This window comes from Kribbella sp. NPDC003505 (genome assembly GCF_040610875.1).
Lineage (GTDB): Bacteria > Actinomycetota > Actinomycetes > Propionibacteriales > Kribbellaceae > Kribbella.
In genome coordinates, this window is record NZ_JBEXNA010000013.1 from 57,672 (window position 1) to 173,014 (window position 115,343).

The window sequence follows — 115,343 nt, forward strand, 5'->3', positions numbered from 1 at the left end:
TTCGTCGGCCGCGGTCGCCTTGCTGATCGCATCGGCCGTGATGAACAGGTCGATCGGCAGACCGGTGTGCTGATAGCGGATCCAGAACAGGTTCCCGAGGTCGAACAGGAACGTCGCCGTCGCGGGTCGGGTGTCGTCGAGCCGATGCGCGGCGTTGGTGAGCAAGGTGATCGCCCGGTCGAGGGCCTCGAGGTTCCTGGACTCGTAGTACCGATCGACCTCCTGCATCGCCTCGACGCTTTCCGCGACGGCCTGTTCGCGGATCCGCACCCAGTGCCGCAGCTCCTCCGGCAGTGCGTACGGCAGCTGAGGAGCGATCGGTGCGAGCATGTCGACGGCCTTGCTGAGGGCGAATTCGCCGTCCGGCCCCAGCGCGACGCAGCGGCACCAGAGCACCAGTCCGACCGCGTACCGGGCCTCGAGGTCCTGCGGGAAGCCGGGGAGCGCGGTCAGCCGCTCCAGCTCGTCGTCGACCGCAGGGCCGAGTACGGCGTCACTCGCCGGATCCCGTTCCCACCGCGCCACCCGTGCGAGCAGCGCGTCGATCAGCTGCCGGGACATGAGCTCACCGCCCGCATCGCGCGGAGCTTGCCCAGCTCGACCAGCCGCTCACCCGCACTGGTCCGAAGTGTGACCTGGCCGTCGTCGATCCGGATCACCGCACCGCACAGCACAGCGCTGTCGGTCGTGAGTTCGACCATCGGCTGGTCCTTGGCCGGGCCGTACCAGGTTGTGGCGACCGCGGCGGTCAACAGCGCCGCACAGGTCAGGCTGAGCGCGATGCCGCGGCGCAGTGCGCGGGCGGCGTCCTGGGCCTCGCGATGGTCCGCGATCGGGCCCGGCGGCAGCGCACTGACCTGAACGACCGATGGCCGGCCGTTCGCTGCCCGGAGCAGGTAGAGCGCACCGGAGGCGCCGGCAACCAGGGCGAGCAGGAGCAGCAGGCCGACCGCGACGGCTGCCCCGGAGGCGAGCTCGCCGATGTCCGAGCGGCCCTTCACCAGGCTGAAGCCGATCAGGGCGACGAGCAGGCCGGCGAGGCCGTTGCGCCACTGGGTCGCCGCCGTCCGGACCCGCGGGAGCTCGGTACGGCGCATCGCGTCGAGCTGCTGGGCCCGCCGGAGATCGGCCGGCGTGGCCGCGCGGCCGGCAGCCGGACGATCGGTCATGAGCCGGCCGGGACGTCGAAGATCCAGTACGCGCCGCAGCCGACCCGGTCCGTGGGCCGGCCGGGGTGTGCCTCGGCGCAGGTGCAGATGATCGGCACCGAGCGGATGCTGCCGGCCGCACCGGTCCCGCCGCCCGGCCGGCTGCCGGGATCACCGCGGAAGACGCCGTCGAGCAGCGGGACCTCGATCGAGGCGTCGCAGCGCGGGCAGCGGCCGCCGAGCAGCGACGTGCCGACTCCGAAGTTCTCGATGACGAACGTCCCGGCGGCCTGCTCGGCGTATCCGGGCTCGCTCACCTCGCGATACGGAACGGGTTCGTTCCGCACGGCGTCGTCTGTCGTCACGGTCTCTCCTTCGCCGCTGAGCGGTCAGGGCCCGAGATGGATGAACGGCATCCACACGCTCGGACTGGTCGGGTGGCGGTCACGCAAGCGGCGGACCACGCGGTACAGAGCCTGTGCGGCACGGGTGCTGTCCGGCCGGCCGCCGTTGCCCGCGAGCTCGGTGTAGACCGCCTCGACGACATCCGCGGCGGTCGGGTCGTAGACGGACCAGAGGGTGGCGATCACCTGGCGGTAGCCGGCGTAGTGGATGGCTGCCGCCAGCGTGATGACCTCGTCCGGCAGCTCGACTCCACCGGTCGCCGTCTTGCAGGCCGACAGGAACGCCAGCTCACCCTGATACGTGGCGCCGGTGATGCTGTGCACCGTCAGGGTGCCGTCGTGCAGGATCAGGCCGCCGTTCGACGGGTCGGTGACGTCCTGGTTCCCGTGGCAGCTGAAGTGCACCCAGGGATGGCGGCCCAGCTCGGCCCGTACGGCGGTCGTGGTGGCCGCCTCGCCGTACAGGACCGTGCTGCTGCCGGCGAAGAGGCGGGTCAGGAGCTCGACCTCTCGCTCGACGTCGGGAAGCGGAGTCTGGCCGGGAACGTCGGGGGCAGCGACCACCAGGAGCCCCGGATCGGCCGCGCCGACCGGCGATTTCGTTGCCTCAAGCAACGCTCGGACGGTCGGTGTGTACGACGGGACGACCCGGTCGAGCACAGTGTCGCCGGTCGTGCCCGCGGCGTACCGCCCGGCGGCGTGCAGCGGCATCGCGGTGAGCAGGCCGGACGGGCACCACCACAGTCGCGGCCAGCTGTCGCCCTCGGGTCTCGTCGTGTGTCCGAGCGCCGTGAGGACCGGCTCCGCGATCGCGGTCCACAGCCAGTCGAGGACCTCGAGGATCGTTCCTTCCCCGCGGATCCGCTCGGCGTGCAACTGGGCCGCCGCGGCGTGGAACGCCTGGATGGACGCGATCGACCGGTCGCCGTCCAGGAACGGGCGCTGGGCCTCGGCCGCAACCTGCCGCGCGGCCTCGAAGTCGTGAACGGTCTGCAGGTAGCGCAGCGCCTCCTCGACGGTGTCGTCGTACGTCGCCGGCAGCGGGATCACCCGCTCGACGCCGTCCGCCGCCACGATCACGGCGTCGGATCGCAGTCGCCCGACCGTGACCACGACGACCGGCCCACCGGTCGCGGCCCGCCGCAGCTCATCCACGCCCGGCGGCCGGAGGAAGCCCGAGAAGCCGTCGATGCGGCGGATCTCCGCCAGCAGCTCGTCCCACTCCCGCTCGAAGGCGATCCGCTCGCCGCCCCGTCGAGCATCGGCCGCCGCAAGTTCGTCCAGCCTGCGCATGTGATCTTCCAACGCGTCCCCCAGAACGCTCGGCACCCGACTGCTCACCCTAAGGTGACGCGGGTCCTCGGGCCAGTGTCGCGGCGATGACAGCAAGTGAAAAGCGATACGCCGAGTACGGTCCGGGTGGCACTAGGTGGCCGTTGGCCTGATCGGGTCGTGACAGGATGCGGGGTAGGTGGTCACAATGGGCGGTCCGGCCCGAGGTGCGGGTGACGGATCAGGGAAGGGCCGTCGGCGGTATGGGCAATGGCGAGATGGCGGCGGACGACCCGCTGACCGTTCGGATCGCCGCTGCCATGACGGCGGCCCAGTCGGGCGGGCATGCGACGGCGGCCGCGGAGATCGACGCGATCCGGGCCGAGCTGGGCGGGGCGCCGAGCTACCAGGCGGCCGCCGCGGAGTACGTCCGGGGAGTGACGGCGCACCACGCCAGTGACGCGGACGAAGCGCTCCGGGCGGTCGACGCGTGCATCGACATCGCCCGCGCGATCGACGAACCGGGCTGGGAAGCCAACGCGCTGCCGATCCGCATCATCAACCTCGCGCGCAGCGGCCGCGGCGGTGACACGGTCAACGACCTGGTCGCGGCCGAAGCGGCGTTGAACCGCACCGACGACCCGGGCCTCACCGCCTGGGCGCACACCGGCCTCGGCTATGCGTACGACGTCCTGCGGCTCTTCGAGCTGTGCATTCCGCATTACGAGCTCGCCACCCGCCTGGACGACGACGTGTTCGAGCTGGCCGAGTCGCTCGCCATCGACCGTCTGAACCTCGCCGAGACCTACCTGCGCTGGGCGCACGAACTCGAGCGGCTCGGCGATCCCTTGTATACAAAGGAGATCGAAGAGCGCCTGGCGTCGGCCGCGTACTGGGCGCGGGAGGCCGAAGACGTCCTGGTCGACGACGAGACCCAGGAGTTCTGGAGACTCAGCGCCCGGCTCTGGCTGGCCGCGGCCGTGACCGCCGAGGACCCGGCGCGCGCGGTCGCCGACCTGACCCAGCTGCGCGACGAGATCAGCAAGCTGGGGGAGACCGAGCGGCTCGCGATCGCCGGCGCCTACCTCGCCCGGGCCCTGCAGGCGCAGGGGAAACCCGACGAGGCCAAGGCCGCCGCGGACCGGGCCGCCGACGACTTGACTCCGTTGGCCGATCCATCGACCCAGGTCCTGGTCCTGCAGACCCGTTCGGAGATCGAGGCGGCGGGCGGTACGCCGGGAGCGGTGGCCGGCCTGGCCTACGCCCGATCGGTCGCGCGGAGCTGGTGGAAGGAGCGGCAGCGCGCGCTGAACGCCGTGCGGCATGCGCTTGCCGTGCACGATCTGCCGGCCCGGCACGACGCCGAATGGCACGCGGCACGGCAGGATCCGCTGACCGGCGTGGGCAATCGCCGGGCGCTGGACGAGCGGTTGACGGCGGCGCGCGACTCGGGCCGGGCGGTCACGCTGCTCGCGCTCGACGTCGACGGCCTGAAGCTCGTCAACGACACGTTCGGGCACGCCTGCGGGGACGAATTGCTGCAGGTTGTGGCAAATCTCCTGGTAGAACAGGCGCGGGCCACCGATGCCGTGGTTCGATCGGGTGGCGACGAGTTCTTCGTGGTCCTCGACCAGCCCGACGCCAAGGGCGGCGCGCAGCTGGCCGAGCGGATCCGGATCGCCGTCGAGGCGATCGCGGCGACGACGGACAGGCCGTGGCTGCGTCGGCTCGGGGTGAGCATCGGGTACGCCGCGACGGCCGAAGGAATCGGTGTGGAGCAGTTGATCTCCCGGGCGGACCAGCGTCTGTACGAGGAGAAGCGCCGCAGGAAGTGACGAAGGGCGGGCGGTGTGGTGCGGGAGACGTCGGGGGTGACGACGCGGATCGCGGACGCGATGACGCGGGCGCAGTCGGGCAGTCCGGCCGAGGCGGCGCTGGAGCTGAACGCGCTGCTCGACGAGCTCGGTCCGGAGCCGAGTCACGAGCGGGCCGCCGCGGAGTACGTCCGGGCCGTCGCGGCGCATCACGCCACCGACTCCGTCGAGGCGCTGGACGCCGTCGACGGCTGCATCCGGGTCGCCCGCGCGATCGACGAGCCGGGCTGGGAGGCGAACGCGATCGCGCTGCGGATCGTCACGCTGATCCGCACCGGCGAGGGCGGTGACTCGGTCGCCGACCTGGTCGCCGCGGAGAATGCGCTGTCGCGGACCCGGGACCTCGGCCTGGCCGGCTGGGCGCACACCGGTCTCGGCTACGCCTACGACCTGCTGCGGCTGTACGAGCTGTGCATCCCGCACTTCGAGCTCGCCGCCGACGGTGACCACGACCCGCTCGGCCTGTCCGAGGCGCCGGCGATCAACCGGCTGAACCTGGCCGAGTCGAATCTGCGCTGGGCGCACGAACTCGAGCGGCTCGGCGACACGTCGTACGACGAGGAGATCCGGCAACGCCGCCGGGAGGCGCACCGTTGGGCGGGTGAGGCGGTCGACGTGATCCTCGCCGCCGACCTGCTCGGCTACTGGCCGATGGCCGGACGGATGTGGCTCGCGGCGAGCAACGACGCCGCGGAGGCCGACGAGGCGGCGGTGATCCTGAAGGACTGCCGGGACCAGCTGGCCAAGCTCGGCGACCTGGAGCTGGCCGCGATCGCGGGCACCTACCTGGCCAAGGCGTATCTGGCGCTCGGGCGGGGCGGGGACGCGATGGACGCGGCGGACCGGGCCGCAAGCGACCTGCCGCCGACCTCCGATCCGCCGGTCGAGGCGCTGATCCGGCACACCGCCGTACAGATCATCGCGGAGTCCGGTGACCCCGGCGCGATGACCGGGCTGCAGTACGCGCGGGCGATCAGTCGCGGATGGTGGGCGGAGCGGCTGCGCGGGCTGTACGCCGTCCGGAGCGCGCTGGCCAGCCATGAACTGTCGATCCGGCACGACGCCGAATGGCGGGCGGCGCGGGAGGATCCGCTGACCGGGGTGGGGAACCGGCGCGCGCTCGACGAGCGGATGTCGGTGGCGCAGGATTCCGGCCGCTCGATCGCGGTGCTCGCGATCGACGTGGACAACCTGAAGGTGATCAACGACAGCTACGGTCATGCCAGCGGCGACGAGGTCCTGCGCCGGGTCGGCACGCTGCTGACCGAGCAGTGCCGCGCGGAGGACGTCGTGGCGCGGGCGGGCGGGGACGAGTTCGTCGTCGTCCTCGACAACCCCGACGAGCGGGGTGCGCCCGAGCTGGTCGAGCGGATCAAGGGCGCGGCCGATCGCGAGGCGGCACGCGCGGAGGAGCCGTGGTTCGCGATGCTGCGGCTGAGCGTCGGCCAGGCGAGCAGCACGGACGGTACGCCGGTCGCCGAGTTGTTGACCGAGGCCGATCGGCGCATGTACGCCGAGAAGCGCCGACGGCGGCGGGCGCTCAGTAGTCCAGGAAGCCTTCCACGACGAGGTTCCTGACCTGGGGCACGTAGTCGGACAGGACGTCGACCACCGGGCGGTCCGTGAGGTCGGCCAGGGCGGCGAGGATCTGGCCGGTGCTCAGGTCGCCGTCGCAGGCGCCGACGAAGCCGGCCAGCACGGTGTCGACCTGCTCGGCTCTGCGCATGCCCCGCTGCCGCCGGAGCACGATCGTCGCCGGGTCCTCGGCTCCTGGTTGCCCGGTGGTCTCCTGGACGACGTCGTCGGCGACGCGCAGGTGCAGCGCGGTGAGGTCGGCCGGGAGGCCTTCGAGGCGTTCGAAGCGGTGCAGGACGTGCGGGCCGACCGGGCGCTCGATCTCGTACGGCCAGGACTCCGCGTGCAGCGATCCTTCGACGTTGTGCAGGGTGATCCAGCCCATGCCGATCGCTTCGACGTCGTGCTCGTCGAGGTAGCGCATCCACGCGTCGTACCGGGTCGTGTACTGCGGTGAGCCGTGCAGGCCGGCGTCGCGGAGCCAGAGTTCGACGTACTCCGACGGGTCCAGCTGTTCACGCTGCACCGTCCAGGCCGAGCGGTCGGCCGTCCAGGCGGCGATGCGGTCCTGCCAGTCCTGGCCGCGTACGCAGGTCCAGTTGGCGAGCAGCTGGCACCAGCCGCCGTCGGTGAGGTGGTCCGGCGCCTGGCGGACGAGCTGCTCGACCACGGCGTCGCCGGTGAATCCGGTCTCGCGATAGGTGAGGTCGCCGCCGGGCGGTGAGATCACGTACGGCGGGTTGCTGACGATCAGGTCGAACCGCTCGCCGCGGACCGGCTCGTACAGGCTGCCGTCGCGGAGGTCGAGGTCGATGTGGTTGAGGGCCGCCGTCGCACGCGCCAGCTGGAGCGCGCGGGGGTTGACGTCGGTGGCTGTCAGCTGATTGACGCGATCCGCCAGGTGCAGCGACTGGATACCGCACCCGGTGCCGATGTCGAGGGCGCGCTCGGCCTTGATCGGGACGGTGAGCTGGATGAGGCTCAGGCTGGCCGGCGCGATACCGAGCACGTAATCGGACCGCATCGCCTCCCGGCGCCCGTCGAGCCCCGGCGTGAGGTCGGCTACCACCCACCACTCCCGCCCGTCCTCCGCGAACGGCCGGATGTCGAGCAGCGCCCGTACGTCGCCCCCACTGCGCTCGACGACGCCCAGGCCCACCAGATCAACACCCGGAAACGCCTTGCCCACAAGGTCTTCCGGCACTGCGCGCTGCAGCAGGAACAGCCGGATCATCGTGTCGAGCGCATCCCCCGACGCCGTACGCCGAAACGCCGGCGCCGTCTCGTTCCGCGCCAACGCGGCGTTCGCCTGCACCCCGAGCCGCTCGGCCACCCCGTCCACGGCGTACCCCGCACGGGCGAACGCCGTACGCAGCCCGTCCACCACGTTCCCCGTCAACTCCACCATCCCCCCATCCTCCCACCCGACCCTGGACAGGTAATGGTGACCGTGAACAGGTAATGACCTGTCCACGGCCACCAGGGTGTGTTCAAGGTCTACGGGTTGCAGGTGAGTTTGGCGTCGGCCCAGTCGCCGTGGTCGCTGGTATTGCCGTCGCCGCCGTCGGTGACCTGCAGGGTGAGGGTCTGGGCGCCGGTGACGTCGACCGTCGTGGTGGCGGTCGGGGACGTGCCGGTCAGCTGGTCCGACGTGTACTTGGCGGTGCCGTCGGTCAGGACCTTGAAGGTGACCTTGCCGCGGTCCTCCATCTCGTCGTCGATGCCCAGTTTGCTGGTGAAGCTCGTGCAGTTGCCGCCCAGCCGGACGCTGACCGACGACGGTGCATGAGCGCCCAGCCCCTTCGCGTACTGGACGCCGTCGAGCGTGATCGGCCCGCCGTCGCCGGCCGCGTCCTCGCCGTTGCTGTGGTCACGCTCGACCGGCCCCCACCCGTTCGTGGAGTCGAGGAACTCCAGGTCGCTGACCCAGTTCTCCCCGGTAGGGGCCGGCGGCAACGGCTTGTCGGCGATCGTCGCGGCGAAGAAGCCCAGTCCGCCGCCGGGCAGCTTGATCGCCTTCACGGTCTTCCCGGGATCCAGCGGTACGGCGGTGTAGAACACCCGGTAGTCCGTCGTCGTGTTGCTCAACCCGGCGGCGGTGTACCGCCCCTTGACCGACACGGCCAGTTTCGCGCCGCCCGTGGTCGGGTCCTGGCAGCACCAGTTCGGCAGCTGGAACGTCCCCTCGGACGTCGACCCGTCGGTGTAGATGATCGTCACGGTGCCGCGGGCGTTCAGGCTGGCGCCCGCGCCCAGCAGAGCGAGATGCGATCCGGTGCCGGACACGAGGATCGGCGCCGACTGGTTCTTGACCAGGTTCGGCGTACCGGGTGCGCCGCTCGGCCAGGTGAAGTCGGCGCCCTGTACGTTCACGGTCGCGCCCGGCCCGAACCCCGCCGCCGCGAGAGCCTCACCGTTGAAGCTGTTGCCCGAACCGTCGAAGTTGCCCTGCTTGTACGTCGATGCGTCGCTCACCCCGACCACGTTCGCGGCTTGCGACACCGAGGCGTACGGCAACTGCGCCGTCCCTGTCGCGGTGTTCGCATAATTATTGCCCTGAGCAACGTATGACGCCTTCAACGTCAGCGTGAAGCTCGCCGGTTTCACGTCCGCGCCCGGCGTGACCTGCAGCTTGGTCGTCACGGTCCCGCCCGGATCCACCGAGGCGAAGGTGTTCGCGCCGGCCACGCTCCACCCGGACGGCACCTGGACGTCCAGCCGGACGTTGCGCACGGTCGTCGCGGTGCCGTTGCGGAAGGTCGCGGTCACCTCGGTCGCCTGGCCGGGAGCGTTCCAGAGCGACGGTGTGCTGAGCTCAGGCGTGCCGAAGGTGTTCGTCACGTCGGGCCCGCCGACCGCGGAGGTGCCGCTGATCTGGACGACGGCGTTGCGGGCGGTGGAAATCGCCGCGGTCCGGATGCGGATGATTCCGTTCGCGTACGTCCACTTGACCGGCTTGCCGTCGACAGAGACGGTGTGCGGGGCGCTGCCGGTGTGGAGCGTGAGGTCGTACGGGCGGTCGGCGGGCTTGCCGTCGTACGAGCCGATGCTGGCGCCGATGGTGACCGTGATGTCGCCGCGGCCCGTGATCGGCGCGTCCACCGCGAACGTCTGCGTGGCGGACTTGGTCGACCGGGTCACGCGGTCGTCCTCGTACATGCTGAACGACGACTTGCCGGACGGGTAGATGTCGACGCCGATCGGGTCACCGGGCCGCTGCTCGGCGGCGGTGTTGATCCCGGACTTCCACATCGGCACCACCGCGCCCGCCTTCACGAACAGCGGCAGGGTGTCGAGCGGAGCGTGGTACCCGTTCACGGTCGTCGGGCCCTGGTACACCCGGCCCGTCCAGTAGTCGATCCACCGGCCCGCGGGGAGATAGATCCCGTTCTTCACCTCGTCCGCGCCGTACATCGGCGCGACCAGGAACTCCTTGCCGGCCAGGAACTCGTACTTGGTCGTGTCGTCCCACGTCTTCGGGTCGGTCGGGTATTCGAGCACCAGCGACCGGTTCAGCGGCGCGCCGGTCCGGTGCGCCTCGGCGGCGTAGCTGTAGAAGTACGGCAGCAGCCGCTCGCGGAGCTTCAGGTACTTGCGGTTGATCGAGGTGTACGGGTCGCCGTACGCCCACGGCTGCTTGTACGCCGGGGTCGACCAGCCGGACATGCTCATGAACGCCGGGTTGAACACCTTCCACTGCAGGTCCCGGACGTACGACGTCGCCGATCCGCCGAAGATCCCGTCCACGTCACCCGCGCTGTAGGCGATCCCGGAGTTGCCGGACCCGGTGATCGCCGGGATCTGCCACTTGATGGCGTCGAGTGAGCCGCTGTGGTCGCCCGTCCACTGCACCGCGCAGCGTTGCGCGCCGGCCCAGCCCTCGACCATCCACGCGAACCCGCGGGCGTTGCTGTACTGCTCGATGCCGTCGTGCGCGGTGTCGCAGGCGGTCAGCGCGTACCGGTACCCGGGGCCGACCCAGGCGACGTCGAGCTTGCGGACCCGGACCCCGGCGTCGCCGACCTCGGCCGGCTGCCGGTCCAGGTTCGACTGCGTCCACAGGCCCATCTGGATGTTTCGCGCCCGCAGTTCGTCACCGGCCTGCTTCAGCGCGGGGATGTCCCGCTTGCCCCACCAGGTGCCGTCGACCTGCTCGGACTCGGTGTTGTCGGAGTAGCCGCAGCCGTAGTCGTCGTTCACGAGCATCCAGCCGCCCGGCATGTCCTCGTCCTTGAACCGCTGCGCGACCTTGACCGCGTCCAGCGTCGTCACCTTGTCCGGGTTGACCTTCCAGTCGTTGCTGGGGTCCGGGTCCGTCGCGTAGTGACCGCGGTTGTAGCAGTCCGAGTCGCCGTACTCGAGCCCGTAGATCGGCGGCATGAACGGCCGGCCTGTGAGCTCGGTGTAGCGGTCGAGCGAGGTCTTCAGATCGCCGACGAAGTAGTACGCGTCGAACCGTTTCTCGTCGTGCGTTGTCGCCACCGGGCTGCTGAAGTCATAGCTGCCGGGGCTGAACGTGTTCCGGAGTACGCCGTACCCGGCCGTGCTCATGTAGTACGGCGAGGCGTTCGGGTTGCCGCCGTCCTCCCAGTTGAAGTCCCGCGAGATCTTGATCGTCTGGTCGCGGTGCGAGAAGCGGCCGTTCTGCATGCCGCCGCCGAAGAACTGCTCGTTGGCGCCGCGGCCGAGAGTCTGTGTGGTGGAGGTGTCGGTCCAGGACAGCGGCGCGGCCTCGGACCACACCAGCTGGCCGTTCGAGCGGTACAGCGAGAACTTCAACGGCTGCTTCTGCGCCCGGACCTCGATCTTGCCGGTCGTCAGCGAGTAGTAGGAGCCACGATCCCGCCACGACGTCCGCGGGGTGCCGTAATCGGTCTTGGTGACGATCTTCGAGCCCTCACCGGTGTTCGCGGGGTCGGTGAACTTCCCGTCCGGCGCCATCCACAGCCGGAACACGTCGTCCTCGAGAAAGACGACCCGGACCTGCGCGGTCCCGGCACTGAGGGTGTACGTCGCCTGGTCGGCGGAGAAGCCGGTGACGTCACCGAGCGTGGTTCCGGCGGCCTGTGCGGAACCGGCCGTGTGCACAAGTGCGCCTGCTAGTAAGGCTAGGGCGACTACTGAACGTTTCATGCGGACAAAGATGCTCACGACTGCCTCACTTCACGCATCAATGAACAAGATGCGCACATTGAAGCTCACCCGCGACCCGTTGTCATCAGGTCGGCCTTCATGAAGTTGAGACGGTGTCGCGATCACGGGGTGAATCGCGGCGATGACGATGAGTCGCATGGCGAACTCGCGTCCCACCAGCCCCGGCAGTCACGTCTTCACCAGACGAGGGCTGCTCAGGGTCGGCCTGACGACCGGTCTGGCGGCGGGGATCACGGGGCCCCTGGCGAGCTTCGCGCAGGCATCACCCATCGAGCCCGACGCCGGTCTCGCTCCTCGCCGCCTCGACCCGGGCCACGTTCGCCCGCAGGGGGATCCGGACTTCCATCCTGTGCGCTTCCGCCTGCCGGCACCCATCGGGCGCAAAGCGCTCGGAACGACCGCGATCCACCTGGTCGACCGGTCGCGCCCGGATCCGAGCATGCCGAGCGGGCAGCGGGAACTGATGGTCAGCCTCTGGTATCCGGCCGGGATCTCGGACCAGGCGCCGCTCGCGAAGTACATGCCGCCGAAGACAGCGGTCGAAGTGGACGCCGCGTGGACGGGTGAGTACGGGCTCGCCCTACCCAGCGGGTCGTTCGACTTCGCGAACACCGAGACACACGCGCGGGTCGGCGTACCGGTGCAGCGGCTGCGGCACCCCGTCGTACTGTTCTCGCCCGGCTATCAGTACAGCCGGTTCGTGAACACTGCGCAGGTCGAGGATCTGGCCAGCCGTGGGTACGTCGTCGTGACGATCGACCACCCGCACGAAACGCCTGTCGAGTTCCCCGGCGGACGGTTCCTGCCCGGTGCGCCGGCGCCCGAGCCGGTCGACCCGGCCGCGATCCGGAAGGCGGTCGAGACCCGGACCGCCGACGCGCGGTTCGTGCTGGACCAGTTGGAGCGGATCGGCGGCGGTCAGAACGTCGCGGCCGACGGCAAGGACCTGCCGGGCGGGCTGGCCGAGGCGCTCGACCTCCGCAAGGTCGGCATCTTCGGGTTCGGGCTCGGCGGGTACACGGCCGCGAACACGATGCTGGAGGACGAGCGGTTCCTGGCCGGCGTCGACCTGGACGGCACGCTGCAGGACGACCGGCTCCAGGGACCGCTTGGTGAGGTCGCGGAGCGCGGACTGGACCGGCCGTTCCTCTTGTTCGGCTCGGCCGAGACGCAGCGGACCGATCCGGGCAAGGACCATTACGACAACTCATGGGCCACTTTCTGGGAGGCCCAGCGCGGTGGCAAGCTGAACCTGACCCTGCTGAGCACCAAGCAGAAGGCGTTCACCGACTACCAGTTCGTCTTCTCCCAGCTGTTCCACGACATCTACGGCGAGGACCCGATCATCACCTCGGTCATGAAGGCCCTCGTCGGCAGCGCGAAACCGGCCCGCAGCGTGCTCGCCCAGCGCGAGTACCTGACCGCGTTCTTCGACCGGACGCTGCGCCGCCGGCCCGCGCTGCTGCTCCGCGGCGAGTCGCCGAAATTCCCGGAAGTGCGCTTCGCCCGCTGAGACGGCGTACGCTCGTAGCCGTCGCCCGGGGCACACTGTGGTGGTGCCGCGACGCGCGGTGACGGTGGGGCGTTCGCCACTTTCTGGAACCCTGAGGGGCATACCAGGGGCCTTACCGGTTACCGTGCGTTGAGAAATGCGTTGCCGTCGGCCGTACCCTGTCCAGGGGCAGGGCCGGTCTGTGCCCGGGGGAACAGACGTCGCGACACGGGCGTTGGCAGGACGAGAGTAGGGAGCGCAGTGGCAGGGGCAGCAGGGACGAAGACAGCGGCAGGCTCTACTGCATCGGTCGGTAGGCGTCTGGTGATCGTCGAGTCGCCGAAGAAGGCGCGGATGATCGCCGGCTTCCTCGGGTCCGGGTACGTGGTGGAGTCCAGCTTCGGCCACATCCGCGACCTGCCGAGTGGGGCGGACGAGATCCCCGCCAAGTACAAAGGCCTTCCGTGGGCCCGGCTCGGCGTCAACGTCGAGGACCACTTCGACCCGCTGTACGTCGTGCCCGCCGACAAGAAGGCGCAGATCCGCAAGCTCAAGGACTTGCTCAAGGGCGCCGACGAGCTCTTCCTGGCGACCGATGAGGACCGCGAGGGCGAGGCGATCGCCTGGCATCTGCTGGAGGAGCTGAAGCCGAAGGTCCCGGTCCGCCGGATGGTGTTCCACGAGATCACCCCGAAGGCGATCCAGGACGCGGTCGGCAACGCCCGGGACATCGACGAGGCGCTCGTCGACGCCCAGGAGGCGCGCCGGATCCTGGACCGGCTGTACGGCTACGAGGTCTCCCCGGTGCTGTGGAAGAAGGTCATGCCGAGGCTGTCGGCGGGCCGGGTGCAGTCCGTCGCGATCCGGATGGTGGTGGACCGCGAGCGCGAGCGGATCGCCTTCCGCAGCGCGTCGTACTGGGACCTCGACGCAACCCTGGACGCCGGTGAGAGCCGGACGCCGCGGCAGTTCCCCTCCCGCCTGGTCTCGGTGGACAGCAAGCGGGTGGCGCAGGGCCGCGACTTCAGTTCGACCGGCGAGCTCAAGGGCGCGAACACGGTCCATCTGAACGAGCAGACCGCAACCGCGCTGGCCGGCGCGCTGCGCGACTCCCAGTTCACGGTTCGGTCGATCGAGTCCAAGCCGTACACCCGCAAGCCGTATGCGCCGTTCCGGACGACCACCCTGCAGCAGGAGGCCGGCCGCAAGCTCGGCATGTCCGCGTCGCAGACCATGCAGGTCGCCCAGCGGCTCTACGAGAACGGCAACATCACCTATATGCGTACCGACAGTGTCACGCTGTCGGACACCGCGATCACGGCCGCCCGGGCCCAGGTCCGGGAGCTGTACGGCGCGTCGTACCTGCCGGACAAGCCGCGCGTCTACACCTCCAAGGTGAAGAACGCCCAGGAGGCGCACGAGGCGATCCGTCCCGCCGGCGAGACCTTCCAGACTCCGGCGCAGACCGGTCTGAGCGGTGCCGAGTTCCGGCTCTACGAGCTGATCTGGATGCGGACGATCGCGTCCCAGATGAAGGACGCCGAGGGCCGCAGCGTCTCGATCCGGATCGACGCGACCGCGTCGACCGGCGAGCAGTGCGAATTCACGTCGTCCGGCCGGGTGATCACGTTCCACGGGTTCCTGAAGGCGTACGTCGAGGGCGCGGACGACCCGTCCGCGGGCACCGACGACCAGGAGACCCGGCTGCCGAACGTCGAGGAGGGCGACGTCCTGCCCGCGGTCGAGGTGCTGGCCTCGGGGCACGAGACGAAGCCGCCGGCGCGGTTCACGGAAGCGACGCTGATCCGGGAGCTGGAGGAGCGGGAGATCGGGCGGCCGTCGACGTACGCCTCGATCATCGGCACCATCCAGGCCCGCAAGTACATCTATAAGAAGGGCCAGGCGCTGGTGCCGGCCTGGCTGGCGTTCGCCGTCGTCCGGCTGCTCGAGGAGCACTTCACCCGGCTGGTGGACTACGCGTTCACCGCGACGATGGAGGACGTGCTCGACGAGGTCGCGGCCGGTGACCTGCAGCGCGAGGGCGTGCTGTCCCGGTTCTACTTCGGCGACGACGACCTCGAGGGCCTGAAGTCGATGGTGACCGACCTCGGCGACATCGACGCCCGGGAGATGTCGACGTTCGCTGTCGGCGGCGACGACAGCGGCATCGTGGTCCGCGTCGGGCGGTACGGCCCGTACGTCGAGGACAAGGACGAGCGGCGCGCGAACGTACCGGAGGACCTGCCGCCGGACGAGCTGACCGTCGACAAGGCGCACGAGCTGCTCGCGCAGCCGTCGGGTGTCGAGCACGAACTGGGCAACGCGCCGGACACCGGCCTGAAGGTGGTGGCGAAGGCCGGCCGGTTCGGGCCGTACGTGACCGAGGTGCTGCCGGAGGACGCGCCGAAGGGCGCCAAGCCACGGACCGGGTCGCTGCTGAAGTCGATGACGCTGGAGTCGGTCGGGCTCGACGACGCGATGAAGCTGCTGTCGCTGCCGCGCGTGGTCGGCAAGGACCCGGAGTCCGGTGACGAGATCACCGCGCAGAACGGGCGCTACGGCCCGTACCTGAAGAAGGGCACGGACTCGCGGTCGCTGTCGTCCGAGGAGCAGATGTTCGACATCACCCTCGAAGAGGCGCTGAAGATCTACTCCGAGCCGAAGCAGCGCGGTCGCCGGGCTGCGGCGCCGCCGCTCAAGGAGCTGGGCGAGGACCCGGAGTCGAAGAAGCCGGTCGTGGTGAAGGAGGGCCGCTTCGGTCCGTACGTCACCGACGGCGAGACCAACGCGACGCTCCGCAAGGACGACTCGGTGGAGACCATCTCGCTGCTGCGCGCGGCCGAGCTGCTCGCGGAGAAGCGCGCCCGCGGCCCGGTGAAGAAGACTGCCAAGAAGGCCGCGAAGAAGACGGCGGCCAAGAAGACCGCCGCCAAGAAGACCACGGCCGCGAAGAAGACGACCGCCAAAAAGACGGCGGCCAAGAAGACGGCGGCGAAGAAGACCACGGCCAAGAAGACGCCGGCCAAGAAGTCCTGAGGGAGCGGCGCCATGACGAGTGCGGTCGAGGTCAGCGCGCAGCGGTTGCGGGAGCGGGGCGAGCGGGTCACGCCTGCTCGGCTCGCGGTGGTCGAGGTGCTGGCGGGTACCGAGGAGCACCTGAGCGCGGAGCAGATCGGCGAACGGGCGGAGCAGCTCCGCCCGGGCATCCACCGCGCCACCGTGTATCGGGCACTCGACGCGCTGGGTGAGTTCGGCCTGGTCACGCACGTGCATCTCGGCCGGGCGGGCACGACGTACCACCTGGCCGGCGATCTCGCGCCGCGGCACCTGCACCTGCGCTGCTCCGAGTGCGGCACGGTGTACGACGCTCCCGGCGACATCCTCGAATCGGCCCGCAAGAAGGTCGCCCGCGAGCTGGGTTTCCACCTCGCCCCCGAACAGGTGGCCCTGGTCGGCGTGTGCCAGAACTGCGCCAAGAACACCTGAGCGACATCTTCGCGGCGGGGCCGTCGCGGACTTACGCTGGCGCCGGACACGTTTGTCACGGCCCAGGCCAAACCTGTGGTGAACGCTCCGCTTGCCCGGACCTGGGCCGCGCGGAGAGGAGTCCCCCGTGCGTTCCTTGCGACGATGTCTGATCCTGGCAGCTGCTCTGGCGCTCGGCGCGATCGGAGTACCGGCAGCCAACTCCGCCCCGGCTGTGGACGCTCTCGTCAGCGTCGCCAGTCCCACCAACCTTCACCCGCGGAACTCGTCCAACGAGCCGTCCCTGGCGGTCAGCGCGATCCGGCCGGACGTGCTCGCCGCCGGGTCCAACGACCTGGTCGACATGCAGCCCTGCTCGCGGCTCGCGGCCACCGAGCACGCGGCCTGCTCGTTCCCGCTGGGTACCTTCAACCTGGGCGTCGGCCTGTCCGGGGTGCACTTCTCGTTCGACCGCGGACACACCTGGATCCAGCCGACGTACCGCGGCCTGACAGCGGCCGATTGCAGTCCCACGATCGAGCCGTGTGTCCCGCACCTCGGACCGATCCACACGGTGCCGAACTACTACGAGAACGGACTGCGCTCGCGCAGCGACACCGGCGTGGCCTTCGGTCCGGCGCCTGGTCCGAACGGGTTCTCCTGGGCCAACGGTGACCGGCTGTACTTCTCGAGCCTGTCCACGAACCTGACCGATACCGTGATGCGCAACACCGGCGCGAGCCAGAACGGCTTCTTCGGGGTGAACGTGTCGCACATCGACAACGTCACACCGGCCCGGATCGCCGATCAGCGCAACTGGTCGCGGCCGTACTTCGCGGCGCCGCACGCGGCGTTCAGCTCCGGGCTCGACAAGGAGCAGGTCTGGGCGGACAACGCCTCCTCGAGCTCGTTCTTCGGCAACGTCTACGTCTGCTACTCCGACTTCCACAGCTTCAGTGGTGGCAACGCGTTCCCGCTCAAGCCGATGGTGTCGACGTCCCGCGACGGCGGCGTCACCTGGAAGCAGCACCAGGTCGCACCCGCGATCGCCAACGCGAAGCAGGGTGCGTACGACGGTTGCACCGTCCGGACCGACAGCCACGGCGTCGTCTACGTGTTCTTCACGCACTTCGGCGGGACGAGCCTGTCCGGGTTCCACAGCGTGATCAGGTCCTACGACGGCGGGCAGACCTGGCGGCAGCCGCAGGACGTCGTACCGATCACGGATCCGTGCTTCCACACCGACCCGGTGACCCGGCGGTGTGTCATCGACGGTGTCGCCGGTGCCCGGACGGATCTCGCCGCGATGCCGAGTGTCGACATCGCCAACGGAGCGCCGACCGGCGCGGACGCGACCAACGAGATCGTCGACGTCTGGGTCGACGGCCGCGACGGCCCGGACCACGAGCGGGCGTTCCTCGCCTATTCGACCAACGGCGCGAACTCCTTCAGTACACCGGCGCCGATCTCGCCGCCCGGCGACATCACGTCGTACGCCGCTCCGGCCATCAGCCCGAACGGCGACCGGATCTACGTCGTCTCGCAGGCGTTCACGCAGCCGTTCCAGACGACCACGGCCAACCCGCGGCCGGAGCACGGGGTGCTGCAGAGTGCGGCGGTCGGGGCAGGTGGTGCGCCAGGTGACTGGACGACGGACTACTCGGGCCCGGCCGGTGACGCCCGCGGGACGTCCCAGGGCCGGATCCTGTACAACGAGTTCCTCGGCGACTACGTGTACGCCATCGCCACTCGCACCTATGGGGCCGGCGTGTGGACCGATGTCCGCCGTACCGCCGACTGCCCCGCGATCGATGCATGGCGTCAGGCGTCCGCCACGGCCGGCCAGGTCGTGCTGCCGGCGCCGTGGCCACTCGGGGACTGCCCGGCAACGTTCGGCAACAACGACATCTTCAGCGCCACCACCGGCTAGGAGGGTCCCGGACAGCCCTGGCCTGATCAGGTCAGGGCTGTCCATATCTGTTGATCGGTGTGGATTCATGAACAGGGAGGGCTTAGGCTCCTGAGTTGTGACTCATGACCACAGCTACGTCGAGGACTTTGCTTCCGGCGCCAACGTCCTGCCCCCGCGCGCCTGGCTGGACGACGACTCCGGGCGGCTGGCGCTCAGCGGTGACTGGAGCTTCCGGCTGTCCCCGACCGTGGCGGACGCGCCGGACGACCTGAAGGACCCGGACACCTCCGGCTGGGACACGCTCGCGGTCCCCGGCCACTGGCAGCTGAACGGGTACGGCGCGCCGGCGTACACCAACATCGTCTACCCGTTCCCGCTCGAGCCGCCGTACGTGCCGACCGAGAACCCGACCGGCGACTACGTCCGGACCGTGACGGTGCCGGCGGACTTCGCGGGCGCCAAGGTCGTGCTGCGGTTCGAGGGCGTGGACTCGCGGTTCGCGGTGTACGTGAACGGCGAGTGGGTCGGCTGGTCGTCCGGCTCCCGGCTGGCGTCGGAGTTCGACATCACCGATCTGGTTGCTCCGGGCAAGGAAGCGCGGATCGCGGTGCGGGTGCACCAGTGGTCGGCCGGTTCGTACGTCGAGGACCAGGACATGTGGTGGCTGTCCGGGATCTTCCGCGAGGTCAACCTGCTCGCGCTCCGCCCGGACGCGCCGACCGACGTCTTCGTCAAGGCCGCCTGGGACCACGTCGACGGCGCCGGCACGCTGCTCGTCGAGTCCGACGTACCGGGCACCGTGACCGTCCCCGAGCTGGGTCTGGAGCTCCCGACCGGCGAGCACACCCGGGTGGAGGGCGTGCAGCCGTGGAGCGCCGAGGCGCCGCGGCTGTACGACGCCGTGCTGCGGACCGCGGGCGGCGAGGTGCGGCTGCGGATCGGGTTCCGGACGGTCGCGATCGTCGACGGGATCTTCACGGTCAACGGCAACCGGGTGCTGTTCAACGGCGTCAACCGGCACGAGTTCCACCCGGACCGGGGTCGCTCGCTGACCGAGCAGGACATGCTGGACGACGTCCTGATCATGAAGCGGGCCGGGATCAACGCGGTCCGGACCAGCCACTACCCGCCGCACCCGCACTTCCTGTCGCTGTGCGACGAGTACGGGTTGTACGTCATCGACGAGTGCGACCTGGAGACCCACGGGTTCGGGTACGAGCCGCAGCCGCCGAAGCTACCGAACCCGGTGATGGACGAGCGCTTCCGCGACGACCTGGTCGACCGGATGCGGCGCACCGTGCACCGGGACAAGAACCACCCGTCGATCGTGATCTGGTCGCTCGGCAACGAGTGCGGGATGGGTGACAACCTCAAGGCGATGTACGACCTGGTCAAGGAGCTCGACCCGTCGCGGCCGGTGCACTACGAGCGCGACACCGAGGCCGAGTGGGTGGACATCTACTCGCGGATGTACACCTCGCCCGAGGGCTGCGCGGAGATCGGCGCGGACAGCTCGCGCTACCGGGGCATCCCGTTCATCCTGTGCGAGTACGGCCACGCGATGGGCAACGGGCCGGGCGGGCTGCTCGACTACCGCGAGGTGTTCGAGAAGTACCCGCGCTGCCAGGGCGGGTTCATCTGGGAGTTCATCGACCACGGCATCCGGACCACCATCGACGGACGTGAGGTGTACGCGTACGGCGGGGACTTCGGCGAGACGATCCACGACGGCAACTTCGTCTGCGACGGCCTGCTGTTCCCGGACCGGACGCCGTCGCCGGGTATGCACGAGTACATCAAGGTGATCGAGCCGCTACGCATCGTTGCCGACGGCAACCGGGTGTCGATCGGCAACCGCTACGAGGTCCTGGACACCAGCCACCTGAGCTTCAGCTACGTGGTGGAGGCCGGGGGTTCGCAGGTGGACTCCGGGACGCTGACGGTTCCGGTGATCGCGGCCGGGGAGACCGTCACGGTCGATCTGCCGTCGGCGGATGCCTCGAAGCCCGAGACCTGGGTGACGGTCACCGCGACACTCACCGAGTCGACGTCCTGGGCCGACGCTGGGCACCGGATCGCCTGGGGCCAGATCCGGCTGGACGAGCCGGCCGCCGCCGACGTGGTGGTCAGCGGTTCGCCGGCTGTCGGTGAGGCCGGCGTTCGCGGGATCAGCGTGGCCGGCGTGCAGGATGTGCGGCTGGATGTCTGGCGGGCGCCGATCGACAACGACGCGATTCCGGGGGTCGCGGCGGGCTGGCGTGAGGACGGGCTGCACCGGGTGCAGCACCGCGTCGTGTCGCAGGGTGAGCGCGACGGCGCCTGGGAGGTTGTGACGCGCACCGCGCCGCCGGCGCTGCAGTGGGGTCTGCGCAGCACTTGGCGCTGGACCGCTGTGGACGGCGGAGTTGTTCTGGAGCTGAGCGTCGTACCGGAGGGGCTGTTCCCGGAGGTGCTGCCGCGGCTCGGCATCACGCTCGAGCTGCCGAAGGTCCAGCAGGTCGAGTGGTTCGGCACCGGCCCCAACGAGGCGTACGTCGACACGCGCGAGGCCGCCGCGGTGGGCAAGTACTCCGCCACGGTTGCCGAGCTGCAGACGCCGTACGTCCGCCCCCAGGAGAACGGCCACCGCATCGACACCCGCTGGGCCCAGCTCGACGGCCTGCGGATCGAGGCCGTCGACCAGCTCTTCGGCCTCACCGTCCGCGACTGGACGTCGGCCGACCTGGAGAACGCGAAGCACACCGCGGACCTGGTCCCGGGTGACACCACCTACGTCACCCTCGACCTCGCCCAGACCGGCGTCGGCACCGCGGCCTGTGGCCCGGCCCTCCCCGACCGCGACAAGCTCAAGACGGCCCCGGCCACAATCACCCTCCGCTTCAGCAGCTGAGGTAAGGAATCCCCAGGCCATCACAATCAGTCGAGCACGGCCCGCGCCCGCGGGACTGTGCTCGCGGCCACCGATTGTGATGGCCTGGCGATCCGCGCTCTCGCTCAGATCGCGATGACGGCGCGCGGATGCAGCCGACCGGCTGGTGGGTGGTAGGCCGACCAGGCGCGGGCCAGGCGGTGGACTGCTTCGGTCAGGTCGGTGGGGCGGGCTCGGAAGTGGAGGCGGATGTAGGGGTCTCCGGCGCCGGTGACGTCGAGGCCTGCGCCGGGGAGTACCGCTAGGCCGTGACGGAGGGCCGTCTGGGCGAACGAGACGCCGTCGCCGTGCGGGAGGCGGACCCACAGGCACTGGCCGCCGGTGACGGACGGGATCTCCCAGTTGGGGAGCGCCGCGGTGAGCAGGCCGTGCAGGTGGTCGTGGCGTGCTTTGAGCGTGCGAGGCAGGTCAGGGCCGTCCAGGAGCGGGAGCAGGTGTACGGCGGCCAGTTGGCTGGGGACGTTGCCGCCCAGGTCGTGAACAGCGCGGAGCCGGGCCAGCCGGTTGATCAGCGGGGGTGCCGCGCGGATCCAGCCGATCCGCAGACCACCCCAGATGCTCTTGCTGAGTGAGCCGATCGAGATCACCGAGGCGCCGTACGCCGCCATCGGCACGGGCCGCTCCGCACCGGGGAATCCGAGGTCGGCCGGCACCTCGTCCTCGATCACCGGGATTCCGACGTTGGCCACCCGCTGCCGCGCGAGCGTGGACATCACCGCGCCGGTCGGGTTCTGGTACGTCGGGATGACGTAGGCGAGCGCCGGACGCCGCTCCCGGACCGCCGCCTCGAGGCCCTCGAGTCCCACCGGCAGCCCGCGCAGAACGCCGCCCTCCTCACGGAACACCTCCAACGCGCCCGGGTACGTCGGCGCCTCGACGAGCACCTGGTCTCCGGGCGACAACAGGGCATGTGCGAGCAGCGAGAGCGCCTGTTGGCCGCCGTTGGTCACCAGGATCTGCTCGTACGCCGTGGGTACGCCGCGAGCCGTATAGCGGTCCGCGAGGGCCGCACGGAGTTCTGGGTGGCCGTATGGGTAATAGCCGATGTCGTCGGTGATCCGGCCGAGCTCTGGTGCGATCGCGGTGAACGCGTCCGCGAGCTGCGGCGGCGGATCGCCCGGCGCGGCGCAGACCGCGAGCAGTACGTGGTCGTCACGTGCTTCCAGCGAGTCCAGGAAGATCGGATCGACCGGTGCATCCTCGGCCGGTGCGTCCGACGGAACGCCGGCGACCCGGGTGCCGCTGCCCTGACGGCGGGCGATCCGTCCTTCGGCCCGCAGCAGGTCGTACGCGGCGACCACCGTCGTACGCCCGACCGCGAGGGCTGCGGCCAGTGCGCGATCGGGTGGGAGCAGCACGCCCGGCGGCAGTTCGCCGTCGTCGATCAGCTGCCGCAGGCGGGCCGCGAGCAGCACGTAGAGCGGGCCGCGGCCGGACGACCAGCGGCCCAACCGGTCAACCACCTCGATTGGTCTCATCCGCGAACCAATTCTGCCGGATTGGCTCTGGGGTGACCAGCCGTGGCCCAGAACGATGGCGGTATGGCCACTTTCCCGCGCAACGAGATCATGTCCCTGACCGCGTCGCAGCCCCAGCACGACCTCGGTGAGAGCTACGGGCCGGACCTCCGGCTCGCGGACCTGCTCACCCCGGAGCTCGCCGACCTCGAACTCGGCTACGGCACCGCCGCCGGAGGCCTTCAGCTGAGGACGGCGATCGCGGACCGGCACGGCGTACGACCGGAGGACGTGGTGGTCACCGTCGGCGGCATGCACGGGATCTTCCTGCTCGCGTACCTGCTGGCGGATCAGGGTGGTCAGGTCGTCACGACCGCGCCGGAGTTCCCGATGACCCGGAACGCGTTCGAGACGGTCGGGGCGTCGGTGCGGGTGGTTCCGTTGAGCTTCGACGAGGGCTATCGGGTGACCGCGGACGCCGTACGTGCGCAGCTGACGCCCGAGACCAGGCTGGTCAGCCTGGCGACGCCACAGAACCCGTCCGGTGTCGCCGTACCGCGGGAGACCCTGAGCGAGATTGCCGACGCGATGAGTGAGGTCTGCCCGGACGCGTACCTGATGGTCGACGAGACCTATCGCACCGCGTCGTACGGCGATGATCCGGTGGCGGACACGGCGCTCGGGCTGGGGCCGAAGGTGGTGTCCGTGGCGTCGTTGTCCAAGTGCCACGGGGCGGCCGGGTTGCGGATCGGGTGGGTGATCAGCACGGACGCGGGGCTCGTGGAGCGGCTGACGACGGCGAAGTTCAGCACGGTCGTCTCCGCGTCTCCGGTGACGGAGGCGCTCGCGGTGCGAGTCTTCGAGCAGGAGCCCCGCATCCTCGCCGAGCGCAGGACCTGGCTCGAGCAGAACCTCCTGATCACCCAGGACTGGGTGCAGGCGAACAGTGACGTTGTGGAGTGGGTCCGTCCCTCCGCCGGGGCCTTGTGCGTGGTTCGGTGGCGCCCGCAGGTGGACCTGGCCGAGTTCCGGCGTACGGCGGGTGATCTGGGGGTGCGGCTGGCGGACGGGGACTGGTTCGGGGACGAGTCGCGGGTCTTCCGGCTCGGGTTCGGATTCTTGCCGGAGGAGGAGCTCAAGGCGGCGCTGGATGCGCTGCGCGAGGCTGTCCACGCCGCCCACTAGGCTTGCGGTGTGCCGGAGGTTCATGACCCGTTGACCGATCCTGCACCGGCGCACGATGTGCGGGCGGTGTTGCGGATCCGGGCGTTCCGGCGGCTGTGGATCGGGTTCGGGCTGTCCAGCCTGGGCGACTGGATCGGGCTGCTGGCACTGACAGCGATGGCGAAGTCGTTCGCGGGTGACGACTACCAGCTGGCGAACTTCGCGATCGGCGGCGTGCTGTTCCTGCGGGTGCTGCCGGCGCTCGTGATGGGGCCGGTGGCCGGCTGGATCGCGGACCGGCTCGACCGGCGCTGGACGATGATCGTCGGCGACCTGGTCCGGGCCGCGTTCTTTGTGACGATCCCGCTCGTCGGCACGCTCACCTGGCTGCTGGTCGCGACCGTGCTGATCGAGATCGTCAGCCTGATCTGGGGCCCGGCCAAGGACGCCAGCGTGCCGAACCTGGTGCCCCGGCACCGGCTCGAGGCGGCCAACCAGCTCAGCCTGATCACGACGTACGGCTCGGCTCTCCCGGCCGCGGTGATCTTCACCGCGATCACGCTGGTCACCCGCTGGGCCGGCGACTTCTCGATCGACCTGGCCGTCTACGTGAACGCGGCGACCTTCGTGATCTCGGCGGTCGCGATCGTGTCGGTCGCCGAGATCGGCCGCGCGGTGCACGAGCACGACGAGCACCCGACGCTGTGGCGGACCATGGTCGAGGGCTGGTCCTACGTCACCGGTACGCCGGTGGTCCGCGGGCTCGTGGTCGGCATCTCCGGGGCGTTCGCGGCAGGCGCGGTCGTGATCGGCCTCGGCCGGACGTACGTCGAGGACCTCGGCGCGGGCGACCCCGGATACGGCCTGCTCTTCGGGGCGGTGTTCGGCGGGCTGGCACTCGGGATGGGGTTCGCGCCGCGGATCTTCTCCGGGCTGTCCCGGCGCCGGCTGTTCGCGGCCGGGCTGGTCGGGTCCGGGCTCTGCCTGGCCGGGCTGGCGCTGATCCAGCAGATCGAGATCGCCACGATGATCGCGATCCTGCTCGGGTTCTGCGCCGGCGGCTCGTGGGTCTCCGGATACACGCTGCTCGGGCTCGAGGTGCCGGACGCGGTGCGCGGGCGGACGTTCGCGTTCGTGCAGTCGGCGGTCCGGACGGTGCTCGCGGTCACGCTGGCGATCGCGCCGTTCGCCGCCGGCGCGATCGGCCGGCACACGTGGACGATCGGCGGCCGCTCGGCGACGTACAACGGCGCCACGATGACGATGGTCGCGGCCGCGATCCTGGCCGGCGTGATCGGCCTGCTCGCCTGGCGGCAGATGGACGACCGCCCCGGGGTGCCGTTCTGGCGCGACGTGCGGCGCAGCTTCGGCAAGACCCGCGGCGACTATCCGACGACCGGTCTGTTCATCGCGCTCGAGGGCGGCGACGGGGCGGGCAAGTCGACCCAGTCCGCGCTGCTGGTGAAGTGGCTGGAGGAGCAGGGCCAGCAGGTCCTGCTGACCCGGGAGCCCGGCGCGACCGAGATCGGCAAGACGTTGCGCCAGATCGTCCTCGACCCGGCGACCGGCGACATCTCGCACCGCACCGAGGCCCTGCTGTACGCCGCGGACAAGGCGGAGCACGTCGACTCGGTGATCAAACCCGCGCTGAAGGCCGGTGCGGTCGTGATCACCGACCGGTACGTCGACTCCGCGCTGGCCTACCAGGGCTCCGGGCGGGACCTGGACCTGTCCGACGTCGAGCGGGTGAACCGGTGGGCGACCGACGATCTGCGGCCGAACCTCACCGTCCTGCTGGACATGCCGCCGAAGGGCGGTCTCGGCCGGTTCACCGAGCGGGACCGGATCGAGGCGCAGGCCGACGACTTCCACGAGCGGGTGCGGAACGCGTTCCTCGAGCTGGCCGCGGCCGAGCCGCAGCACTACCTGGTCCTCGACGCGACGCAGGACCGCGAGGCCATCGCGCAACAGATCCGCGCCCGACTGGAACCGATGCTGCCGAAGGTGGGCCTATGAGTGTTTGGGACGACCTGGTCGGGCAGGAGCCCGCGGTCGCCGTACTGCGCAAGGCTGTCGCCGGCGCCGCCGCCGTACTGCGGGGCGAGACGGGCGCCGCGGTCGCCGGGATGACCCACGCCTGGCTGATCACCGGACCGCCGGGATCCGGCCGGTCGAACGCGGGCCGGGCGTTCGCGGCCGCGTTGCAGTGCGCCGACGAGGGCTGCGGCGAGTGCAACGAGTGCCGGACGGCGCTCACCGGCGCGCATCCGGATGTGTCGCTGATCCGCACCGAGCTGCTCTCGATCCGGGTCAGCGAGGTGCGCGAGCTGGTCCGCCGGGCGGCGATGAGCCCGACGCAGGGCCGGTGGCAGGTGATGGTCGTCGAGGACGCGGACCGGCTGACCGAGCAGGCCGCGGACGCGTTGCTGAAGAGCATCGAGGAGCCGGCGCCGCGGACCGTGTGGGTGCTGTGCGCGCCGACCGTCGAGGACGTCGTGCCGACGATCCGGTCGCGCTGCCGCCTGCTGGTGCTGCGGACGCCGCCGGTCGCCGCGGTCGCGGAGATGCTGCGTGCGAAGGTGGGCGTGGACGCGGACCTGGCGTGGTTCGCGGCGCGGGCCGCGCAGGGGCACATCGGCCGGGCGCGGGCGCTGGCCCGCGACGAGGCGGTCCGCGACCGGCGGAACAAGGTGCTCGAAGTACCGTTCGCCCTGCGTGACCTCGGAGCGTGCCTGAAGGCGGCGCAGCAGCTGGTCGAAGCGGCCAAGGAAGAGGCCAAGGCCAGCGCCGAGAAGGTCGACGAGAAGGAGCGGGCCGCGCTCGAGCAGGCTCTCGGGGTCGGGACGAAGGGCGCCCGGCCGCGGGAGGCGAACGCGGCGCTGAAGGAGCTCGAGGACCAGCAGAAGGCCCGCGCCAAACGGTGGGAGCGGGACGTCCTCGACCGCTCGCTGGTCGACCTGATGGCGCTCTACCGGGACGTCCTCCTGGTGCAGACCGGCGCCGGCAGCGAGCTGATCAACGCCGAGCTGCGCCGCACCATCGAGCAGCTCGGCCACCGGACGACCGCCGAGCAGACCGTCCGCCGGATCGACGCGATCACGACGTGCCGCGAAGCGATCGAGGCGAACGTCGCGCCGCTGGTCGCGCTCGAGGCGATGACGGTCTCGCTGTTCGAAGGCCGCAGCGACGGCTTCACGATCCCGCGGCGGCTGGCGCGCTGAGGCGTGAATCACCTCGTCCGATAACTGGGCGGACGGTGTAACACCGAGACCAGCGGGTCCGATGACTGGGTGTCCGAGCTGAGCAGACCGCTCGGCGCCCTGTCGAACGGAAGCCCATGACCCAGCCGTCGTCCCCGATTCAGCCGGCACGGCCGTCGTTGCCGTCGGCCGAGTCCTGGCTGGAGGGCGTCCCGGCACCGAAGGGCCGCCAGGACGGGTACGCCGTCGCCGCGTTCGCGACCAGCCTGCCCGGGCTGGTGCCGATCGCGGTCGTGCTGGCCGGTGTCGCGCTACGGCGGATCAAGCGCGCCGGCGGGCAGGGGAGACGGCTCGCGTACGGCGCCCTGGTGGTGTCACTGTGCTGGGTGATCGCGATCGGCGTCGCGGTCACGCTCAACCTGATCGGCGAGCACCGGCGCGGCATCGGCCGGACCGTGTCGATCTCGCAGGTGGACGTCGGCCGGTGCTTCGACGCCGACCTCGAAGCCGAGGCGCTCCGGCTGGTCCGGATCGCCGACTGTGCCGCGGGCCACACGGGCGAGGCGTACGCGAAGGTGCAGGCGGCGCTCGTCGGCCTGTCCACCGGTCAGACCGGGACGGTCGCCACGCAGCAATGCGCGGGCGCGTTCCGGGAGTTCGTCGGGAAGCCCTACGAGCAGTCCGAGCTGGACATGTACTACGTCGTGCTGGAGGACCGCGCTGTTGCTAGTGGCAACGTCCTGTGTCTGGTCGGGATGCCCGGGACCCATCTGACGGGTACGATGCGCGGATCACAGCGGTAGTGCCTGCGGGGGACCAGTGGGGGTAGCAGCGTGACTCAGCCACCGTACGGCCAGGAGCCGGAACGGCCACAGGATCGGCCACACGATCCGACCCGTGTGTTTCCCACGTACGGACGGCCGGATGCGGCGGATGGGTCCGGCACGCCGGGTGGGCAGACCGGGCAGACCGGGTACGGTCAGGCGCCGGGCGGGCCGTCGGCGAACGGGCAGCCGGGGCCTGGGTACGGGCAGCCGGGGCCGGCGTACGGGGCCGGTTACGGGCCGAGCCAGTACCCCTCGGCGTACGGGCAGGCTCCGGGACCGTACGGGTACGGCTACAGCTACGGGTACGGCTACAGCGGCTCGGGCGGGACGAACGGGCTGGCGACGGCCGCGCTCGTCACCGGGCTCGGCGGGCTGATCGTCGGCTTGGCCGCGCCGGTGGCGATCGGCCTGGGGATCGCGGCGCTGGTACAGATCAAGCGCCGCGGCCAAGAAGGCAAGGGAATGGCGATCGCCGGCGTGGTGATCGGGTCCGTGGTGTCAGTCGGGTACGCACTGCTGTTCGCGCTCGTCATCGCGTTCGGCTCGTCCGCCGACGACGACTACGGCGCACCGGAACCGGTGACGTCGAACTCCGGCCCGACGACGTACGTCGACGAACTCGTGGTCGGCGAGTGCTTCGACGACGACGGCAGCGAAGAGGACGAGGTGTCCCGGCAGCCGTGCACGACGGACCACGACGGCGAGATCGTCGCGATCGTGACCCTTCCCGGTACGACCTACCCCGGCGACACCGCCATCGATGAAGCGGCCGAGAACGCCTGCGCCCCCGCGTTCGGTACCTACGTCGGGAAGCCCAGCGACGAGTCGGAACTCATGCTGGACTGGTGGACCCCGGCCAAGTCCGCCTGGAACCACGGCGACCACCGAGTCCTGTGCGCCGCCTTCGCCCCCGACGACGAGAAACTCACCAGCAGCGTCAAGAACAGCCACCGCTAGCCGCCTGCCAGACCGATACGATGCGCGACGTGACTCAGCCACCGCACGACTCGAACCCCGAGCGCCCGCAGGACATCACCCGGCCGCTACCCGCCACGTCCTGGGCGCCTCCCGGGCAACCGGGGTACGGTCAGCCAGCTCAGGGCCAGTACGGGCAGGCACAGTACGGTCAGCCAGGCCAAGGTCAGTACGGCCAGCCGGGCCAAGGTCAGTACGGTCAGCCAGGCCAAGGTCAGTACGGCCAGCCAGGGCAAGGTCAGTACGGTCAGCCGTACGCGCAAGGGCCGTACACGCAAGGGCAGTACGGGCAGCAGGCGGAGTACGCGCAGACGCCGTATGTCAACGCCGGCTACGCCGGCTTCCAGTACGGCGGGTCGGGCGGCACCAACGGCCTGGCCACGGCCGCATTGATCTGCGCCCTCGGCGGATTGGTCATCGGCTTCTCCGCACCAGTAGGTGTCGGCTTGGCGATCGCTGCGCTCGTCCAGATCAAGCGCCGCGGCCAGGAAGGCAAGGGAATGGCAATCGCCGGCCTGGTCATCGGCTCCCTGATCACGATCGGCTCCGTCCTGCTGTTCCTCTTCCTCATCGTCCTGGGCACGACAGCCTCCGACGACGACTACTCCGGCGCTCCCCACCCGCAACAACACACCCACACGATCAAAGACAGCCACCGCTAGAAGCCCTCGCGTGCTACGCAGGCGCTTCCCGCATCCGACTACGCGCCGCGGGTTGGTGACCGCTGCGCGGTCGCGGCGTTCTCTCCCGAAGTAGGATCTGGGTTCGGGTAGGCGGCCGTCGGGCTATCGGCGTGGAAGTTGATGTGTGCCGGTGTGGTCGACGACGAAGCAGAAGCCGTGGGGGCTGGTCCATTCGATGGCGCCGCTGGGCAGGCGCCGGTTCCTCCAGCCGCCGAAGGTTTTGGCGCGGTGGTGGAGTCGGCCTTGCGGTATGAGGTTGTCGACGCTGGTTTGCCCCGGCGGGCCGGTGCGGTCTGACGAGCGTGTCTGGCCAGGCGGGCGCGCTCCGCGTGAGCCCGGAGACGTGGGCGGGCGCGTTGGGCCGGGTGGCCGTGACGACGCTGCCGTCCATGCCGCAGCTGATGCCGACCGTGCTGATGCCGACCGTGCCGATGCTGACCGCATTGACGCGGCTGGCGTTGGTCGTACAGGGGCTGGTTGCGTCGTTGGCGTTGGTGGGCGGGTGTGGTGGTACGGGGCGATGTGGTCTTGGTCCATGCGAGCCGTGGCTTCGGCGCCGCTGTACGGGAACATGTCGACGGGGTGGCGCAGGCGGACACGTTCGCGGATGCGGTCGGGGATTTCGTAGCTGTGGACGCTGACTTGGTCGTGCAGGTCGATCACCGGCTTGAGGATGATCTGGTCGTGGCCGAGCAGTTCGCTGAGTTGGCTGGCGAGTTGCGGGCCCAGTTCCTCGACGCGTAGTACGCCGATGCCGGTCGCGAGGGTTCTGTCGGTGAGATGCACGTACAGGGTGTGGCGGTTGGGTCGGCTGCTGCCCGCGCCGAGGCCGCCGCTGTGGGCGTCGTGCTTGATCGCGGCCAGCCGGGCCGCCAGAGTTCCCGCCAGTGCTTGTCGTGTGAACGCGTCGGCGGTCGGGGTGTCGCGCTGGTTCCGAATGCAACTGGCCTCGAGCCTGCTGTGGACCGCGAGGTCGTCATCGGCTGGAACCACCTTGGTCTCGACGCCTGGCGAGTACTGCTCTTTGTCGAGGGGTAGTAGCTCCGATTCTTGGCCGGTGGGCTCCTCCAGGCGGCCATCATCGGCGCTCGCCGCATCCCTCGCCGCATCCCTCGCCGCATCGCCCCAGGCCGCCTCATCCGCGGCCGCGTCGCAACCGGCGGCGGTCGGCGGGGTCGGAGTTTCGGCGGTGGGGTTGGTTGGGGTGCTGGTGGGGTGGGTGCGGGCGAGGTAGCGGGCGACTTCGCTGAGCTGGTGGGCGGCGGCTGGGTCGGCGATCCAGTCGATAGCTTTGGCGCGGCGTTGGTCGAGGGTGTCGGTGTCACCGAGGGTTGCGAGGGCTTGGGCGAGGTCGTCGATGGTGGCGTCGAAGCGGATGACGGCGCCGGCGGCGGCGCGGACCCAGATGCGTTTGGTGCCGTGGTCGTCGGACTGGGAGACGAAGACGCCGCGGGTCTCGGCGGCGGCTTCGGCGTGGGCTCGGCCCTGCTCGGGATCGGCTTCCCAGATCGCGGCGGTGGTGATCGCGGTCAGTCTTCTCGGCGTCACGGTGTTCACGATGCGTACGATCCGCTGGTCCACGATCGCGGCCGCCTCGAGCGACAGCGACAGACAGGTATGGGCGATTTTGCGGGCTCGCCAGGCGATCGCCTGTCCGGCCAGCACGGCGGCCCAGACCTTCGGGAGGCGGTGGCGTAGCGCCAGTGCCTCACCGATCAGCGCGGAGGCGGCGCCGCTGGAGACGCCTAGGACGGCGCCGAACTCGATCGGCGCGAACTCGGCCACCTCGGGGCATCCGTCACCGCCGTACACCCGCAGGCGTTCGTAGCCTGGCAGTGGCTCGTCCGATGTCCAGGAGACGACAGCGTTGCGGTCGGCGTAGGACAGTGCGGCCTCCAGTACGCGGACAGCGGCGCGGTTCTCGAGCTGGGCGTACTCAGCCGCCGCGGCCAGTAGGTCCGTGTCGGTGAGCTCATCCAGATCGGTCCCGAACATGTGTTCTATTGTAGATCACGGAATGGTTACAGCCAAATCGGTTCGGTGGTCGAAGCCCTTGCATACAAGGGGAAGCGTGCTTTGCGACGAGATCGATCGCGGGGATCGGAGGTCGTTCGCCGCGAGAGTCTGCCTGGTGATTGGCGCGTGGAGCAGTGTGTGGAACTGGGCTGCTCGCCCGTCATAAGCGGGCGGTAGTCCGGGGGAGTCGAGTGGGCAACGGTGGGAAGCGTAGTGACGAGAAAGGGCCTGTGTGGGCATCCGGGTTCCTTGCACGCCCTCACTCATCACGGTCAGCCCCTGGACGAGGGCCAGCGCGGTAGTCACGCGGTGGATGGTCTCCTGCAAGTACTCTGGCCGCGTGGGTATGGTCATGGCGGTGTCGTTCGAGCGCTACGGGCGGCTTTACTACCTTGATCCGGGTGACTTTCGGCCCCGGGTGGGGGACAAGGTGTTGGTGCCTACCGACGACGGGCCTGAGGTTGCGGAGTGTGTGTGGGCGCCGCAGTACGTGACCGAGGACGTCGGCGGGCTGCCGTTGTGCGCCGGAATCGCGACCGGTGACGACCTGGACCGGGACGAGAAGAACCGGCAGCGGCGGGCGGACGCGCGGGTCATCGCGAAGCGGACGATCCGGGAGCACGGGCTGCCGATGAAGGTGGTCGGGATCGATTTCGTCGACCGGCGGCCGGATGTGGACCAGCTCGTGATCGTGTACTTCTCGGCGCCGCACCGGGTGGATTTCCGTGAGTTGGTGCGCGATCTGGCCCGTGCGCTGCGGGCGCGGATCGAGCTGCGGCAGGTCGGTGCGCGCGACGAGGCGCGGTTGCAGGGCGGGATCGGGCCGTGCGGGCGGGACCTGTGCTGTGCGACGTTCCTGAAGGACTTCGAGCCGGTCAGCGTGCGGATGGCGAAGGACCAGGACCTGCCGCTGAACCCGTTGAAGATCTCCGGCGCCTGCGGCCGGTTGATGTGCTGCCTGAAGTACGAGCACCCGCTGTACCAGGAATTCAACGCGAAGGCGCCCGCGGTCGGGTCCGCGGTGGAGACCCCCGCGGGTGATGGAGTGGTGGTCGGGCACAACGTGCCGAGCGACACCGTCGTCGTGCGGCTGGCGGCGTCGGGACGGCGGTGCGCGTGCAGCCGGGCGGACGTCTGCTCGCCGCGGCAGCAGTACGAAGCCTCCGGTACGACGACCCCGGACGCACCACCCGTCGTACCGGAAACACCGGAAACACCCGAAACCAAGACGCCGGAAACCAAGGAAACGCCGGAAACGCCCGCGCCGCCACAAGACGTCACCGAAGAGCGCGCCGAGACCCGTGCGGAGCGGCGGGCGCGCAAACCACGCCGGCGGCGCCGCCTGCATCATGACGACGAGGGAGATTCCGCGCAGTGAGATTCCGCAGGTCGACCGTACTGGTGGCAAGTCTTGCGGTGTTCGCGAGCGGATGTGGCGTGGCAAGCCGGGCGCAGGACGCCGGCGACGGTACGGCGCCTGGTGTCGGCAGCAACCCGCCCAGCGGGCCTGTGGGGCCGATCCCGGCCGGGCTGGACAAGTACTACCAGCAGAAGCCGGACTGGGAGCGCTGCGGTTCGAACCAGCAGTGCGCGACCATCGAGGTCCCGCTGGACTACACCAAGCCCACCGGTCAGACCATCGAGCTGCGGGCCCGGAAGGTGCTGGCCCGGGACCGCGGCGGCCGGCTCGGGACGCTGTTCATCAACCCGGGCGGCCCGGGAGCCTCCGGGCAGGAATTCGCGGCGCAGGTGCCGATGCTGTTCGGGTCGTCGCTGCTGCGGAAGTTCGACATCATCGGCTGGGACCCGCGCGGCGTCGGCGAGTCCACCCCGGTGCGGTGCCTGGACACCGCCCAGCTGGACGCGATGATCGCCGCCGACGGCAGCCCGGACGATGCCGCCGAGATCGCCGACCTGGAGAAGCAGTCCAAGGCCTTCGCGACCGGCTGTGAGCAACGCTCCGGCCAGCTGCTCCCGCACGTGAACACGAAGGACGCGGCCCGCGACATCGACGTGCTGCGCGGCATCGTCGGCGACCCCCAGCTCTACTACCTCGGCATGTCGTACGGCACCTACCTCGGTGCGACGTACGCCGAGCTGTTCCCGAAGAACGTCGGCCGGATGGTGCTGGACGGCGCCGTCGACCCGGCGATCACGTCCGAGCAGATGGGGATGGCGCAGGCGAAGGGCTTCGACAAGGCGCTGGACGCCTTCGCCGAGGACTGTGCACAGCGCTCCTGCAAGCTCGGCAGCAGCAAGAACGAGGTGCTGGCGAAGGTCGACCAGCTGATCAAGACCAGCGACGCGAACCCGCTCCCGGGTGACGGGCAGCGCCAGGTCACGCAGGCGCTGGTCATCCTCGGGATCGTCTACCCGCTGTACCTGAAGGACTTCTGGCCGCGGCTCGAGGACGCCGTCGCCGACGGTCTCGCCGGGAACGGCGCCCGGCTGCTCGCGCTCGCCGACGAGTACACCGACCGCAAGCCGTCCGGGTACGCCGACAACTCCAACGAGGTCCAGATCGCGGTCAACTGCTCGGACAAGCCCGACTTCGCGTCGGTCGCGCAGCTGCAGGCCAAGGTGCCGGAGTACAAGGTGGCGTCGCCGCGGTTCGGTGAGTTCCTCGCCTGGTCGTCGGTGGCCTGCATCAACTGGCCGGTGAAGCCGACGGACAAGCCGCACCAGATCAAGGCGGCCGGTGCGAAGCCGATCATGGTCCTCGGGACGACGCGCGACCCGGCCACGCCGTACGAGTGGGCGGTCGGGCTGGCACACCAGCTGGAGAACGGCATCCTCGTCACCCGCGACGGCGACGGCCATACGGCGTACCTGTCCGGCAACGCCTGCGTGAAGAACGTCGTCGAGAGCTACTTGGTGCAGGGCAACACACCAGCCGCCGACATCAAGTGTTAGTTGGGCCGGTTGTCGCCGTCGGCCACCGGGAGCTTGATGGTGTCGGTGGCGTGCTGGAGGACGGCGCGCAGGCCGGCCTCGTCCTGTGGGCGGCCGCCGACAGTGATCTCGACGGCTGATGTCTTGCCGTTGTCGAGCGAGATCCAGCGCGACAGGCCCATCCGGGGGCCGCGGGTCTTGTCGGTGTAGGTGTAGATCAGCGTGCCGTTGTCCCGGCTGAGCACCTTGAGGCCGGGCTCGTCGATGCTGCGCTCGCGGTTCGCGACCAGCCGGTCCGGCGGCTGCTTGCTGCCCCGGGTGTCGAACCGGAGCTGCCAGACGCCGGTCGAGTCGAGGAACTTCGGCCGGGTGCCGCCCTGGGCGCTCTTCCAGCCGGCCGGGACCTCGGCGGACACCGGGTCGTTGTCGGTGCCGAAGTTCTGCACGACGTACTGCAGCCCGTCGGCCTGGAGGCCGTCGCCGCGGCTCGGCGTGCCGGAGGGCGTCGGACTCACGAACCCCACGGGCGTGTCGTGGGCGGTGAACGGGTTTCCACCGTTCACGGCGACGACCGTTCCGAACACCGCTACGCCGACGGTCATTCCCGCCAGCGTCATCAGCAGCGCCTGGTGCCTGGGCGTGAGCATCCCGACCTCGCTTCCCTCTCTCCGGCCCGATTATCCCTGACGAGAGGGGCGTCTCCGCAAACTGCCGCGTACGCTGGCACGTCGTGGAGACGTCCGACCCCCTGTCCGACCCCCTGTTCCGGCAGGCCTTGCAGCGCTACAACGACGGTACGGCGGAACGCGCCGACCTGAAACTGCTCACGAAGGAACTGCTGAAACGTCTTGTCGCCAAGGCGCCGGGGCACGCGGTCGAGGTCCGCGTCCCGCCGTACGGCGCGGTGCAGTGCATCGAGGGCCCGCGGCACACCCGCGGGACGCCGGGAGCGGTGATCGAGATGCCCCCGGAGCTGTGGATCGACGTGGCGCTCGGCCGCGTCAGCTGGCCCGACGCCCGGCTGACCGGCAAACTCCGCGCCAGCGGCGAACGCACCGACCTGTCCGCCCTGCTCCCCCTCGATTGACGCCCTCGGCAACGAACCGGCGCCCCGCGGCCGGAGAATGAAACAGGTTCGTCCAGGCCGGTCGGAACTGTCAGTATGGGGCGGTGGCAGCAAGTCTTCGCGCGCGGCTGGCCCGGTTGCGCGTGGATCTGACTCCGTGGCGTGGTTCTCGCGACTTCCGCATCCTGCTGGTGTCGGGATCGGTCTTCTTCCTCGGCGGCATGGTCGGCTACGTCGCGCTGCCGTACCAGCTCTACCAACTCACCGGCTCGAACTTCGCCGTCGGCGCGATGGGCCTGGTGACGATCGTCCCGCTGGTCGTCTTCGGCCTGTACGGCGGCGCGCTGGCCGACCACGTGGAGCGCCGCAAGCTGCTCGTCGGCACCGGTCTCGCGCAGGTCGTGATCTCCGCGCTGATGGTCGCGAACACGCTGCTCCCGAACCCGCAGGTCTGGCTGATCTACGTCTGCGGCGCCCTGAACGCGGTCGCCTCGTCGCTGCAGCGGCCGAGCCGGGAGGCGCTCCTGCCGCGGGTGGTCAAGCACGAGGAGATCCCGGCCGCGGTCGCGCTGAGCTCACTGACCTCGCAGGTCGGCCAACTGGCCGGACCCGCACTCGGCGGCGTCCTGGTCGGTTCAGTGGGCGTGACCTGGGCGTTCTCGGTCGAGCTGGCCGGCATCGTCTTCGCGACGCTGCTCTACGCCCGCCTCGGGTCGTACCGTGCCGGCGAGCACTCGACGGCGCCCAGTCTGCGGGCGATCGGCGGCGGGATCGTGTATGCGTTCCGCCGCAAGGACCTGCTGGCGACGTACCTGGTCGACATGGTCGGGATGTTCCTGGCGATGCCGATCGTGCTGTTCCCGGCGTTCGCGACGGACGTCCTGCAGGAACCGAGGCTGCTCGGCCTGCTGTACAGCGCCGAGGCGATCGGGGCGATGTGCGCCAGCCTGACCAGCGGCTGGGCCAAACATGTGCACCACCAGGGCCGGGCGGTGGTGCTGGCCACGATGGGCTGGGGCGCCGCGGTCGGGATCGCCGGCCTGGCGCCGAACATCTGGTTCGCGATCGGGTTCTTCGCCCTGGCCGGCGCGGCCGACATGGTGTCGGTGCTCTTCCGGTCGGTGATCTGGAACCAGACCATCCCCGACGAGATGCGCGGGCGGCTGGCCGGGATCGAGATGCTCGGCTACTCGCTCGGCCCGCTCGGCGGCCAGGCCCGCTCCGGGCTCGTCGCCGACCTCACCACGGTCCGGACGGCAATCGTCAGCGGGGGCGTGATGTGCGTCGCCGGCGTGGTCGCCACAGCTGTCTGGCTGCGCGAGTTCTGGCGGTACGATTCCCGTACCGACGAACACGCCGTCCGCGAAAGGGAGCTCCGGGCCGCCGGTTAGAGTTCCTGCCATCATGCGTATCCGCCGGGTAGTGATCGTTTCCGCGCTGGCCTCCGTCCTGCTCGCGGGCTGCTCAGGTCCCGGGTCGGAGACCGCGCCGAGCGTCCCGCCGCTGGTGTCGACGAGCGCGCCGCCGTCGGAGACGCCGTCGGAAACGCCGTCCGCGACGCCGTCCGAGACCCCGAAGGTCGCGGACACGTTGTGCACGCGGATGGATCCCACGGTGGTGCAGACGGCGCTCGCGGTGCCGGTCGCGACCATGCAGCCCAGGAACCCGCCGGCCGAGTTCGGCGTCCCGACGTACGACGTCTGTCAGTTCACGCTCGGCTCCGGCCCGAAGGCATCGGTGCTGCGGGTCGGCGTGTCGGTGCTCCCGGCCACGGCGGCCACCCTGACGGCGATCCAGAAGGCGTACGCCGCACACCCGCGTGAGCCCGCCAAGCCCGCCAAACTCGGGCAGGGCGGCTTCGGGACGGGCACGTTCGTGGTGTTCCTGCTGGACGGCAAGCTGTACAAGCTCACCGGGCCGCAGGCCACCCTCGCGAAGTACGTTGCCCTCGGCCAGGAGGTCGTCCGGCAGGCCCCCGGGCTGGAAGAACCCGAGCGGCTGATCACGCGCCCCGAGTGTGACCGCGGTTCGCGGGCGGCGGAGAAGGTGATGGGCGCGCCGCCGGTGGCCCGGCGCGACGGTGAGACCCTCGTGGGCGACCTGGTCTGCGGGTGGATCGGCCCGGCGGGCGCGCTGTCCACCTCGGTCCGCCGGGAGCCGGACGCCGAAGCGCTGATGGCGCCGATCCGCAAGGCCCCGACCTCGCAGTCGATCCCGCTCGGCGACGAGGCGTACGTCGACACCGCCACCGGCCGGACGACGATCCGCGTCGGCGACGACAAGCTGGTCGACCTGGTGCCGCTCCCGGAGCGCGCGGTCAACCCGGACCTGATGACCCAGTTCGCGCTCGCGATGTCCCCGCTCTACACCCGCTGAGCCGCGATCGTGGCGATGGCCTCGGCGATCTCGGTCGGGTGGCGGGCGGCGTAGCCGAGGACCAACCCGGGAGGGTGCGGGAGCTGGCAGTGCCACGACAGCGGGTGGGTCTTCACCCCGGCGTCCAGCGCAGCCGCGGCCAGGGCGGTGTCGTCTCCGGTCTCGAAGGTGATGGTGAGATGCAGCCCCGCGGCGGCGCCGTGGATGGTGGCCTCAGGCAAATGGTCGCGAATGGCGGTGACCATCGCGTCGCGGCGGACCCGGTGCCGGCGACGGAGGAAGCGCAGCTGGCGTTCGAGTTCGCCGGACTCCATCAGGTGCGCGAGGGTGAGCTGCGGCAGGCTCGCGTTGCCGAGGTCGGCCAGCCGTTTGCGGGCGATCAGCTCTTCCTTGTAGCGCGCGGGCGCCAGCATCCACCCGATCCGCAGCGCCGGGGCGAGCAGCTTGGAGACACTGCCGGTGTAGATCACCTGGTCGGGCAGCATGGCGCGGAGCGCGGGCACCGGCGGGCGGTCGTACCGGTGCTCGGCGTCGTAGTCGTCTTCGATGATCAGCCCGCCGTCGGCCGCCCACCGGATCAGCTCACGCCGGCGCTCGCCGTCCAGGACGACACCGGTCGGGAAGTGGTGCGCCGGCGTCGCCATCACCACGCTCGCGCCGGACTCCCGCAGTACGTCGACCCGCAGCCCGCGGTCGTCGACCGGGATCGGCGGGGTCCGCATGCCCCAGTTCTGCAGGTGCTGCCGGGAGCCGAGCGAGCCGGGGTCCTCGACCGCGATCGCGTGCACGTCCTCCTGGTCGAGCAGCTGCGCCACCAGCCCGATCGCCTGGGCCACACCGGCCACGACGATCAGGTCCTCCGGATCCGCCGCGATCCCGCGGTACTGCGCCAGCCACGCCGCGATCGCGCGGCGCAGCGTCGGCGTCCCGGCGGGGTCGCCGTACCCGAACTCGGTCGAGGCCAGGTCCGCCAGCACGGCTCGCTCCGCGCGCAGCCAGGCGCTGCGCGGAAACGCCGCCAGATCGGGCACGCCTGGCGTCAGGTCGATCCGCGACGGCGCCTCCCGCAGGCTGTCGAAGATGTCGAGCCCGGCCTCGCGCAGGTTCGGTGCAGGAGGACAGGAGGTGTCGGCCTCTGAGCCCCTTGCGCGCAGCGCGCCAGGCGGGCGGGCCGATGTACGTAGAGGTGTACGTCCTGTCGAGCGGTCCACGCCGGGCGCGGCGACGACGACCGTCCCGGAGCGGCCGCGCCCGGCGACGTGGCCGTCCTCGCTGAGGCGTTGGTAGGTCTCGGTGACCACGCCGCGCGAGATACCCAGGTCGATCGCGAGGGTGCGGGTCGAGGGGAGGCGGGCGCCGACCGGCAGGTGGCCGGTGGAGATCGCCGAGCGGAGGCGCTCGGTGAGCCAGTCCGCGAGGCCGCCGGGCGGCGCCTCGCCCGGGTCGAGCTGGAGGAAGTCCGCCCCGCCTTTGGACCTGCCACTTGCCGCCGGATTGGACCTGTTCACAGGACCATTGTGGCGCGACCGTGGAGCTATGGGAATCGACTACGTCCACGGCTACACCCCGGCGGAGACGCGCCGGCTGACCGACCAGGCCGGCACGCTGGCCGACCTGCTGCACGGTGGCACCAGCTACCCGCCGGGGAGCAGGGTCCTGGAGGCCGGCTGCGGAGTGGGCGCGCAGACCGTGCAGCTCGTCACCCGGAGCCCGGGCATCGACCTGGTCTCGATCGACATCTCCGAGGCGTCGCTCGCCCAGGCCAAGGCGCGGGTCGCCGAACAGGCGCCGGAGGCGACCGTCGACTGGCGGCACACGGACCTCCACGACGTTCGCGGCGAGAAGTTCGACCACGTCTTCGTCTGCTTCGTCCTGGAGCACCTCGCCGACCCGGCGGCCGCTCTCGTCCGGCTTCGTGGCCTGCTGAACCCGGGCGGCACGATCACCGTGATCGAGGGCGATCACGAATCCGCCTTCTTCCACCCGCGCAGCTCGCGCGCCCAGGCCGTCATCGACTGCCTCGTCGACCTCCAGGCCGCGGCGGGCGGCGACTCGCTCATCGGCCGCCGGCTGCAGCCGTTGCTGGAGCAGGCCGGGTACGACGACGTGCAGGTCGGGCCGCGCACCGTGTACGCCGACCGGACCCTCCCGCATCTCGTTGACGGCTTCACCCGCAAGACGTTCATCGCGATGGTCGAGTCCGTGCGCGACCGCGCGATCGAGGCCGGCCTGCGCACCGCGGCCGAGTGGGCCGCGGGCGTCCGCGATCTCGAGAAGTCCGCCGAACCCGGCGGCACCTTCCACTACACGTTCTTCAAGGGAGTGGGCCGGACATGATCGCCCTCCTCGTGCTGATCGCCCTGGTCTGCTGGGGCCTGAATCGCAACCGGCGCAGGCAGTTGCGGCCCACGGTGGGCGGCGTCACCGATCGCGATCTCGAACGGCTGGTCGACGAATTGCGGACGCGTTCATGAACTCCTGGTACACAGGAGGGTATGGCACCGACCGAACAGCTCGAGATCGAGACGAAGTACGACGTCGACACGAGTGTGATCCTGCCGGCGCTGCACGAGCTGCCGGGGGTCGCCGGGGTCGCCCAGCCGGTGCAGCTCGATCTGGAGGCGGTGTACTACGACACCGCTGACCTCGATCTGGCCGCCCACAAGGTGACCCTGCGCCGCCGCACCGGCGGCGAGGACGACGGCTGGCACGTGAAGTTCCCCGTGTCGTCCGGTGAACGGCTCGAGGTGCGGCATCCGCTCGGCCAGGCCGCGGACGACGTGCCGATCGAGGTGGTTCGTACGGTCCGGGTGTATGTCCGCGATCGGACGCTGATGCCGGTGGTGACGCTGCAGACCCGGCGCGTCGTCCATCGGCTGCTCGACGCCGACGGCAACGTCCTCGCGGAGATCGCCGACGACTCCGTGACCGCGACGGTCGGGGGCAGTGAGCCGCAGAGCTGGCGGGAGTGGGAAGTCGAGCTCGTCGGCGGGGACGGTTCTCTGCTCGAGGGCGCGGGTGAGTTGCTGACGAGTGCTGGTGCCCGGCCGGCGAGCGGGCCGAGCAAGCTCGCCCGGGCGCTCGGCGACCGCGTCCCGGCGTACGAGGACTGGACGTTGCCGAAGAAGCCGCGGACATCGGACCTGTTCCGCGCGTACGCCGGCGCGCAGGTGCAGGCGATCCGCGAGCGGGACCCCGAGGTACGGCGGGACGTCGAGGACTCGATCCACAAGTTCCGGGTCGCCACGCGGCGGCTCCGGTCGGCGCTGGCGACGTACCGGCCGGTCATCGACCGGGCTGCCGGCGACTCGTTGCGGGCCGAGTTGAAGTGGCTGGCGAGCGAGCTGGGGGTGGCTCGGGACGCGGAGGTGCAGCGCGAGCACTTCGCCGCCGAGGTCGCCGAGCAGCCGGTCGAGCTGGTGATGGGGCGGGTGGCCGGACGGATCGACGACCACCTGCGCCAGGTGTATCGCGACGGGCGCGCCGGAGCGCTGGAGGCGTTGGAGAGTCTGCGGTACTTCCGGCTGCTCGATGCGCTCGACGAGCTGGTCGCGAAGCCGCCGGTGATCGGCGACGACCGCAAGGCGAAGAAGCAGATCGGCGAGTTGCTGTCGCACGACTACCGGCGGATGCGCAAGGCTGTGCGCCGGTCGGAGGCCGCGCCGACGGTCGCGGAGCGGGATCACGAGCTGCACGAGGTTCGTAAGGCCGCCAAGCGACTGCGGTACGCCGCGGAGTCCGCCGTACCCGTGCTCGGCCACCACGCCGCGACCCTGGCCGCCCGTGCCGAAGAGGTGCAGGAGATCCTCGGCGAGCACCAGGACTCGGTCGTCTCCCGCGAACTCCTCCACCGCCTGGCCCTCGAGGTGTACGCCGAGGGCGGCAACCCCTTCACCTACGGTCGCCTGCACGCGGCGGAAGAAGCCCGCGGCAACGCTGCCCGCGAAACCTTCTACAAGCTCTGGCCCACCCTGAAATTCAAGCTCTGACAAACAGGTGCGGGCGGTCAGGTGCTCGCCTACCTGGCCGCCCGCGGTTCGGGTGGAAAGGGGGCTGTCAGGCAGGTCCGCGTCGATTCAGCAGGGCCTGCCTGACAGGTCTCTAGTGCTGGACCGCCTTCTCGGCGCCGGCGCCGGTCAGCGAGCGGACCTCCATTTCGGCGAAGCGGTCGACGTCGACCTCTTCCTTGCTGGTCACGGTGCCGAGCCAGCCGAGCAGGAACGCCAGCGGGATCGAGACGATGCCGGGGTTGTCCAGCGGGAACCAGTGGAAGTCGATGCCGGTGTCGGTGATCATCGACAGGCTCTTGCCGGTCTTGGCGTCGACCTTGCCGGAGACGACCGGGCTGAACACGATCAGGATGATCGTCGAGGCCAGTCCGCCGTAGATGCTCCACAGCGCGCCGCGGGTGTTGAAGCGCCGCCAGAACAGCGAGTACAGGATCGTCGGCAGGTTCGCACTCGCCGCGACCGCGAACGCGAGCGCCACCAGGAACGCGATGTTCTGGCCGTTCGCGAAGATGCCGCCGATGATCGCGACGATGCCGATCACGACCGCGGTGTACCGCGCGACCCGGACCTCGCCGTCGCCGGAGATCTGGCCCTTCTTGATGATCTGGCCGTAGATGTCGTGCGCGAACGACGTGCTGGCAGTGATCGTCAGACCGGCGACCACGGCCAGGATCGTGGCGAACGCCACCGCCGAGATGACGCCGAGCAGTACCTCGCCGCCGAGCTCGAAGGCGAGCAGCGGCGCGGCCGAGTTCGCCTTGCCCGGGGCCGCCTTGATCGCGTCCGGGCCGACGATCGCGGCGGCGCCGTACCCGAGGACCAGCGTGAACAGGTAGAAGATGCCGATGATCCAGATCGCCCAGCTGACGCTGCGCCGCGCCTCCTTGGAGTCCGGCACCGTGTAGAACCGCATCAGCACGTGCGGCAGGCCGGCGGTGCCGAGGACGAGCGCGAGCGCGAGTGAGACGAAGTCCAGCTTGGTGATGCCCGTGGCGCCGTACTGCAGGCCCGGGCTCAACAGCTTCTCGCCGGCCGCCGGGCTGTTGTCGACCGCAGCGCCGAGCAGGCTGGACAGGTTGAAGGTGTACTTCGCCAGCACCCAGATCGTCATGATCCCGGCGCCGATGACGAGCAGCACCGCCTTGACGATCTGGACCCAGGTGGTGCCCTTCATGCCGCCGACGAGCACGTAGGTGATCATCAGGATGCCGACCACCGCGATCACGATGCTCTGCCCGGTCCGCCCGGAGACACCGAGCAGCAGGGCGACCAGACCCCCGGCGCCGGCCATCTGCGCCAGCAGGTAGAAGAAGCAGACGCCGAGGGTCGAGATCGCGGCCGCCATCCGGACCGGCCGCTGCTTGAGCCGGAACGACAGCACGTCGGCCATCGTGAACCGGCCGGTGTTCCGGAGCAGTTCGGCGACCAGCAGCAGCGCGACCAGCCATGCCACCAGGAAGCCGATGGAGTACAGGAAGCCGTCGTACCCGTTCAGCGCGATCGCGCCGGCGATGCCGAGGAACGACGCGGCGGACAGGTAGTCGCCGGAGATCGCGATGCCGTTCTGCGGGCCGGTGAACGACCGGCCGCCCGCGTAGAAGTCGGCCGCGGTCTTGTTGTTGCGTGACGCCCGGAACACGATCGCGAGAGTGGCGACCACGAACAGGCCGAAGATCACGAAGTTGACGGTCGGGTTACCGATGTCGGTTGCCAGTGGCAACATCAGCGGGGCGGTCACTGCGGTTCTCCCTCGATCTGGTGGCGCAGCTTCTCGGCGTCCGGGTCGATCCGCCGGTCGGCCCAGCGGACGTAGATCATCGTGATCGCGAACGTCGACACGAACTGCCCGAGCCCGAACAGCAGGGCGACGGTGATGTTGCCGGCGACCTTGGTGGACATGAAGCCGTGTGCGTAGTCGGCGAGCAGGACGTAGACGAAGTACCAGACCAGGAACAGAGCGGTCATCGGGAACACGAAGCGCCGGAACCGGCGACGCAACTCGGAGAAGTCCGGTGACAACTGGACATCCCGGTACGTCGTCAGCTCGCGATCGCGCATGTCACTCATCGCGGGACCTCCAAGACGGGGGGATCGCCGGGCGGTTTGGAGCCGGCTGTGCCCGTACTGTGGCCCGCGTCACGCCCCGCCCGACAGCACCAACGCGCGTCGAGCGCTCAGCGGAGCACACCAGTCGCTCGGTGGATCGCTCAACTGCGGTAAGCGGTAGGAATCACACGACGAACGGTCTCATCGGGACGGCAGCCCGCGGTCGACGTCGACGGCCTCCGGGGTGTGCAGGCGGACCATCGAGCGGGCGGCGCCGGCCGGGATGCGGTGCGGGGTCAGTTTGGAGACGACGATGACGGTGACGAAGGCGAGCGGCATCGTCCACGCGGCCGGCTGACCGACGAGCGCCCGCGGCCAGCCGCCCTGCGGTGCGCCGGCCACGTTCACCAGCGCGGCCGCGCTGGCCGCGATGCCGCCGACCACCAGGCCGGCCGCGGCTCCCGTCGTCGACATCCGCCGCCACCAGATCCCCAGCACCAGCAGCGGGCAGAACGTCGACGCGGCGACCGCGAACGCGAGTCCGACGGTGTCCGCGAGGCTCAGCGACCCGGTCACCGTGAACGCCAGATACGGCACGATCATCGAGATCAGCGCCGCGATCCGGAAGCTGTTCACCGCGACGTAGTCGCCGCCGGTCCACCGGTGCAGCCGGCTGCGCAACAGGTCCTGGTCGATCACTCCGGCGATCGCGACGGTCAGCCCCGACGACGTCGACAGGAACGCCGCGAACGCACCCGCCGCGACCAGCGCGCCGAGCAGATCCCCTGTGGTGCCAGGGAAAACCCGGCCGGGCAGCTCGAGGACGACGGTGTCTCCGCCGGTCGTGACCAGGTCCGGCGCGAACGTCCGCCCGAGGACGGCGTACATCGGCGGGAAGAGGTAGAACAGCCCCAGCAGCGCCAGGACGACGACGGTGGTACGCCGGGCCGCGCGCCCGTCGGGGTTGGTGTAGAAGCGGACCAGGACGTGCGGAAGACCCATCGTCCCGAAACAAAGGGCCAGGAGCAACGAGTACGTCGCGTACAGCGGGTGGTCGCGGCCGCCCGCGCGCGACAACGGCTCGGCCCATTCGGCGGCGGCTCCGTGCAACGAGTCCAGGACGCCGACCGGCTGGTGCCACATCAGCAGGATGACGAAGATCGGCGTCGCCAGGGCGGTCAGTTTCAGCCAGTACTGGAAGGCCTGGACGAACGTGATCGACCGCATGCCGCCCGCGGCCACGTTGATCACCACGATCACCGCGACGATCGCCGCGCCCACCTGTGGCGGTGCACCCGTGACCGTCTGGACCGCCAGCCCGGCGCCGTGCAGCTGCGGAAGTAGGTACAGCGTCCCGATACCGACCACCAGCCCCGCGCAGATCCGGCGGACAGCGGCAGACTCGAAACGGGTCTCGGCGAAGTCCGGCAACGTGTACGCACCGGACCGGCGTAGCGGAGCGGCAACGAGGACCAGAAGCATCAGATAGCCGACCGTGTAGCCGACCGAGAACCACAGCATGTCGGCGCCGTTCACCAGGACCAGCCCGGCGACACCGAGGAACGACGCGGCCGACAGGTACTCGCCGCTGATCGCCGACGCGTTCCAGCGTGGGCTGACGGCGCGGCTGGCGACGTAGAAGTCGCTGGTGGTTCGGGAGATCCGCAGACCGAACAGCCCGATCCCGATCGTCGCCACGACCACCAGGCCGATGGCGGTGAGGCTGAGCGCCGGCGACATCGTTACTGCCGCCCCACGAACTCGGTGAACTCGGCCTCGATCCGCTCGGCGTTGCGGACGTAGATGCGCGCGGCGACGTACACCACCGGGTACACCAGGATGCCGAGGATCACCCACGGCAGCGGCAGGCCGAAGACGGACAGCGTGCGGGCCGGCGGGACCAGCCAGAACAGCAGCGGGATACTGCCCAGGACGAGTACGACGCCGCCGATGACAGCCAGTGTGAGCCGGAGCTGGGACTGGATCAGCGACTGCATGTAGACCTGGCCGAGACGGGTCTGCTCGTCGATCTCCCGCGTGCCGGTGGGCATGATGGGCCGCCGGGCCGCGCTGGTCCGGGGGCTGGTGACGCGGACCCTGCGCGGTCCTTCCGGCGTACTCATGTCAGCTCGGCCTCAGCTCACTTCAACGAGGTCGAGCGGACCAGGAGGTCACGCAGCTCGCGGGTGTGCCGGCGGCTGACCGGGAGCCAGTCGTCACCGACCCGGACCGAGCAGCGGCCCCCGTCCACCCGCATCTCGTCCACGTGCTGCAGGGCGACCAGGGTGCTCCGGTGGATGCGGGTGAAGCCGGCGTCCCGCCAGCGCTCTTCCAGCGTGCTGAGCGGGATGCGGACCAGGTGTGAGTTCTGGCCGGTGTGCAGGCGGGCGTAGTCGCCTTGCGCCTCGACGTACCGGACCGTGGAGCGCTGCACGAACCGGGTGACGCCGGCCAGCTCCACGGCGATCACCTCGTCCTCCGACTCCTCCGGCGACTGCAGGCCGATCGGGGCGCCCTGGGTGACGACCCGGCGGACGGCCTCGGCCAGCCGCTCCTGCCGGACCGGCTTCATCACGTAGTCGGTGGCCTCCAGGTCGAACGCCGCCACCGCGTGCTCGTCGTACGCCGTCACGAACACGATCTGCGGGCGGCTGGCGAACTTCGAGAGCACCCGGGCCAGGTCGATCCCGTCCAGACCGGGCATCTTGATGTCGCAGAACACCACGTCCAGGTCGGTGTCCTGCAGGATCTTCAGCGCCTCGGCTCCGTCCGAGGCCGTCCGGATGGGGCCGATCCGGGGGTCCTGCTGCAGCAGGTAGACCAGTTCGGCCAGGGCAGGCTCCTCGTCGTCGGCGACCAGCGCACGCAGGGGAGTGTCGGCCATACAGCGAACACTAGAAGACGAGCGGCCTCTACGTCAGCATGCGCGGTGGGTGGTCGGGACGGTGTTCCCAGCGCAGCCGGTGCGAGCCGTAGCCCGCCGCGTGTACGCCGTCGTGCCCGCGTGGCCGGCGGCAGTAGTAGTACGGCGAATACAGGTCCTTGCAGGAGTCGTCGTGGCTCGTGTAGGCGAACTCGAGGTCCAGCCGGCTGTCGCTGGTCATGGCAGGCGCTCGGTCATGGTCCGCAGCGTCGGCGCCGGCGGGAGCCGGTTGGTGCCGGCTCCCGCCGCGCTGCCGGCTACTTGATCATTCCGTGCGGATCGAGCACGTACTTGCGGGCCGCGCCTTTGTCGAACTCGGCGTACCCCTGGGGTGCGTCGTCGAGCGAGATCACGGTGGCGTTCACGTTCTTCGCGATCGGCGCCCGGTCGTGCAGGATCGCCTGCATCAACTGGCGGTTGTACCGCATCACCGGGCACTGCCCGGTGGTGAACGACAGCGACTTCGCCCAGCCGAGGCCGAGGCGGATCGACAGCGAACCGGTCTTCGCCGCTTCGTCACTGGCCCCGGGGTCACCGGTCACGTAGAGCCCCGGGATGCCGACCGCGCCACCGGCCCGGGTGACGTCCATGACCGTGTTCAGCACCGTCGCCGGCCGCTCGGCCTGGGCGTCGCTGCCGTGGCCGTGCGCCTCGAACCCGACCGCGTCGATCGCACAGTCGACCTCGGGCTCGCCGAGGATCTGCTCGATCTGGTCCTTCGGATCGCCCTGGGACACGTCGATCGCCTCACATCCGAAGGAGCGTGCCTGGTCGAGCCGGTCCTTCTGCAGGTCCGCCACGATGACGACCGCCGCGCCGAGCAGCAGTGCGGCCGTGGCCGCGGCCAGTCCGACCGGGCCGGCGCCCGCGACGTACACCGTGGATCCGGTGCCGACACCGGCGGTGACGGCGCCGTGGTACCCGGTCGGGAAGATGTCCGCCAGCATCGCGAGGTCGCGGATCTTCGCCATCGCCTGGTCCTTGTCGGGGAACCGCAGCAGGTTCCAGTCGGCGTACGGCACCAGCGCGTACTCCGCCTGACCGCCGACCCAGCCGCCCATGTCGACGTAGCCGTACGCCGACCCCGGCCGGTCAGGGTTCACGTTCAGGCAGACTCCGGTCTTGCCCTCCTTGCAGTTGACGCACCGGCCGCAGGCGATGTTGAACGGCACCGACACCAGGTCGCCGGTCTTGATGAACTCGACGTCCCGGCCGACCTCCACCACCTCACCGGTGATCTCGTGGCCGAGCGCGAGCCCGGGCGGCGCAGTGGTCCTGCCGCGCACCATGTGCTGGTCGCTGCCGCAGATGTTGGTCGCCACGACCTTCAGGATCGCTCCGTGCGGAATCTGCCGGCCGACGTTCGCGGGGTTGACCCCCGGCCCGTCCTTGAGTTCCAGGGTCGGGTAGTCGATGGTCTCGACCGCCACGGAGCCTGGTCCCTTGTAAATGACTGCCCTGTTTCCTGGCATGAGGGCCCCTCTTCTCCAGGATCTTCCACCGCGCGACGGTGGAAACGTCCACTACCGCGGGCCGCGATCGCCATGGGGGAGAGACAAGGCGATCCGGTCGTCGCCTGCCCCGTCGATGTCAGCGGGGGATGGTGCCGACGCTAGTCCGACCGGCCAGAACCGTCAACAAAACAACGCACTCTACGGCGAGGCATGCACTCCTGAGGAGTACTTGGGGATCCGGAAGATCACCTTGGTGCCTGCGTCCACAGCGGTCTCCACGACCAGCCCGTAGGCGTCGCCGTACACCTGCCGCAGCCGGGCGTCGACGTTGCCGAGGCCGACCGAGTCACTGCCCGACTCGCCGGCCAGGGCGGCCCGGATCACCTCCGGGTCGCTGCCGGAGCCGTTGTCCTCGACGCTGATCTCCGCCTCGTTGATCTGGTCCCGGGCGCGGATCGTGATGTGGCCGACCCCCGTCGTACCTTCCAATCCGTGCCGTACGGCGTTTTCCACGAGCGGCTGGACGACCAGGAACGGGATGACCACCGGCAGTACCTCAGGGGCGATCTGCAGCGACACCTTGAGACGGTCGCCGAAGCGGGCCTGCTCCAGCACCAGGTAGCGCTCGACGTTGCGGAGCTCGTCCGCGAGCGTGGTGAATTCGCCACCACGCCGCAGGGCGTAGCGGGAGAAATCTGCGAACTCCAGCACGAGCTCACGCGCCCGCTCCGGGTCTGTGCGGACGAACGACGCGATGGCCGCGAGAGCGTTGTAGATGAAGTGCGGGCTGATCTGAGCGCGCAGTGCGCGCAACTCGGCCTCCATCGCGCGGGTGCGCTCCTTGTTGAGCTCTGCGAGCTCCACCTGGCCGGAGACCCACCTGGCGACCTCCTCGGTCGCTCTGACGAGCGCTGCGGAGGTGTTGTTGCTGTACGCGACCAGTACGGCGACCACGCGCTCCTCAGTCACGATCGGCGCCACGACGGCAGCACGGATCGGGCACTGCGGGTCGCCGCAGGCCACGTCGTGCGCACCCAGGACTGCCGTCCGGCCGGAGCGGAGCGTCACCGCGGCGAGGTCCTTGGCGTCGCGGCGGTGGTTGCTCTCGTACGGTCCGCCGACGCCGTCCCAGGCCAAGACGCCGGAGGAGTCGCAGATCGCGATCGCCGCCGTACCCAGGAGGTCTCTCAGGTGGCGACTGGCCTTGCCGGCCGCGGCGGGTGTCAGACCCTCGCGCAGGTGCGGGCTGGCCAACGAGGCGGTATGCAGGGTCGCGTACGTCGCCTTGTCGGCCGGAGTCCCGAAATGCTTCCGCCGGCGCGTGAACACTCCATGACGGTAACTGCTCAGGCCTCCACGCGCGGCCTGAACGCCTCGAGCGCCTCCGTGTCGGAGTAGGTGTGCAGGAGGTACTCGTCGACCCACTCCGCCCGTCCCGGGTACGCCGACGCGCTGACGATCTGCTCCGCGGCCTTGGTCGCGTCCAGCGGTGCACGGCGCAGCTGTACGCCGTCCTGGGTGAGGAGCGCCCAACTCGGACCAGGGGCGCCGTACGGCATCCCGACGCTGCCGGCGTTCATTACCAGCCGTCTGTCGACCTGCCGTGCGAACGGCATGTGCGTGTGCCCGCAGACCACCGTCCTGACGTTGTCCGGCAGCCCGCTGAACACCTCAGCCCACCGGGAGATCGGACTGTCCACCAGGACCATCTCCTCGTCGTCGCGCGGAGTGGCGTGGCAGAACAGCACGTCCCCGATCGTCACCGTCGTCGGCAGTCCGGCCAGCAGCTCGACCTGGTCCGGCCTCAGCTGCTCGCCAGCCCACGGACTGACCGCGTCCGGCGGCTGCTTGTCGAACTGCCCGCGAGCCATCTCCACGAGCTCCCGGTCCGCGTTGCCGCGCACCCACACCGCCCGGTCGCCCAGCGCTGCCAGCACATCCAACGTCTCGACAGGCTGCGGTCCACTGGCGATGTCCCCGGCCAGCACGATCCTGTCCGCGGCCTGGACGTCAGGCTCGGCCAGGACCGCCTCCAGCGCAGGCAGCACGCCATGGATGTCAGCCAGGACAGCAACGGTTGTCATAGCTGCAGTCTGCCGTGCAAACCCCTACGGCGAGGCCTGATCTGCCCAGGGCAGATCAGGCGCCGATCAACAGCTCACCCTTGGCGAGCGGCGTGGCCAGTTCGCACGCTCCGGTCGAGATGGTGCAGCGGACGATCGACGCCGCGGTGCCCTCGCCGGTGTCAGCAAGCAGCAAGAGGTGCTCGTCGTCCTCCGGGACCCACTGCCGGAACACGCCGGACCACTCGTGCAGGAGCGTGCCCTTCTTGGCGTCCAGCACCGCCGCGATGCCGTTGCCGTACCCGTCCTGGTAGATCGGGCCGGCGATCGCGGTCGCGCCGTCCGGTGTGAAACCGACGATCTGGTAGTCACAGGTGCGCCACAGGCGCTTCCCCGTCGGGACGGTCAGCAGGCTGCTGCAGCTGTTCTGGTCGGACAGCGTGGTCAGCGAACCCGCCGTACCGACGCTGGACACCGCCATCGCCTTCGGGATCGGCTTGACGAGCGTGGCTGCCGGTTGACCGGGCGTCCACTCGTACAGAGTGCTCGTGCCCTCCTGGGTGGTCGACGCGTCGAAGTAGACCTTGCCATTGAGGTAACCGAGCAGCGTGGTGTTCCAGATGCCCGGGACGGTGACCTTGTGGATGCTGTCGCTCTCTGCGTAGACGGTCGCCCCAGGCAGGTCCTCACCGGTGTCCTTCAGCTGCGTCGCGACGTACGCCGCGGCGGTGCTGTCCTCGGTGGTGGCGATCTGGGTGACGTCCGGCGTCCGCCGCGTGACCTTGCCCCCGGAGTCGATCGTCAGCATCTCGGTGCCGTAGCCCTTGGTGACCACGGCGAGGGCCGACGAGCGCAGCCGTGCGACCTCCTGGATCTGCGCGTTTCCCGGAACCTTGACGTCGCCGCCGGCGCCGCCGCGGATCGTGCGGCCGGCCAGGTACGCCACCTGCGGCGCCCGGCCCGTGGTGAGCTTCTGCAGGTCGATCTTGGTCTTCACCGGCCCGGCGGGAGTGCTCGTCGACGGGGTCGAGGGCTTCGGCGTGGCGCTGGTTTTCGTCGGCTCCGTGGTCATGGGCGTCGTCGGTGAACTGGACAGCGGGGCAGCGTCGGCGGTGGCGGCCGTGCGCGGTCCCTGGCGGTACGCGAGTGCCCCGCCGGTCGCCACCGCGGCGACGGCGATCGCGGCGACGATGATCACGAGTCGCCTGTTCGTGTGCCGCATCGACACGCTCCTGTCCGTTGTCGGTCTGTCCACCTCTTCGACGCCGGACGGCCCCGGTTGGTTGGATCAGGTGCCGATCCGCAGCGCCTTGTCGGTGCTGATCGAGGTGGCGAGCTCACAGGCGCCGGTCGTGATCGTGCAGCGGATGATCGCGCTCTTCGTCCCCGGGTCGCCGCCGCCTCCGGAGGCCACGGCCACGATCAGCACGTGCTGGTCGTCCTCGGCCACCGACTGGTGGAAACAGCCCTTCCACTCCCGGATCAGTTTGCCGGTCGTGACGTCGAGCGCGACCTGCGCGGTGTCGCAGTACCCGTCGCCGTACGCCGATCCGCCGATCGCCGTGCTGCCGTCCGGGGTGAACCCCGACACCTGGTTGTCGCAGGTCCGGAACAGCTGCCGCCCGCTGCCGACCTCGACGATGCTGGAGCAGCTGCCGCTGTCGTTCAGGGTTCCCATCGACGCGGCGACCCGGCCGTTGGCGGACACGGCGGTCGGTGAGACCACTGTCTTGACCTTGACGCCGGCCGCCGCACCAGGTGTCCAGGAGTACAAGGCCCAGGCCCCGTCCTCGCTGCTTGCGGCCCGGTAGTAGACCTTGCCGTCGGCAAAGGCGAGCACCTGCAGGTTCCAACTGTCCGGCAGCTTCAGGGACTTGAGCGAGCTGGTGGTCTCGGCGTACACCGTCCCGCCCTTGGTCGCCTGGCCCATCGAGCTGATCCGGGCCGCCGCGTAGGCCGCTGCGGACTGGTCGCGGGTGGTCACCAGCGAGGTCACCCCCGGCGTACGGCGCACGACCTTCGCGTTCTCCGTCTTGAGCAGCTCGGTGCCGTCGTTCCCGTCCTGGACGATCGCGAGCACATCCGCGTCCAGGCGGCCCAATGCGATCACTCCGCCGGTCCCCGGGAGCTCGACGACCGAGCCGGACCCGCCGCGGACCTCGCGGTCGACGAGGTAGGGCACCTGCGGTTCACGGCCCTCGGAAAGCTTGCTCACGGTCAGCGTGACCTTGGTGGGGCCGGTGGCCGTCGCGCTGGGACTGGACGTCTTGGCGGTCGGCGGCGTCACGGACGGCGTCCGGCTCACGATCGGGGTGCGACTCGCGGCCGGGATCGGAGTCGGAGCCGGAGTCGGAGCCGGAGTGGGGGTCGGGCTCGGGGACGGCGAGCCGCTGAGCGGCGCGGCCAGGCCCTCGGCCTCGGCGGGACCCGTGCGATACGCCAGCGCACCGCCGATCGCGACCGCCGCGACCGCGATCGCGCTGACCAGGATCACCAGCCGCCTGTTCGTGTGCCGCATCGGCGGGCCCCCTCCGTTGTCCCCCATGAATTGCCCTTCTGACGTCGCGGGCGGCCGGTTTGTTCGGTGCGGCGAACGGGTCGCAGAACGGATCGAGCATAATTACGCCATGGACCAGCCACCCCGGATCGGCCGGTACTCCCTGGTCCGCCGGGTGGGTGCCGGTGGTTTCGCGACCGTTTGGCTGGCGCGCGACGAGCAACTCGACGCCGAGGTGGCGGTCAAGATCCTGTCCGAGAACTGGGTCGAGGACGAGGATGTCCGCCGCCGGTTCCTGGCCGAGGGCCGGTTCCTGCGCAGGGTCGACTCGCTGTACGTCGTCGGCGTGCACGACATCGGCGAGGCCGACGACGGCCGCCCGTTCATGGTGCTCACCTACGCCGACGGCGGCACGCTCGCGGACCGGATCAAGGCCGGCCCGCTCGAGTACGCCGAGGCGGTCCGGATCATCACCCAGGTCGGCCGCGGCCTGAAGCACCTGCACGCGCGCGGAGTCCTGCACCGCGACGTGAAACCGGCCAACGTCTTGTTCCGCACCGACCCGAACGGCGACCGCGCAATGCTGTCCGACCTCGGGCTGGGCAAGTCGCTCGCCGAGGTCTCTCGCATCACGATGCCCGGCGGTACCCCGGCGTACGTCGCTCCCGAGCAGGTCATGGGCGAGCGGCTGGACCACCGCGCCGACTTGTACTCGCTCGGCGCGGTCGCGTACGCCGCCTTCACCGGCCAGGCACCGCACGGCGTCGTCAGCCTCGGCGCCGTGATGCAGATCGACGCGCCGCCGCCGTCGATGACCACTCTGCGCGAGGACGTGCCGGACGCGATCGACGTCGTCGTACGGCGCGCGCTGGAGCCGGACCGCGACAAGCGCTGGCCGGACCTCGACAGCTTCCTCAACGCCCTCCGCGAGGCCCACACCACCGGCAAGGTCCCACCAGGCCTGGTACCAGCCGCCGACATGCCCACCCCACCCGCCACCACCGGCCCGGTCGACCAAGCCACCGCACTGGCCAGCGCAAACCAGTCCACCGTCGCCGTGAAGCCCAAGCGCGGTCGCCGGGCCGTTGTCCTCACAGCCCTCACAGCAGTCGTCCTGGCAGCAGCCGGCGGCTACGGCGGCTACCAGTACGTCCTCACACGCCCGGTGAGGGTGGAGAGCGGACAGTTGTCCGTAGTAGTCCCACGGCAATGGGGCCAGCAGGCTGCGGGTGACCAGTCGCTGCTGGTCAGCACGAACACGTCGACCTGGCGGACCAATCCGGATACCGAGGGCGTCTTCGTGGGTCTGGTGAACGCCACCGAGCTGCCGACGACCGCTACTCCTCCCGAGGGCTGCACCGGAAGCACCCCGGAGACGTCCGGGGGTGTCGCCACCTTCAGGTACAACTGCAACGACGTGCCAACCGTCATCGAGCAGTACCGGAAGGTGAACGACACGACTCTGCTTCGGGTTCAGGTCCGCGACGACAACCCGAAGCAGCGGCAGGAAGTGCTGGACTCCGCGAAGTACTCCTCCTAGGGGATCAGGGACGTCAGCGACGAGATGGTTGCCTTGTGCATCCTGGGGATGACGTTCAGCGTGGCGGGGTCCGACGCGTACAGGTACGAGCCGGACTCGTAGACCAGATACGCCGTCCCGTTCAGCTCCGTGATGCCCTCAGTCATGCTCGGTGCGCGGAAGCAGCTGAGCGCCGCGGCGTCCAGGTCCTTCTGGCCGCGCTTCACCACGTAGATGTTGCTGCGGTTCCCGCGTCCGTACGACGTGCTGTAGATGAAGTGGTTGGCGGTGACCGTCAGTCCCTGTGTCTTCGTCGGGATCTCCCAGGCGCCGGCCACCGTGGTCAGCGTGCCGTCGTCCGCGATCTTGTACTCGTACATGGTCCCGCGGCCGTCCGCGTTGAACGTCCCGGAGAACAACGAGTCCCCGTAGCTCCCCATGAACGACGAGCCGGCCACGTCGCGCGCCGTACCGACCTGCGCGAGGTACGGCGTACCAGCGGCCTTCAACGCGTCCCGCAGCTCCGTCAGCCGGTACTTGCGGATGCTGCTGCCTTGGCCGGACACGAACGCCCAGCCCTTGCTCACGGTGATCCCGCCGACGTGGGACTCGGCGATCGCGACCACACCGACCGTCGAGCCGGTGGACGGGTCGATGCCGTAGATCTGCGAGTCGGCTCCGTCGCGGTACGCCGCGATCAGGACCAGGTTCTTGCCGGAGCCGTCCCAGTTGTACCAAGTACCGGCGCCCTGCGGGGTGTGCGTGCCGAGGTTGGGAATGCTCGCGCTGTTGCTGAACCGGGCGTCGTACTTGTACGAGGCGGACGGTCCGTCGTAGAAGGTCGACCCTCCACTGGTGGAGGTGTCGCAGCTGATCGCGGCGTGCGCCGGCGTGGCCGCCGTGAGTGCCGCGGCCAGGACCGTCATGACGATGGCAAGGGGGCGCTTGACCATGGTGATCCTCTTCGATTGTGGGCGGAAACCTACGAGATTTTCAGAGTAGATCGCCAATGAGTAACGCGCGAGGGCTGACTGGGCGTCGGTTCGCCGAACGGACGCCGTACGGTTGTCGCATGACCGATCTGTCCGCGGCGATCGACCGCGTTCTGCCCAGTGTCCGTGCCGACCTCGAGGACCTCATCCGGATCCCTTCGGTCAGCTACGACCCCGCCCGCGCGGCCGATGTCCAGCGGTCCGCGGAGGCGACCGCGGCGTTGTTCGAGGCGGAGGGCTTCGCGGCGAAGATCGTCCGGGTCGGCGACGGTGCGCCGGCGGTGATCGCGAAGAAGCCCGCCCCGGCCGGCAGGCCGACCGTGCTGCTGTACGCGCACCACGACGTCCAGCCGACGGGGCCGGTCGAGCAGTGGACGTCCGACCCGTTCGAGCCGACCGAGCGCGACGACCGGCTGTACGGGCGGGGCGCTGCCGACGACAAGGCGGGGATCGCGGCGCACCTGGCCGCCGTACGGGCCTTCGGCAACGACCTCCCGGTCGGCGTAACGGTGTTCGTCGAGGGCGAGGAGGAGATCGGCTCGCCGACCCTGCTGCAGCTGCTGGACGAGTACTCCGAGGAGCTCGCCGCGGACGCGATCGTGATCGCCGACTCCGGCAACTGGGAGGTCGGACGGCCGGCGCTGACGGTTTCGCTGCGCGGCCTGGTCGAGACGTACGTCGAGGTCCGCACGCTCGAGCACGCGGTGCACTCCGGCCTGTTCGGCGGGCCGATCCCGGACGCCCTGTCCGCGCTGATCCGGCTGCTCGCCACGCTGCATGACGACAAGGGCGACGTCGCCGTCGACGGTCTGCACGCCTCGCGGGCGGCGGATGTGACCTATCCGGAGGACCGGCTGCGCGCGGAGTCCTCGGTGCTCGACTCGGTCCGGCTGACCGGTACGGGCTCGCTCGTCGACCGGCTGTGGACCCGGCCGTCGATCTCCGTGGTCGGCATCGACGCGCCGTCGGTGGCCGAGGCCAGCAACACGTTGATCCCGGTCGCCCGCGCCAAGATCAGCCTGCGGGTCGCCCCGGGCGACGACGCGGTGAAGGCCAGCGCGGCGCTGACCGAGCACCTGGAGCGCAACGTCCCGTGGGGCGCGCAGCTGACCGTCACCGAGGGCCAGACCGGTCAGCCGTGCAGCGTGAACGCCCGCGGCGCCGGCTACGAGGCGGCCCGGTCGGCGTTCCAGGAGGCGTGGGGCGTCGAGCCCATCGACATGGGCATGGGCGGGTCGATCCCGTTCATCGCGGAGTTCCAGCAGGCCTTCCCGGAGGCCACGATCCTGGTCACCGGCGTCGAGGACCCGGACACCCGCGCGCACGGTATCGACGAAGGTCTGCACCTCGCCGAGTTCCGCAAGGTCTGCCTCGCGGAGGCCCTGTTGCTGCAGAACCTCGCAAACCAGGCGTGACCCACCTTTCCGGCGACCCAGTGTTTGGCATAGGTTTCGGCGAGTGAAGATCGCAGTCGTACGGGAGACCAGACCGGCCGAGCGCCGGGTCGCCCTGGTGCCGGAACATGTCGCGAAACTGATCGAGCTCGGCTACGAGGTCGCGGTCGAGCCGGCCGCCGGTGAGCGGGCGCTGTTCTCCGACGACCAGTACCGCGAGGCCGGCGCCGAGGTGGCTTGGGGCGCCGACCACGCGGCCACCGTGGTGGCGTCGGTGCAGCCGCTGGAACGCGAGCGCCTGCAGCGGTTGCACGCCGGCACGGCGCTGATGTCGTTCCTGCCGACGAACCCGCCAGACGTGGTCCGGACCGCAACCCGGGCCAAGCTGACGGCGTTCGCGATGGAGCTGATCCCGCGGATCTCCCGGGCCCAGTCGATGGACGCGCTGTCCTCACAGGCGCTCGTCGCCGGGTACCGGGCCGCCATCGTCGCCGCCGAACGGCTGCCGCGGTTCTTCCCGCTGAACATGACCGCGGCCGGCACCGTCCCGCCGGCCCAGGTCCTCGTCCTCGGCGCGGGCGTGGCCGGCCTGCAGGCGATCGCCACCGCGAAACGCCTCGGCGCGGTCGTCAAGGCGTACGACGTCCGCACGGCCGCCGCGGAGGAGATCGCGTCGATGGGCGCCGTACCGATCGAGCTCGAGCTCGGCACCCTCGACGGCCCCGGCGGGTACGCCCGCGAGATGACGCCGGAGCGCGCCCAGCTCCAGCGCGAACTGCTCGCGCCGTACGTCGCGGCCGCGGACGCCCTGATCACCACCGCCGCCGTACCGGGCCGGACCGCGCCGATGCTGGTCACCCGGTCGATGGTCGAACAGATGAAGCCGGGCTCGGTCGTGGTCGATCTCGCGTCGGAACAGGGCGGCAACGTCGAGGGGTCCGTCGCCGGGACCGAGCTGACGATCGGCGACGCGCTGGTCTGGGGCGGGGCGAACGTCCCGTCGCAGATGGCCGGACCCGCGTCCCGGCTCTACGGTCAGAACATCGCCAACCTGATCCGGCTGATGACGCGGAACGCCGCGTTCGACCCCGACTTCGAGGACGAGATCGTCCGCGGCTGCTGCGTCACCCACGACGGCAGCGTGCTCCACGAGCCGACCCGCGCCCTTCTGGAGGGACAGGCATGAGTGAGTCCATCGCGTTGCTGACGATCTTCGTCCTCGCCGCGTTCGTCGGGGTCGAGGTGATCAGCAAGGTCTCCTCGACGCTGCACACCCCGCTGATGTCCGGGGCGAACGCCATCCACGGCGTCATCCTGGTCGGCGCCATCATCGTCACCGGCGCCGCCGACTCGGCGATCGTGGTCGCCGTCGGGCTGCTGGCCGTCGTGCTCGCGACCGTCAACATGGTCGGCGGGTTCGTGGTCACCGACCGGATGCTGGAGATGTTCAAAGGTCCGGGGGCCCGCAAGAAGGAGTTGCACAAGTGATCCCCACCTGGGCCCAGATCGGCTATCTGGTCTCCGCGGTCTGCTTCATCGTCGCGCTGAAGGCACTCTCGTCGCCGCGCAGCGCACGCACCGGCAACCTGATCGGCGCCGCGGGTGCGGTGCTCGCGGTGATCGTCACGTTCGCCGCCTACAAACCGGACCACCTGGCGCCGATCCTGATCGCGCTGGCGATCGGCACCGTCGGCGGCGTGGTCGGCTCGCGGCGCGTACAGATGACCCAGATGCCGCAGCTCGTTGCCCTGTTCAACGGTGTCGGCGGCGGCGCGGCCGCGCTGGTCGCGCTGCTCGAGCTCGGTGAGATCTCCTCCGACGCGACCGTTTCGGCGATCGCCACCGCGTTCACGATCATCGTCGGCGCGGTCAGCTTCTCCGGCTCGGTGGTGACGTTCGCCAAGCTGCAGGAGCTGATGACGACCCGTCCGGTGACGTTCCCCGGTCTGCCGGTGCTGTTCGTCGCGTCGCTGCTGGGCGGCGTTGCGCTGTCGGTGTGGCTGGTGTCGGACCCGCGCGTGTGGGTCGGCGTACTGCTGTGCCTGCTGGGCCTCGCGATCGGCGTCATGCTGGTGCTGCCGGTGGGCGGCGCCGACGTACCGATCGTCATCTCGCTGCTGAACGCGTTCACCGGTCTCACCGTGGCTGCCGGTGGCTATGTGTTGGGGAACACGCTGCTGCTGATCGCGGGCACGCTCGTCGGTGCGGCCGGTACGTTGCTGACCAAGCTGATGGCCGACGCGATGGGCCGGTCCGTCTTCAACATCCTCTTCGGCGCGGTCCGCGGCGGGTCGACCCTCGGCGGCGGCACTGCGTCCGACCGGCCGGTGATCTCGGCCGGGCCGGAAGACGTCGCTATCCTGCTCGGCTACGCGAACAAGGTCATCATCGTGCCCGGGTACGGCCTCGCCGTCGCCCAGGCCCAGCACACGCTGCGCGACCTCGTCGAGGAACTGCAGAGCCGCGGCGTCAAGGTCGACTACGCCATCCACCCGGTCGCAGGCCGGATGCCCGGCCACATGAACGTCCTGCTCGCCGAGGCCCAGGTCCCGTACGACCAGCTCCGCGAGATGGACGACATCAACGGCGACTTCAAGACCACCGACGTAGTCCTGGTGGTAGGCGCCAACGACGTAGTCAACCCCGCCGCCCGCACCACCCCCTCGGCCCCCATCTACGGCATGCCGATCCTCAACGCCGACGAAGCCCAACGAGTCATCTTCCTCAAGCGCTCCATGCGCCCCGGCTTCGCCGGCATCGAAAACGAACTCCTCTACGACCCCCGAACCACCCTCCTCTTCGGCGACGCCCGAGACTCCCTGACGAAGCTGCTGGCGGCACTTAAGACGGTCTGAACTACACGCCTTCGGCAGCGGTCGGCCGACGCTGGAGCGGGCGGACCACAGCCCGCGGACGCGTCAATCGGCTAGCGGCAGGACGATGGGATGCGGCTTTGCAGCCGTACATCGGAGGCGGCGTTGCCGGCGAGGCCAGGTCCCTCGGCGGTGGCTGTGCTGGCGGTGGGGCGTGCGGCGTGGACTGTGCGTCGGAGTGGGCTCGTGTCTTGGGGGTGCGCGACGATCGGCTGGCGGTACGACAGAGGAGGCGGGTCTGTAGCCGTACAGCGGTGGCGGTGTCGGCATTGGGGACGCGCGGCGTGGGCTCCTGTCTCGGCGCTGCGCGTCGATCGGCTGTGATACGACTGTCGCGGGCGTGGTCGCACGATTCTGCGGCCCGGTTGGAACAGCTGTCGTACATAAGCTGGCGGCACTGGCGCTCGTCGGTGCGCCGAGCCCGGCGATAGGCCGTACGGCGATGGCTCGCGTCGGCTGTTGTAGCGGGGCATCGGTGACGGCCTGGGTAGGACGCGGCTTCATCGGCTCGCCGTACGCCGGACCCACGTCGGCGTGTAGGCCGGCCCCCGACGAACGGTCGTTCGACGTTGGCGGGCGCGGTGGGCTGTACGGCGCGGTCGGTTGTAAGCGTCTACGCCGGGTCGGTCGCCGTACGTCGGTTGGCGGCGCATCGTAATCCGGCGGGGCAGCCGTGCGGCGGTGGCGGGGCTGTTCATGGTGGTCCGTCGCACGCCGGGTCCGTGCGATCAGTTCGGGTACTGCCGTGCAGGTGGCCGCACCCGGTCAACGGCCTACCCCGGCCAATGTCGTTCGTTGTCGAGACAGGTTGCCTCTGTTTGACTTCGGTATCGAGGGGCCGGGCGGCGCACCCATTCCTCTCACCCGCCCCGAACAAGGAGCAAACACTTTGTCCCGTATCAAGAAACCCTTTACCCGCGGCTGGGACTGGGGTTAGTCCACCCACCCGCGTTGCGCCGCCCGAACCCCCAGTTCAAACCGCCCCGAAGCCCCCACCTGCTCACTCAACTTCGCCGCAATCCGCCGCACGGTCCGCATCGATATGCCTAGCTTCCGCGCAGCTTGCTCGTCCGTCGCACCCTCGACAAGCAGCCGAAGAAACTCGGTCTCCTGGGCGCTGAGCACGGCCGGTCCTGGCAACGCCGGCTCCACCAGCGGCCGTGCGTCCCGCCAATAGCGTTCGTACAGATCGATCACGATCCGCAGGATCGACTTGCTGTGATGAATCATCGCGCCGACCGAGGTGTTGTCGGGATCGATGCCTACGACAACGGCCTCGCCGTCGAAAATGATCATCTTCAATGGAACCGACGGGACCACGCGAGACTTTGCGCCGTAACCGGCGACATAGTCAAGGTATTCGCGGGCGCCGCGAGTCTTCACCTGGGACTCGACGACGAGGTAGCGCGCGTCAATCCCACGCTTCAAGTGCACGGTGTCCGGGGAATCTTCGGGATCGCGCGGCATCTCCTGGGGGGCATACGGTGGAAACATTGCCCACATCGACTTCGTGGGCTGAAAGACCTGCATCCGCTGGTAGGCACGCTCTCCGTGGAGAATCTCCACCTCGCCTGCCTGCCGCTGGATCAGGAATTCGGAGTAGTCGGAAACGAAGCGTGATCCCGCCGCTTTGCTGGAATTGAGCTCTTCGGCCAGCTTGTCGATCTCGCGCTGCCTGCGATCCGCCAGCAATTCGAATCCAGTCGCCGGGTGCAAGGGGTACTCTTCGCCCGCGATGTTCCATCGTGGAACGAGTAGCCCCATCTCCCGGAGTCGGCCAAGTCGTACGCTGGCCTGTTCCTCGGACATGTTCACTTCCGTGGCGAGTTCTGCGAGCTCGGACGGCCGAACCAACTCAGGCCGCCGGAGAAGGGCGCGGTAGACCGCGACCTCATCGTCGGTCAGACCCAGCGACTCGAACAACGAACGATCCGTCAGACCCAGCCGCGCTTGGCCGCGGCCACGCCGAGTTCGAAGCGGCTGGCGGCGTCAAGGCGTTCGGAGAGGTTGGCGGTGATGCGGCGGGCGGTGCGGAGGGAGATGCCCAGGAGACGGGCTACCTGCTCGTCCTTGGCGCCGCCGGCGAGGAGGCGGAGGACCTCGGCCTCATGAGGGGTGAGGGGAGTCTCGTCGTCACGGTCGTCGGGGTCGAACAGCTCCGTTGCACGGGACCAGTATGAGTCGAACAAAGAGATGGCTATGGATACGACAGCCGGGCTGCGGTGGATGACGGCGCCGGCGGTCGGGTTCTCCGGGTCCATCGGGATGATCGCGAGCTCTTGGTCGAGGATCAGTAGCCGCATCGGCAGGGTCGGGGTCACGCGGACCTCACCGCCCAACCGGTGCATCTTCGTGGCGTACTCCAAGGCCTGTTTCGACGATGTCATGCTCTGCAGGTAGACCGTCCGGAGCTTGACCCCCCGCTCGAGCAGATCGAAGTCCGGTGACCTGTCCACCTGAGGCAACGAGTCATCGAAGTGCGCCGGGATCAGCCCCCAAAAGGCGTCGCGCCCTTTCAGGGCGAGCTCCTCGATCCGTCGGGCTGCATTCGCGCGGCCCTTGAGTACTTCGACGTCGCCACTGCTACGTGATGTCAGCAGTTCGTTGTACTGCTCGGCGATCACTTCAGCGGAAGCCTCGGCCTCCTTGAGCTCGCCCAGCATCTTGTTCAGTTCTGTACGCCGCCGCTCGGCGAGGCCGGTCAGGCCCACGCGTGGGTGGACCGCGTGCTCACCGTCCGGATTGGTCCACGTCGGAACGAGGAGCTCCAGCCTGCGCAGGTTGTCCATCAGTTCCCGTACGTCGCCCACAGATCTATCGACTAGCGAGGCAATCTGCTCGGGCGTACTGTCTGGATGGCTCAGGAGGGCGTGATAGACCGCAAAAGTGGCTTCGTCCACCCCCAGCGGCTCCAGCACGCGTGCTTCTCCTCCAGAACTTGTCGGAACTGACCATATACACAGTGCGTCGATAGTAAGCACCCGAAGTTTGGTCGGATTATTTCGGAAGGACGATCTGTGATCAAGAAGTTGCTGATTGTGGTCAGTATGGTCGCCGTTCTGGTGACGACTGCGCCGGCCGCCACTGCAGAGGCCGCCCCGGACATGCCGGCCTGTGGTGGGTTCGTCTGCTGGTAGGACGCTGGTCTTCCGCCTGTTCAGCGTCCCGTAGACTGCTCGTGTGGCTCGTGGCGATGGTCGGCTTACTGATGAACTCGACCCGCAGGATCTGGGTCCGCAGGACGCTTGTGGCGTCTTCGGGGTCTGGGCGCCGGGGGAAGAGGTTGCCAAACTCACCTATTTCGGGCTCTACGCCTTGCAGCACCGGGGGCAGGAGTCGGCCGGGATCGCGGTCAGTAACGGGAGTCAGATCCTCGTTTACAAGGACATGGGGCTGGTCAGCCAGGCCTTCGACGAGGCGACGCTGGCGTCGCTGCGGGGGCATATCGCGATCGGTCACTGCCGGTATTCGACGACCGGGTCCAGTGTCTGGGCGAACGCGCAGCCGACGTTCCGCAGTACGGCGACCGGCTCGATCGCGCTCGGTCACAACGGGAACCTGACCAACACCAGCGAGCTCGCCGCCAGCCTGAACGGCGAAGGTGATCTCGATCTCGGTCTGGACGCCGACGTCGACCACGCCAAGGCGAACGCGAAGCACGGTGCGTCCAGTGACACCGACATCCTGACCTCGATGCTGGCCGGTTACCCCGACCTGACGATCGAGCAGGCCGCGGCGAAGATCCTCCCGAAGGTCAAGGGCGCGTTCAGCCTGATCTTCATGGACGAGAACACGCTGTACGCCGCCCGCGACCCGCAGGGGATCCGCCCGCTGGTGCTCGGCCGGCTGGAGCGCGGCTGGGTGATCGCCAGCGAGACCGCCGCGCTGGACATCGTCGGCGCGAGCTTCATCCGTGAGGTCGAGCCGGGCGAGATCGTCGCGATCGACGCCGAGGGGCTGCGCTCGACGAAGTTCGCCGAGCCGGACCCGAAGGGCTGCCTGTTCGAGTTCGTGTACCTGGCCCGGCCGGACACCCAGATCTCCGGCCAGCGGATCTACTCGACCCGGGTCGAGATCGGCCGCAAGCTCGCCAAGGAGCACCCGGCCGACGCCGACCTGGTGATCGCGACGCCCGAGTCCGGCACGCCCGGCGCGATCGGGTACGCCGAGGAGTCCGGCATCCCGTACGGCTCCGGCCTGGTCAAGAACGCGTACGTCGGCCGCACGTTCATCCAGCCGAGCCAGACGATCCGCCAGCTCGGCATCCGCCTGAAGCTGAACCCGCTGCGCGAGGTGATCGAGGGCAAGCGCCTGGTCGTGGTGGACGACACGATCGTCCGCGGCAACACCCAGCGCGCGGTCATCCGGATGCTGCGCGAGGCCGGCGCCAAGGAGATCCACGTCCGGATCACGGCGCCGCCGGTGAAGTGGCCGTGCTTCTACGGCATCGACTTCGCCAGCCGCGCCGAGCTGATCGCGAACGGGCTGAACACCGAGGAGATCTGCCGCTCGCTGGGCGCCGACTCGCTCGGCTACATCAGCCTGGACGGTCTGGTCGAGGCGACCACGGTCCCGAAGGAGCGGCTCTGCCGGGCGTGCTTCGACGGCGTGTACCCGGTCGCGCTGCCCGACCCGGAGCGGCTCGGCAAGCACCTGCTCGAGTTGCCGGTGACCGACGCGGACGGCCTGGCCACGGTCTCCGGCGGTGGCGGCGCCGCGGACGCGCTCAGCCGCCCGTAGTACGCCGTACCCAACAGGGAGAACACAGTGAGTCAAGGCGCGAGTTACGCCGCTGCCGGGGTCGACATCGAGGCCGGTGACCGGGCCGTCGAGCTGATGAAGGAGTGGGTGGCGAAGGCGACCCGCCCCGAGGTCGTCGGCGGGCTCGGCGGGTTCGCCGGGCTGTTCGACGCGACCGCGCTGACGTCGTACCGGCGCCCGCTGCTGGCGACGTCGACGGACGGGATCGGGACCAAGGTCGCGATCGCGCAGAAGCTCGGCAAGCACGACACGATCGGGTTCGACCTGGTCGGGATGGTCGTCGACGACCTGGTCGTGTGCGGCGCGGAGCCGCTGTTCATGACCGACTACATCTGCACCGGGAAGGTGGTGCCGGAGACGATCGCGCAGATCGTGAAGGGCATCGCGGAGGCGTGCGTCGAGGCCGGTACGGCGCTCGTCGGCGGCGAGACCGCGGAACACCCGGGGCTGCTGGAGCCGGACGAGTACGACGTGGCGGGCGCGGCGACCGGTGTGGTCGAGGCGGACGAGGTGCTCGGCGCGGAGCGGGTGCGCGCGGGGGACGTCGTCGTGGCGATGGCGTCGTCCGGACTGCACTCGAACGGGTACAGCCTGGTCCGGCACGTGTTCTTCGACCGGGCGAAGTGGACGCTGGACCGGGTCGTGCCGGAGCTGGGGACGACGCTCGGCGAGGTGCTGCTGACGCCGACGCGGGTGTACGCGAAGCACTGCCTGGAGCTGATCCAGGAGCTGAACGGGGCCGATGAGAAGCCACTGCACGCGATGTCGCACATCACCGGCGGCGGTTTCGCGGCGAACCTGGCGCGTGTGATCCCGGACGAGCTGTCCGTGCGGATCGACCGCTCGACGTGGACGCCGGCACCGGTCTTCGGGCTCGTCGGCCTGCTCGGCGACGTCGCGCTGCCCGAGCTCGAGAAGACGCTCAACATGGGCGCCGGCATGGTCGCCGTCCTCGATCCGTCGTCCGCCGACGCCGCGATCCAGGCATTGGCAGCTCGCGACATCCCGGCCTGGGTATGCGGTGAGGTCACCGCGACGCCGGGCGGCACGGTCACGCTCGAAGGCACGTACGCCGAGTAGAGCCCGGGTGCACAGCGGCCGCCTGTGAGCGGGTCACGATGAAGCTGTCCGACGCCTCGGGCTGCTGAATCGTCGATCCGCCACAGGCGGTGCTGTGTGTCAGTTCGTCGGGCGCACGGTGAACTGCTCAGGCACCCCGAGGGGCTCTGAGCAGCTCAGCCGGGCTGAAATGCTTACCGACGGGGGTGGTAGTCGTCGGCGTCGTAGTCGTCGCCGTCGTTGTCGCCGTTCGCAGAACTGTTCCCACCCTGCTCACCGGACAGCTCTCGCTTGAGCTGGTCCAAGTCGGTGTCCCAGGTGCGGTACTTCAGGTCGCGTGCGACCTTCGTCTGCTTGGCCTTTGCACGGCCGCGCCCCATAGCGTCGACCCCCTCGCACAAGTCAACCGGGTACGCTGCGTGGCGCCCACGGATCAGTCGTCAGTAATCGTGGTTCAAGGATACCCGGAGCCAGGGATCGACACACGCACCGCCCCCGGCCAGAGGTCCGATCACACAGCGGGCGGGGCGGGCCGGTCCCCTCAAACCGGCTCGCCCCGCCGTGCTCACCGCCCCTACTTGACCTCGCGACGTGAGCTAGCCCACAGTCCGACGACGGTCGGCAGGACGATCCAGACCCCTACCGCGGTGAGCGTCTCCGGGACCATTCCGTGCAGGTCGCGCTCCGCGATCCGGCCGAGCGCGCCGAACACGTCGAGCCAGTTCGCGTTGTCCTTGAACAGCGCCGGCCCGGCCAGCGACCAGGCGGTCGGCGCGATGAAGTAGACCAGGATCGCGACCGCGGTCTGTGCGATCACGGCACCGAAGGCCGCGCCCATCACCACGTTCAGCGCGACGGTCAGGTAGCCGCCGGCGAGCTGCCCGCCGAGCCCGGCGTACGACGTACCGCGGCCGGAGGTCGCTCCGGCGAGCGCGGTGCCGGCGAACGCGAGCAGGACGACGCCCGTGGTCACGACCGCGCTGAGCACGACCGCCGAGACGAACTTGGCCAGCTGGACGCGCACCCGGCGCGGCGACAGTGTGAACGTGGTCAGCGCGGTGCGCTGCGTCCACTCCGACGTCATCGCCATCACGCCGATCACCGGCAGGATCAGCATCGGACCGGCCGACGCGGCGCCGAGGAAGCCCTCGAACCCGACCGTCCCCTGCGGCAGGTGGGTGAGCTGCCAGGTGATCGCGGCGACCGCTAGCAGCAGGATCGCGGCGATCAGGACCCGGCCGCTGCGGGTGTCGACGGACTTGCGGAGCTCGAGGGCGACGAGCTTCAGGAAGGACTGGCCGCGCGCGGGCGGCAGGCTGGTCGCCACCTGGGCGCGGTGCTTGGCGGGCGCCGTGGGTGCGACGTCGGTCACGGTGGTCATCGAAGGTCTCCAGAAGAAAGTAGGGGTGATCAGGCGGCGACAGGCTGGGCGGTCAGCTGGAAGAACAGGTCCTCCAGGCCGGCGCCGTCGCTCTGGCGGAGCTCGAGAAGGATCTGGCCGGCCGCGGCGGCGGCCCGCCCGACCTGCTCGGCGGTGGCGTCGACGCGCAGTGAGCCGTCGGACAGCGGCTCGAGTTGCAGCCCGGCCGCGGTCAGGGCCTCGTTCAGCCCGACCGGGTCGAGGCCGCGGACGAGCGTGCCGGAACCGGCCAGCAGCTCCTCCAGCGAGCCGTTCGCGACGATCCGGCCGCCGCCGATGACGACCAGCCGGTCGACGGTCGCCTGCACCTCACCGAGGAGGTGGCTGGACAGCACCACCGTGCCGCCCCGGGCGGCGAAGTCCTGGAGCAGCCCGCGCATCCAGCGGATGCCCTCCGGGTCCATCCCGTTCGCGGGCTCGTCGAGAATCAGGACGGCGGGGTCGCCGAGCAGCGCGCTCGCGATGCCGAGCCGCTGGCGCATACCGAGCGAGTACTGACCGACGCGGCGCTTCGCGGCGTGGCTGAGCCCGACCGCCTCGAGCATCTCGTCGGTGCGCGTCTTCGGCACCCCGAGCAGGCTCGCGTTCAGCAGCAGCGTCTCGCGGCCGGTGCGGCCCGGGTGCTGCGCGGCGGCGTCGAGCATGACCCCGACGACCCGGCCCGGGTTCGGCAGGTCGGCGTACCGCTTGCCGGTGATCGTGGCGGTGCCGGAGGTCGGCGGCGTCAGCCCGGTGAGCATCCGCAGCGTGGTGGACTTGCCGGCGCCGTTCGGGCCGAGGAAGCCGGTGATGCTGCCCGGCTGAACGGTGAAGGACACGTCCTGGACAGCCGTGGTGCTGCCGTAGCGCTTGGTCAGGTTCTCGACGGTGATCATGGCAACGAGTCAACCGTCACCGCCCCCGGTCGCACATCGGACGAGCGGCTGCGCCGACCCCCTACGAAAGTCGTCCGATCGGCTCCGGAACCCACCCGGAAGGGGGACGTGAGCGCGTCGACCGTCGAACTACAGTGACGGAATGCGACGGTTGCGGAGGTGGTACGCCTGGTGGGCCAGGCATGCCCCACGCCTGCGCGACATCCTGTATGTCGGCTTCAGCCTGCTCACGATCGTGCTGCAGGCCGCGTCCGGCGGCAACGGGTGGTCGGTCAAGGACTGGTATGTGCTGGGCGCAGGCATTGTTGCCTCGGTCGTCCTGTTCTGGCGCCGGCGCTTCCCGGTGACGGTCACCGCCGTCACCGTGCTGGCGATGCTGACCGGCGGGATCTTCGTCCCGATGGGCCTCGCGCTGCTGACGCTCGCGATCCGCCGGCGCGACCTCGCGTTGGTCATCCTCGGCCTCGCCGGGTACGCCGCGTATGTCCTGAACAGCTGGGGCAACGTGAACCAGATCTGGGTGGCCGTCTTCACCGGGCCGTTCCTGGTCGGGACCTGGATCGCCATCGGTGCGTACGTCGGCGCCCGCCGCGACCTGATGGCGTCGCTGCGGGACCGCGCCGAGCGGGCCGAGGCCGAGCGCGAGCTGCGCAGCGAGCAGGCCCGGCTCGGCGAGCGTTCCCGGATCGCCCAGGAGATGCACGACGTGCTCGCCCACAAGGTGTCGCTGATCGCGTTGCATGCCGGCGGCCTCGAGGTGAACCCGGCCGTCGGCCCGGACAAGGTCGAGGGCTCTGCCCGGCTGATCCGCGAGACCGCCCGGCAGGCGATGGAGGACCTGCGGGAGGTGCTTGGGGTGCTGCGGACCGACGTCAGCGTTGCCGGCGCCGATCTGACACCCGTTCCGAAGGCCTCGGACCTCGAGCGGCTGATCAAGGCCTCACGAGACGCGGGAGTCACCGTGGGGTACGACGTGACGCTGCCGGACGACGTACCGGTGTCGGTCGGGCGGACCGTCTACCGGGTGGTGCAGGAGTCGCTGACCAATGTGCACAAGCATGCTCGCGGCGCCGCGACCGACGTACAGGTTCACGGCGCTCGTGGTCAGGGCGTGACGGTCAGGGTGGCGAACGTCCGGCCGGTGGCTGCTGGTTCACTGCTGCCTGGAGCGGGTGCCGGGCTGGTCGGCCTGCGGGAGCGGGTGCAACTGGTCGGCGGGCGGCTCTGGATCGGGCCGACACAGGAGGGCGGCTGGCGGGTGGAAGCATGGCTGCCTTGGCCGGACGGCCGTGACGACGACGCGCTGCCCGGCACTGCCGGGCTGCCGGCAGGCGCGGTGCTGGACCGCGACGCGGTGTTGGACGGAGATGAAGGGGAGCGATGACGCGGCTGCTGATCGTGGACGACGAGGCGCTGGTGCGGGCCGGGCTGAAGATGATCCTCGAGTCCGACGCCGAGCTCGAGGTGGTCGCCGAGGCCGAGGACGGCGCGGACGCCGCCGCGATGGTGAAGGAGTACCGGCCGGACGTCGTGCTGATGGACATCCGGATGCCGCGGCTGGACGGCCTGGCCGCGACCCGGGAGGTGCAGGCCCTGCCCGATCCGCCGAAGATCGTCGTGCTGACGACCTTCGACCTGGACGACTACGTGTTTCGGGCCTTGCAGGCGGGCGCGAGCGGGTTCTTGCTGAAGGACACGCCGCCGCGTGAGCTGGTGCAGGCGATCAAGGTGGTGGCGGCCGGGGACGCGATGCTCTCGCCGGCGGTGACCCGGCGGTTGATCGGGCACTTCGCGGGCGATCCGCGTGCCGACCGGAAGCGGGTCGCGCAGGAGCGGATCAGCAAGCTCACCGAGCGGGAGCGCGAGGTGCTCGTCGAGGTCGGCCGCGGCCTGCAGAACGCCGACATCGGCCGGAAGCTGTTCATGAGCGAGGCGACCGTGAAGGCCCACGTGTCCCGCGCCCTGGTCAAACTCGACGCCACCAACCGCGTCCAGGTCGCGATCCTGGCCTACGAGGCCGGCCTGCTCGACGGCTAGCAGAGCGCGTACACCTGCGCGCCCTTAGGGTTGGCGCCGTGGACGAGACGTTGTATCGCAAGAGCATGGGCAACCAGTGGGTGTACGGCGGTCTGGCCGTCGCGGCGCTCGCACTGATCGGTATCGGCGGTCTGATCGCTCAGCCGGTCCTCCTGGTGGCCGGCGTCGTGCTACTCCCGGTGGCGATCTACTTCTTCGCGCAAGCCCGGTACGGGAACGTCCGCGTCACCCGCCAGGAGTTGGTGGTCGGCAAGCACACGCTGGTACTGCGTGACCTGGATCGGTCGTTCGGTGCCCATCCGGCCGAAGCCGTGCTGAGCAAAGACCAGCTGGACAGGCTCAACACCCAGACCGCGAGCGATGTCGTCGGCGAGACCGGCGTGCGGATCGTCGGTGGAGCGTGGGGTCGGTTGGGGCGCGGCGTGCAGTGGATCGTGGTCCGCCGTACCGATTCCCCTGAGTTGCTGGCGGTTCCGGCTCGGCAGCCGAAGGATCTCCTGGCGGCCGTCAACACAGCCTTGGCCTGAGCAGACAGGAAACCGGCCCGATCCGTCGGAGGGGTGGGGGGCGACGGTTCGGGCCGGTTTCGGAAGTCAGCGTGCCTGGGGGGATGAGGACGCTGACGACCGGCGGCGCCCAGTTTGGGGGGAGGACGCCGGCCGGTCAGGACTCAGACGCGGCCGAAGGCCACGCTGCTGGTCCAGATCTTCGCCTTCGCGACCGGACGACCCGGCTTCGAGGCGTGCCACAGCATGTTGCCGCCGGCGTAGATGCCGACGTGGTACACACCGCCGCCACCGCTGCGGAAGAACACGAGGTCGCCCGGCTTGGCGGCCTTGCGGCTGATGTGCTTGGTCGCGCTGTACTGCTGGCGCGACGTGCGCGGCAGCTTCTTGCCGGCCTTCTTGTACACATAGCCGGTGTAGCCGGAGCAGTCGAAGCCGCGCGGGCTGGTGCCGCCGTAGCGGTACGGCGTGCCCTTGAGCTTGGCCGCCTCCCGGAGCACCTTGGCCCGGAAGGTCCCGACGGAACCGGTCGAGGTGCCGTACGGACCGTAGAGCACCTTGTGCTTGGCGGCCCAGGTCAGCCGACCCCAGGTCTTCTTGTCGGTGTAGCCGGTGGCCTTCAGACCCCAGGAGGTCTGGAACTTCTTCAGCACTCGGACGGTGCTCGAGCCGAAGTAGCCGTCCGGACCCAGGTGCAGGGCTCGCTGGACGTACTTGACGGTCGTGCCCTTGTCGCCGTACCGGAGCAGGGGCTTGCTGGGGATGCTCCAGTACCCGCGCGGCACGGTGGTCGCGGTGGTGGAGCTGGTCGACGCCGAGGCGGCCGACGTGGTCGTCACGGACAGTGCGGCGCCGCCGCCGACAGCGAGGCCGACGGAAAGAACGGCCGCTGCGGCCCGGGGCGCACCCGGACGGGTGGTCTTGCGGTGCTTTGCCAGGGTCCGGCCCGTGGGCCGGTCGGTACTGGACTCAGCGGTCTGGCTGACGGCGCGCAGAAGCGACGTCCGTCGGGCAGTGACGGGCATGGTTGTCTCCCGACGCCTGTGAAGTTAGCTGTCGGGTTCGGGCTGGGATTCATAGCCCGGTCCGCTCCCGCGGACTTCACCCCAGGGTTTCGACCACTCACGGTCGAGACCCAACCTCCTGGGTCCCCCACCTCCGCCATGGTTGTTCGAGGGGAGCACACGAGCCTGGCGGAGCTCGGCGTTGACTCGTGTGCGGTTCGTGTTGTTTACCGAACCGCCGACGACTGTATAACAGAAGGATCACGACGCAAACCCTCAGATCCACAAAGCCGTTCCGGCAAGGGCCTGAGAGGGCCCCTGACGGCTCAGTAAGCCGGGGTGAACACCAGGTGTCCTGAGCGCGTCTGAGCGGGGCGCAGGCGGCAAATGAGCGCTCCTGTGTGATCTGCGCCACATTCGATGGTGGCTTTCTGTGACAACGGGCACAGAGGGTGGTCAGGGCACCCTAAAGTCCTTGCGGATTCAGCTACCTCCGAGCAGCTCGTGGAAGCGCTCCAGCCCCACGTTCCCGCCCGACAGCACCACTCCGACGCGCTCCGGCAGTCCGTGGATCCGCCCGGCCAGCAGTGCTGCCAGCGCGCTCGCCCCGCTCGGCTCCAGCACGATCTTCAGCCGCTCGAACGCGAACGCCATCGCGGCCACGATCTCCTCGTCGCTGACCAGCTCGAACGCCTCGACCAGCCGCTGGTTCACCGCGAAGGTGAGCTCGCCGGGCGTCGAGACCGCCTGCCCGTCCGCGATGGTCCGCGGCACGGCGATCTCGACCCGCTCGCCCTCCGCGAGTGACCGGGCGTGGTCGTCGCCCGCGGCCGGCTCAACGCCGATCATCCGGATCCCGGGGGACATCAGCGTGGCCGCGGTCGCGCAGCCGGCCATCAGTCCACCGCCGCCGACCGGGACCAGCAGGGCGCCGAGATGCCCGACCTCCTCGATCAGCTCGAGTGCGACCGTGCCCTGCCCGGCCATCACGTCGGGGTGGTCGTACGGCGGGATCAGCGGCCGCCCGCGCTCCGCGGCCAGCTCGTGAGCCAGCGCGGTCCGGTCCTGGCTGTACCGGTCGTACGTCACCACCTCGGCGCCGTACCCGCGGGTCGCGGCCAGCTTCGTCGGCGGGGCGTCCTCGGGCATCAGGATCACCGCCGACGTCCCGGCGAGCCGGGCCGCCAGTGCGACGGCCTGTGCGTGATTGCCCGACGAGTACGCCGCCACGCCCGTCGCGAGCTGCTCCGGGGAGAGCCTGCTGATCGCGTTGTACGCGCCGCGGAACTTGAACGCCCCGATCCGCTGGAAGTTCTCCGCCTTCAGGAACACCTGCGCCCCGACCCGCTCGTCGAGCGTCCGCGAGGTGAGGACCGGCGTCCGGTGCGCGACCCCGGCGAGGCGATCGGCCGCGGCCCGGACATCTGTGAGACTCAGCTCCGACATGGGGTGACGCTATACCGATGTCAAGATCGGCCGGAGCGCTCCGTACTGATGGTTGAGAGGCGCCCACACCGGGGGCCGCTGGTGAAGGAGACATCGTGAAGTACCTACTGGTCCTGAATGTCAACCCCGACGTGATCGCCGCGCTGCCCGAGGCGGAGCAGCAGGCCATCGGCAGCGGGCATCAGAAGTTCATGGACACGATCAAGGCGTCCGGCGAGTTCCACAGCACGGTCGCGCTGCAGCAGCCGGCCCAGTCGGCGGTCGTCAGGGTCCGCAACGGGCTGCCGGCCGTCACCGACGGTCCGTTCGTGGAGTCGAAGGAATTCCTCGGCGGCTACTACCTGGTCGACGTGGCGTCTCGCGAGCGCGCCTGCGAGCTGGCCGCGATGATTCCGGACGCCGGCATCGAAGGCCTCGGTGTCGAGGTCCGCGGCGTCGAGTTCGCGGACGGTCTCTGACCGCTCCGACGACGAAGGGGGTTCTCCACAGGTTGTGGAGAACCCCCTTGTTTTCTTGGGATCTCAGTCCGTCTGGTCGTCGACGTTCGCCTCGGCAGCGTTCCGCTTGATCGAGTCGATCCCGTTCAGTGCGGCGGCCTTGGTGCCGTAGCTCTCGCTGCTGGTGGCGATGACCTCGCCGTTCCCGGCCTTCAAGCGGAACCGGAACTCACCGGACTTGTCCTTGTACAGCTCGAACTTCCCCGCCATCGGTGTACCTCCATAGAGAGTGGTATCGCTCCGCTTCGGAGCGTAGTCCTCCGGTGACGCAAACGGCAGGCACACACGCCCTACGCGAGGACGCCGCGGATGCCGCCGACGACCAGGTCGATGCCGACGGCGTAGTACTGCTCCTGGGACGGCGAGCAGATCAGTGAGCCGGCGGACGCGGTGATCAGCGGGTAGCGCTCGGGCGAGAGTGCGCCGAGCGAGGCACGCTTGCGGCGCAGTGACGCCTCACGGGCCACCGGGTCGCCGAACTCGCGGACGATGGGGTCGGTGGTGACCAGCGCGATCAGCGAGCAGATCGACTGCCGGCCGACCTCGGCCGCGTCGTCGACGGAGAATCCGCCCTCGACCAGCAGCTCCAGCGCCCGCTCCGCCAGGGCGAGGCCGGGCTCGGCGACCAGAATCCGGGTCAGTGTCAGGTCCGCCAGCCGCGGGTGCGCCCGCAAGGCCGTCACGAATGCGGTCAGCAGCGCGTGCAGCTGCCGGTCCCACGGCTCGTCGGTGGGCTCCGGCAGGACGATGTCCGCGAGCAGCCGGTCGCCCAGCGCCGCGAGCAGGTCGTCCTTGTCCTTGAAGTGCCGATAGAGCGCCATCGGAGTGACGTCGTGCTGCGCGGCCAACTTCCGGAACGAGATCGCAGCGGGTCCCTCGTCGTCCGCAATGGCCAGCGCGGTGTCGACGATCTTGTCCGGGTCGAGGCGCTCTTTGGTAATCACGTTGACAAGTTTACACCGTAGACCTAGTGTCTACTCCGTAAGCTTACGCCGTATACATACGGTGTAGACATGACTTCCGAATGAGGTACGGCGATGCGACGCAGTCCTTGGGCCACCCTGGCGGTGCTGGCTCTCGCGCAGTTCATCGTGGTGCTCGACGTGACGATCGTGAATGTCGCGCTGCCCCACATCCAGGCGGACCTGAACTTCTCCGCCGATTCCCTGCAATGGGTGATCAACGCCTACACGCTGCTCTTCGGCGGCTTCCTGCTGCTCGGCGGGCGGATGGCCGACCTGCTCGGTCCGCGCCGCGTGTTCACCGCGGGCCTGGTGCTGTTCGGCGCCACGTCACTGGTCGCCGGCCTGTCCAACTCGCCGGAGTTCCTGATCGGCGCCCGCGCTGTCCAAGGCCTCGGCGGTGCTCTGCTCTCTCCGGCGGCGCTCGCCATCTTGACGATGACCTTCGCCCATGGGCGTGAGCGCAACATCGCGATGGGCGTCTGGGGCGGTCTCGCCGGCCTGGGCGGGACCCTCGGAGTGGTCGCGGGCGGTGTGCTCGTCGATTCGCTGAGCTGGCAGTGGGTGTTCTTCGTCAACGTGCCGATCGTGATCGCACTGGTCGCGCTGATCCCGGTGTTCGTCCGCGACGTGCGGCATGCGACGGGTCGCCGTACCTTCGACACGCTGGGCGCGGTTCTCGGCACTGGCGGCCTGATGGCCGTTGTCTATGGTGTGGTGCGCTCGGAGCCTTCTGGATGGGGTTCGTTCGAGGTCGTCGGCGTACTGACGGCAGGCGTCGTCCTGCTGGCGGCGTTCGTGATCGTGGAGTCCCGGTCGGCAGCGCCGCTCGTTCCATTGCGGTTGTTCCGGTCGCGGGCCTTGAGCGTGTCCGGCGCGTCGCTGGCGCTGAACGGCGCCGGGTTCCTGTCGATGTTCTTCCTGACCGCTATCTACCTGCAGCAGGTTCGTGGGGACAGTGCGCTCGACGCGGGGATCCATTTCCTGCCGATGGGCGGCGCGGCGATCGTCGGCGCGGTCCTCGCCTCGCAGCTCGTGCAGCGGTGGGGGACGCGGACGGTTCAGGTCGCCGGTGCGGTGCTCAGCGTCGCCGGGCTGCTCCTGCTGTCGCAGGCCGACGCGACCGGTAGCTACAGCTCCGAGTTGCTGCCGGGGCTGATCATCTTCGGGTTCGGCATCATCGGTGTCGGCGTGCCGGGGCAGATCAGCGCGGTGTCCGAGGTCCGTCCCGCCGAGGCCGGTGCGGCGTCGGGTGTCGTCAATGCGATGTACCAGGTCGGCGGTGCGCTCGGTCTGGCGATCGTGACCACGCTGTCGATCACGCACACCACCAACGAGCTGACCCACGGCGCGACCCAGCTCCAGGCGCTGCAGTCCGGGTACGAGCGCGGTCTGCTCGCCGCTGCCGCCTTCGCCGTCGCCAACGTCCTGCTGACCTTCGCCACCCCGCAACTCCAGCCCACGTCCGAGCAGCTCACCGAAGCCACCGCCGCCGCATAAGTTGCTGGCAGCAACGTCCGGCCGATCTAGGCTGCACCCCATGCGCCCTCTGATCTGGCCGGACTGCCGCAACACCCGCGACCTCGGCGGCTTACCGACGGCGACAGGTGAGCCGGGTACTCGTCGACGACTTCAGCGGACGCATCGCGTCAGCGGTGACGGCGATCGTGGAGGCGCCGCCGGGGTGTGTGGTGGTGCATTGCCATGCGGGTAAGGACCGGACCGGAGTTGTCGTCGCGTTGACGCTCGACCTGCTCGGTGCGCCCCGCGAAGTGATTGCCGCCGACTACGAAGCTTCTGTTGCGTCCCGCTACGACATTCTCCGGTTGCTGTCGCATCTGGACGATCGGTACGGCGGAGCGGCGGCCTATCTTCTGCGCGCCGGGGTGACTGCTGGACAACTGGGTGAGCTACGTAGTCGCCTCACGGGGTGATCCCTGATGTGTGTGCGGTCCATGAGCTGAAGGCTTGGGGGACCGAACAGACACATGAGGAGATCGGGATGCTGGTGGCATTGGTGACAGCTGCGGCGATGGCCGTGGTTCCTTCGGTGAATTCGCCGCAGGAGTTGCAGAAAGGGCTCGACGGCGTCGTCGCGATCGGCGCGCTCGCGGAAGTGCGGGACGGCGGGCAGGTCTGGCGGGGCAGCAGCGGAGTTGCGGAACTGGGGAGTTCGCGGAAGGTCCCGGTGGCGGGGCGGTTCCGGGCCGGCAGTATCACCAAGACGTTCGTCGCCACGGTCGTGCTGCAGCTCGTCGCCGAGCAGCGGATCCGGCTCGACGACTCGGTGGAGCGTTGGTTGCCGGGCGTCGTCCCGAACGGCGCGAACATCACGGTGCGCCAGTTGCTCAACCACACCAGCGGTTTGTACGACTTCAAGGACACGCTGCCGATGCCGCCGAGTCCGGACTTCTACGCGCTCCAGTACCGGACCTGGACCGCGGCCGAGCAGATCGAGCGGGCGCTCGCGCATCCCCCGGTGTTCGACACGCCGGGTTCGCAGTACGACTACTCGAACACGAACTACCTGCTCGTCGGCGAGATCATCGAGAAGGTCACCGGCCGGACGTACGCCGAGGAGATCGAGCGGCGGCTGATCCGCCTGCTGAGGCTGCACGGTACGACGCTGCCCGGGACGTCGCCGTACATCAAGGGACCGCACCCGCACGGCTACGTGCCCAAGGACGGCGGGCTGGTCGACTTCACCGAACTGAACCCGACACTGTTCGGCGCGGCCGGCGACATGATCTCCACGACCCGCGACCTGAACCGGTTCTTCGCCGCGCTGCTCGGCGGACACCTGCTCCCGGCCCGGTTGCTCGACGCGATGAAGACGCCGGGCACTCCGAACGGCCGGTACGGCCTGGGGCTCTCATGGCACGACACGGCCTGCAAGGTGCGGGTGTACGGCAACGACGGTGACGCCCTCGCGTACCAGGCCTACTCGTTCGCGACCGAGGACACCCGGCGGCAGGTCACGGTTGCCGTCACCCCGCACCTCCCGGACAACCCGGACGCGTCCGTCGACGCCTTCATCGACCGGGTGATCTGCTGAGAAACCGGTCACCCGATGTGACATTGTCCGCGTTGCGGTTTGGTGATCCTGGGAAACGGCGACACTGGTATGGATGCCTTGTTGCCATCTCCCGAAGGGGTCCGGGACCTTGGAACTTGCCATGCTCGGTGCCGACGACTGGCCCATCGCCCGGGAGGTGCGCCTCCGGGCCCTGAAGGATTCACCGTCGGCGTACATCGCCGACTACGAGGTCGAGGTGACCGTCGGTGAGGACGGCTGGCGCGAGCGCTTCACCCGGATGCGATGGGTCGTCGCCCGCGACGAGGCGCGGATCATCGGCCTGGCCAGCTCGGTGCGGGTGCTGGACCGGCCGCCGTACGAACGGCACATCGAGTCGGTCTGGGTCGACCCGCGGTACCGCCGGACCGGCGTACTGCGGGCCGTCCTCGCCGAGCTCGCGGCGATCGAACCCGATGTCACCGAGTGGCGGGTGTGGGTGCTGGACACGAACGCGGTCGCACGCCAGGTGTACGACCGGCTCGGGTTCAGCCCCACCGGCGAACGTCAGCTACTGGAAGACCACTCCGGCCGGTGCGAGATCCGTCTCCGATTCTGTCGGTAGGCCGTAGCCGCAGGACACCCAGTTCGGCAGGCTGAGGTGGCGCAGCGCCTCCTGCTTGCTCAGCCGGGCCGGGAGGTTGCTGAGCATCTTCTGCCAGAGCTCCTCGTCCTCCTGCCAGCTCTCGATGAACTCCACACACAGCTTCGAGGAGATCTTCAGGGCCCAGGCCTTCGCGGTTTCCAGCGACTTCTCGATGCGGCGGTATTCGATGTCGTCGAACGAGGACTTAGCGGCCCGGACGTCGGCGAGTGTCGCGGTGATCGTCTTCATCCGGACGGTTTTGAAGTAGTCCCAGTACGACGGCTCCATGGCGATCCGCAGCTGCTCCTCGAAGGTCGAGCCCGACTGGCCCTCGAAAGCCGCGTACAGCCCCTCGGCCAGCAGGTCGCCGAACTCCTCCCGGGCCGCCCGGTCCGGATCCGCGAACGGGTCGTACTCCAGCTGCCGGACCTCGCCGATCTTCGGGATCGCCCGCCGTGCCGCGTGCCGGGCGAAGAAGAACCAGTCCTCGTTGTAGATGTCGGCGAAGAAGGACAGCTCCGGGCGTTGCAGATCCACGCCGAGGACCGCGCCGCTGACGAACACGTCCTGCGACCCGACCAGCCGGCGTGCGTGGCACACCACCGAGTTGTCCGGGAAGTCCCAGCTGACCATCGAGGCGACCGGGTGCCGGTCCAGGTACCCGGTGAGGCGCCGGACGTCCCGCGCCTTGAGCTGCCTGATGTCGTCGTCGACGAACAGGATCTTGTTCCAGCCGCGCAGCCGGCCGAGCAACAGACCGATGTTGCGTTTCGCGCTGAGATCGCTTGCGCGGCCGGCCGAGGCGTTCTGGAACTTCTCGGCGGAGGTCTTCGGGGCCGGGCACGGCGGCCGGTAGCCCTCGGGGACGTCGATGACGAGCGCCTGGGCGCGGAAGGTGCCCTTCACCCGCTGGACGACCTGCCCGACCTGCGCGCTGTGGCTGCAGAGGACGACCAGCGGCACATCCAGCTCGGCGGACAGTGTGATGACGCTCTGCAGCTCCGACGCCGGCCGCGCGGCCGGTACGACGATCGCGTCCAGGCGCGTGTTCGCGGAAGCTGCAACCGGAACGGATCCGTCGAAGAGCAGGCCCGCGTGGGACGCCTTGATTTGTCTGGCGCGACGGCTCATGCGTCCTCGTCCTCCGGCGACCACTCGAAGAGGCGGTTGTCCTCGATCTCGAGGTCGGGGGTGACGGCCTCGCCGTTGATGACCGGTACGCGCATCAGCAGGCCGTACACGCCGCCGGGGAATCTGTTGGCCAGGTAGACCTCGTTGCGCTCCCGGACTGCGTCGTCGGTCAGCATCCGGACCGCGCCCAGCACACCGCGGCTGTAGACGCCGTTGCAGATGGTGATGGTCCGGCTGTGGTTGAACGGGTTGGGCAGCCGTGCGAACAGCGCGACGTCCTCGACCAGTTCCCGGGGAGTGTCGCCCTTCCAGGCGTCCTGGGCCTGCTCCGCCTCGAGCTCGGCCTTGCTCGGCGCGTCGTCCTCCACGGCGCCCTTGCGCTCCTCCCAGAGCGGCCGGTACTCGCGGCCGTCGCGCGACCGGAAGATCTCGCCGTCGGCCAGGTCCGGGACCGACATCTGCCGGATCGGCAGGTTGTCGAGGACCCGCAGCAGCCGACTGGTGACCCGGTTCCAGGCGATGCCGCCGATCAGGATCAGATGGCCGGACATGTGGTCGGCGCTCACCTCGGACGGCAGCCGGTGCCGCACCCGGAGCTCCGGGTTGGAGGCGCGCACGTGCCCCCACATCTCGATCAGCGCGTCGAGGTCGGCGTACTTGTACAGCCGGGTGTGGTTCGGGTTGTCCTCGTCCGCGAGCGGCGAACGGCCGAGCTCCGGCACCTCCGGGCAGATCAGCGTGATCCGGCCGGACTCGAAGTCGAAGGTGTACGAGCTGCTGGACGACGACGAACCGCTTTGCTGGTGGCGCACGTCGTCCCGCAGCGTCATCAGCTCCCGCTGCAGGGTGCTGAAGCGCTCGCGCTCGGCCGGGCTCAGGTCCTGCTCGCGCGGCAGCCGCTCGAGGGTCGGCGACATCGCGAAGAACAGCGCGTACGACCGCAGCCGGTCCTCGGGGGGAAGTTTCGGGTTGCTCTGCGACTCCCACGAGCTGATCGTCGCCACCGCGACCCGGACGTCGGCGCTGAGCGCCTGCGACACGTCCTTCTGGGTCAGTCCCGCGGTTTCCCGGAGGTCCCGGAGTCGCCTGGCGAGTCGTACGGCCTCTGGAGAGGGGGCCACTGTCACTCCCGAAAATGGTCGACCAACTGCGGGGGCGGCGGATCGGCCGATCCGGTACCCCGCTCTACCTGACTCCACCGAGCCCCGCTGTACTCCGCGCCGCCGGGGGTCACCCGATGGTGTTGTCGCCGTACGACTGGGGGCTCTCTGGTACGGCTCCGATCGCCATTGCTCCTGACAAACTGGCGATTGACCGCAGTTACACCGTGGATCTACCGTAATACTGAAGTCGACCTGAAGCCAACTGAAACCACGCGACGCGCGGATAACAGCAGCATCTGAGGAGCCGGGCGGGGTGCTCGACACGACCTGAGCAGGTTCCCCGCCCTTGCTCGGTGGCGGCCGGGACGCCCTGCCTCGCGGCGAACCCGCGGGCGGTAGTGGGCAAACGGGAGGGTGCGGCGCATTCTGAGGGCATGACGGATCGTGACGTGGTGCTGGTGCGCGGCGACCCGCTTGCGCGGGGGATCGGGGTGACCGGCCTGGTCGGCACCGTGGTGCTGTTCGTGGGGTTGATCGCCGGTTCGCCGGGCGAGCCGCCGATCAAGGCGACTTCCGCTCAGGCCGCCGAGTATGTCCGGGGTCTGGACGCGACCTGGATCCAGCAGTTGGAGATCGTGGCCGACATCGGCATGTTCGTGCTGCTCTGGTTCATGGTGGGGCTGGCCCTGCTTCTCCGCAGGGCCGACGGAGAGGTGCCGTTGCGGTCGACGATGGCGTTCCTGTCCGCAGTGCTGGTTGCCGGCTTCGTCATCCTCGACTCGGCGGAGGAAGCGGCGACCCATCGCGCCGCGGAGCTCGACCAGGGACAGTTGGCCTTCGCGTACGACGTCGGCCATCTGGGGCTCACCAACATCTGGCTGCCCATGGGCGGGTTCGCCTTCGCGTGCGGATGGATCATCCTCACGTCGCGCGCCCTGCCGCGCTGGCTGGGGCGTTGGGGAGTCATCGGCGGTGTCGCTCTGGGCTTCACCCAGTTCTTATGGACGATCGAACCTGCCTGGCTGATTCCCTACCTGGCCGTCTGGTTGTGGCTCGTGACGATCGCCGTACTGCTGATCCGCCGACAGGCACAGCCGACCTGAGCTCCCCAACGGTTGGGGGTCTTCGGCGCGTCTACTAAGTATGATCCTCTTCAGGTTCGGTCCGCTCGTACTCGCACTTCTCGTGCTGCCCGCGTGCGGGAACCAAACGGCGTCGACTTCCGCGCCGAGCCCTGCAACGCCGGCAACGGTTCGCTCGGTGGACCCGACGCAGATACCGCAGGGTCCTCCGACTCCGGCGTTCCTCGAACGTGCGCGCGTGGTCGCGGAAGCCGTCCGCGGAGCTGGGATCCCAGCGCCGCCCGAAGGGGTCTTCCTGTACACGTCCCGCACGCCAGGCCTGATGTTCGACACCAGCGAGCAGAAGGCTGCATGGGGCGCGGGTCACATCGCCATCGCGCCGGGCGTGAAACTCGGAGCGGGCGGCACTACCCGCATCGATTTCGGCGACGGGTCGAATTTCTCGGCGAGTGTTCTCGATCCGCGGCGCGCGCTGAGCGAAGCGATCGGGACGCCGTACGACAACTGCGGGCATCTCGCCGTACCGGCGTCGAAGTGCAGGCTCACGATCACCGGCGGGTCCTTGAAAACAGCCGAGGTCGAGACGAGTAAAGGACGTGCGACCGTCCCCACGTGGTCGTTCACCGTCCGAGGCCTGTCGAGACCGATCGTCGCCGTGGCAATCTCTCAGGACGTCCTCAAGCCTCTCGCCGAGCCCACCCCGCCACCCGGCCTCGCCGAGCCCGACCGCGACAGTCCTGTTGTCGGCAGACTTACCCGGATCGGAGGCGACACCATCACCTTCACCCTCCACCACGGCGCGTGCGACACCAACCTCCAGGCTCACGCCATCGAGTACGACGACATGGTCCTCATCGGCGGATCCCACACGAACGAACAAGTCGCTTGCCGAGCCGTCGGCGTCAGCACGCCGGCCACCCTCACCCTCGCCCAGCCCCTAGGCAACCGCCCCATCATCAACGCCATCACAGGCGCCAGACTCACGTTCTATCCAAACCTCAGGTAGACGTGCCGCCGGGAGTGCATCGGTCGCCGTCCCGCGGGCTACGGGAACAAGAGGATGAGGACCACGGCGAGCACGACGCCGCCAAGCAGGTACGGAACCATGCCACGCCAGTAGGCCTTGCTGTTGCCGGACTTCCGGGCGCCCCTGATCATGTAGTACGCGCAGCCGGCGGCGACGAACATGCAGAGCGTGCCGACGACGTCCCGTTTCCAGGCCCAGGTGACTATGGCGAGGATGACCGCGGCGATGACGCTCTCCGCGATTCGGCTCGCTGAATTCTGCTGATCGGCCACGGTATCCCCCCGAGGTTCCCCCAGGCCGGCATGGCAAATGCTACTCCCGCCGTCAGCACCTGTCGCCGCCGCGACCTCATCACACGGGCGTCGTCGCGCGCGGCCGCGTGGCGCGCGTGGGAAAGAAGACCCCTCCCCGGCGACCGGAGAGGGCGGTGGTGGTCAGGGGCGGTCTCGAATCGCCGACCTTCCGTTTTCAGTTCGACCGACCTTGGCCTGCTGGCGCGCATAACCGCTGTGGAGCAGGGCTTACCGTCCACCGGCGGTAGTGGCTGGCGAATGGTGTTGCTGGATCTGTCGCTGGACCCAGCGACAGGCGGTTGGGCCAACGGCCAGGACTCGTGACACGCATGCGACATCGATTCGGTTCACCTAGGCGGCTGTGAGCTTTCCCGCACGTTCCGGCTGGGCGCCCGCAGGCAAATCGACGTACTGCCTGATGGAAGCCGTGCACAAGCATCGGCCGCAGATCCGGAAGGACCATCACCATGTCTCAGAGCACCAAACGCCGCCTGGCCCGTGGCATCGGCGCCGCCGTCGTCGCGACCGCCGCCTCCGCCACTCTTGCTGTCGGCGCGGCGGGAGCGAGTACCCAGGTGACACAGGGGGCGGGGATCACCGTGCCGGGCGACCCGACCGCAGCACCCGCCAGCCTCGTCGCGAGCCTGGAGGGCCGCAACGAAGTCACGGGCGGCGATCCGGACGGGCAGGCGCTGGAACTCATCGGCATCGAGGGCAATACGCTCAGCTACTCGGTGTCCTGGCGCGGCATCGCCACCCCGACCGAGGCTGCCATCCACGCCGCCGGTCGAGGAGCGGACGGCCCTGTCGTCGTGCCTCTGTTCACTACGAGCCGTCTTTCGGGTAGCTCCGCCTCCGGCAGCGTCACCGTCACCGACCCGGCCGTGCTTGACGCATTGCGCTCGAACCCGGGCGGCTTCTACACCGAGCTGCGCACCAACGAGTTCCCGAACGGAGCCGTACGTGCCCAGCTGCACCGCCTCAGTCACGCGGTCAGCACGACCGGAGCGGCCGCAGTGCAGGAGTCGGTGGTCCTCGGCAGCCAGATCTACGCCTGCACCATGCAATCCGACGGCTCGTTCGCCTTCACCCAGAACAACGTCGAGGCGCGCCTCACCGGCGGCATCCACCACACCTTCGTCCAGCCGGCCGCCGGCCCGCCGCAGTGGCAAGCAGCTGATGGCAGCGCTGTCACCGGCAAGGTCGTCTCCAAGAACGCCAACGGAGCCGGCAACATCGCCGAACTGGACCTCGACGCTACCCAGATCGGCAACTCCTCCGGACTGCTGTCGAACGCCGTCGAGGTGCTTCGCCTCAACACAGTCGGCGGCGTCGCCCCAACCGGCACCTGCGACCCGCAGACCACGCCGCTCGTCAACATCCCGTACCAGGCCGACTACGTGTTCATCAACGGCTAGCCACTGCGATCTGAAGGAGCCGCCACGCGCCCGCATCTGACGTGACGCTTGTTCGATCGGCAAGATGGCCTCGACCCCTTGAGCTAGAAGGGGTCGAGGCCATCGTCTTTGAATACCGTTGGCGACCAGTGTCGCCGGTCCGGGTAGGAGTCTGCTTCGGACTGAGCTCACCCCACGCCGGACATCGGTGGGCACGCCGCCGTACACCTGACGATGACGACCTTTGGACAACTGATCAGCCCGCACACACGACCACACTGTGAATGCCCGTCAGACGACGCGGTGCGACTCGGTCCTGGCCGGCGTACGTCGTCGCACGCGCGCGGCAGCGCGCAACAAGTGGGCGGCAGCCCGCAGAGGCGAGCGTTAGCTCGCAGGAGGCCGGTGCCAAGCCGGAGGGCGGGTGGGAGCTCGCAGGAGCAGGTGCGCTGAGGAGCGGAGCGACGAAGAAAGCGCCTGCGATGCGTGCGTGGGAAAGAAAAATCCCTCCCCGGCGACCGGAGAGGGTGGTGGTGGTCAGGGGCGGTCTCGAACCGCCGAACTTCCGCTTTTCAGGTCGACTGCGGTCCTTGGGCTCCATGGAGCCGGTGTTGCAGAGCAAGGCTCGTCGGTCGGCTCGGATGGTTGCTGTCGCCACCTGTTGCGGTCCCGGTTGCGGTCATCAGATCCGAGCCCTGGTCTACGGCGGCCAGGTCGCCGAACCCGCCGACGCCGACTGCGTCCTCCGGCGTCCACGGCTTCCACGGCGCCTCCTCCCCGCCGAACGCCCCTCGCCGACCAACCCCGAACCTCACCTCCATCACTTTCTGAGGTACGGGTACGGCGTGAGACGTAGGCCGGTATCCGCGGCGACGACGGCCCGGTCGCCGAGCGGCTTGCCGAGGGTGACGACCGCGGTCGATGTCTTCCCCACGTCCGCGCCGCCCGGGAGCAATGGACCGTGACTGCCGCCGATGACCACCAGATCGTCGTACTCGACGACGTGGGCCCGGAGGTCGGTCTCATAGAGTCCGTGGCTCAGCTCGAAACTGAGGGTCTTGCCGTCGACCCAGTCGAGAACGCCGACGCGGAGCAGACCCTGCTCGAGCCGGGCGAGGCCGGGTAGCGGGTCGGGCCACTGCAGCGACTTGAGCACATCCGCGGGGGCTGCGACGGCGACAAGAGGTCTCGACAGGCCTCGCACCGTGAAGGACCAAGCCGGCACGGTCACCCGGCCATGGCTGGTCTCCACGTCGGTCATCGTCAACGAGCCGCCGGTGATCGTGAGCGTTTCGCAGCTCGGCATCCGCTCGCAGATGTCGTTCGGCGGCCCGATCGCCTCGGTCAGAGCTTGCTGAGCGTCGAGCACCTGCATCGTCTCATTCGACCCATCCGCGAAAAAGACCCGCGTCGTACCACCCTCCGGGAACTGGACCCCGTCCGCGAAGGCGACCCGCCCGGACGACCACGAGTTCTTCTGCTGCGAGGTGTCGAACCCGAGCCCCGGCGTCCGCGTCGAGTACAAGAAGACCCCGGTCACCGGCGTCGGAATCCCCGCCGCCCGGACGACCCGCGCCACCACTCCCGCGCGCTCCACAAATGCTTGTGTGGGCTGAGCTTGCGGCACCAGATCACCGCCCGGTGTCTTCCATGCCGGCCGAGGGGCCGACGTACTACTGGGCGCAGAGCCCGGCGCTGCCTCGGACCCACACCCTCCGAGAGCCAGCACCAGCACCACCCCCAACCACACCTTCCCCACCATGGGGCCGAGTATCCGCTTCCCTTCTCGGCCCCTCAAGCAGCGTGAGACGCGGTACGTGCGAGGGCTCGACGCCGACGGGTCGGTCTGCTGCGGCCGACTGCTGCCGGTTGGGTGCGCACCTTCCGCTTTTCAGTTCGACCGCGGCTCTGGGGCTGCCTACGAGAACAGTTGCTCAGTGGCTCGCTCCGTAGGGCGAGGTCGGCGGCTGACGTTGGCCGTTGCAGTCCTGGTTGCGGTCGGCTAGCAGCGCAATCTCGGGTGGCTCACGACCTCTTCGATGCCATTCACACCGAGTCGTTCGGCACCCGCCGGGACAGTCGACACAGATCCTGCACATCCACGGTCGCCCGTGGGCGGATCATCGACTTGCTTTCCAGAGTCTCGCCACCTTCTCGGCCTGGTTCTCCAAGTCGAGTGTGTCCACCCCTGGATGCGATGGTCGGCGTCCGGGGGTTCGCTGCGTCCGCGTCGTGCAGCATTCGGAATTCATGGTCAGTCAGCCAGACCTTGCGGGACGCCGCACGCCGCATCGCCTCTGGCAAACCGACCGTCATATGCACGATCAGGCACCCGGGTAGCCCGCATCTGTACAGGTCGCAGGTCTCTGGCGTGAGCACGTCAGTGACGATGACCTCAATTCCCATGGCCAGGAAACTGCGTGCCAGGCTGCAAGCGTTTGTCACACCGAGCCACTGCTGTTCCCGGCCTTCCTCTCCCTCCCACGGAGCGGCAGCACCGGTGACGACGAATTGGCGCACGTCATCCACATCGATGAAGGCACATCTCGGGCGACTTTCCGCGAGAGTGCGCGCCGTTACGCTTTACCCACCCGCGAGTCCGCCCGTGAGGACCAACGGTAGACGAGTCATAGCTCAGCCGACCCAGGTCACGTCAAAGATCCGGATCTGCTCGCGATCGTCGTCGACATGGAAGGACAGCAGCCCGAGGCCACCGAAGGTGCATTGCCGAAAGTTCGGCTCATCTCGATCGAGGGTTTGGGTCTCCCACGGCGCACCGACCAGTTTGCTGACACGTTCGACCAAAGCGTCGAATGCCGATGAAGGCAGTCCTTGCAGCTGGGCCAATGCGGATGCGTGAAACTCCACGCGGTAGCTCACAGCCGATCGGACCAGCCCGGTATCGCCTGCTCGGCCGAAACGAACTCGTCAGGTCGACCCTCGCGGGTCGCTTGCAGTGCATCATCGAAGCCCGGACCGGAGTACGCGACAGCCCGCAGGCGCCAGAGGTGCAACACGTCCCGCAGTTGCTGGAAGCGCCACACCTCGTGGGCAGCATCTAGAGCGCCGTGGTACTCGCTGAGGAACTGCTCATGCCACTTCGCCGGCAATAGGCGGAGGATCTCGCTGGGGTCGTCCGGCGAGCTCTGCATCGGCTGAGCAGTCATGTCACCAGATTACTCTGAGCAGACCCTCCGCGTATCAAAGCTCTCCACACCCCATCGAACTGACCGGCGGTCCTGGCGAGGTGGTGGCGGTCCCCAGACCGAGAAACCGCAGGTGACAGGTGTGGTCAGGGGCGGTCTCGAACCGCCGACCTTCGCTTTTCAGTTCGACAGCGTTACGTGCGCTCGCCCTTGACGTAGTGCCAGTGAGCGGATCGCCGCTTGGCTCCGTCGTCGGTTGGCGCTGGGTGTTGCGGTCAGTCAGTGGGACTCTCCCACCTGCCTGCACGGTTCTGTAGCGTCAGCCAGGACAGAGTTCGTCAGGTCACCGGTGGGAGCGCCTTCTGTGGATCACGATGCCGTCGACTTGGACCTGATCGAGGCGCAGGCAGGGGACGTCTTGCAAGCTGACCTGATCTTCATTTTCGGAACTCTCCATTGGACGCCCGCGGAGCTGGCTGCCGACTTGTACCACGCGGGTCGTGCTCCGCTTGTCGTCACCACGGGAGGGCCGGATCGCCATCCGCGGGGTATCAGCGAGGCGGTCGTGCATCAACGACTCCTGCTCGGAGCAGGCGTCCCCGAGGAGGCGGTGATCGTGGAGGATCGCTCGACCACGACCTTGGAGAATGTGACGATGGCCGCGCCGTTGATTGCCGAAGCTGTCGGTTATGTCCGCTCGGTGATCGCGGTTGTCAAGTGGTTTCATCGCCGGGCGCTGGTTAATCTCGCCGCGCATGCTCCGCACATCGAGCGGATCTACGCGGCTGCTTACGAGCCTTTCAATACGGGGCGACGGCTCGTCTTGGGTCGGCAGAACTGGGCGGAGTCCTGTCCGCGTTCGGTTCATCGTGAGACGCGGTACATGCGAGGACTCGACGCTGACGGTTTTGATCTGCTGCAGCGCACTGATGCCGGTTGGGTGCGTACTGATCGCTGACCTCTCCGACACTTGGCGGAAGGTCAGGGGCCGGTTCCCGACCAGAGGACACCGAACAGACGTTGCGGTCATTGCAGAGGATCGGCGGTTCTCGGAACGAGAAACCGCAGATGAGAAGGGTGGTCAGGGGCGGTCTCGAACCGCCGACCTTCCGCTTTTCAGGCGGACGCTCTACCAGCTGAGCTACCTGACCGGGGAGAAAATTCGGCGGCGGTGTTGTGGACACCGCCGCCTTCTCCTGGCGACCCAGACGGGACTCGAACCCGCGACCTCCGCCGTGACAGGGCGGCACGCTAACCAACTGCGCCACTGGGCCTCGCGACTCGATGATCTTACAGCATCTTCGAGGTACTTCTTGCACCGGCCTTTCGGCCGTATCCCCAACGGGATTCGAACCCGCGTTACCGCCTTGAAAGGGCAGCGTCCTAGGCCACTAGACGATGGGGACTCGGACCCGCGGGAGCCGAAGCTCCAGGGACAGCCGTAAGCATAGAGGACATGTTGTCAGGCTCCAAAACGAGTTCCTGACGGGGCGCCGTACGCCGGGGAGGAGGTCGGCGTACGGCGCCCCGGGACGGGTGGGACTGACCGGCCGGGACAGCTGATCGCGCGATGTCAGGTGGTCGCGTCAGGGGCGATCAGCTGCGTGCACTGCGCGGAGAAGAGGCTGTGGAAACCCAGCGCTGGCAGGACGAAGCCTGTGGCCGGGCGGCGTCCGCAAGGCCGTAGGCCCAGAGGGCGGACCGCATTCGTTGGTTGGGGGTGCCGTGGTGGCCGGCGGCGGTGAAGCCGCAGTCGCCCAGCTGGTAGAACATCTGGCCGAAGGCCTGGACCCGCTTCCAGTTCATCGCCTCGCCGCGCGCGTGTGTGAGGAAGTACGCACTGAACGCGTCGGCCATCAACTCGGCCCACCGGGACGACTCCGGCGCGGGCAGGTCGGTACGCATCAGCCCGTCGGAGTACTGGACCTGGTGACCGAACTCGTGCGCCAGGATCGCCTGCGGCGCCAGTCGCTCAGTCCGACCTTCGCGAAGCCCTCCAGGACGCCGTCGCCGAACACGATCCGCCGGTGCGAGGCGCCGTACCCCGGGGTGGTCTCGCCGCCCGGAGAGGCGTACGCGTTGAACGTGAACAGCGGCAGGTCGCCGTACCCGAGCCCGGCGCTGTTCATCTCACGGGCGACCAGGTCCGCCGAGACCCGTGAGGCGGCCGGGTCGGCGTTGTACAGGACTGTGAACACCCGGTAGTTCCGCTCGGCGTCGAGCATGATCCGCCCGTGCGCCGGCACCACGTCTTGTTCACGGTGTGAGTGAACTCACCCTGTACGCCGTAGCTGAACGGGCCGCTCTGCGGGAAGTACACGGCGTCCAGCATCGCCATGTCGAACAGCAGCACGTGCAGCACGGCGAGACGCTGCTCGAAGGTCCACGACGCGACGTCGGGCATGATCGCCGCCACCACGGGTGGCGTCGCGCTGGAGCACTCGTACTGCGTCGGGTCGATGGCCGCGAGCAGGGCGTCCCGGACCGGGCTGTCGGGCAGCCCGAGTTGGGCCCAGACCAGATCAAGCTCTGGACGGCCTGTTCGAGGCACTGCGCCGTGGCGTTCGGTACGGCGATCCGCCAGACCGATCACCAGCAGGACCGAACTGCACGACGTGACGACCGGTCCGAGCCTGGAGGCGAAACGGCTGCTGACCTACCTGAGCGCCGGCCTCACCGACGAGTCGATCGCCCGCCGGATCGGCCGGCTGCAGGAGGCGCTGGGCGCGCAGAGCAGGTTCCAGCTCGGCGTTCAGGCGTCCCGTCAGGGCTGGCTCTGACTCACTACGCTGGCAGCGTGATCGAGATGAGCCGGGCGGACTTCGAGACGCTGGTCGCGCAGGCGCTGGACGAGGTGCCGGAGGAGCTGGCGGCGCTGATCGACAACGTGGCGGTCTTCGTCGAGGACGAGCCGCCGGCGGGCGATCCGGAGCTGCTCGGGATCTACGAGGGCATCCCCCTGACCGAGCGCGGGCACTACTACGGCGGTGTCCTGCCGGACCGGATCACGATCTACCGGAACCCGACGCTGGCGATCTGCGAGACCTTCGACGACGTCGTCGACGAGGTCAACATCACCGTCGTGCACGAGATCGCGCACCACTTCGGCATCGACGACGCCCGGCTGCACGAACTCGGGTACGGCTGACCGTAGGCCGATCGCGGTTCGGTGGGGTAGCCTCGGGCGGCCGGTTTCGGGGACCGGTCCGCCTACTCTTTTGAACGATCTAGTGAGGCCTTCGCCCGTGAGCGATCAGCAACCGCCTGCCTGGAACCCGAACAACCCGTACGGCGCCCCGCAGGACCGCACCGCCCCGCTGCCCCAGTACGGCCCGCCGCAGCAGTACGGCCAGCCACCGCAGTACGGCTCGTCCCAGCAGTACGGCCAGCCGCCCCAGCACGCCGTGCCACCACCGCAGCACGGCATGCAACCCCCGCAGTACGGCGGCCCACAGTACGACCCGTTCCGCAACCACCAGCCGCCCAAGCGCGGCAAGGGCCCGTGGCTCGCCGCAGCCGCGGCCGTCGTGGTGCTCGGGCTCGTCGGAGGCGCCGTCGTCCTCCTGACCGGCGGCGACGACACCGCGGCGGCCGACGCCCCGGTCCCGACCGCCACGTACACCGACGGCGTGTCCACCCCGACCGCCAGTCCGTCGACGGAACCCCCGTCCACCAGTCCGTCCACCACCGCACCGGCGACGCCGTCGGTCGCGCCAACGACTCCGGAACGGCGACGCACCCTGAAGGACGTCGACAAGGGCATCCTCGTGTACGACGACGTGTACGTCGCCCCCGCCGCCGGCTGGCGCAAGAGCCGCTCGACGACGTACTCCGTCACGCTCGGCGCGACGACCAGGGCGGGTGCCGCCATGGCCGTGGTCAACCCGGCCGGTATCGCCCCGCGGACCGCGGTCGCGGCGGTCGCGCGGGCGCTGATCAAGGCCGACCGGCTGAAGGCGGTGAAGCAGAGCCCGGTCCGGACCGTCAGCCCGGCGAACTCGAACATCGGTGCCGCGGCCGCGCTGAGCTACTCCGGCCGGTACACCGCGCCGGACGGCACGGTCTTCTCGATGGTCGCCAGGTGTACGACGATGACCGGCGTCGAATCGGTGCACAACGTGACGGTCACGCTGTGCGTCGCGGCCCGGAAGGACGCGCAGAAGGCGGTCTTCCGGGACGGCGACCGGATGCTCGCCTCGCTGGCCCGGTCGATCTAGGGCCTAGGAGCGGCCGAACAGGAGTTTCCAGGGCATCAGCGCGGATTCGAGCTGGACCTTCAGGCTCATCTTGGAGACGCCCTCGGTGCGCTCCTCGAAGCGGATCGGGGTCTCGGCGATCCTCAGGCCGCGCTTGACCGTGCGGTAGTTCATCTCGACCTGGAACGAGTACCCGTTGCTCTGGATCGACGCCACGTCGATCCAGCGCAGGGTGTCCGCCTTCCACGCCTTGAACCCGGCCGTCGCGTCCTTCACGTGCAGGCGCAGGATCGCGTTCACGTAGACGTTCGCGAACGCGGACAGTGCGCGCCGGTGCCAGCCCCACTCGGCCGCGGCCGAGCCGCCCGGCACGTACCGGGAGCCGATCACCACGCCGGCGTCGGTGGTGCGCAGCATCTCGACCATGGTCGGGATGACCGAGGCCGGGTGCGAGAGGTCCGCGTCCATCTGGATGACGATGTCGGCGCCCTCGTCGAGCGCGCGGGTGATCCCGGCGACGTACGCGCGGCCGAGGCCGTCCTTCACGGTCCGGTGCAGGACGCCGACCGTCTCCGGCGACGCCTTCGCCAGCTCGTCGGCGACGTCGCCCGTGCCGTCGGGGGAGTTGTCGTCGACGACGAGAAGCTCCAGGCCGGGCAGGTTCAGGTCGGACAGCAGCCCGGCCAGCACGGGCAGGTTCTCCCGCTCGTTGTAGGTCGGTACGACGACCACGATCTTGGCTAGCTCACCCATGACTTTCCTTCGTCGGAGACACCGGACGCTATCGCATCCCCGGCTTAGGGTCGTGCAGGTGATAGCTCTTGGTGTCGATATCGGTACGACGAACCTGAAGGTGTGCCGAGTTCCCGACGGCTCGGTGCGTTCGGTCCGCACGCCGGACGACGCGGAAGCCCTGCAGCACGCCGTACGGCGGTTGGTCGCGGAGCTGTCGGAGGGACAGCACGTCGATGCTATCGGCATCACGGCGATGGCGGAGACCGGCGTACCTCTCGACCGGGAGTTCCGGCCGCTGACGAAGCTGATCACGTGGCGTGACCAGCCCGGTGTGGAGCAGGCTCGGCAGCTCGATGCGGTGGAGCTGTACGGGCGGACCGGCCTCCGGCTCAGCGCGAAGCTCCCGGTGGTGACGTGGCGGTGGCTGCGGGAGACGCAGCCTGTTCTGCTGGCGCGGACCCACCTGTGGGCCGGTGTGCCCGATCTGGCACTGGCCGCGCTGACAGGGTCGTACGCGATGCACCTGACCCACGCGCAGCGTCTCGGCGTACTCGATCTGCAGAGCCGTCAGTGGGACCAGGGGCTGCTCGATTGGGGCTGCCTGGACCGGCTGCCCGCAGTCGTCGAGCCCATGACCGTCGCCGCGACCACTCCGGACGGGGTGCCGGTCGTTCTGTGCGGTCACGACCATCTGGTGGGCGCATGGGCGGCCGGGGTACGAGAGCCGGGTCAGGTCGCTGACTCCCTCGGTACGGCCGAGGCGATCATCACACCAAGCCCCGGTCTGGTGCTGAGCGACGTACTGCGGCAGCAAGGCATCAGCATGAGCTGGTACGTCGACGGGCAGCACGGCTGTGCCGTGTCCGGAAACGGCGCGGCGGGCGGCCTGGTGGAGCAGCGGCTCGCGGCGCTCGGGCAGTCGTACTCCTGGCTCAACGACGTCCTCAGTCCGGTCGGCGGTCCGAGCGAGACGTTCATCGCTCCTTATCCACAAGGCAGGCAGGCGCCGGCGCCGTCCGAGGAGTCGACGTACGACGTGACGCGGCCGGTGGACGATCCGGCCGAAGAGATGCGGGCGCTCGTGGACGCGCTGAGCTTCCACGCGCGGTGGATGGCGGAGGAGCAGACGCGGCAGCTCGGGATCCCCTGGCGGAGCACGGTGGCGTTCGGCGGTCCGGTGCGGCTGGGCGGGTGGATGACTCGCAAGGCGCTGACGTCCGGCGGACGGCCGTTCGACGTGCTGGACGGCACGGCGACTGCCGCGGAGGGAGCAGCCGCGATGGCGGCCGAGGTGGTGAGCGGTGTGCCGGCGGAGCCCTTGCAGGCAAGGCGGATCGAGGTTCGTCCACAGGACGGTGAGATCTGGGATGGCGCGTTCTGGCATCGATTCCATAAGCTGCTCTCATGAGCCTCGACGCACTGGCATACCCGGACGGCACCTTCGCGATGGTGGCGATGGACCAGCGCGAGAGCCTGCGCACGATGCTCGCCGAGCACGGCCGGCCCGACGACGCGCAGGCGATCCGGTCCTTCAAGGCCGCGGTCGCCGAACACCTCGGCCCACTGGCGTCCGGCTTCCTGATCGACCAGGGGTACGAGGCGCCTCGCGGTCCGGGCTGGATCCTCGCCGCCGACGCCCTGACGCAGGAGCGCGGCGGACCGGTCATTGACACCCACCTCGACGAAACGGTCGACCCGGGCAAGGCCCGTGCGGCCGGCGCCGTCGCTCTGAAGTTGCTGGTCATCTGGAAACGCGACAACCAACAGACGCGACGCCTGGAGATGGCTGCCGAATTCGTACGCCGCTGCGCCGCCGCCGGTCTGCTCTCGGTCCTGGAGCCCGTCGCGCAGCCCGCGGAGGACGAGCACGATTTCGACCTGAACGCCGCGATCCTCGAAGCAGCAGCAGCTCTCGGCCCCGTCCGCCCCGACCTCTACAAGGCTCAGGTCCCGAGCCGCGGCACCGGCAACCCGGAAACCATCCGAGCCACCTGCCACCAACTAACCGACACCCTGCAAGTCCCCTGGGTCGTCCTGTCGAACGGAGTAGCCCGCGACGACTTCCCGAGAGCCGTAGAACTCGCCTGCCGCGCCGGCGCCTCCGGCACCCTCGCCGGTCGAGCCCTGTGGACCCCAGCCCTGGAGACGGAGAACGCGGCCGAGACCCTCGCAAGCACCTGCCGCGCGCGACTGGCGCTGATTGCCGCTATCGTCCACGAACACGCCCGCCCGTGGCAGAAGGTGAGCCGCTGACCTCCGCCGCCGGGCAAACGCTCACGGAGGGGAGAGCACGATGCCCGCGACGAATCGGCTCATCGATTTCAGCACGCCGTACTTGAGAGGCAACGAGGGCGAAGAGCTGCGAGCCAGCTCGCTGCAACTGATCAGTCAGCTCTTGCGGCTGCAAGACGTCGCCCCGCGGCATCATCGCGAGCTGCTGTCGATCGCGCTGTGGAAGTGGACCGAGGCGCCGGGCGGGAAGCCGTACCCGAAGTACAACATCCGGTACGTGTCTCGCGGCGTGCTTGCCGCGAACGAGGCCAAGATCGAGTCTCGGTGGCAAGCGACGGATGGGCTGGCAGCGCTATCTGGACGCGGGCGTCGACGTCTGGGATCGCGAGCTCGGTCGATGGATGGACTTCGGCGGTACGTCGTCGGAACCAACAACCGCTCAGCCAGCGACCTCTGAGCCGGCGGACTCGGAGGCAGACGAAGTGTCGGTCGTCGATGGGGTCGAGCTCGAGCAGATCATTCGCGAGCGAGCAGGGGCCAAGGCGGACCTGCTCCTCGAGATCGCCCAGTCGGCGGAGCGCGAGCTGGCTGTCGCCGTGCCCGGGGGTACGCGCGATCCTGCCCAGCCGATCGGTGCCTACTTCCGGATCCACGACGCACAGATCGAGGAGCCCACACCTGCGGTCGCCTACGTGCACTGGAACGGCAAGGTCTCGTTCCGGCTGACGGACGACGACCTTCCGGGCGGCGATCTCGCGGGCGTGACCCAAGCAGCGGACCCGAGATACGGCGTCGGATGCCAGGTCCGCGACCGCGAGACTCTGGGGACGGCGCGACAACTCTTGTATCTCGCCCTCACCAAGCTGCGAGGCGACTTCTGATGCGCGGAGCCAGCGTTGAGGTCGGGAAGGTGACTATCGGTCTCGACACCGCTCGGCGTTGGGTGCGCGAGTACACGGACGTCGGGCGAAACGAAACGACAACAGCCCCGTACGCGTATCCCGCTTATGACCTGTACGAGCAGGACACGAACGACCCGCGACGACTCGCCGACGCCGACTTGCTCGCGCCGGTCCTGCTGAATGTCAACGTGTCGATTCGTACGTTCTACGGTCTCCGGCGGATCCGCGATGAGCTTCAGGCGGGGCTCGCAACGATCGATCCGAAGCGGCCGCTGGCGGAGCTCGACAACTCCGAGATCGCAGAGACGACACATGCCTTGTACGGAGTCCTGGACACAGATCGGCGACCGCACGGCGTCAGGACAACCGTGTTGTCGAAGGTACTGCATCGGAAAGCGCCGCACGCGCTCGTGCTCAACGACACGTGGGTCCGCGCGTGTTACGCCGGGGCGGACGGTCCTGTCCGTGGGGCCAAGGACTTGACCGCGGTCGAGTACATGACCCAGCTCACCAGTGCTGTCCGAAAGGACATCCTCAACCAGCAAGCCGGCCTCGCGCTGCTGGATGCGGAAACGGGGACGCCTGGGGTGCTGAGTCACGCGCGGTTGCTGGACATTCTGGCTTGGAGATCCCAGGGGAGGAGCGTCGACTGATCACCAGTCGAGCGTTGTCAGCTTCGGATTGGTCAGGACGTCTTCGCAGGCGAGGAGGAGCATGCCGATGCTCCAGGAGTGGGAGAGAGTGAGCAGGGCTCCGGGTGGGCCGAAGCAGGTGGTTTGGTAGAAGCGTTCGGTGACCATGCCGCGGCGGGCGTTGAAGTCGCCGTCGTGGCGGGCGACGAACTGGCGGGCGAATCTGAGATGGTCGGCGGCTGCGGTGGCGTAGGTCTGGTCGCCGGTGTGGGCTGACAGGGCGGCCAGCTCCGCGGTGCAGATCAGGCCGTAGTTGTGCAGGTGCTGGTTGGACGGGCTTGCCTGGTCCGCGCCGCGGGTCTGGAAGTTGTAGCGCGCCAGGATGGTTTCCGGGGCGAAGCGGACGTCGTAGCTGTAGCGGAAGGTGAGCATCCAGTCGGCCGCGTGTCGTGCCAGGTCGAGCCACTCGTCGGCCAGGTCGATGCGGTGCAGACCGACGTACGCGAGCACGGCGGCGTACCCGTCTTCGGAGGTCGGTGCGAGGTCCACGTCCTCCGGTGCGCCGCAAAGCGTCTCGTTGCGGACGAAGGACCCGTAGTAGCTGCCGGCACGGCGGGCCGCTTCGCGGAACCGTTCGTCGCCGAACAGTTCGTAGGCCTCGGCCATCGCGGCGACCCACGTCAGTCCGGCGGCGCCTCGCCGCGACAGCACCGCGCCGGACTCGAGGTGGTACAGGCTTCCGAAGTTGCCCTCGGCATCTTGTGCGGCGAGCGCGAACTCGAGGTTGCTGAGCGCCGCCGCCCGCCAGGCGGGATGTTCAATGGGCTCCGCGGCCAGCGCCCGGACGGTGAACAGCGTCGCCTCCGCGAGAGTCCGCGCGTGCAGTCCGCCGCGCACAGGCGTCCACGACTGCTTCCAGCCGCAGTCGGAGTACCAGGTGCCGTAGAAGGTGCCGGCCGGTGTGAGGTTGGCGGTGATGTGGTCGATGACTGCTGTGCCGGCGTCGACGTACACCTGGTTCCCCGAGCGCCGGCCGTGCCGCAGCAATGCGTGCGCGTACGGAATGCCGCTCACCCACGCGACGTGCATCGCGAGGCGGTCGCCGCGGTCGCCGAGATCGCCGGCCAGTTCACGATCGAACAGAGCGGTCTCGATGAGCACGGCAGGATCCTCGCGGTAGTGCCACCGCCAGAGCCCGTACGCCGTCAGCTCGGCGGCCTCGGCGACGTCGACCCACGGGGTGACCGGCGGATACGCCGAGCGGTCCCGCAGCGCGCGGAGCACCGGCGCGTAGCCGTGCCGGTCGGCCGGCAGGCTCCACAGACCGATGTCGATCCGGTGCGACTCGCCCGGCAGCCAGCGGTGCGAGTCGGCGAGCGGATCAACGCCCCGCGGCTCACCGACATAGCTGAACGGCTCCTCGCGATACGGCAGCGAGACCCAGATGGTCGCCGGGCGATCCGGCCCCGCACCCAGGCCGAGTCCGCTGAGCCCGAGCGGCGTCGTGGCGTCGACGGACAACGCGACCCCGCCGTCGTTGCCCCAGGCAAAGACAACCGGCGTCGCCGCACGATCGGCGCGGAACGCCCACCGGTCCGCGACCAGCTTCTCCGCGTCGAACTCACCCGGCGCGTACCGGGGGTACAGCCGCGTGCACGCAGCATCGCGGTTGGCTCCGTAGAACAGGCCCGGAATCAGCCAATGCGGTGCGCCGTCGCCTGGCACCGGCGCCTCGACACGAACCCGGGCATCGACCGGCGCATCGCCGGCATACCGAACGAGCAGCCGTACGACGGACTCAGCGGCGCCGGAGCCGGCCCCGGCGACGTCGACGTCGATGCTCCAGTCGGGTGAGTCGACGATCGCCGAGCCGTCGGCCGCTTCGAGAGAAACGGTCACGTGCACTTGATCAGCTTTTCTGCAGGGTGGAGTCCCAGCCCGTCGACGGCGATCACACAGCCGGCTCCTGCTACCTGGATGTCGACCCTGCGTTCCTCGTCCGGTAGGAGGACGAAACCGTTGTCTGAGAGCCGCAACCACTGGCCGGCCTGCTCGCGGACTCGCACGAACGGCGCGGCCGGACCGGAGACATGGCTCACGATCAGCTGCTGATCGTGCAGCTCCACGTCGATCTCGGTGCGATGGTCGAGGAGCTCGGCCAGGTCCCCGGCGCCGGTCAGGATGTAGCGCCGCTCGGCGCGGATCTCGCCGGCGGTCAATTGCAGGTCGACGATGAACGCGCCGGGTGGTGTCTTTGCGCGAAGCTCTCCGACGAGCTCCGCGGGCTCCAGGTCCATGAAGGTGGCGATGGCCAGTTCCTCGCCCGCGAAGGAGAGCAGCCGGGCCGTGAGGTTCGCGGGCGGGAGTGGATCCTCCGTCAGGAACCAAAGCGGCAGGCGGACCTCGTGGTGACCGGCCCAGGACTGACGTGTGCAGATCGCGCCGACCAGGATGGAACGGTACGCGGCGGACACGGCGTAGTACGCCGGCTTCGGCTCACCGGTGTACGTGATCGCCGAGGTGCACCACGCGTTGGGATAAGGCTCGTTGAACTGCCAGGGGAGGGTGCCGACGCAGCGCGGCCAGCGTCGGCGATGGGCCTCGACGGCGTACCCGAGGCCGTCCCGCTGCAGGAACTGGCTGGCCAGGCCGAGGGTACGCAGATCGTGGATGCGGTCACCGAACGACGCTCGGACCAGAGCCTCGTTGTTCCACCAGCGGCCGAGGTGGTCCCAGGTGGGCCGGCCGCGGGTCGGGAGTCGCCGATCCGGCTCCGGGATCACTCGGGCCAGCACACGCGGCATCGTCATGCCCTCGACGCCGAACTCGCTGAGCAGTTGTGCCGTGCCCGCGTCGTAGAGGCTGTAATGGTCTTGCAGACCTTGATGTTCCCAGGGGCCGTGGACGTCGTGCTGGCGGTCCGGTGCCTGGTTGATGAGGTCCAGACGGTTGAGGAACGCCGGTCCGCTCGGTGAGGTCGGCAACCACAGACGCGAGGGATCGAGCCGCCGCGTAACCTCGCCCAAGGCCGTCAGCACCGGCGCGTCCGCGAGCGGTTCGCCGTCGCCGGCCTGGAGTTCGTTGCCGCCGCCCCAGATCGCCAGCGAGGGATGGTGCCGCAGACGCGGGACGATCTGTTCAGCTTGCGCACGCATCATCGCGACGAACTCCTCGTCAGCGGCCGGCGTCGACGTGATGCCTGAGCTGGATTGTGAGAACTCCTGCCACACCAGCAGGCCACGGCGATCGCACGCGGCATAGAACTCCGGGGTCTCGATCAGTCCACCGCCCCACACCCGCAACAGGTTCACGCCGGCGTCGACCGCGAGATCCAGCAGACGCGCGAGCCGCTCCGGTCGCGGGACGCCGTAGCTCAGGTCGAGCGGCACCCAGTTCCAGCCTTTCGCGAAGATCCGGCGCCCGTTCACCTCGATGCCGTACGGCGTTGCGTCGTCGCCGGCGCCCGTGGCGCGGAAGAAGCTCAGGTCCCGGAACCCGATGTCGAACTCGCGGTGATCGCTGAGCTCGCCGTCGGCGTAGGCGGTCGCGGTGAGGCGGTAGAGGTACGGCGTCCCGCTGCCGTTGGGCCACCACCGCCGCGGGTCCCGCACGCCGAGGGTCCGGTCGCCGCGGGCCACTACGGCACCCTCGGCATCGGTCAGCGAGAGTTCGGCGGATTCGTCGCCTGTGACCCCGACCGTCACCTGGTCCGCAGTCACGGTCACGTCGGTGATGCGCGCCGCTCCGGTCATCTCGACGTACACGGATTGCCAGATGCCCTGATGGATCAGGCGTGGGCAGAAGTCCCAGCCGTACGTCATCCGGGACTTGTGCACCCGGACCCTGGCGGTATGCCCCACCTGTGACTCGCTGGCCGGCGCCGGCTCGACCACGATGACCAGTGTGTGGTCCGCCGATCTCCGCAGCGTCTCGGTGATGTCGAAGCGGGTCGCGACGAACATGCCGTCCACCCGGCCGAGCTCCTCGCCGTCGAGGTGGACGACCGCACTGTGGTCGACGCCGTCCAGGCACAGGAAAGCCTGCTGCCCTGCTGCCGGCGCTTCGCAGCGAAACTCGTGCCGGTACGCCCAGTGCCGGTCCGAGATCCACTCGATCGCTCGGGTGTTCAGGCCGGTGTACGGATCAGGGACGACGCCGGCTCGCCACAGGTCGTCGACGACGCTCCCGGGAACCCGCGCGGGCAGCCACGCATCGGGTTCCCGGAGCGGGCCCCAGACGCGGTGGTGCTGCCACTCGTCACCGAGAAAGCCCCGGACCAGCCAGGGCTCCCGATCGAGATTCCTGCGCATGTCAGTCGCTGGACACGGGCGGCGGCGCGGCGGGATCCCATTCGATCAGGTCGACCTCCGTCGGTGCCGCCTCCGTGTCCGCGGGGAGTCGCAGGGTCTTGATCTCGTGGGGTGTGAACGTAGCGGTGAAGGATCGGCCGAGGACGTCGATCGTGACCTCGGCCGGGTGGCCGGCGGTCTCGTAGGCGCGGAGGATTGTGGTGCCGTCGTTGTCCTCGGCGCGCTTCAGGACCGAGACGACGACGTGGTCGGAGCCGGACACGGTCAGGTACGACTGTGTCTGTGGCAGCGGACCGTCGTGGAAACACTCGATCAGCGCCGTCACGTGCTGGTTGAGCTCGGCCGCGCGACGCACGACACCGGCCTCCCGCCAGCCGGCGCCGTGCGGCAGCAGGCGATACGTGAACCGCTGGATGCCCTGGTCGAGGTACTCGTACACGCCGTCCTCGTCCAGCTCCCGCGGATCGTGCCACGCGTAGACGGGGGAGCGCACGGCGGTCATCGCCAGCACCGACCGGCCCTCCGTCGTACCGTCGACGGCGAACGAGTACTTCCCGTCGTTGAGCAGCGCGACGCCGCCGTTCGCACCGGAGACGTCGACCCAGGCGTGCGAAGGCACCTCTTCCCGGTTCTGCTCGCGCACCAGGTGCCCGTAGGGGATCTCGTGCGTCGCCACCGCACCCGGCAGCGCGAACGGGAAACACAACTTGAGCGCCTTCAGCCGCTCACGCCAGTCGACGGTGACCCGCACCTCGACGGCGTCCGACTCCGCGTCCAGCACGAACTCCTCGACCAGACGCGAGTCGCCGTACGCCGACTCGACCCGGATGAGCTGACGGACCGGCCCGTCCGCGAGCCGGCGAACGCGCCGCACCGCGAACGCGTCGACCGTCTTCCACAGCGACCGTACGCCGTGGCTCCACGTGTCGGTGTCGTCGTCGATCACCTGGGCGTGCGCGACGCCGGGTGCGAGCAGATTGGGGCCGTCCGCCACGGCGAGCGACTTCAACCATCCCGTCGCGGGATCGATCTCCGCGTGCACCCGGCCGTTGTCGAGGACCAGCCGCTCGCCGTCCGCCGCGCCGAGGTGGTACGACGAAGCGTCGCCCAGGCGCATCGTGAACAACCCGTAGCCGAGCGGCGGGACGGTCGCGCGGAACGCGATCCGTCGGCGGCCGTTCGCGGTCGCGGCCGAGCGGACCTCCTGGACGTCGAGCACGTGCCCGTCGAGTCCTTCGCGCAGCTCGATCGCTCCGCGCAGCGGAGCCGGATATCCGAGCTCGAGCTCCACAGTCGTGCTCACCGGCCAGCTGTGCGGGTTGAACACCGCGACCGGCACCATCGACGACTCCGCCGGGATGTCGATCTGCCGCGCGATCGACTGGATCGAACGGTTCGACACCCGGGCCGCGATCGCTTTCGACTCACCCAGCTGGTCGCGCGCGTCGTCGTAGGCCGGCTCGATCGCCGTCCCGGCCGCGATGTCGTGGAACTGGTTGAACAGCACCTGCTTCCACGCGTGCGCCAGCTCGGCCGTGGCGTCCGGCATACCGCTCACGGCGGCGGCGATCGTGGTCCACTTCTCCGCCGCGAGCAGGGCCTGCTCGGCCAGCCGGTTCTGCCGCTTCACGCCGGAGTGCGCGGCGTAGCAGCCGATCGCGTGCGGTTGCAGCTCGGACGGATGCACCGGAATGTCGTCGAACGCGCGGGCCTCGTCGAAGAACCGCCGCATCGTCGACGGGAACATCTCCGGATACAGGTCCCGCTCGGCGAGCTGTTTGATCGACTCGATGTTCGCGATGGTCGGGCCGCCGCCGTGGTTGCCGACGCCGTAGAACACCATCAGCGGCTCCGCGGTCACCGGCAACTGCTGCAGCGCCTTGGTGACATGGCCGGAGATCTCACCACCGGGCGAGCAGTACTCGTGCGGGATCCGGTACGCGAGCACCCGCGAACCGTCCGCTGCCTCCCACCAGAACTTCTGACCGGGCAGCTCCCGCTCGTGCGCCTGCGGGCGGAGGAACGCATACGAGTCCAGACGGGACTTACTCAGCAGTTGCGGCAGCGTCGCGTTGTGACCGAACGGGTCGACGTTGCACCCGACGGTCGCGATCACACCCAGGTTCTCGGCGAGCCAGCGCTGTGAGTAGAGCGCGTGCCGGACGAACGCCTCGCCGCCGGGAAGGTTGCAGTCCGGCTCGACCCACCAGCCGCCGACGATCTCGAACCGGCCTTCCACGACCCGCTTGCGGATCCGCTCGAAGAGACCGGGGTCGTGCTCGGCGATCCAGCTGAAGTATGCGACCGAGTCCGCGGTGAAGACGTAGTCCGGGTACTCGTCCATCCGGTCCAGCGCCGAGCGGAACGTGGCTCGCACCTCCTCGTAACCCTCCTGCCACTGCCAGAGCCACACCGCGTCGATGTGGGCGTTGCCGATCATGTGGAGTGGTCCGCGACTGGTCATGGGGCCTCCCGGCGTGGACTGAGGAGTGGAGGGAGCGAAGCGACCGGAACGACGAGGGAAGGCCGGGAGTCACAGCCCCATGACCCGCCGCGCCGGAGGCGCGGCATGTGCACAGTCATGGTTGCTCCTCGGAGTCGGAGGCCCAGCGGTCGACGAGCTCGCTGACCAGGTGCAGGGCGAGGACGTGCATCTCCTGGATGCGGGCGGTTTCCTGCGCCGGCACGACGACGGCCAGGTCGGCCGCGTCCGCGAGCGCCTGCCCGCGGACCGAGGTGAACGCGACCGTGCAGGCGCCGTTCGCCCGCGCGGCCGCGAGGCCTTTGACCACGGTGGGGGACGTGCCGGAGGTGCTGAATCCGACGACCACGTCCTGCGGCCGGGCCAGCGCCCTGACCTGCCGCGCGAACACGTCGTCGTACGCATAGTCGTTCGCGATGCAGCTGACGACCGCGGCGTCGCCGATCAGTGCGACCGCGGGCAGCGGGCGCCGTTCTCGCAGGTAGCGGCCGATCAGCTCGCCGGCGAGGTGCTGGGCGTCCGCGGCCGAACCGCCGTTGCCGAACGTGTAGAGCACGCCGCCGGCTGCCAGGCGTCGGATCAGCTCGTCGGCGACGGCTTGCACCTGGGGGAGCTCGGCGCGCATTGCCGCGGCCACTTCCGAATGGCGATCGAGCTGCCCGTCGAGCAGTCCTTGGAGCCTCGTCGTCACGCGTCCTCCAACCGCTCGTACGCAATCGCTGCGGCGCCGAGCACTCCGACCGCATCACCGTGCCGGCTGAGCACGACGTCACTGGCGCGCGCGGCCGGTGGCATCGCCTGCCGGAGCGCGGCCTCCCGCACCGGGTCGAGCAGTTGCGCACCGGCCCTCGTCACGCCGCCGCCGAGCACGACGAGCTCCGGCTCACAGACGTTGATGAGCACGGCGACCATCCGTCCGAGCATCGCGGTGGTCTCGTCCCACACCGCCCGCGCGACCGGATCGCCCGCACGAGCATGCTCCGCGACGTCCTTCGCGGTGACGGTCAGCCGGGACAGCGTCGACTCCGCTGCGGCCGCCGCCTCGGTTGCCCGGCGGGCGATCGACGTACCGGAGACGTACGCCTCCGCGCAGCCTCGGGCGCCGCAACCGCACTGGCGGCCCTGCCAGTCGATCACCACGTGCCCCAGCTCACCACCCTGCCGGGCGGCGCCGTGAAACAGTTTGCCGGAAGCAACGATGCCGCCGCCGAAGCCGGTCGACACCGTCAGGTAGACGAGGTTCTCGACACCCCAGCCACCCCAGCGGTACTCGCCGAGGGCTGCCGCCGTGGCGTCGTTCTCGACATACGCCGGGACGCCGAACCGCTCCGCCACCAACTGACCGAGGGGCACCGAGTCCCAGCCCGGCAGGCCCGGCGGCCCCAGAATCACCCCGGTCACCGGATCGAGCGGCCCCCCGCACCCAATACCCACCACGCCGACCTCGTCGATCGACGAGCGTGCCTCGGCAAGTGCTTGCTCGCCGAGGTCCAGCAGGCGTTTGACGACCGCGGTGGGACCTTCGCCCACCACGGTCTCGATCTGGCAGAAGGACCGCACGATGCCGTCGCGGGCGACGACGCCGGCGGCGAGCTTGGTGCCGCCGACGTCGAGGGCGAGGACGGGCTGCTGCTGGGTCACACTCAGCCTTTCTGCGCGGTCGTTGCCACGCCGTCGAGGATGTAGCGCTGACCGAAGGCGAACAGGATGATCATCGGCACCACGGCGATCACGCTGGCGGCCACCGCGATCTCCCACTCGTAGTGACCCGAGAGGGCGAAGGCGTCGATGATCTGCTTCAGGCCGCGCGGCATCGTGAAGTACTCCGTGGTCTGCAGGTAGATCAGGGGTTTCATCAGGTCGGACCAGCTCGCCTTGAACTCGAAGACGAACACGATCACCAGCGCCGGCTTGCACAGCGGGAACGCGACCCGCCGGAACATACCGACGTAGCTGCAGCCGTCGACCCGCGCCGCCTCGAAGAGCTCGCGCGGGATGCCGAGGAAGAATTGCCGCAGCAGGAAGACGTAGAAGGCGGAGCCGAACAGGTTCTGCGCCCAGAGCGGGATCTGGGTGTCGATCATGCCCAGCCTGTTCCAGATCAGGTACACCGGGATCATCGTCACCGCGCCCGGCAGCATCATCGTCGACAGCAGGATGCCGAACAGGATGTTCCGCCCGCGGAACCGGAAGTACGCGAACCCGAACGCAACCACGGCGCTCGACAGCGTCACGGCGGCAGCCGCCATGAACCCGACGGTGAGCGAGTTCGTCAGCCAGCGCAGCACGGGCGCGGTGTCCCACACCCGCACGTAGTTCGACGGCTGGAAGACCTCCGGGATCAACCGGTTGTCGAACACCTGTGACCGCGGCTTCAGCGATGCGGACACCAGCCACACCAGCGGATACACGAACGCGACCGTCGCCAGGGTCAGGAACACGAAGAACGGCAGACGCCGCCAGGAGAGGGTCATCAGCGCTCCCCGTGGTAGTACACGTAGCGGTTGCCGATCCGGACCTGCACGAACGTGATCGCCATGATGATCACGAACAACAGCCAGGCCATCGCCGAGGCAAAGCCCATCTTGAAGAACTGGAACGCGTTCTGGAACAGGTAGACCATGTAGACCAGCGACTCGTCGGACGCGGTCGCCTTCTGCTGCGGCCCGTAGAACATCGTGTAGGCCTGGTCGAACATCTGCATCGCCGCGATCGTGTGGGTGATCACGGTGAAGAACAACGCTCCGGAGATCATCGGCACGGTGATCCGGAAGAATCGCGTCACCGGTCCGGCGCCGTCCAGTTCGGCCGCTTCGTACAGCTGTTTGGGTACGCCGTTCAGCGCGGCCAGGTAGATGATCACGGTGCCGCCGACGGTCCACAGGCTGACGATCGCAAGCGACGGTTTCAGCCAGTTCGGATCCGCGGTCCAGTTCGGTCCGTTGATGCCGAACCAGCCGAGCACCTTGTTGATCAGGCCCTGCTGCCCGTTGAGCAGCAGCAGGAACATCGCCGCCGCGGCGACCGCCGGGGTCATCTCCGGCAGGTAGAACGCGGTCCGGAAGAAGCCGCCGGCCCTGCCGACCCGCTGCAGCATCATCGCCAGCGCGAGCGCGAAGATCGTCCCGAGCGGAACGAACATCGCGGCGTACACGAAGGTGTTGCTGAGCGACTTGAGCACCCGCGGGTCGTCGAACAGCTCGCGGTAGTTGTCCAGGCCGACCGCGTGCGGCGCCTGGATCATCTGGTAGTCGGTGAACGAGAGCACCAGACTGGCGATCATCGGGCCCGCGGTGAAGATCAGGAACCCGATCACCCACGGCGAGATGAACAGCCAGCCGGCCCGGTCCTCCCGTTTCGCCAGCGGACTTCGCTTCGGCCGCCGGCGCCGCGCGGGCTTTGCCTGCTCGCGCGTCGCCGGACGCTCGACGGTCGTCGTCATGTCAGCCCTGGGCGGCCTTGTCGAAGGCGGCCTTCGCCTCGGACTGCGCCTGGTCGAGAGCGGCCTGCGGGGTGACCGAGCCGCCCAGCGCCTTGGCCACCGCACTCTTCCAGGCCGCGTCGATCTCGGCGCCGGCCGGCGACGGGTTCAGCGACTTCGCCTTGTCGAGCACGTCGTAGTAGTTCTTGATCGCCGCGTCGAACCCGGCGTCGCCGCTGGGCTTCAGGTACTGCGCCTTGATCTCGTCGTCGGCCTTCTTGTTACCGGTGAACAGGCCGGTGAAGAAGCTCTTGTCCTTGGCAACGGTCTGCATCCGCGCCTCGGCCGCCTTGTGCCAGGTCTCCGCCGAGGTCAGCGTCTTCGCCCACTGGCAGGCGGCGTTCGCGTTCTTCGCGCCCTTCGGGACCACCCAGGCCGAGCCGCCGATGGTGCTGATCGGTTGCCCTTGGCGGTCGGTGAACGGCGTCGACTGCAGCTTCAGCCCGTTCGCCCGGGAGTCCAGCAGAACGTTCACGTACCAGTTCTCGATCGGGAACGCGGCCAGCTGGTCCTTGGTGAACTGGTTCTTCGCACCGAACAGGTCGAAGGTGTCGCGGAAGGTCTTGAAGTTGGACCAGCCGCCCTGGTCGTTGATCAGCTTGATCGTGAACTGCAGCGCCTCCACGGCCTTCGGGTCGTTCAGGTTCGGCTCGCCGCCCGGCTTCACCAGTTCCGCGCCGTTCGCCATCGCCCAGAGCGGGAAGAAGTCCGGCATCTTCGGGTCGTACCCGATCCGGGCGGGGCGCCCGTTCTTCGCCTTGTAGAGCTTCTTCGTGGTCGCCTCGAGCTTGTCCCAGTCGGTGGTCTGGATATCACCGACCTGCACCCCGGCGGACTTCAGAGCGGTTTCGCTGATCAGGTTCGTCGACACCGTGTAGAACTCCGGGATGCCGTAGGTCTTGTCCTTCAGCTTCACCTCGCTCAGCGCTGCCTCGCGGTACTGTGTGGTATCGATGCCAGCATTCTTGATGCAATCGTCGAGCGGCTGGATCGCGCCCTTCGCCGCGTAGGTTCCCACCAGGTTGCGGGCCATGTAGACGACGTCCGGCGGGTTGCCGCTGGACACCGCGGTGAGGAACTGCTGGGCGTCGAAGTCGCCCTTGTTGTTCTGCACCGTGACGCCGGGGAAGGCGGTCTTGAACGCGGTGATCCGGGACTGGGCCACCTCGTCCTCGCCGCTGAAACCCATGATTTTCAGGCTTCCGGACGGGGTCGAGGCTGCCGAGCCCTGGTCGTCGCTGCCGCCGCCGGCGTCCTTCTTGCCGACGCCGGCGCAGGCAGTGAGGGCCAGCGCGCCGGCCGCGAGCACCACGGGGAGGCGCAGGTGCTTCATGAGGTTGCTCCTAACGTCGACAGGGGACGTGCGGCCGAATGTGGTATCGATGCCACATTTCCGGATTGCAGGAACCGTACGGGTGCGGCCGACCGGCCGTCAAGACGTCAGCGCCGAGCTTGTGGACAACTCGGCGCGGGGCTCAGCGCGGAGCGGGCCCGGTGGATCCGCGGACGACCAGACGGGCCGGCACCTTGACCAGCCGGCGCTTCGGCGTGAGCTCGCCGCGGATCCGCGCGAGCAGCAGGCGCGCGCAGCTGCGACCCATCTCCACCGTGCTCTGGTCGACGGTGGTCAGTGCGGGCTGGACCAGCGACATCCACGGCACGTCGTCGTACGCAGCCAGGCTGATCTGCCTCGGGATCTTCAGCCGCCGGTCCTTCAGCTCGGCGAGCGCGCCCTGCGCGAGCACGTTGTTCGCGGAGATCAGCGCGGTGACCTCGTGGTCGTTGAGCAGCTTGCGGGTCGTCAGCCGGGCCGCGTCCGCGTCGAAGCTCGTGTAGGCGATCAGGTCCTCGTCGACGGCGAGGTCGTTGTCCGCGTGCGCGGCCCGGAAGCCGGCGAGCCGACCGGCGCCGGTCGACCACTTCGTCTCGTCGATGAGCAGCCCGATCCGTGCGTGGCCGAGCGCGATCAGATGCTCGGTCAGCTCCCGCGCGCCGCTCTCGTTGTCGCTCAGCACGACGTCGCTCTTCGACCGGCCGAGCTCGCGGTCGGCGCAGACCACGTGCACGCCGTTGTCCTGCAGCATCTGCGGACACTTGGCGGTTACCGGCGTCACGATCACACCCGGCACCCGCATCGCCAGCAGCGTCTCGGCTGCCTGCAGCTCCTCGGCCGGGTCGCCGTTGTCGTTGACGAGCACCATCTGGTACCCGCCGGCGCGCAGCTCCTGCTCGATCCCGGCCGCGAGGTCGGCGTAGAACGGGTTGCGGAGATCCGAGATGAGCACACCGATCGACGTCGACGTCCGGCTCCGCAAGTTGCGGGCGTTGTGGTCGGTCACGTATCCGATCCGCTCGGCCGCCGCCTGCACCCGGGCCCGTACGGCGGGCGACGCGTAGCCCCGCGTGTGCAGCGCACGGGACACCGTCGACGGCGAGACACCGGCCTCCCGCGCGACGTCCTGCACAGTGGGACGGCGTACGGGCGCCTGCGTCGGTGGTGGCACCGCCCGCGCCGCCTGCCCCCGGGGACTCATGGCCCGCAGTCTAGATGCTCAAGCGCGCCCTGTACCGGTTCCACGTGTCCTTGACGGCGTCGTAGTCCTCGGCGCGGAAGTCGTACCGGTCCATGTCGGTGCCGTCCACGTAGTACAGCGCAGGCACCCCTAAGGAGTCCTGAATCCGCAGGTAGCTGCGCCACTCCGCATGGCTGGGCATCATCCAGCCGTCCGTGTCCACACCGAGCTCCGGCACCACCGAGCGCACCACTCCGGCCCGGTAGGTCATGTGACGAGCTACATAGCCCGGCTCGGCCGTGTGGTCGTGCAGTACGTCGTTCAGCCGGATCATGTCGGTGACGTCGAGAAACGCCGGGTCAGGAGTGTGGGTGACGACAAGTGCGTCCGGCTTGACCTGCTTGGCGGTGTCGTAGACCAGGCGCAGCTGTTCGTGCAGCAGTGCGGCGCCCCACCGCGTGCCGCTGTGCCGCAGCGACGAGCCGGAGGGCGTGCGCGCTGTGAAGTCGATCTTGAAGCCGTCGGCGTCGAGACCGTCGGCCGAGAGCATGTATGTCACCGCATCCCGGATCAGCTCGACACAAGCCGGTGAGTCGGCGTCCAGCCCGACCGGTTCACCTGAGGCGTCGGTGATGCACGCATCGAGCGGAGCGCCTTCGTAGTCCCAGGCCTTCCACCAGAGCAGCACACGTTGGCCGGCCGCATGCCGCTTGGCGATCCACCCCGGCAGGTCGCTCCAGCGATCCGGGTCGGGCCGGCAGGTCGCATACGACGCCTGCCACTTGTCGTCGATGACCACTGTCTCCGGCACGATGCCCTGGCTCGCGAGGGTCTCCAGGAACAGGTCGTAGTTCGACTGGGTGGCCAGCGGCTGTGGCGGCTGATCAGTGCGTACGCCGAGAGCGCACTGCGCACCCCAGCCGCAGAAGATCGTCCCGGTCCACCAATCCGGCCGCTCGGCCGCCCGCGTCGGCACGACACCCGCCGAATCGAGCAGCTTCCGATGGCGGACCAGCACCGCCTCCGGCGAGTCGCTGCCGAGGTGAATCACAAGCAGCGGTGTCGTGAAGGTTCCCTCGACCGCTGTCTGTCCCTCGTAGTCCAGTTGGAGATTGAAACCACCGGTCACTGGCCGATAGTGGTAGCTGGTGAAGTTCTGCTCGTTGACCGGCGCAACGACGCTGAACCCTGTCCACGCCGACGACGCCGACGACGACGACGCCGACGACGCCGCCGCGGCGAAGCACCATGGCGCCGGAGTGAACAGCCACCTCTCGATCCCCGGCTCGCCGCCCTCGCCGCAGACGCTGATCGTCGCCGGCTCGACAGCGTCCCGGATCACCCGCGACGGGTGGTCCGGGTTGGGTGAGTACACCTTCTCCAGCCGGGATCCACTCGGCAGGAATCCACGCGGCGTACGTCGGCCTCCGAGCAGATGTACGTCCGTCAGCCGACCGCTGCCGGTCACCGTCGTCTGCACCTCGATGCGGTCCGGGAGGAAGCGAGTCGTCGTCACCCGGCTCTCCCAGACCGAGCTGCGCGCCGTCACCCGCACCACGTCGGCCTCCGACGTGTCGACCTCGAAGGACGAGCTCTCGTCGAAGCCGCCCACAGTGTCGAGCGAGGCGAACAGCCGCAGGTCGAACAGGACCTGCCCGTCCTGGCTGACGGTCGCATACCCCTTCGGGGCGTTCACGCTGTAGTCCACAAGGTTCCCTTCACGAAAGGCGTACGTCGACCAGGGCCTCGGCCAGCTGACCCAGATACATCCCGTCCCGCGTGACAGCGGCCGCGATCCGCTCCCGCCGTACCGCTTCGGTCACGTGCGGGACGACGGCGAACTCGCTCGTGCCGACCCGGCGGCACTCCCAGCCGGCAGGTACGACGAGGTCCGCCGGCACACTGACCCGAACGGTGAACGGCTGTCCGTTGACCGCCTGCACCCGGTACGGCGAGATGCGAACCGCGCCCGCGAACACCGGGTCGTCCGGTGGCAACAGCGCCCGGTGCACCCGGGCCACCTCGTCACCGAGCCGCACCAGCTCATCCAGGTACGACGGGGTCACTGGCCGCGGATCCCAGTGACCGGAAATCATCAGCTCCGGCTGCAGCCGCTTGTAGAGCGCGGCCGACGCCGCGTAGTCCTCGGCCGCGAACGCGTTCGCGTACTGGAAGTTCGGGATCTCCGGGTCGCCGTCCGGTGACCAGCTACCGGTCTGCTGGTCGCCCGTGGCCAGCACTCGCCGGCCGTCCACCTCGAACCCGATCGCCGACGCGTAGAGCGTGTGGCCGGGCAGGGCGTACATGGTGAGCTCGTGCTCGCGCCACCGGATCCCAGCACCGTGGTCGACGTGCTGCGCACACGGAATCGGCTCGTACCAAAGGCAGGGCAGGTCGTAGTGCGTCGGGTTCTCCAAGACGTGCGCCACCGGCCCGGACGCCCAGACCTCGGTCCCGTGCACGTCCCGCATCAGGTTGAACGCGGCAACGTGGTCGTCGTGGTAGTGCGTCGGGATCGCGACCTCGACGCGGTCGATGCCGTAGTCGCGTCGCAGCGCGCGCAGGCTGGGCAGCCACGGCCGGACGACGTGCCGCGGCCCGCCGGTGGGGATGCTGGTGGTCAAGTCGTAGCCGTAGTCGATCAGCAGCGCCGTGCCCGAGTCGCTCAGCAGCACATAGCTGCGCGACTCGCTGGTGCGGTTCATCAACAGGTGCGGGCTCAGCTCGACGTACGGGTCTTCGAGCTTGTCGAGCAGGCCGCTCGGCGTCCCGAGGCGCACGGTGATCAGGTCTTGCAAGGCCGCGCAGGTCTTGTGCACAGCCGCGGCGGGGTCGTCCATGCGGGACCCGTGACTGGGCAGCAGCGCACGTGGTGAGTGGTCGAGCAACTGCATCAGGGAGGCCATGGTCATCGCGGCTCCCTCCATCCCGACGTACGACCACTGCAGCGCCGCGGCCGACCACACCTTGCCCGGACTGTGGATCAGGTCACCGGTGAAGGCATAGCCGTCGATCAGGTAACTGACGCTTCCCGGTGTGTGGCCCGGGGTCGGCAGTGTCCGGACGGACAGATGGCCGATCTGCGCGGTGCTGTAGTCCTTCATCACCCCGGCCACCGGCACCGACGAGAGTGCCGAGAACCGGTCCGTGTGCAGATCGTAGTTGTTGACCAGGTTTCGTCGCTGCCAGTGATGATCGGCGTCCGCGATCAGGTCGGCCTCGTTCTCCGGCACCCAGATCCGCGCTCCGGCAGCCGCCAGCCTCGGGAGCCCTTCGACCTGGTCGCGGTGGTGGTGCGTGACCAGCACGTCGGACACCGCGTCCACGCCGTACGACGACAGCCGGTCGAGCCAGCGCCCGCTGCCGGCATCGACCGCCACGGCCGTCCTCGTCGACGGGTCGACGAGCAGGTACACCAGGCAGGTGTCTTCGATGGCGTGCAGGATCACATCCAGCACCCTAAGGGCAGACCTGGAATCGATTCCACTCCGGCCGCAGCCGTCAGAGATCGGCGAGCGCCTCGGGCACGGTGCCGTAGATGCGGAACTGGCCGCCGAGACCGGTGATCGTCAGCGGACGGTCGATCGGGCGCCCGACGCCGACCAGGGCGAGCGTGATGTTGTGCTCGCCGGCCAGGTTGCGGGCCTCGACGAGGTTGCCGAGGCCGGCCGAGCTGCAGAACGTCACAGCGGACACGTCGATCAGGACCAGCCGGGCCGGCGGTGCGACCGCGGCGCGGATCGCCTCGGCGGCGAAGTCGGTGCTCGCGATGTCGATCTCGCCGGACATCCGGACCAGCAGGACGTCGGGCGCCAGTACCTCGGTGACCGCGTCGAAGGTGGTACGGATCATCTCGCCGTCCCGCGGCTCTGGGTGGCTGGTCACGCGGGTTCTCCCCCGGGGTAGCGCCACGAACGCGGGTCCTGGCGGAAATGGAACTGCCCTGCGCTCCCACCGTATGCCCCAACCTGCGAGCCTCACAACGGGTCTGCCACCGATGGACGCCGGAGCGTGACCTCCCGGCTGCAAGCGCTCCGGGTTGAAGCAAACGTCGGACCCGCAACGGTGATAGACAAAGCGGTATGGGCGTTCTCGATGGCAAGGCTGCATTGGTCACCGGAGGGTCGCGGGGCATCGGCGCCGCGATCGTACGACGGCTCGCCGCGGACGGCGCCGTGGTGACCTTCACGTATGCGAGCAGTGACGCGGCCGCGGCCGATGTCGTGACGCAGGTCAAGGCGGCCGGCGGCCGGGCGATCGCCGTCCGGGCGGACCAGGCCGACCTGTCCGGGATCGACGAGCTGTTCGCCCAGGCGGCCGAGCCGACCGGGACGCTGGACATCTTCGTCTGCAACGCGGCGCAGGCGCTGGTGAAGCCGATCGCCGACGTCACGGTCGAGGACTACGACCAGCTGTTCGCGACCAACGTCAAAGGTCCGTACTTCGCGATCCAGCGCGCCGGCCAGGTGCTGCCCGACGGCGGCCGGATCGTCGCGCTGTCGACGCTGAACACCGTGCTGCCGGGCCCCGGGATCTCGCTGTACGCCGCGAGCAAGGCCGCGCTCGAGCAGTTCGTGAAGATCGCCGCACGGGAGTACGGGCCGCGCGCGATCACCGTCAACACGGTGTCGCCCGGCGCGACGGACACCGACATGTTCCACGACCACAACCCGCCCGCGGCCGAGGAGGCGCTGGTCGGCATCACCGCGCTCGGCCGGATGGGCGAGCCGGCCGAGGTCGCGGACGTGGTCGCCTTCCTCGCCGGTCCGGACGCCCGCTGGATGACCGGGCAGAACCTGCGTGCGACCGGAGGGATGCTGGTCTGACTACCACGAGCCTGATCGCCGAGGTCGACGCCGCAGCGGACCCTGCGGTGGCGGAGGTTCTCACGCGCTACTTCCAGCTCCAGCCCGGCGGGTACGGCCACGGCGACCGGATGATCGGCGTCAAGCTCTCGACCATCCGCGGCATCCTCAAGCCGTACCTGCGGGCCGATCTGCCGCTGCCTCAGCTGGAGCAGGCGCTGACCAGCCCGGTGCACGAGCATCGCCTCGCGGTCCTTTGCCTGCTGGCCGATCGCGCGTCCCGCAGTCTCAAGCCGCGGACCGCGGACCCGCACGAACTCGCCGCCATCTACGAGCTGTACCTGCGCAGTACGCCGCACATCAACAACTGGGATCTGGTGGACTGCAGCGCTCCCCAGATCGTCGGCGGATACCTGCTCGACAAGCCGCGGGACCCGCTCTACACACTGGTCCGCTCGAGCTCGCTCTGGGAACGCCGGATCGCGCTCGTCGCCACGCAGTACCTCATCGGCGCCGGACAGACCGCCGACACCTACAGACTGGCGGCCGAGGTGCTCGACGATCCGGAAGACCTTGTGCACAAGGCGTCCGGCTGGATGTTGCGGGAGGCGGGCAAGCGGGTGTCCGAGGAGGAACTGCGCGCCTTCCTGGACCGGTACGCGACCCGCATGCCGCGCACCATGCTCCGCTACGCCATCGAGCGTCTCGACCCGGACAGCCGGAAGGCCTATCTCGCGCGATAAGTCGACAAATCAGTTCGGCGTCCGGCTCTGTGCGTACGGCGGGGCCTCGAGTGCGCAATGCACATGGTGCTCGACGGGGCGCGGCTCGCGCAGCTTGCTGCGCTCGCCCAGCGTCACCCACGCGATCACGCCGCCGGCCGCCGCCAGCCCGGCGGAGATCCACAACGCCCGGCCGAATCCGTTGTGGAAGGCAACGGGATCGAGATAGGTGTCGCCGGTGATGCCGGCCGCTATCGGGATGGCCGCGACCGCCATCAGCTGCCCGGTCCGTGCCACGGCATTGTTCACGCCGGACGCGATCCCGGCGTGGTGGTCCTCGACCGACGCCATCACGGTCGCGGTCAGCGGCGCCACGGTCGCGACCAGGCCCAGCCCGAGCAGGACGACGGCAGGCAGTACGGCGCTGTAGTAGCTCGTGCCGGTGTTGATCCGCAACATCAGCAGGAAGCCGCCCGCCATCAGCAGCGGCCCGACGGTCATCGGGATGCGCGGGCCGATCCGGTCGGCGAGGCCCCCGGCGTACCCGGACAGGACGAGCATCAGGACGGTCATCGGGAGCAGCGACGCACCGGCCCAGAGGGCGGAGTAGTGCAACGCGGTCTGGAGGTAGACCACGACGAGGAACGTCGCCGTGCCGAGCGCGCCGTACACGACGACGGTGACCAGGTTCGCGGCGGTGAAGCGGCGGTTGGCGAAGATGCTCAGCGGCAGCATCGGGTACTTGCCGCGCCGTTCCACCTCGACGAATGCCGCGAACGCGACGACTCCGATGACCAGGCTGGTCAGCACCATCGGATCGCCGAACCCGTGGTCGCCGGCGCTGATCAGGCCGAACGTGAGCGCGGCCAGACCCAGTGTCGCCAGGACCGCGCCGTTGATGTCGAGCTTGCCGGCGGCCTCCTCGTCGCGGGTCTCCGGGACGTGGCGCAGCGTCACCAGCACGGTCGCCAGTGCGAGCGGCACGTTGAGCAGGAAGATCAGCTGCCAGGAGCCGCGGTCGACCAGCGTGCCGCCGACGAACGGACCGACGGCCGCCGCGACCGAGGTCAGGCCCGACCAGGCGCCGACCGCCTTGCCGCGGTCGGAGCGCTGGAAGGTGGTCTGCAGGATCGCCAGGCTGCCCGGTGTCAGCAGCGCGCCGCCGATGCCCTGCAGGACGCGGCCCGCGATCATCACCTCGAGGTTCGGTGCGACCGCGCACACGACGGAGGCCGCCGCGAACCAGATCACTCCGACCACGAACGTCCGCCGCCGC

General features: G+C 69.3%; 104 protein-coding genes, 3 tRNA genes and 1 riboswitch (2 of these 108 cut by a window edge). Of the genes, 50 read left to right on the forward strand and 57 right to left on the reverse strand.

The genetic code is table 11. The features are described 5' to 3' along the window. The 4 genes in view from ABZX12_RS34820 to ABZX12_RS34835 are tightly spaced (at most 24 nt apart) and all read right to left on the reverse strand, a layout consistent with a single transcriptional unit that may run on beyond the window. On the reverse strand, nt 1–561 hold the 5' portion of the coding sequence (locus tag ABZX12_RS34820; RefSeq protein ID WP_355699693.1) for a hypothetical protein. The gene continues 2,265 nt to the left of window position 1, outside the view; only the first 561 of its 2,826 coding nucleotides appear in the window; it begins with the start codon at nt 559–561; its stop codon lies off the left edge, out of view. Further along, complete coding sequence (locus ABZX12_RS34825; protein ID WP_355699694.1) at nt 546–1,169, reverse strand: hypothetical protein; 624 nt, start codon at nt 1,167–1,169, stop codon at nt 546–548. Before ABZX12_RS34825 ends, ABZX12_RS34820 begins: the two co-directional genes overlap by 16 nt. After that, nucleotides 1,166–1,513 carry a hypothetical protein gene (locus tag ABZX12_RS34830; protein WP_355699695.1) on the reverse strand — a complete coding sequence of 116 codons (348 nt, stop codon included), beginning with the start codon at nt 1,511–1,513 and terminating at the stop codon, nt 1,166–1,168. The genes ABZX12_RS34825 and ABZX12_RS34830 overlap by 4 nt, the downstream gene beginning before the upstream one ends. A 24-nt stretch (nt 1,514–1,537) precedes the next feature. Further along, nucleotides 1,538–2,845, reverse strand: a complete 1,308-nt coding sequence (locus ABZX12_RS34835) for a CHAT domain-containing protein (RefSeq protein ID WP_355699696.1) — start codon at nt 2,843–2,845, stop codon at nt 1,538–1,540. 212 nt (nt 2,846–3,057) lie between these two features. On the opposite strand from ABZX12_RS34835, the gene ABZX12_RS34840 reads away from it, so the two are divergent. Further along, on the forward strand, nt 3,058–4,659 hold the full coding sequence (locus tag ABZX12_RS34840; RefSeq protein WP_355699697.1) for a GGDEF domain-containing protein: 1,602 nt from the start codon (nt 3,058–3,060) through the stop codon (nt 4,657–4,659). Nucleotides 4,660–4,695: 36 nt separating this feature from the next. Beyond that, a complete protein-coding gene (locus tag ABZX12_RS34845) occupies nt 4,696–6,276 on the forward strand; it encodes a GGDEF domain-containing protein (protein WP_355699698.1) in 1,581 nt (526 codons plus the stop codon). Here ABZX12_RS34845 and ABZX12_RS34850 read toward each other — a convergent pair. Together ABZX12_RS34850 and ABZX12_RS34855 are read right to left on the reverse strand one after the other, a co-directional pair. After that, complete coding sequence (locus ABZX12_RS34850) at nt 6,239–7,681, reverse strand: class I SAM-dependent methyltransferase (RefSeq protein WP_355699699.1); 1,443 nt, start codon at nt 7,679–7,681, stop codon at nt 6,239–6,241. The two genes, ABZX12_RS34845 and ABZX12_RS34850, sit on opposite strands and share 38 nt — an antisense overlap. Nucleotides 7,682–7,770: 89 nt before the next feature. After that, on the reverse strand, nt 7,771–11,406 hold the full coding sequence (locus ABZX12_RS34855) for an NPCBM/NEW2 domain-containing protein (protein ID WP_355699700.1): 3,636 nt from the start codon (nt 11,404–11,406) through the stop codon (nt 7,771–7,773). 157 nt (nt 11,407–11,563) lie between these two features. Between ABZX12_RS34855 and ABZX12_RS34860 the strand changes: the two genes are divergently transcribed. The 5 genes from ABZX12_RS34860 (at nt 11,564) to ABZX12_RS34880 (ending at nt 21,186) form a co-directional block, all read left to right on the forward strand. Then, a complete protein-coding gene (locus ABZX12_RS34860; RefSeq protein WP_355699701.1) occupies nt 11,564–12,940 on the forward strand; it encodes an alpha/beta hydrolase in 1,377 nt (458 codons plus the stop codon). A gap of 303 nt (nt 12,941–13,243) precedes the next feature. Continuing rightward, complete coding sequence (gene topA, locus ABZX12_RS34865; protein ID WP_355699702.1) at nt 13,244–15,955, forward strand: type I DNA topoisomerase; 2,712 nt, start codon at nt 13,244–13,246, stop codon at nt 15,953–15,955. Nucleotides 15,956–15,967: 12 nt separating this feature from the next. Continuing rightward, nucleotides 15,968–16,405, forward strand: coding sequence for a Fur family transcriptional regulator (locus ABZX12_RS34870; protein WP_355699703.1), 438 nt, complete (start codon nt 15,968–15,970; stop codon nt 16,403–16,405). Between the two features lie 127 nt (nt 16,406–16,532). Continuing rightward, nucleotides 16,533–18,314, forward strand: a complete 1,782-nt coding sequence (locus ABZX12_RS34875) for a sialidase family protein (RefSeq protein ID WP_355699704.1) — start codon at nt 16,533–16,535, stop codon at nt 18,312–18,314. Nucleotides 18,315–18,411: 97 nt separating this feature from the next. Continuing rightward, nucleotides 18,412–21,186 (forward strand): glycoside hydrolase family 2 TIM barrel-domain containing protein, encoded by a 2,775-nt coding sequence (locus tag ABZX12_RS34880; protein WP_355699705.1) that lies wholly within the window; start codon nt 18,412–18,414, stop codon nt 21,184–21,186. A gap of 104 nt (nt 21,187–21,290) precedes the next feature. On the opposite strand, the gene ABZX12_RS34885 is transcribed toward ABZX12_RS34880, so the two are convergent. Continuing rightward, the gene (locus ABZX12_RS34885; RefSeq protein WP_355699706.1) at nt 21,291–22,703 is read right to left on the reverse strand and encodes a PLP-dependent aminotransferase family protein; all 1,413 of its coding nucleotides are present in this window, start codon (nt 22,701–22,703) and stop codon (nt 21,291–21,293) included. 63 nt (nt 22,704–22,766) lie between these two features. Between ABZX12_RS34885 and ABZX12_RS34890 the strand changes: the two genes are divergently transcribed. From ABZX12_RS34890 to ABZX12_RS34915, 6 genes are all read left to right on the forward strand, one after another. After that, nucleotides 22,767–23,867: a pyridoxal phosphate-dependent aminotransferase gene (locus tag ABZX12_RS34890; RefSeq protein ID WP_355699707.1), complete on the forward strand. Its 1,101-nt coding sequence runs from the start codon at nt 22,767–22,769 to the stop codon at nt 23,865–23,867. A gap of 9 nt (nt 23,868–23,876) precedes the next feature. Then, on the forward strand, nt 23,877–25,862 hold the full coding sequence (tmk, locus tag ABZX12_RS34895; RefSeq protein WP_355699708.1) for a dTMP kinase: 1,986 nt from the start codon (nt 23,877–23,879) through the stop codon (nt 25,860–25,862). Then, a complete protein-coding gene (locus ABZX12_RS34900; RefSeq protein WP_355699709.1) occupies nt 25,859–27,067 on the forward strand; it encodes a DNA polymerase III subunit delta' in 1,209 nt (402 codons plus the stop codon). The genes tmk and ABZX12_RS34900 overlap by 4 nt, the downstream gene beginning before the upstream one ends. 116 nt (nt 27,068–27,183) lie before the next feature. Further along, on the forward strand, nt 27,184–27,849 hold the full coding sequence (locus tag ABZX12_RS34905; protein ID WP_355699710.1) for a DUF4190 domain-containing protein: 666 nt from the start codon (nt 27,184–27,186) through the stop codon (nt 27,847–27,849). A gap of 96 nt (nt 27,850–27,945) precedes the next feature. Then, the gene (locus tag ABZX12_RS34910) at nt 27,946–28,830 is read left to right on the forward strand and encodes a DUF4190 domain-containing protein (protein ID WP_355699711.1); all 885 of its coding nucleotides are present in this window, start codon (nt 27,946–27,948) and stop codon (nt 28,828–28,830) included. 29 nt (nt 28,831–28,859) lie between these two features. Further along, nucleotides 28,860–29,510 (forward strand): DUF4190 domain-containing protein, encoded by a 651-nt coding sequence (locus ABZX12_RS34915; RefSeq protein WP_355699712.1) that lies wholly within the window; start codon nt 28,860–28,862, stop codon nt 29,508–29,510. Between the two features lie 123 nt (nt 29,511–29,633). On the opposite strand, the gene ABZX12_RS34920 is transcribed toward ABZX12_RS34915, so the two are convergent. Beyond that, the gene (locus tag ABZX12_RS34920; RefSeq protein WP_355699713.1) at nt 29,634–31,526 is read right to left on the reverse strand and encodes a hypothetical protein; all 1,893 of its coding nucleotides are present in this window, start codon (nt 31,524–31,526) and stop codon (nt 29,634–29,636) included. A gap of 367 nt (nt 31,527–31,893) precedes the next feature. Here ABZX12_RS34920 and ricT point away from each other — a divergent pair, with 367 nt between their 5' ends. Together ricT and ABZX12_RS34930 are read left to right on the forward strand one after the other, a co-directional pair. Beyond that, the gene (gene ricT / locus ABZX12_RS34925; RefSeq protein WP_355699920.1) at nt 31,894–32,925 is read left to right on the forward strand and encodes a regulatory iron-sulfur-containing complex subunit RicT; all 1,032 of its coding nucleotides are present in this window, start codon (nt 31,894–31,896) and stop codon (nt 32,923–32,925) included. A gap of 59 nt (nt 32,926–32,984) precedes the next feature. Continuing rightward, nucleotides 32,985–34,460 carry an alpha/beta hydrolase gene (locus ABZX12_RS34930; RefSeq protein ID WP_355699714.1) on the forward strand — a complete coding sequence of 492 codons (1,476 nt, stop codon included), beginning with the start codon at nt 32,985–32,987 and terminating at the stop codon, nt 34,458–34,460. On the opposite strand, the gene ABZX12_RS34935 is transcribed toward ABZX12_RS34930, so the two are convergent. Continuing rightward, on the reverse strand, nt 34,457–35,086 hold the full coding sequence (locus ABZX12_RS34935) for a hypothetical protein (RefSeq protein ID WP_355699715.1): 630 nt from the start codon (nt 35,084–35,086) through the stop codon (nt 34,457–34,459). The genes ABZX12_RS34930 and ABZX12_RS34935 overlap by 4 nt on opposite strands. Before the next feature lie 83 nt (nt 35,087–35,169). Between ABZX12_RS34935 and ABZX12_RS34940 the strand changes: the two genes are divergently transcribed. The 3 genes from ABZX12_RS34940 to ABZX12_RS34950 all read left to right on the forward strand — a co-directional run bounded on the left by ABZX12_RS34940 (nt 35,170) and on the right by ABZX12_RS34950 (nt 37,881). Then, on the forward strand, nt 35,170–35,526 hold the full coding sequence (locus tag ABZX12_RS34940; RefSeq protein WP_355699716.1) for a sterol carrier family protein: 357 nt from the start codon (nt 35,170–35,172) through the stop codon (nt 35,524–35,526). 83 nt (nt 35,527–35,609) lie between these two features. Next, nucleotides 35,610–36,896, forward strand: coding sequence for an MFS transporter (locus tag ABZX12_RS34945; protein ID WP_355699717.1), 1,287 nt, complete (start codon nt 35,610–35,612; stop codon nt 36,894–36,896). 13 nt (nt 36,897–36,909) lie between these two features. Next, nucleotides 36,910–37,881 (forward strand): hypothetical protein, encoded by a 972-nt coding sequence (locus ABZX12_RS34950; protein ID WP_355699718.1) that lies wholly within the window; start codon nt 36,910–36,912, stop codon nt 37,879–37,881. Here the strand turns inward: ABZX12_RS34950 and ABZX12_RS34955 are convergent. Then, complete coding sequence (locus ABZX12_RS34955) at nt 37,869–39,389, reverse strand: PLP-dependent aminotransferase family protein (protein ID WP_355699719.1); 1,521 nt, start codon at nt 39,387–39,389, stop codon at nt 37,869–37,871. The genes ABZX12_RS34950 and ABZX12_RS34955 overlap by 13 nt on opposite strands. Nucleotides 39,390–39,417: 28 nt before the next feature. Here ABZX12_RS34955 and ABZX12_RS34960 point away from each other — a divergent pair, with 28 nt between their 5' ends. Genes ABZX12_RS34960 through ABZX12_RS34970 form a run of 3 tightly spaced genes read left to right on the forward strand, consistent with a single transcriptional unit; the run spans nt 39,418 to nt 41,870 of the window. Then, a complete protein-coding gene (locus tag ABZX12_RS34960) occupies nt 39,418–40,218 on the forward strand; it encodes a methyltransferase (RefSeq protein WP_355699720.1) in 801 nt (266 codons plus the stop codon). Beyond that, on the forward strand, nt 40,215–40,355 hold the full coding sequence (locus ABZX12_RS34965) for a hypothetical protein (RefSeq protein WP_355699721.1): 141 nt from the start codon (nt 40,215–40,217) through the stop codon (nt 40,353–40,355). The genes ABZX12_RS34960 and ABZX12_RS34965 overlap by 4 nt, the downstream gene beginning before the upstream one ends. 21 nt (nt 40,356–40,376) lie before the next feature. Then, entirely contained in the window at nt 40,377–41,870 is a 1,494-nt protein-coding gene (locus ABZX12_RS34970) for a CYTH and CHAD domain-containing protein (RefSeq protein WP_355699722.1), read from the forward strand. Nucleotides 41,871–41,982: 112 nt separating this feature from the next. Here ABZX12_RS34970 and ABZX12_RS34975 read toward each other — a convergent pair whose 3' ends face one another. From ABZX12_RS34975 to ABZX12_RS35025, 11 genes are all read right to left on the reverse strand, one after another. Then, nucleotides 41,983–43,614, reverse strand: coding sequence for a cation acetate symporter (locus ABZX12_RS34975; RefSeq protein WP_355699921.1), 1,632 nt, complete (start codon nt 43,612–43,614; stop codon nt 41,983–41,985). An 11-nt stretch (nt 43,615–43,625) separates the two neighbouring features. Beyond that, entirely contained in the window at nt 43,626–43,958 is a 333-nt protein-coding gene (locus ABZX12_RS34980; protein ID WP_355699723.1) for a DUF485 domain-containing protein, read from the reverse strand. Nucleotides 43,959–44,138: 180 nt separating this feature from the next. After that, complete coding sequence (locus tag ABZX12_RS34985; protein WP_355699724.1) at nt 44,139–45,677, reverse strand: cation acetate symporter; 1,539 nt, start codon at nt 45,675–45,677, stop codon at nt 44,139–44,141. A 2-nt stretch (nt 45,678–45,679) separates the two neighbouring features. Then, nucleotides 45,680–46,060: a hypothetical protein gene (locus ABZX12_RS34990; protein ID WP_355699725.1), complete on the reverse strand. Its 381-nt coding sequence runs from the start codon at nt 46,058–46,060 to the stop codon at nt 45,680–45,682. A 17-nt stretch (nt 46,061–46,077) separates the two neighbouring features. Beyond that, nucleotides 46,078–46,821 carry a LytTR family DNA-binding domain-containing protein gene (locus tag ABZX12_RS34995; RefSeq protein WP_355699726.1) on the reverse strand — a complete coding sequence of 248 codons (744 nt, stop codon included), beginning with the start codon at nt 46,819–46,821 and terminating at the stop codon, nt 46,078–46,080. A gap of 28 nt (nt 46,822–46,849) precedes the next feature. Beyond that, a complete protein-coding gene (locus tag ABZX12_RS35000) occupies nt 46,850–47,041 on the reverse strand; it encodes a hypothetical protein (RefSeq protein ID WP_355699727.1) in 192 nt (63 codons plus the stop codon). A gap of 76 nt (nt 47,042–47,117) precedes the next feature. Then, nucleotides 47,118–48,332: a formaldehyde dehydrogenase, glutathione-independent gene (gene fdhA / locus ABZX12_RS35005; RefSeq protein WP_355699728.1), complete on the reverse strand. Its 1,215-nt coding sequence runs from the start codon at nt 48,330–48,332 to the stop codon at nt 47,118–47,120. Nucleotides 48,333–48,512: 180 nt separating this feature from the next. Continuing rightward, nucleotides 48,513–49,643, reverse strand: a complete 1,131-nt coding sequence (locus ABZX12_RS35010) for a histidine kinase (RefSeq protein WP_355699729.1) — start codon at nt 49,641–49,643, stop codon at nt 48,513–48,515. 17 nt (nt 49,644–49,660) lie between these two features. Continuing rightward, entirely contained in the window at nt 49,661–50,398 is a 738-nt protein-coding gene (locus tag ABZX12_RS35015) for a metallophosphoesterase family protein (protein ID WP_355699730.1), read from the reverse strand. Nucleotides 50,399–50,453: 55 nt separating this feature from the next. Further along, on the reverse strand, nt 50,454–51,599 hold the full coding sequence (locus ABZX12_RS35020; RefSeq protein ID WP_355699731.1) for a hypothetical protein: 1,146 nt from the start codon (nt 51,597–51,599) through the stop codon (nt 50,454–50,456). Between the two features lie 66 nt (nt 51,600–51,665). Then, entirely contained in the window at nt 51,666–52,895 is a 1,230-nt protein-coding gene (locus tag ABZX12_RS35025; RefSeq protein WP_355699732.1) for a hypothetical protein, read from the reverse strand. A 109-nt stretch (nt 52,896–53,004) separates the two neighbouring features. Here ABZX12_RS35025 and ABZX12_RS35030 point away from each other — a divergent pair, with 109 nt between their 5' ends. After that, complete coding sequence (locus tag ABZX12_RS35030) at nt 53,005–54,414, forward strand: serine/threonine-protein kinase (protein ID WP_355699733.1); 1,410 nt, start codon at nt 53,005–53,007, stop codon at nt 54,412–54,414. Here the strand turns inward: ABZX12_RS35030 and ABZX12_RS35035 are convergent. Beyond that, nucleotides 54,411–55,346 carry a hypothetical protein gene (locus ABZX12_RS35035; protein WP_355699734.1) on the reverse strand — a complete coding sequence of 312 codons (936 nt, stop codon included), beginning with the start codon at nt 55,344–55,346 and terminating at the stop codon, nt 54,411–54,413. The genes ABZX12_RS35030 and ABZX12_RS35035 overlap by 4 nt on opposite strands. A gap of 119 nt (nt 55,347–55,465) precedes the next feature. Between ABZX12_RS35035 and ABZX12_RS35040 the strand changes: the two genes are divergently transcribed. Genes ABZX12_RS35040 through ABZX12_RS35055 form a run of 4 tightly spaced genes read left to right on the forward strand, consistent with a single transcriptional unit; the run spans nt 55,466 to nt 59,634 of the window. After that, complete coding sequence (locus tag ABZX12_RS35040) at nt 55,466–56,800, forward strand: dipeptidase (protein WP_355699735.1); 1,335 nt, start codon at nt 55,466–55,468, stop codon at nt 56,798–56,800. A 43-nt stretch (nt 56,801–56,843) separates the two neighbouring features. Next, nucleotides 56,844–57,965, forward strand: a complete 1,122-nt coding sequence (locus tag ABZX12_RS35045) for an NAD(P) transhydrogenase subunit alpha (protein WP_355699736.1) — start codon at nt 56,844–56,846, stop codon at nt 57,963–57,965. Continuing rightward, nucleotides 57,962–58,267, forward strand: coding sequence for an NAD(P) transhydrogenase subunit alpha (locus ABZX12_RS35050; protein ID WP_355699737.1), 306 nt, complete (start codon nt 57,962–57,964; stop codon nt 58,265–58,267). The genes ABZX12_RS35045 and ABZX12_RS35050 overlap by 4 nt, the downstream gene beginning before the upstream one ends. Then, on the forward strand, nt 58,264–59,634 hold the full coding sequence (locus tag ABZX12_RS35055) for an NAD(P)(+) transhydrogenase (Re/Si-specific) subunit beta (protein ID WP_355699738.1): 1,371 nt from the start codon (nt 58,264–58,266) through the stop codon (nt 59,632–59,634). The genes ABZX12_RS35050 and ABZX12_RS35055 overlap by 4 nt, the downstream gene beginning before the upstream one ends. A gap of 951 nt (nt 59,635–60,585) precedes the next feature. Here ABZX12_RS35055 and ABZX12_RS35060 read toward each other — a convergent pair. Beyond that, nucleotides 60,586–61,575 (reverse strand): LuxR C-terminal-related transcriptional regulator, encoded by a 990-nt coding sequence (locus ABZX12_RS35060; RefSeq protein WP_355699739.1) that lies wholly within the window; start codon nt 61,573–61,575, stop codon nt 60,586–60,588. A gap of 11 nt (nt 61,576–61,586) precedes the next feature. Further along, nucleotides 61,587–62,570, reverse strand: coding sequence for a LuxR C-terminal-related transcriptional regulator (locus ABZX12_RS35065; RefSeq protein ID WP_355699740.1), 984 nt, complete (start codon nt 62,568–62,570; stop codon nt 61,587–61,589). A gap of 262 nt (nt 62,571–62,832) precedes the next feature. On the opposite strand from ABZX12_RS35065, the gene purF reads away from it, so the two are divergent. Both purF and purM read left to right on the forward strand, forming a co-directional pair. Then, a complete protein-coding gene (purF, locus tag ABZX12_RS35070) occupies nt 62,833–64,392 on the forward strand; it encodes an amidophosphoribosyltransferase (protein ID WP_355699741.1) in 1,560 nt (519 codons plus the stop codon). Nucleotides 64,393–64,419: 27 nt separating this feature from the next. Next, nucleotides 64,420–65,493 (forward strand): phosphoribosylformylglycinamidine cyclo-ligase, encoded by a 1,074-nt coding sequence (gene purM, locus ABZX12_RS35075; protein WP_355699742.1) that lies wholly within the window; start codon nt 64,420–64,422, stop codon nt 65,491–65,493. Between the two features lie 173 nt (nt 65,494–65,666). On the opposite strand, the gene ABZX12_RS35080 is transcribed toward purM, so the two are convergent. The 3 genes from ABZX12_RS35080 to ABZX12_RS35090 all read right to left on the reverse strand — a co-directional run bounded on the left by ABZX12_RS35080 (nt 65,667) and on the right by ABZX12_RS35090 (nt 67,767). Next, on the reverse strand, nt 65,667–65,852 hold the full coding sequence (locus ABZX12_RS35080; protein ID WP_355474918.1) for a DUF3073 domain-containing protein: 186 nt from the start codon (nt 65,850–65,852) through the stop codon (nt 65,667–65,669). A gap of 194 nt (nt 65,853–66,046) precedes the next feature. Further along, nucleotides 66,047–66,853: an ABC transporter permease gene (locus ABZX12_RS35085; protein ID WP_355699743.1), complete on the reverse strand. Its 807-nt coding sequence runs from the start codon at nt 66,851–66,853 to the stop codon at nt 66,047–66,049. Between the two features lie 29 nt (nt 66,854–66,882). Next, complete coding sequence (locus ABZX12_RS35090) at nt 66,883–67,767, reverse strand: ABC transporter ATP-binding protein (RefSeq protein ID WP_355699744.1); 885 nt, start codon at nt 67,765–67,767, stop codon at nt 66,883–66,885. 142 nt (nt 67,768–67,909) lie between these two features. On the opposite strand from ABZX12_RS35090, the gene ABZX12_RS35095 reads away from it, so the two are divergent. From ABZX12_RS35095 to ABZX12_RS35105, 3 genes are read left to right on the forward strand one after another with little or no spacing between them, the layout of a single operon-like run. Then, nucleotides 67,910–69,151, forward strand: coding sequence for a histidine kinase (locus tag ABZX12_RS35095; RefSeq protein ID WP_355699745.1), 1,242 nt, complete (start codon nt 67,910–67,912; stop codon nt 69,149–69,151). Then, a complete protein-coding gene (locus tag ABZX12_RS35100) occupies nt 69,148–69,804 on the forward strand; it encodes a response regulator transcription factor (protein ID WP_355699746.1) in 657 nt (218 codons plus the stop codon). The genes ABZX12_RS35095 and ABZX12_RS35100 overlap by 4 nt, the downstream gene beginning before the upstream one ends. 38 nt (nt 69,805–69,842) lie before the next feature. Next, the gene (locus tag ABZX12_RS35105; protein ID WP_355699747.1) at nt 69,843–70,331 is read left to right on the forward strand and encodes a hypothetical protein; all 489 of its coding nucleotides are present in this window, start codon (nt 69,843–69,845) and stop codon (nt 70,329–70,331) included. Between the two features lie 143 nt (nt 70,332–70,474). Here ABZX12_RS35105 and ABZX12_RS35110 read toward each other — a convergent pair whose 3' ends face one another. Then, on the reverse strand, nt 70,475–71,335 hold the full coding sequence (locus ABZX12_RS35110; RefSeq protein WP_355699748.1) for an NlpC/P60 family protein: 861 nt from the start codon (nt 71,333–71,335) through the stop codon (nt 70,475–70,477). Beyond that, nucleotides 71,335–71,526, reverse strand: a riboswitch (cyclic di-AMP (ydaO/yuaA leader). (Overlaps the previous gene by 1 nt.) 271 nt (nt 71,527–71,797) lie before the next feature. Next, on the reverse strand, nt 71,798–72,760 hold the full coding sequence (locus ABZX12_RS35115) for a threo-3-hydroxy-L-aspartate ammonia-lyase (protein ID WP_355699749.1): 963 nt from the start codon (nt 72,758–72,760) through the stop codon (nt 71,798–71,800). A 95-nt stretch (nt 72,761–72,855) separates the two neighbouring features. Here ABZX12_RS35115 and ABZX12_RS35120 point away from each other — a divergent pair, with 95 nt between their 5' ends. Then, a complete protein-coding gene (locus ABZX12_RS35120) occupies nt 72,856–73,218 on the forward strand; it encodes a YciI family protein (RefSeq protein WP_355699750.1) in 363 nt (120 codons plus the stop codon). A 63-nt stretch (nt 73,219–73,281) separates the two neighbouring features. On the opposite strand, the gene ABZX12_RS35125 is transcribed toward ABZX12_RS35120, so the two are convergent. Next, complete coding sequence (locus ABZX12_RS35125; protein WP_355699751.1) at nt 73,282–73,467, reverse strand: YegP family protein; 186 nt, start codon at nt 73,465–73,467, stop codon at nt 73,282–73,284. An 80-nt stretch (nt 73,468–73,547) separates the two neighbouring features. Next, a complete protein-coding gene (locus tag ABZX12_RS35130) occupies nt 73,548–74,201 on the reverse strand; it encodes a TetR/AcrR family transcriptional regulator (RefSeq protein ID WP_355699752.1) in 654 nt (217 codons plus the stop codon). Between the two features lie 93 nt (nt 74,202–74,294). Here ABZX12_RS35130 and ABZX12_RS35135 point away from each other — a divergent pair, with 93 nt between their 5' ends. The 4 genes from ABZX12_RS35135 to ABZX12_RS35150 all read left to right on the forward strand — a co-directional run bounded on the left by ABZX12_RS35135 (nt 74,295) and on the right by ABZX12_RS35150 (nt 77,857). Beyond that, the gene (locus ABZX12_RS35135; protein WP_355699753.1) at nt 74,295–75,719 is read left to right on the forward strand and encodes an MFS transporter; all 1,425 of its coding nucleotides are present in this window, start codon (nt 74,295–74,297) and stop codon (nt 75,717–75,719) included. Between the two features lie 107 nt (nt 75,720–75,826). Then, nucleotides 75,827–76,153, forward strand: a complete 327-nt coding sequence (locus tag ABZX12_RS35140) for a tyrosine-protein phosphatase (RefSeq protein ID WP_355699754.1) — start codon at nt 75,827–75,829, stop codon at nt 76,151–76,153. Nucleotides 76,154–76,221: 68 nt separating this feature from the next. Beyond that, the gene (locus tag ABZX12_RS35145; RefSeq protein WP_355699755.1) at nt 76,222–77,274 is read left to right on the forward strand and encodes a serine hydrolase domain-containing protein; all 1,053 of its coding nucleotides are present in this window, start codon (nt 76,222–76,224) and stop codon (nt 77,272–77,274) included. A gap of 121 nt (nt 77,275–77,395) precedes the next feature. Then, nucleotides 77,396–77,857, forward strand: a complete 462-nt coding sequence (locus tag ABZX12_RS35150) for a GNAT family N-acetyltransferase (protein WP_355699756.1) — start codon at nt 77,396–77,398, stop codon at nt 77,855–77,857. On the opposite strand, the gene ABZX12_RS35155 is transcribed toward ABZX12_RS35150, so the two are convergent. Next, the gene (locus tag ABZX12_RS35155) at nt 77,804–79,009 is read right to left on the reverse strand and encodes a hypothetical protein (RefSeq protein ID WP_355699757.1); all 1,206 of its coding nucleotides are present in this window, start codon (nt 79,007–79,009) and stop codon (nt 77,804–77,806) included. The genes ABZX12_RS35150 and ABZX12_RS35155 overlap by 54 nt on opposite strands. Further along, on the reverse strand, nt 79,006–80,130 hold the full coding sequence (locus ABZX12_RS35160; protein WP_355699758.1) for a helix-turn-helix domain-containing protein: 1,125 nt from the start codon (nt 80,128–80,130) through the stop codon (nt 79,006–79,008). The genes ABZX12_RS35155 and ABZX12_RS35160 overlap by 4 nt, the downstream gene beginning before the upstream one ends. Before the next feature lie 416 nt (nt 80,131–80,546). Between ABZX12_RS35160 and ABZX12_RS35165 the strand changes: the two genes are divergently transcribed. Together ABZX12_RS35165 and ABZX12_RS35170 are read left to right on the forward strand one after the other, a co-directional pair. Further along, nucleotides 80,547–81,215 carry a hypothetical protein gene (locus ABZX12_RS35165; RefSeq protein ID WP_355699759.1) on the forward strand — a complete coding sequence of 223 codons (669 nt, stop codon included), beginning with the start codon at nt 80,547–80,549 and terminating at the stop codon, nt 81,213–81,215. Between the two features lie 157 nt (nt 81,216–81,372). Further along, on the forward strand, nt 81,373–82,200 hold the full coding sequence (locus ABZX12_RS35170) for a hypothetical protein (protein ID WP_355699760.1): 828 nt from the start codon (nt 81,373–81,375) through the stop codon (nt 82,198–82,200). 38 nt (nt 82,201–82,238) lie between these two features. Here the strand turns inward: ABZX12_RS35170 and ABZX12_RS35175 are convergent, their stop codons facing one another. After that, nucleotides 82,239–82,493: a hypothetical protein gene (locus ABZX12_RS35175; RefSeq protein WP_355699761.1), complete on the reverse strand. Its 255-nt coding sequence runs from the start codon at nt 82,491–82,493 to the stop codon at nt 82,239–82,241. Between the two features lie 488 nt (nt 82,494–82,981). Between ABZX12_RS35175 and ABZX12_RS35180 the strand changes: the two genes are divergently transcribed. Next, complete coding sequence (locus tag ABZX12_RS35180) at nt 82,982–83,932, forward strand: CHRD domain-containing protein (protein WP_355699762.1); 951 nt, start codon at nt 82,982–82,984, stop codon at nt 83,930–83,932. A 799-nt stretch (nt 83,933–84,731) separates the two neighbouring features. Here ABZX12_RS35180 and ABZX12_RS35185 read toward each other — a convergent pair. The 4 genes from ABZX12_RS35185 to ABZX12_RS35200 all read right to left on the reverse strand — a co-directional run bounded on the left by ABZX12_RS35185 (nt 84,732) and on the right by ABZX12_RS35200 (nt 87,078). Beyond that, nucleotides 84,732–85,508 carry a hypothetical protein gene (locus tag ABZX12_RS35185; protein WP_355699763.1) on the reverse strand — a complete coding sequence of 259 codons (777 nt, stop codon included), beginning with the start codon at nt 85,506–85,508 and terminating at the stop codon, nt 84,732–84,734. Nucleotides 85,509–85,957: 449 nt separating this feature from the next. Beyond that, the gene (locus ABZX12_RS35190) at nt 85,958–86,440 is read right to left on the reverse strand and encodes a hypothetical protein (RefSeq protein ID WP_355699764.1); all 483 of its coding nucleotides are present in this window, start codon (nt 86,438–86,440) and stop codon (nt 85,958–85,960) included. 105 nt (nt 86,441–86,545) lie between these two features. Further along, the gene (locus tag ABZX12_RS35195; protein ID WP_355699765.1) at nt 86,546–86,791 is read right to left on the reverse strand and encodes a hypothetical protein; all 246 of its coding nucleotides are present in this window, start codon (nt 86,789–86,791) and stop codon (nt 86,546–86,548) included. Continuing rightward, nucleotides 86,788–87,078, reverse strand: a complete 291-nt coding sequence (locus ABZX12_RS35200) for a DUF6247 family protein (RefSeq protein ID WP_355699766.1) — start codon at nt 87,076–87,078, stop codon at nt 86,788–86,790. The genes ABZX12_RS35195 and ABZX12_RS35200 overlap by 4 nt, the downstream gene beginning before the upstream one ends. 343 nt (nt 87,079–87,421) lie before the next feature. On the opposite strand from ABZX12_RS35200, the gene ABZX12_RS35205 reads away from it, so the two are divergent. Next, nucleotides 87,422–88,015: a YdcF family protein gene (locus ABZX12_RS35205; RefSeq protein ID WP_355699767.1), complete on the forward strand. Its 594-nt coding sequence runs from the start codon at nt 87,422–87,424 to the stop codon at nt 88,013–88,015. Between the two features lie 120 nt (nt 88,016–88,135). Here ABZX12_RS35205 and ABZX12_RS35210 read toward each other — a convergent pair. The 5 genes from ABZX12_RS35210 to ABZX12_RS35230 form a co-directional block, all read right to left on the reverse strand. Beyond that, nucleotides 88,136–88,208, reverse strand: a tRNA-Phe gene (locus ABZX12_RS35210). A 46-nt stretch (nt 88,209–88,254) separates the two neighbouring features. Continuing rightward, nucleotides 88,255–88,331, reverse strand: a tRNA-Asp gene (locus tag ABZX12_RS35215). 59 nt (nt 88,332–88,390) lie between these two features. After that, a tRNA-Glu gene (locus ABZX12_RS35220) sits at nt 88,391–88,463 on the reverse strand. 190 nt (nt 88,464–88,653) lie between these two features. Next, entirely contained in the window at nt 88,654–88,962 is a 309-nt protein-coding gene (locus ABZX12_RS35225; protein ID WP_355699768.1) for a hypothetical protein, read from the reverse strand. Beyond that, nucleotides 88,962–89,303 (reverse strand): hypothetical protein, encoded by a 342-nt coding sequence (locus tag ABZX12_RS35230; protein ID WP_355699769.1) that lies wholly within the window; start codon nt 89,301–89,303, stop codon nt 88,962–88,964. Before ABZX12_RS35230 ends, ABZX12_RS35225 begins: the two co-directional genes overlap by 1 nt. Nucleotides 89,304–89,393: 90 nt before the next feature. Between ABZX12_RS35230 and ABZX12_RS35235 the strand changes: the two genes are divergently transcribed. The 3 genes from ABZX12_RS35235 to ABZX12_RS35245 all read left to right on the forward strand — a co-directional run bounded on the left by ABZX12_RS35235 (nt 89,394) and on the right by ABZX12_RS35245 (nt 91,274). Then, the gene (locus ABZX12_RS35235) at nt 89,394–89,837 is read left to right on the forward strand and encodes a hypothetical protein (RefSeq protein WP_355699770.1); all 444 of its coding nucleotides are present in this window, start codon (nt 89,394–89,396) and stop codon (nt 89,835–89,837) included. A gap of 17 nt (nt 89,838–89,854) precedes the next feature. Then, nucleotides 89,855–90,205 carry a metallopeptidase family protein gene (locus tag ABZX12_RS35240; protein WP_355699771.1) on the forward strand — a complete coding sequence of 117 codons (351 nt, stop codon included), beginning with the start codon at nt 89,855–89,857 and terminating at the stop codon, nt 90,203–90,205. A 97-nt stretch (nt 90,206–90,302) separates the two neighbouring features. Continuing rightward, nucleotides 90,303–91,274, forward strand: coding sequence for a hypothetical protein (locus tag ABZX12_RS35245; RefSeq protein WP_355699772.1), 972 nt, complete (start codon nt 90,303–90,305; stop codon nt 91,272–91,274). 3 nt (nt 91,275–91,277) lie between these two features. Here ABZX12_RS35245 and ABZX12_RS35250 read toward each other — a convergent pair whose 3' ends face one another. After that, on the reverse strand, nt 91,278–92,006 hold the full coding sequence (locus tag ABZX12_RS35250) for a polyprenol monophosphomannose synthase (protein ID WP_355699773.1): 729 nt from the start codon (nt 92,004–92,006) through the stop codon (nt 91,278–91,280). Nucleotides 92,007–92,064: 58 nt separating this feature from the next. On the opposite strand from ABZX12_RS35250, the gene ABZX12_RS35255 reads away from it, so the two are divergent. The 5 genes from ABZX12_RS35255 to ABZX12_RS35275 are packed head-to-tail and all read left to right on the forward strand — an operon-like array spanning nt 92,065 to nt 95,775. Continuing rightward, nucleotides 92,065–93,396, forward strand: a complete 1,332-nt coding sequence (locus ABZX12_RS35255; protein ID WP_355699774.1) for an FGGY family carbohydrate kinase — start codon at nt 92,065–92,067, stop codon at nt 93,394–93,396. Next, on the forward strand, nt 93,393–94,241 hold the full coding sequence (locus ABZX12_RS35260; RefSeq protein WP_355699775.1) for an aldolase: 849 nt from the start codon (nt 93,393–93,395) through the stop codon (nt 94,239–94,241). Before ABZX12_RS35255 ends, ABZX12_RS35260 begins: the two co-directional genes overlap by 4 nt. Before the next feature lie 40 nt (nt 94,242–94,281). Continuing rightward, nucleotides 94,282–94,677: a hypothetical protein gene (locus ABZX12_RS35265; RefSeq protein WP_355699776.1), complete on the forward strand. Its 396-nt coding sequence runs from the start codon at nt 94,282–94,284 to the stop codon at nt 94,675–94,677. A gap of 25 nt (nt 94,678–94,702) precedes the next feature. Continuing rightward, nucleotides 94,703–95,101 carry a hypothetical protein gene (locus ABZX12_RS35270; RefSeq protein WP_355699777.1) on the forward strand — a complete coding sequence of 133 codons (399 nt, stop codon included), beginning with the start codon at nt 94,703–94,705 and terminating at the stop codon, nt 95,099–95,101. After that, nucleotides 95,101–95,775 (forward strand): DUF6308 family protein, encoded by a 675-nt coding sequence (locus tag ABZX12_RS35275; RefSeq protein WP_355699778.1) that lies wholly within the window; start codon nt 95,101–95,103, stop codon nt 95,773–95,775. The genes ABZX12_RS35270 and ABZX12_RS35275 overlap by 1 nt, the downstream gene beginning before the upstream one ends. Here the strand turns inward: ABZX12_RS35275 and ABZX12_RS35280 are convergent, their stop codons facing one another. From ABZX12_RS35280 to ABZX12_RS35335, 12 genes are all read right to left on the reverse strand, one after another. After that, a complete protein-coding gene (locus ABZX12_RS35280) occupies nt 95,776–97,653 on the reverse strand; it encodes a hypothetical protein (protein ID WP_355699779.1) in 1,878 nt (625 codons plus the stop codon). Continuing rightward, nucleotides 97,650–100,064 (reverse strand): glycoside hydrolase family 2 TIM barrel-domain containing protein, encoded by a 2,415-nt coding sequence (locus ABZX12_RS35285; RefSeq protein WP_355699780.1) that lies wholly within the window; start codon nt 100,062–100,064, stop codon nt 97,650–97,652. Before ABZX12_RS35285 ends, ABZX12_RS35280 begins: the two co-directional genes overlap by 4 nt. A gap of 1 nt (nt 100,065) precedes the next feature. Beyond that, on the reverse strand, nt 100,066–102,528 hold the full coding sequence (locus tag ABZX12_RS35290) for a glycoside hydrolase family 38 C-terminal domain-containing protein (protein ID WP_355699781.1): 2,463 nt from the start codon (nt 102,526–102,528) through the stop codon (nt 100,066–100,068). Between the two features lie 115 nt (nt 102,529–102,643). After that, nucleotides 102,644–103,237 carry an SIS domain-containing protein gene (locus ABZX12_RS35295; RefSeq protein WP_355699782.1) on the reverse strand — a complete coding sequence of 198 codons (594 nt, stop codon included), beginning with the start codon at nt 103,235–103,237 and terminating at the stop codon, nt 102,644–102,646. After that, entirely contained in the window at nt 103,234–104,187 is a 954-nt protein-coding gene (locus tag ABZX12_RS35300; RefSeq protein ID WP_355699783.1) for an ROK family protein, read from the reverse strand. The genes ABZX12_RS35295 and ABZX12_RS35300 overlap by 4 nt, the downstream gene beginning before the upstream one ends. Before the next feature lie 2 nt (nt 104,188–104,189). Then, entirely contained in the window at nt 104,190–105,020 is an 831-nt protein-coding gene (locus tag ABZX12_RS35305; RefSeq protein ID WP_355699784.1) for a carbohydrate ABC transporter permease, read from the reverse strand. Next, complete coding sequence (locus ABZX12_RS35310; RefSeq protein WP_355699785.1) at nt 105,020–105,988, reverse strand: sugar ABC transporter permease; 969 nt, start codon at nt 105,986–105,988, stop codon at nt 105,020–105,022. Before ABZX12_RS35310 ends, ABZX12_RS35305 begins: the two co-directional genes overlap by 1 nt. Before the next feature lies 1 nt (nt 105,989). Beyond that, nucleotides 105,990–107,360, reverse strand: a complete 1,371-nt coding sequence (locus ABZX12_RS35315; protein ID WP_355699786.1) for an extracellular solute-binding protein — start codon at nt 107,358–107,360, stop codon at nt 105,990–105,992. 142 nt (nt 107,361–107,502) lie between these two features. Continuing rightward, nucleotides 107,503–108,561: a LacI family DNA-binding transcriptional regulator gene (locus ABZX12_RS35320; protein WP_355699787.1), complete on the reverse strand. Its 1,059-nt coding sequence runs from the start codon at nt 108,559–108,561 to the stop codon at nt 107,503–107,505. Between the two features lie 10 nt (nt 108,562–108,571). After that, nucleotides 108,572–110,236: a hypothetical protein gene (locus ABZX12_RS35325; RefSeq protein ID WP_355699788.1), complete on the reverse strand. Its 1,665-nt coding sequence runs from the start codon at nt 110,234–110,236 to the stop codon at nt 108,572–108,574. Between the two features lie 22 nt (nt 110,237–110,258). Then, nucleotides 110,259–111,989 (reverse strand): MBL fold metallo-hydrolase, encoded by a 1,731-nt coding sequence (locus tag ABZX12_RS35330; protein ID WP_355699789.1) that lies wholly within the window; start codon nt 111,987–111,989, stop codon nt 110,259–110,261. A 52-nt stretch (nt 111,990–112,041) separates the two neighbouring features. Further along, nucleotides 112,042–112,425: an STAS domain-containing protein gene (locus ABZX12_RS35335; protein WP_355699790.1), complete on the reverse strand. Its 384-nt coding sequence runs from the start codon at nt 112,423–112,425 to the stop codon at nt 112,042–112,044. A gap of 197 nt (nt 112,426–112,622) precedes the next feature. Here ABZX12_RS35335 and ABZX12_RS35340 point away from each other — a divergent pair, with 197 nt between their 5' ends. Beyond that, nucleotides 112,623–113,366 carry an SDR family oxidoreductase gene (locus ABZX12_RS35340; protein ID WP_355699791.1) on the forward strand — a complete coding sequence of 248 codons (744 nt, stop codon included), beginning with the start codon at nt 112,623–112,625 and terminating at the stop codon, nt 113,364–113,366. 14 nt (nt 113,367–113,380) lie between these two features. Next, the gene (locus ABZX12_RS35345; RefSeq protein WP_355699922.1) at nt 113,381–114,088 is read left to right on the forward strand and encodes a DNA alkylation repair protein; all 708 of its coding nucleotides are present in this window, start codon (nt 113,381–113,383) and stop codon (nt 114,086–114,088) included. Between the two features lie 9 nt (nt 114,089–114,097). On the opposite strand, the gene ABZX12_RS35350 is transcribed toward ABZX12_RS35345, so the two are convergent. Then, nucleotides 114,098–115,343: the 3' portion of an MFS transporter gene (locus ABZX12_RS35350; protein ID WP_355699792.1), read on the reverse strand. The gene runs 233 nt beyond the window's last position; only the last 1,246 of its 1,479 coding nucleotides appear in the window; its start codon lies off the right edge, out of view; it ends in the stop codon at nt 114,098–114,100.

Coding starts and splice junctions, on each gene's coding strand:
- ABZX12_RS35310 (WP_355699785.1), bottom strand. CDS start 105,988: ATGACGACGACCGTCGAGCGTCCGGCGACGCGCGAGCAGGCAAAGCCC.
- ABZX12_RS35090 (WP_355699744.1), bottom strand. CDS start 67,767: ATGATCACCGTCGAGAACCTGACCAAGCGCTACGGCAGCACCACGGCT.
- ABZX12_RS34900 (WP_355699709.1), top strand. CDS start 25,859: ATGAGTGTTTGGGACGACCTGGTCGGGCAGGAGCCCGCGGTCGCCGTA.
- ABZX12_RS34935 (WP_355699715.1), bottom strand. CDS start 35,086: ATGCTCACGCCCAGGCACCAGGCGCTGCTGATGACGCTGGCGGGAATG.
- ABZX12_RS34905 (WP_355699710.1), top strand. CDS start 27,184: ATGACCCAGCCGTCGTCCCCGATTCAGCCGGCACGGCCGTCGTTGCCG.
- ABZX12_RS35235 (WP_355699770.1), top strand. CDS start 89,394: ATGTCGAACAGCAGCACGTGCAGCACGGCGAGACGCTGCTCGAAGGTC.
- ABZX12_RS35110 (WP_355699748.1), bottom strand. CDS start 71,335: ATGCCCGTCACTGCCCGACGGACGTCGCTTCTGCGCGCCGTCAGCCAG.
- ABZX12_RS35320 (WP_355699787.1), bottom strand. CDS start 108,561: ATGAGTCCCCGGGGGCAGGCGGCGCGGGCGGTGCCACCACCGACGCAG.
- ABZX12_RS35040 (WP_355699735.1), top strand. CDS start 55,466: ATGACCGATCTGTCCGCGGCGATCGACCGCGTTCTGCCCAGTGTCCGT.
- ABZX12_RS35020 (WP_355699731.1), bottom strand. CDS start 51,599: ATGCGGCACACGAACAGGCGACTCGTGATCATCGTCGCCGCGATCGCC.
- ABZX12_RS34855 (WP_355699700.1), bottom strand. CDS start 11,406: ATGAAACGTTCAGTAGTCGCCCTAGCCTTACTAGCAGGCGCACTTGTG.
- ABZX12_RS34950 (WP_355699718.1), top strand. CDS start 36,910: ATGCGTATCCGCCGGGTAGTGATCGTTTCCGCGCTGGCCTCCGTCCTG.
- ABZX12_RS35260 (WP_355699775.1), top strand. CDS start 93,393: ATGAGCCTCGACGCACTGGCATACCCGGACGGCACCTTCGCGATGGTG.
- ABZX12_RS34970 (WP_355699722.1), top strand. CDS start 40,377: ATGGCACCGACCGAACAGCTCGAGATCGAGACGAAGTACGACGTCGAC.
- ABZX12_RS35085 (WP_355699743.1), bottom strand. CDS start 66,853: ATGACCACCGTGACCGACGTCGCACCCACGGCGCCCGCCAAGCACCGC.
- ABZX12_RS34985 (WP_355699724.1), bottom strand. CDS start 45,677: ATGTCGCCGGCGCTCAGCCTCACCGCCATCGGCCTGGTGGTCGTGGCG.
- ABZX12_RS35285 (WP_355699780.1), bottom strand. CDS start 100,064: ATGCGCAGGAATCTCGATCGGGAGCCCTGGCTGGTCCGGGGCTTTCTC.
- ABZX12_RS34995 (WP_355699726.1), bottom strand. CDS start 46,821: ATGGCCGACACTCCCCTGCGTGCGCTGGTCGCCGACGACGAGGAGCCT.
- ABZX12_RS35155 (WP_355699757.1), bottom strand. CDS start 79,009: ATGAGCCGTCGCGCCAGACAAATCAAGGCGTCCCACGCGGGCCTGCTC.
- ABZX12_RS35250 (WP_355699773.1), bottom strand. CDS start 92,006: ATGGGTGAGCTAGCCAAGATCGTGGTCGTCGTACCGACCTACAACGAG.
- ABZX12_RS35180 (WP_355699762.1), top strand. CDS start 82,982: ATGTCTCAGAGCACCAAACGCCGCCTGGCCCGTGGCATCGGCGCCGCC.
- ABZX12_RS35035 (WP_355699734.1), bottom strand. CDS start 55,346: ATGGTCAAGCGCCCCCTTGCCATCGTCATGACGGTCCTGGCCGCGGCA.
- ABZX12_RS34870 (WP_355699703.1), top strand. CDS start 15,968: ATGACGAGTGCGGTCGAGGTCAGCGCGCAGCGGTTGCGGGAGCGGGGC.
- ABZX12_RS34890 (WP_355699707.1), top strand. CDS start 22,767: ATGGCCACTTTCCCGCGCAACGAGATCATGTCCCTGACCGCGTCGCAG.
- ABZX12_RS35135 (WP_355699753.1), top strand. CDS start 74,295: ATGCGACGCAGTCCTTGGGCCACCCTGGCGGTGCTGGCTCTCGCGCAG.
- ABZX12_RS34960 (WP_355699720.1), top strand. CDS start 39,418: ATGGGAATCGACTACGTCCACGGCTACACCCCGGCGGAGACGCGCCGG.
- ABZX12_RS34975 (WP_355699921.1), bottom strand. CDS start 43,614: ATGTTGCCACTGGCAACCGACATCGGTAACCCGACCGTCAACTTCGTG.
- ABZX12_RS34835 (WP_355699696.1), bottom strand. CDS start 2,845: ATGCGCAGGCTGGACGAACTTGCGGCGGCCGATGCTCGACGGGGCGGC.
- ABZX12_RS34990 (WP_355699725.1), bottom strand. CDS start 46,060: ATGAGTACGCCGGAAGGACCGCGCAGGGTCCGCGTCACCAGCCCCCGG.
- ABZX12_RS35000 (WP_355699727.1), bottom strand. CDS start 47,041: ATGACCAGCGACAGCCGGCTGGACCTCGAGTTCGCCTACACGAGCCAC.
- ABZX12_RS34825 (WP_355699694.1), bottom strand. CDS start 1,169: ATGACCGATCGTCCGGCTGCCGGCCGCGCGGCCACGCCGGCCGATCTC.
- ABZX12_RS35145 (WP_355699755.1), top strand. CDS start 76,222: ATGCTGGTGGCATTGGTGACAGCTGCGGCGATGGCCGTGGTTCCTTCG.
- ABZX12_RS34885 (WP_355699706.1), bottom strand. CDS start 22,703: ATGAGACCAATCGAGGTGGTTGACCGGTTGGGCCGCTGGTCGTCCGGC.
- ABZX12_RS35030 (WP_355699733.1), top strand. CDS start 53,005: ATGGACCAGCCACCCCGGATCGGCCGGTACTCCCTGGTCCGCCGGGTG.
- ABZX12_RS35305 (WP_355699784.1), bottom strand. CDS start 105,020: ATGACCCTCTCCTGGCGGCGTCTGCCGTTCTTCGTGTTCCTGACCCTG.
- ABZX12_RS35025 (WP_355699732.1), bottom strand. CDS start 52,895: ATGCGGCACACGAACAGGCGGCTGGTGATCCTGGTCAGCGCGATCGCG.
- fdhA (WP_355699728.1), bottom strand. CDS start 48,332: ATGCCAGGAAACAGGGCAGTCATTTACAAGGGACCAGGCTCCGTGGCG.
- ABZX12_RS35100 (WP_355699746.1), top strand. CDS start 69,148: ATGACGCGGCTGCTGATCGTGGACGACGAGGCGCTGGTGCGGGCCGGG.
- ABZX12_RS34920 (WP_355699713.1), bottom strand. CDS start 31,526: ATGTTCGGGACCGATCTGGATGAGCTCACCGACACGGACCTACTGGCC.
- ABZX12_RS35290 (WP_355699781.1), bottom strand. CDS start 102,528: ATGACCAGTCGCGGACCACTCCACATGATCGGCAACGCCCACATCGAC.
- ABZX12_RS34980 (WP_355699723.1), bottom strand. CDS start 43,958: ATGAGTGACATGCGCGATCGCGAGCTGACGACGTACCGGGATGTCCAG.
- ricT (WP_355699920.1), top strand. CDS start 31,894: ATGGTCATGGCGGTGTCGTTCGAGCGCTACGGGCGGCTTTACTACCTT.
- ABZX12_RS35200 (WP_355699766.1), bottom strand. CDS start 87,078: ATGACTGCTCAGCCGATGCAGAGCTCGCCGGACGACCCCAGCGAGATC.
- ABZX12_RS35150 (WP_355699756.1), top strand. CDS start 77,396: ATGCTCGGTGCCGACGACTGGCCCATCGCCCGGGAGGTGCGCCTCCGG.
- ABZX12_RS35265 (WP_355699776.1), top strand. CDS start 94,282: ATGCCCGCGACGAATCGGCTCATCGATTTCAGCACGCCGTACTTGAGA.
- ABZX12_RS35340 (WP_355699791.1), top strand. CDS start 112,623: ATGGGCGTTCTCGATGGCAAGGCTGCATTGGTCACCGGAGGGTCGCGG.
- ABZX12_RS35080 (WP_355474918.1), bottom strand. CDS start 65,852: ATGGGGCGCGGCCGTGCAAAGGCCAAGCAGACGAAGGTCGCACGCGAC.
- ABZX12_RS35315 (WP_355699786.1), bottom strand. CDS start 107,360: ATGAAGCACCTGCGCCTCCCCGTGGTGCTCGCGGCCGGCGCGCTGGCC.
- ABZX12_RS35275 (WP_355699778.1), top strand. CDS start 95,101: ATGCGCGGAGCCAGCGTTGAGGTCGGGAAGGTGACTATCGGTCTCGAC.
- ABZX12_RS35125 (WP_355699751.1), bottom strand. CDS start 73,467: ATGGCGGGGAAGTTCGAGCTGTACAAGGACAAGTCCGGTGAGTTCCGG.
- ABZX12_RS34965 (WP_355699721.1), top strand. CDS start 40,215: ATGATCGCCCTCCTCGTGCTGATCGCCCTGGTCTGCTGGGGCCTGAAT.
- ABZX12_RS35050 (WP_355699737.1), top strand. CDS start 57,962: ATGAGTGAGTCCATCGCGTTGCTGACGATCTTCGTCCTCGCCGCGTTC.
- ABZX12_RS35115 (WP_355699749.1), bottom strand. CDS start 72,760: ATGTCGGAGCTGAGTCTCACAGATGTCCGGGCCGCGGCCGATCGCCTC.
- ABZX12_RS35095 (WP_355699745.1), top strand. CDS start 67,910: ATGCGACGGTTGCGGAGGTGGTACGCCTGGTGGGCCAGGCATGCCCCA.
- ABZX12_RS34860 (WP_355699701.1), top strand. CDS start 11,564: ATGGCGAACTCGCGTCCCACCAGCCCCGGCAGTCACGTCTTCACCAGA.
- ABZX12_RS35015 (WP_355699730.1), bottom strand. CDS start 50,398: ATGACAACCGTTGCTGTCCTGGCTGACATCCATGGCGTGCTGCCTGCG.
- ABZX12_RS35225 (WP_355699768.1), bottom strand. CDS start 88,962: ATGCGTACCGACCTGCCCGCGCCGGAGTCGTCCCGGTGGGCCGAGTTG.
- ABZX12_RS34850 (WP_355699699.1), bottom strand. CDS start 7,681: ATGGTGGAGTTGACGGGGAACGTGGTGGACGGGCTGCGTACGGCGTTC.
- ABZX12_RS35165 (WP_355699759.1), top strand. CDS start 80,547: ATGACGGATCGTGACGTGGTGCTGGTGCGCGGCGACCCGCTTGCGCGG.